The sequence below is a fragment of the Mycolicibacterium austroafricanum genome, assembly GCF_902705885.1.
Lineage (GTDB): Bacteria > Actinomycetota > Actinomycetes > Mycobacteriales > Mycobacteriaceae > Mycobacterium > Mycobacterium vanbaalenii_A.
Map to the genome: position 1 here is coordinate 1 of NZ_CACSIP010000018.1, position 98,067 is coordinate 98,067.

Genomic DNA, 98,067 nt, shown 5'->3' on the forward strand with positions numbered 1-98,067 from the left:
CCGCGCCCCGTGCTCTCCCGTCCGCCGCCCGAAAAACGCCCCCTCGCCCAGCTGCGTGCCGCTGGCATAACCCTTGCCGTCCTGCGCGATGTTGGATGCGCAGGCGCCCGCGGCGTACAGACCGCGGACCGCGCTGCCGTCCTCGCGCAGCACCTCCCCGTCGATGGACACCTTCAACCCGCCCATCGTGAAACCGGAGTACATCGCCCGGCCCAGTGTCAGATCAAAGGCCGCCCACGGGCCGTGATCTTGTGCCGCCACGTATTCCGGCTGTTTGTGGAAGTCGGGGTCCTCGCCGTCGGCGGCGTGGCGGTTGTAACGGTCCAGGGTCGCGGCGAGGTTTCCTTCCGGAATTCCCAGTGCGGTCTCCATCTCGGCGACCGTCTCCCAACCGTCGATGAACTTGATCAGCGGCATCTCGGGCATCTGCATGTGGGCCTCGTCGACGATCAGATAGGCCGACTGCTCCGGCTGTTCGAGCACGAAAGCCGACGTGCGCGAATGATAGGAATCCTCGGCGACGAATCGCTTGCCGTCGGAGTTGACGATGACGCCGGTGAGCAGGATCTCCGGCGGATAGGCCGCGGCGGTGATGAACAGCTCGTCCATGTGGGTGGCCACCCCGCCGGCCGAGACACCCAGCCGGATGCCCAAACCATCGTCGTTCGGATTGCCCAGAATGTAGGGCGCCACCATCCCGTGGTGCTTGGTCTTGCGTTCCTGGCCGAGCGCGGGCGTGTACTCAGCCACCATCTCGGCGTTCATCGCGAAGCCCCCCGCTGCGATGACGACGGACGTGGCTTTCACCTCGCCGGTCTCGCCGAAGTGCTTCCACCGCACCCCGACCACCGCGCCGTCGTCGTCGGTGATGAGGCCGGTCGCTCCGGTTTCATAGCGGATCTGCACCCCGAGATCGGCGGCGCGTTTGAGCAGCAGGTCGATCACCATCGCCGCGCCACCCAGCTCGCCGGGGACCGGAACCGAGTGCCCGCGCGGCGCCGGCTTGGCCTGCTCGCAGAACGGCCAGACCTTCTCGTTGCCGGTGTAGGACAGTCCCTCGGTCCCCGGCGGGACCACGACTTTGCCCGGGTAGTAGCTGCGCTCGAACTGAAAGCCCAGCGCCTCGAGCCAATCGAAGTGCTCGACGCTGCCCTCGCAGTAGGCACGGATCTTGTCGAGTTCCGGGTCCCGCGACTGCGACACCAAGTACTTGTACATCTCCTCGGCCGTGTCCTGGTGTCCGGTGGCCTGTTGCACTGCGGTGCCACCGCCGAGGTAGAAGTGGCCGCCGGCCATCGACGTCGTCCCGCCGGCCGCAGCGGCCTTCTCCAGGACCAGGACGCGGGCCCCTGCCGCTGCGGCGCTGACGGCCGCGCAACCACCGGCGATGCCGAATCCGAGGATCACCACATCCGCCTCGTCGGACCAGGACGTGACCTCGTCAACGCTCACGGTTTCCGGGATGTGCTGCATGGTCAATTCTGCTCCTGTTTGATGTGGTCGAAGAGGGCCTGAATCTGCGGCGGAATGTAGGCGATCTCGATGTAGGGCACCCCCGAGTTCTCGGCCGAGACATAGGCGAACCGCATCCCTCCCGGCATCGTGCCCGACATGACGACAGGTGCACCGTCCCGTTCGGCCTCGCTGACGGCGGCCTCGAACCGGTCGCCATCGGCGGCCGCGACGCAGATGTGGTGCAGTCCGGGGCCGCAGCGGTCCAGGAATTCGGTGTACACGCTGGGACCGGTCACCGGGGCGATCACTTCCAGTTGGGTGTCGCCGGCATAACTCAGGGAGATGTCGGCGACGAAATCCGCGGGTCGCCCCCGGTACGTGCACATCTCGGGGCTGAAGTGCACGCCCGGCATACGGGTCCACTTCCCGGCACCCACCAGCGCGGTGAGCACTTTCTCGGTGGCTGCCAGGTCGGTGGTCACCCAGGCGATCTGGACAGGTGTCTGGTCAAGCATCTCCACGAGAATATCGACCGAGGCCCCCGCTGGCTAGAACGTGTTCTAGTTGGCGCCGGAGCCGCGCCCTCGGCGGCGGCTCAGCCGGTCCGCCCGACCAGCATCTCGACCACCAAGCTCAGCTGGGTGTCGAACACCGCCGCCGGATCGGTGAAAGTGTCGGGTCCGTACTGACCGAAGATCTCGAGACTGATGGCACCGACGAGCGTCGCCCACAGGACAAGACACTCGGCGACCACCGTGTCATCCACCGCGAAGCCGAACTCGCTGCGCAGTCCGTTGAAGTCCGCCGCCAGAACCGGTGGCACAGCGCTTTTCGGCGAGGGGACCTCTCCGGCGGCGACGCCGGCCGCGACCACGCCGAACAGTGCGCCGACCACCCTGGTGCCCGGCGCCACCGTTTGATCGCGAGGGGCGTGATACCCGGGCACCGGGCTTCCATACAGCAGGGTCCAGCTCGCCGGCTCGCGGACAGCCCACGACCGAGCGGCCCGCGCCATCGCGAGGAGTTGCTCGCGCCACGAACCCGGGGCGCCGTCGCGGGCGCGCTCTACGGCGTCGGCGAGATCGGTGTAGGCATCAACGAGCAGCAACGTGAGGAGTTCGTCGCGGCTGGCGACATAGCGGTACACCGCCGAGGACACCATGCCCAGGTCGCGCGCGATCGCACGCAACGAAAGCCCGGTGGCGCCTTCGGTCACCAGGTGACGCCTGCCGAGTTCGACAATGCGGCGTTCGGTGCGGTCGCGGGAGTCCTGTCGTTTGCCCACGGGCCAAGTGTGACACGAAACGAGATCACTGCTCTTGATTTGCCGCCCGACGAGTGGCAGCCTGTGAAGTGAGAGCAGTGCTCTCTAATCTCCGATGGAAGGAAACTCTCATGACACAGCGGTACGACGTTCCAGGGCTCGGCACCCGCCTCTTCAATGAAGCGATCCGCCATCTCGCCGAACGCGGGGTGAGCATCGCAGGCAGCACTGCCCTGCGGGTGCGAGGCCGACACACCGGTCAGACACGCGCCGTGGTGGTGAACCTGATGTCCGTCGACGGCCGGCAGTACCTGGTCTCTCCCCGCGGCAACACGCAGTGGGCGCGCAACGTCCGCGCGGCGGGCACGGTCGAGCTGGGACCGCGGAGGCGCTCACATGATCGCCGCGCGATCGAGCTGGGCGACGATGCCAAGCCCGCGCTGCTCGAGCACTACCTCGACCGGTGGTACTGGCAGGTCAAAGGCCATGTCGGCGAGCTCACGCCGGCGTCGACGGCCGCTGAGAGACGGGCGGTCGCCCCGTCCATCCCGGTGTTCGAGCTCGCCCCTCAGACGACGGCGCAGGCCTGATCCGCGTCGTCGGTCAGGGCAGGGCCGGAGGTGCGGACAGGTTGGCCGAGGCCGCGGAGATGGTGTCCTCGCGAGCCTGCTGACTGGCTACCTGCCACGACACCGCGGCCGGCAGGCTGCCCCAGGTGCTGTTGAACATTCCGATGAGCACGGTGCGGCCGTCCGGTGTCGGGGTGTACACCGGGCCGCCGGAGTCGCCCTTGCGGCTCACCACACCGTTGGCCATCGTGAACCAGCCATTGTTGACCGCTTCGACCGTCCCGCAGCTCTCCCCCGTCACCACCCCGAAGTGGCAGACCGGCATACCGACCACCGGCAGCACCGCGGGATCGGTGACCAGCACCCGGCCGCTGGGCAACACATTGTTGACGGCCACCTCGGGCGCCAGGTGGATCACCTGCCAGTCGGCAATCTGGTGGTTGGTGTCGACCGTGGTTCCGTCGGGGGTGTTGTCCCGGAACGAACCCTGCCTGCCGATGAAATTGCCCTGCTTGTCCGAGACCGTTCCCGACGCACGGCAGTGCCCCGCGGTGAACGCCACCCGAGTCTGCGGATCCACGTAGCCGAGGGTGCACAGCACCGAATCCTGGTGGATCTCCATGCCCGGGTAGACGACCACACCCGGCTGGGCGTGCGCGGGCGCCGAACTCAGGAGCATCGCCAGCAGTGGGGCAACTACCGCGAGCAGTGACCGCAGCCGTCGGCGCGGCGATCGTGTTGACGGCTGAACAGACATGGCGGCCCCCTCGCTGTTGTCGCCCGGTGATACCCGCTGTCACGGCTTATGTAACAGGTGCATCGCAATCCGGAAAAGGGGCGTTACACATCGGCGCACGTCACCGCGGCGCCGCAGCAGCGCTCGCCGCCGTCACGAATCGAAGCCGAGCCCGGCGGCGTCCAGCGCCCGCAGCAGCAGGTTGCGCCGCCCCGCGGAATGGTCGGCCCTGTCCAGGGACCATCTGGTGGCCTGGATGCCGACGCTGGCGAGTGGTTCGGGCGGAAACGGCAGCGGCTTCTTGCGCACCATCTCCAACCGGGTGCGGGGCGTGCGCTCCCCGTCCAACAGGTCCAGGCACACATCGGCGGCGAACCTGGTGGCTCCGACACCGAGCCCGGTGAACCCGTTGACATAGGCGACGCGGCCCTCGCGGGCCAGGCCCCAGTGCGCACAGAATCGGGTGTTGGTGTCGATGGGTCCGGCCCACCGGTGGCTGAACCGGACATCATCGAGCTGCGGGAACGTGATGAAAAAATGCGCCGCCAACCGCCGGTAGGTGTCGCGGCGGTCTTCGTAGTCGGACTTGACGTGCCGGCCGAAGTGGTAGACGGCGTCGTAACCACCCCAGACGATGCGATTGTCCATCGTCAACCGGTAGTAGTGAAACTGGTTGGCGGAGTCGCCGATTCCCTGTCGACGTTGCCAGCCCACGCGCTCGAGCTGCGCCTCGGTCAACGGCTCGGTGGCCAGCACGTAGTCGTACACGGGCACGGTGAACAGGCGATTGCGCTTGAGCAGGCTGGGGAACACATTGGTCGCCAACATCACCTGACGGCAGGTGACCGCAGGTCCGTCGGTGTGCACGCGCAGTGCGGCGCCGCCCGAGTCGATCCGCGTCGCGGTGGTGTGCTCGAACACCTCGACGCCGACATCACGGCAGGCCCGCGCCAACTCGAGTGCCAGCTTGGCGGGGTTGACGATCGCGCACGTGTCAGCGCTGTAGAGACCCGCGAGATAGGTCGGCGAGTGGACTTCGGCCCGGACCTGTCGCTCGTCGAGCAGCTGTCCCTGCTCAGCGGCCGCGGCTTGCTCGAGCCATTCCACCTGATGCGGCTCGGTGGCCACGGTGAGCATCCCGGTGCGTTGCCATTCGGTGTCGAGGCCGAGTTCGGCGATCTCGGTCTGCATGCCGTCGAGGTTCTCCATGCCCATCGCCTCGAGCGTGTCGATCTCGTTGGGCCAGCGGGCTTTCCCGTTCTCGAACCCATGGGTCAGGCTGGCGTCGACGAAGCCGCCGTTGCGCCCGGACGCCGCCCACCCGATCCGGTCGGCCTCGATGAGTACGATCCGCCTGTCGGGGTGTCGGCGGGCGGCGTGCAGCGCGCTCCACAGGCCGGTGTAGCCGCCGCCGATCACCAGCAGGTCGCAGGTGATCGGACCAGTGGGCGCAGGGAACTCCGGGCGTGGGAGGTCCAGCCACACAGACCCGAGCGCACTTTCGGCCAGGGAACGATCTACCAGTGCCGGGTCGACGCGGGCATCAAAAACCGTCTCCACACTGCGCACCCTACGGCCTGCCCACAGGCCGCGTCGGCGATCGGTCACGCTATCGGGGGACGTAGGCGGGTGGCTGGTCACCGGCCCGGGCCGCCCCCGCGGGCAACCAGCCCGGAGGGCCGAAGATGTAGCCGAGCTTGTCGCGGATCCGCCGGGCGGCCCGTACATCGCGGCCGATGGCGGCGTATTCGCGAGTCTGCAGCTTCCAGATGTTGAACGTGTCCACCGGCTTGGTCAACCCGTAGTGCGGCCGGAAGAGTTCACTCTGGAATGTGCCGAACAGCCGGTCCCAGATGATCAGGATCCCGCCGTAGTTCTTGTCCAGGTACTGCTGGTCCATTCCGTGGTGCACCCGGTGATGCGAGGGGGTATTGAAGACGAACTCGATTGGGCGCCAGAGCTTGCCGATGCGCTCGGTATGGATCCAGAACTGGTAGACCAGGCTGATCGAAAAACTCACGAACACCATCCACGGTGGAACGCCCAACAGCGGCAAGGGAATCCACATCAGGATCTCCCCGCTGTTGTTCCACTTCTGCCGCAGCGCGGTCGCGAAGTTGAAGTACTGGCTGGAATGGTGGGCCTGGTGGGTGGCCCAGATCAACCGCACTCGGTGCGCGGTGCGGTGGTAGGCATAGAAGAGCAGATCCACACCGACGATCGCGATCACCCACGTGTACCACTGGGTGGCGGACAGCTGCCACGGGGCGAGATAGGCATAGATCGCCGCATAACCCAGCAGCGCCAGGAACTTCCACGCGCCCATCGTGAAGATCGACACCAGCCCCATCGAGATGCTGGCCCAGGAGTCGCGCGCGAGATGAGCGCCGGGGCCCGGCCGCCCGGGATCGCCGGAGCTGGACAGGTGCTCGAGTTTGCGGGCGGCCGTCCACTCGATGATCAGCAGCAGCAGGAAGAATGGGACGGCGAACAGCACGGGGTCGCGCATCTGCGGCGGCAGTAGGTCGAGGAATTCCATGGCGGCGCCTCCGGGAGTCGGATCTCTACAGGAAGCTCAGGACGTCATCGCCCCAGGCGCGCCGCACGTCGGCATCGAGGTCGTCGACCACCGAATCCTGTTTGTCGATGACCAGGGTGGCGCGGTCGTCGGCGCCGTAGGGGCGCCAGGCCGGTTCGCCGGTCAGTCCGCGGGGTTCGCCGTGCGTCGCGAAGCCCGTCCATCTGGCGCGCATCCGCTGCGAGACCGCCTCGCCGACCTTGCGGCCGCCGAGTGCGAACATCGGGTCCTTGCGCACGGCGCCGAGATTTCCCCAGACGAACGGAAGTTCGGTGGCGTGGGCGGCGTGCAGACGGAGCAGGCGCAGCATCGCGGTGGCGAAGTCGAAGCGGTAGAGGTACACCGGCGCGACGGCACGGTGACCGTCGGCGAACCAGATCGAGGGCATCCGGAAACCGAGGTCACTGGCCAACCCGAGGCCCTTGACCGTCCCCCGGCCGCGGTAGGTGCCGCCGAGTCGGGTTTCGTCGGGCAACTGCAGACCCGGTTGCTCGGCGGCGATCTCGGCGAACATCGCCTTGATGGACTCGGGTTTGATGGGCATCAGCGGCGACTTCATCCACCGGAAGAGCGCGGCCTCGTTCTTGTTGGTGCCGATGATCAGCGGCACCGGATGGGTCAATCCCTTCCTGGCCATGCTGACCGGATAGTCCGGAACCAGGTCGCCGTCGACGATCGGGGCGAAGGCCAACCTGCCCGGGGTGCGCACCGGGACCTCGTCGAACACCGTCCGCGACGCTGCCACGATCGCCTCGGTGCTCAGCCCCGCCAGGCGGCCCAGATCCTGGGGCCCGACCTCGAGTACCTCGAGAAATCGCTCGGCCACTCCGCGGGCGCGGCCGGAGTCGTAGGTGGAGGTGACCGGTGAACTCTGCGCGATCGCGGCGCTGAACAGCCCGGCTGCGGCGGGCGTGCCCAGCAGGGTTGTGACGATTCCCGCCCCGGCGGACTCGCCGAACAACGTGACCCTGCCCGGATCACCGCCGAACGCCGCGATGTTCTCGCGCACCCAGCCCAGCGCGGCCAGCACATCACGCAAGCCCACGTTGGTGGCGAACCGCTCGCTGTCGGCGCCCAGGGTGGACAGTTCCAGAAAGCCCAGCGCCCCGAGCCGGTAGTTGACGGTGACGACCACGACGTCACCGCCCGCCGCCAGGGTTCGGCCGTGATAGAGCGGCTGGCTGGCCGAGCCGAGGATGTAGGCGCCGCCGTGCACCCACACCATCACCGGTTTGGCATCTCCGGGTTGCGTACCGGCCGGAGCCCACACGTTGAGGCTCAGGAAGTCGTCACCCTGCGGAGCTCCGAGGTCGATCGGAATTCTCGGATCCGTGGGCTGGGGACACACCGGGCCGACCCGTCCGGCGTCGGCGGGCTCTGACCATGCCACCGGCGGCTGAGGCGCCCGCCACCGCAGGTCGCCGACCGGCGCCGCCGCGTATCGGACCGCCTTCCAGGCCTTGACCACTCCGTCGTCCACGCCGCGTACCGGACCGTAGGTGGTCTCCACGACGGGCCGTCCACCTGCGGTGTCACGGGGTGTGGCCTCCGCGGTCATGTCCAACTCCTTTGGTCAGTTCCTGGTACGTAACTGTACCAGCGAGTGCTGCAGTCGCCGTTCAGAGCCAGCCTAAGCCGCCGTATTCACCGGAAACTCCGAAAACTCGCGGTCCCGTCGAAGGAATGTTGGTATATATTTACCTAGGTTTGTAACATCTATACCAAAGCGTTCAGGTCGGTCGCAAAGGAGGCCGCGAGGTGCACCCACTACGCAGCCGCATCATCGGTGATTTCGAGCGTCAGGCCGGCCGGCATGACGACCCCGCGGTCTACGGCGGGCCGCCGGGTGACCCCGGTCTGATCGGGCCGGGAAGCGTGTCGTGGGAGGTGCACGCCGATCTCGCGGCCGTGTCCCAGGCGGGCCTGGCCGCGATCGTGCTCGAGGTGTTGCACCCCTCGGTCGTCGCGGGCGTGGAGGATCTCTCCGACTTCCGCAGCGACCCGTTCCGCCGGGCCCGCGCCACACTCGGCTACGTGCTGGCCACCACCTTCGGAAATACCTCTGCGGCAACCGCTCTCATCGAGCATGTCCGCCATGTACATTCATTCGTCAACGGCACCCGCCCTGACGGAATCGCCTACCGTGCGCTCGACCCCGAGCTGATCGCGTGGGTGCACACCTGCATTCCATGGATGATCATGCGGACCTTCGAGCGCACCAACAGGGTGCTCTCGCCCGAGGAGCGCGACCGGTATCTGCGCGAGCAGGCCACGATCGGCCGGATGGGAGGCGGTGCGGCGGTGCCGGCCAGCGTTGCCGAGCTCGAGGAATTCGTCGCGCAGGTCCGTCCCAAGCTCGCCGTGACTGCGCAGACCCGCGCCTTCCTCGACTTCCTGGTCGCCTCGCCGTTCCTGTCCGACCTACCCGGGTCGGTCCAGCGTCCGGCAGGCCGGTTCGCGGTACACGCCGGGATGATCCGAGCACCCCGGTGGGCACGCGAGCTCATCGGGTACGACCGTCCGGCGGCGCTGACCCGCAGCCTGTACGAGCCGGTGTTGCAGCTGGACGCGCGGCTGCACCGATGGGCGTTCGGAACACCCCGGTACGTATCGCTGGCCCGCGCCCGGGTGGCCGGCGCATCGGCGCTCGAGGTTCTGGCGCGGTGATTGATTCGCAGCTCGTCGTCGTCGTCGGTGCTGCCGCCGACCTCTTCGGCGGCCACGGGAACGACGAATCCGCGGACCCGACCTGCCGGCGACTGCTGGATGCGGCGCTCAACGAGGCTGCATCCGTCGGCCTGAACCGGATCACCGTCGAGGAAGTGGTGCGCAAAGCCGGGGTCTCCCGGATGACCGCCTACCGGCGCTATCCGCGCCGCGACGATCTGGTGGCTGCGCTGGTCCGCCGGGAAACCCAGCGGTTTCTGGCCGCGGTGGCCGATGCCATCGAGGCCACCGCCGACCCCGACGAGGGGGTGGCCAACGCGTTCATCGCCGCCGTCGCCTTCGCACGCGCCCACCCGATCCTGCGCCGGGCACCGCACGTCGACCCGGCTCCGCCGGCCGACTCAGCAGAGCTGATCGCGATGGGCTCGGCATTCATCGCCAACTACATCCACGGCGAGACCCCCGGCACGCCGGCGCAGTCGGTGCGCTGGGTGGCCGATGTCTTCGCCCGGCTGTTCTTCACCTACCTGTCGATGCCGCCGTCCGACCCGGACTTCGGTGACGACGACGAACTGCGCCGCTTCGCCCATACGGTGCTGACGCCGATGATCCGCAACGCGCTGGCGTAGCGCTCACCGCCGTCGGGTTCCGAGCACGCCGGCGAGCGCCACAAGTGCGACACCGGCGACCGGGACGATCAGAAGTCCGATCCGCAGGCTGGTCGCATCGGCGATGACGCCGACGATCAGGGGAGCACCGAGGAATCCGACACGCATCAGCCAGGTCAACACGGTCAGCCCGGTTCCGGCGCGAAGACCGGGCAACTCGTCGGCGGCGCGCATCGCGGCGGGCACCACCGTGGCGACCCCCAGCCCTGCGGCGGCGAAACCCGCGATGGTGCCCGGCACCGTTGGAAAGGCCAGGGCGGTCCCCATTCCCGCTGCCGTGATCAGCCCACCTGCCCGCGCCACCGCACGGTCGCCGAACCGGTCGACCAGACCGTCACCGATCAACCGGCCGACGAACATGAACCCGACCAGCGCGACGTACCCCATCGCCGCCACCGGACCCGGCGCAGCCAGGCTGTCGCGCAGATACAAGGTGGCCCAGGAGCTCCCGGAGTCCTCGACAGTGGCGCCGACGATCGCGATACCCACCAGCGCCGACAGCGACAGGTACACCGTTGCGCCCGGCGGGCGCCGACCCTGACGGTGCTGCGACGGGTGGTCGTCGTGATCGGGGCCGCGCAGCAGATGTCGATAGGCGACGGCCACCACCGCGCAGAAGATCACCCCGGCGACCCCCAGATGCGTCGCCCGCGGGATGTGCAGCGCGATCGCCCCGGCTCCCATCAGACCGCCGGTGATCGCACCGACAGCCCAGACCGCATGCAGCGAGTTGATGATGGACCGTCCGTAGTTGCGTTGCAGCCGAAGGCCGTTGACGTTCTGGGCGACGTCGGTGACCGCATCGCACGCGCCCGCGACGAACAGGGCTGCAGCGAAGAGCAGCGGTGAGGTCGACAGCGCGGCCGCCGTGAGGAACACCGCAAGGGCCACCGTGGTGACCACGGCCACACGCGCTGAGGTGAAACGCCGGATCAACGCCGCCGCGGTCAGCCCGGCAAGCAGCGCCCCGGCGGAGAAGCCGGCCACCGCCCCGCCGTAGACGGCATTGGACATCCCCAGATCCGCCTTGATCTCCGGGAATCTGGGCAGCAGATTGGCGAACAGCGCGCCGTTGGTCAGGAACAACGCTGCCACGGCGAGCCGAGCCCGCCTGTTGCGTGCCTCGCCGCCCCCGAGCGGTTCGGCCGCCATGATCCGGGACCCTACCCAAAGCGCCGGGCGGAGCGCGGCGCGCGGAGAGGACCGGCAGTGGGGCTTGGGTCTCCGTGAAGCCGGATGACGGGGCAAGATTGGCGGCATGCCTGCTGCCGCCGAGGACGTCGATCTGCCCGACTCGCTGATCGAGCTGTCCGGTCGTTACGGCGTCGCGACCGGTTACACCGACTGGACCGGCCGGCCCGTCACCGTCGCGCCGGCCACCTTGACCGCCGTCCTCGACGCACTCGGCGTGCCCGCAGCAACCGAGGAGGACCGGACCGCGGCGCTCACAGCGCACGACCGGGCCCACTGGGCGCGCTCACTGCCACCGGTGATCGTCGGACGCAGCCGCGTCGCCACGACGTTCTGGGTTCACGTCACGCACGGTGACCCGGCCAGGTTGTGGCTGCGACTGGAGGACGGCAGCGTGCGCACCGGTCTGCGCCAGCTCGAGAACAACACAGCCCCATTCGATCTCGACGGGCGACTGATCGGGGAGGCAAGCTTCGAACTGCCCGCGGACCTGCCGGTGGGTTACCACCGGCTGTACCTGCAGGTCGGCTCGTCCGACGTCAGCACCACCGTCATCGTGGCGCCGGCATCGCTGGAAGCGCCCCGACTCGGGTCGGGTCGCGCCTGGGGCCTGGCCACCCAGCTCTACAGCGTGCGTTCCCGGAACTCCTGGGGGGTCGGGGATCTGACCGATCTCACCGATCTGGCTGTGTGGTCGGCTGCCCGCCACGGTGCGGGTTTCGTGCTGGTCAACCCGCTGCATGCCGCCGCGCCCGCGGCACCGATGGAACCTTCGCCGTACCTGCCGACCTCCCGGCGATTCGTCAACCCGATGTACCTGCGTGTCGCCGCCGTAGCGGAGTTCGCCTTCGTCCGGCATCGCGGCCGGATCCGCAAGGCGCAGGCCGCGGTGCAGATGCGGGCCGATCGCTCCGAGCAGATCGACCGGGACCGCGCCTGGAAGACCAAGCGCGAGGCGCTGGAGATCATCTACCAGGTCGAGCTTTCGGCCGGCCGCGAGATCGCCTACCAGGCGTTCCTGGATCGCGAGGGCCGTAGCCTCGACGACTTCGCCACCTGGTGTGCGCTGGCCGAACGTGACGGCAACGACTGGCACCGATGGCCGGAGGCACTGCGGCACCCGCGCTCCGAAGAGGTCGCCGCATTCGTCGAGGAGAACCCGGCGGCAGTGGACTTCCACCGCTGGCTGCAATGGCTGGTCGACGATCAGCTCGGGGCGGCGCAGTCCGCCGCCGTGCAGGCGGGCATGGAGCTGGGCCTCATGGGTGACCTGGCGGTCGGCGTGGATCCCGACGGCGCCGACGCCTGGGCGTTGCAGGACGTATTGGCCCTCGGTGTCACCGCCGGCGCACCGCCGGACGAGTTCAACCAGCTCGGACAGGACTGGTCGCAGCCGCCGTGGCGTCCCGACCGGCTCGCCGAGGCGGCGTACGAACCGTTCCGGGCCCTGGTCGCGGCGATCCTGAGGCATACGGGCGGGGTGCGCATCGACCACATCATCGGGTTGTTCCGGTTGTGGTGGATACCCCGGGGTGTGCTGCCGACCGAGGGCACCTATGTGCGTTACGACCACGAGGCGATGATCGGCATCGTGGCGTTGGAGGCACAGCGGGCCGGCGCGGTTGTCGTCGGTGAGGATCTGGGCACCGTGGAGCCGTGGGTCCGCGACTACCTCCACGACCGCGGTCTGTTCGGTACGTCGATCCTGTGGTTCGAGATGGACCGTGACGGCAGCGGCGGCCCGCTGCCTGCGGAGCGGTGGCGGGAGAACTGCTTGTCGGCCGTGACGACGCACGATCTGCCGCCCACCCGGGGGTACCTCGCCGGCGAGCACGTCCGGTTGCGCGACGAACTCGGGCTGCTGACCAGACCCGCCGACGAGGAGCTCGCCGGGGACAGAGCGCAGCAGCAGGCCTGGATGTCCGAGTTGCGCAGGGTCGGGCTGCTCGACGAGGGCGACACTGACGTGGATGCCGTGGTGTTGGCCCTGCACCGCTATCTCGGCCGTACCCCGTCCCGGCTGCTGGCGCTGTCGTTGGCCGATGCCGTCGGCGAGGTGCGCACCCAGAACCAGCCGGGGACCACCGACGAGTATCCGAACTGGCGGATCCCGCTCGGCGGCTCGGACGGACAGCAGGTTCTTCTCGAATCGATCTTCACCGATCCACGTGCAGCTGCGCTGTGCGAGGCGATGCGGGCCGCGGTCAAGCCGCCGGCGTGAGCGCCGCGCATGTAACACCTGGGACCTCTGCAGCGGTTTCACATTCGGCACTGCTGCGATATGTTCGCACCGCACCAACCGAGGCGAGGAGATTGTTGTCGTGAGAAAGCTCGTCGTGAAAAACGTCGCTGTGCTCAGCGGTGGACTGGTCGCCGCCGGAACGGCCGCGCTGATCGGTGCCGGCGTGGCGATCTCCCAGCCTGCGCAGCCATCGCCGTACAACGTGACCGGCGAACAGTACGGCCGAGCACTGGCAATCCTCAAGAGCCAGGGCATCAAGGCCTATTTCGGCGGATCGAACGGCAGCGCTCTTCCACAGTTCTCCTGCCTGGTCGACTCGCAGAAGATGACGAGCGGCGGCCGGATGCTGCTGAACCTGGACTGCACGCAGGCCGCTGCCGACGAGATCAAGGCGATGGGCCCCACCGGTGGTCCCACAGTCGGCGCCAACGGCGTCACGACGATCACCCCGACGCCGATGGTGCCGATCGCCGGCGCTCCTGGAGCAGGGGGACCCGTGGCAGGCGCGCCCCCGCAGATCCAGGGCGGCCCGGCGATCCCGGGCCAACCTCCCGCCTGATCCCGCGTCACCGGACAGCTATCCGGGACCCGCGTTCCCACCAACCGGGCCCCCACGTCGTAAACTCACGGAAAGAGTGACGACGAACAGGAGTCCGCAGATGCTGCGACCGCGGCGATTCGACGACGAGATCGATCCTGGTCCGGTGCAGATCCAGGCGCGCAAGGTGGACTTCGACGTCGCGGACAGCCCGCTGCACTGGATCCCGGGTCATCCGGTCGCCTCCCATGTCGTCAGCGTGCTCAACCTGGTCCTGCCGGCCGGGGAGCGCTGGTTCGTCGAAACCTTCAACGAAGCGTTGCCCCTGGTCAAGGATCCCAAGCTGGCCGACGACATCCGCGGGTTCATCGGCCAGGAGGCCACCCACGCCGACGTGCACGAGAAGATCCTGAACACCTTCATGATCGAGCACGGGGTGGATCCGGCACCGATCCTCGACCAGGTCGAGCACGTCTTCACCGAGGTCCTCGCCCCGTTGGACACCACCGACCCGCGGCGGCGGCTGAATCACCTCTGTGAGCGGCTGTGGCTGATCGCAGCCATCGAGCACTACACCGCGGTGATGGGCGACTTCGCCCTCAACTGCGCCTGGGACGACCACCACGCCGACCCGGCGCTGGTCGACCTGTTCCGCTGGCACGGTAGCGAGGAGGTCGAACACCGAAGCGTGGCCCACGACGTCGCGATGTACTTCCACGACAGCTACCTCAGCCGGGTGCGGGCGATGACCACTGCCGCAGTGATGCTGTTCGTGTTCTTCCAGCGCGCCGCCTGGTATCTGGTGAAGACCGATCCCGCTACGACCACCAGCTGGTGGAGGTTCCAGCGGCTGCGGATGCGCGATTCGAAACTGGGGCTGCTGCCCCGCTACCGCGCGCTGTTCGGATCGAACACCCTGGCGTACTTCCGGCCCGGCTATTCGCCGGAGGAACTCGGCTCCACCGCGCAGGCCGTCGCCTACCTCGCGACCTCCCCTGCGGCCCGCGCGGCACACATGTGATGCCGGTGTTCGAACGTTACCGGCGGGCTTACCTGAAGACGCCGCCGAGCGCGTCGGGCCGCACCCGTCACGACCCGACGCTGGGTTTCGCGGGCGCCGCGCTGTCGGGGATCTTGGCCACCACTGCGGCGATGCGGCGGATCCGGCCTCCCGGCGGCGGCGTCGACACCATCGCACTGAACGTGGCGCGCAGGCGTGTCGTGGCCCGTGACCAGGATGTGGTCGAGCTGACGCTCACCGCCGCGCACGGCGGGACACTCCCCCGCTGGTATCCCGGCGCACACCTCGATGTCCACCTGCCCAGCGGTCTGGTCCGGCAGTACTCGCTGTGCGGCGACCCGTCGACGGACGACCACTATCGCATCGCGGTGCGACGCATTCCCGACGGTGGTGGTGGGTCCGCGGAGGTGCACGACGCGCTTCCCGAGGGTTCGACTGTGCACACTCACGGCCCGCGCAACGCCTTTCCACTCACCGTGCCCGGCCGCGGCTCCCCGGCGTCACGGTTCCGGTTCATTGCCGGCGGCATCGGCATCACGCCGATCCTCCCGATGCTGGACCTGGCACGCCGGCTGCAGGTCGACTGGTCGATGGTCTACACCGGCCGCAGCCGCGACAGTCTTCCGTTCATCGACGAGGTCGCCGCACACGGGGATGCCATCGCGATCCGCACTGACGACAACCACGGGCTGCCTACCGCGGCAGAGCTGCTCGGCGACTGCCCGGAGGGCACCGCGGTGTACGCGTGCGGACCCGCTCCGATGCTGACGGCGATCCGGACCGCGCTGGTGGGCCGGGACGACGTCGAGCTGCACTTCGAACGGTTCGCCTCCGCACCGGTGGTCGACGGCCGGCCATTCCGGGTCACGCTGGCCGGCACCGGTGAGACCGTCGGCGTAGCCGCGAGCGAGACATTGCTTGCGGCATTGCGGCGGGCCGGGGTGAACCCCCCGTACTCGTGCCAACAGGGGTTCTGCGGCACCTGTCGCACCCGGGTCCTCGCCGGCGAGCCCGATCACCGCGACACGCTGCTGACGGCGCCGGAACGCGCCGCGGGCCTGATGCTGACGTGCGTGTCCCGGGCAGCCGGCGACAGCTCGCTGACCCTGGACCTGTAGCAAGGATGCCGGTCGCATGAAATTCGCCGTGTTCGCACCGCTGGCAGCGGGGCTCACCGACGATCCCGAGTGGATGACGCTGTTCGCTCAGCATCTGGAAGCATGCGGCTTCGAGTCGATCGTCGTGGCCGAACACACCGTGATGATCTCCCGGTACACCAGCGTCTATCCGTACGATCCCTCCGGACGGGTCGACATCGATCCAGGGTGCCCGGTTCCCGATCCTCTCGATCTGCTCGCGTTTCTGGCCGGCCGCACCGAGCGGCTCGGGCTGGCCACGGGCGTGCTGGTGCTGCCGAACCACCACCCGGTGGTGCTGGCCAAGCGGGCCGCGACGGTGGATGCGCTCTCCGGTGGGCGGCTGCGGCTCTGTGTCGGCGTCGGGTGGCTCAAGGAGGAGGTCGAGGCGTGCGGCGCCGAGTTCGCCAGCCGGGGCCGCCGCAGCGACGAGCAACTGCAGGTGATGCGGATGTTGTGGGACGGGCCCACCGACGGGGTCAGCCATCGCGGCGAGTTCTTCGCATTCCGGGACGCGGTGTGCCGGCCGAGGCCCCGTGCGCACCTCCCGGTTCACATCGGCGGGCACAGCCGCGCCGCTGCGCTGCGCGCGGGCCGCTACGGCGACGGGTTCCAGCCGCTGGGTGTGGGTCCGCAGCGCTTGGCGGAACTGGTTGCCGTCATGCGTGACGAGGCCACCCGGGTCGGCCGCGACGGCGCAGCGCTGGAAGTGTCTGTGGGACACCAGGTGAGCAAGATCGATGCCGACCGGGCGGCCAGGCTCGGCGCCAGCGGTGCCGACCGGGTGGTACTGGCCATGCCGCCGGTGACGGATGTCGACGAGGCCCGCGACCTGCTCTCCGGGTGTGCCGGGCGACTGGGTCTGACGCCGTGAGCCTGGCGGTCGCCGACCGGATCGCGCTGAGCGACCTGGTCCATCTCTACGCGTCCGCGGTGGACGACCGCAGATTCGCAGACGTCGTCGAACTGTTCACCGAGACAGCGGAATTACGACTCCCCGATCCCCCGGGTTCCCTGGAACCGGTGCGTCTGCACCACGGGCGTGACGGAGTGCGCACAGCGATGTCGGCGCTGGCGCAGGTGAGCCGGACCGAGCACGCGATCGTCGGTGAGGTGTATGCCCGCGGCGATCACGCCGACCACGGACTGGGCCGGATCACCTGCATCGCCCACCACTGGACGGTCACGGGGCGGTCGGCGACCGATGTGGTGTGGCATCTGCGCTACGACGACGAGTACGTGCGGACAGCCCGGGGCTGGCGAATCCACGGTCGGGCCTTGACGATCAACGCGATCGAGACACCTGCGGTCCGTCGTGTCCGAGCGCGTCCTGGAGTTGATCGAGCAGCGGGCGCTGCCCCTTCAGCAGCTTCGCCCGGGCCACCGGCACAGCGAGCCACGCCACCCGGTCGATCTCCGGGTACTCCCTGAAGTTGCCCGATCCTCTGGGCCATTCCAGCGTGAAGGTGTTGCTGTACGAGCCCTCCAGGTCGAGGTCCCCGTACACGGCGAACGCGGTGATGATCTTTCCCCCGGGTTGACGCACCGGGGTCAGATCGATCCGATCCCCGACCGGCGGCGGTTTCCCGATCTCCTCGGTGAACTCTCTCACCGCGACGGTCCACGGATCCTCACCTTGGCCGTACTCGCCTTTCGGGATCGACCAGGCGCCTTCGTCTCTGCGTGCCCAGAACGGACCGCCCGGATGACCGATGAGCACTTCGAGTGGCCCGTCGGTGTCGCGGTAGAGCAGCAGTCCCGCGCTCAGCCTGGGCATTCGAGCACTTCGTCCACGGGTGCACGATAGCCGGGTGCCCCCGGTGTCGTCGGCGGATCAGAGGTCGGATCTGGATCGGCAGGTGGCGCGTAAGCGGTTGGAAGACATCATCACCCAACTCAGCGTCGCCGGGCTGGTACTGAACCTGACACGGTGGGGCCGACCGCGGTAGCACACGAGCTAGAGTGCCAGCTGTGCTCCGGTACTCGCGGTATGTCGCGTTGGGCGACAGCCAGACCGAGGGACTGTGGGACGGTGACGACGATGCCGGGTTGGTCGGCTTCGCCGACCGTCTGGCCGTACTGCTCGACACCCACCGTCCGGGCCTGCAGTACGCGAACCTGGCGGTGCGCGGAAAACAGATCCGTGACGTGCTCGACGATCAACTGCCCGAGGCACTGGCCATGGGCGCGGACCTGATCACCGTCTGTGTCGGGATGAACGACGTGACCCGTCCCGGCACCGGCTTCGATAGTGCCCTGGCCCATCTCGACGATCTGCATGTGCGCCTTGCCGAATCGGGGGCGACGGTGGTGACGACGACGTTCCCCGACCTGGCCAGGATCCTGCCGATCGGGCGGGTGCTCGCCCGGCGGGTGGTGCGGATCAACGCCGAGATCCGTGAGGCCGCCCACCGGTACGGGTTTCGGCTGGTCGACCTGTACGACGCACCCTCGATGACGCAGCCGGACACCTGGAGCCCGGACCGGGTGCACGGATCCACCAGGGGCCATGAGCTGTTCGCCGCAGCCGCGGCCGAGGCCCTGGGACTGCCCGGCAGCAACCACGAGTGGGCGGCGCAAGACCCGGGGTCGGCCCCGTCCTCCCTGCGGTCGCGCTCGTACTCGCAGGTGTTGTGGACACGCAACATGCTGCTGCCGTGGTTGTGGGCGCACCTTCGCGGCCAGTCCGGCGGTGTCGGGCGCGAACCGCGGCGACCGCTGCTGTCGCAGTTGAACCGGTGAACGCCCGACGGGTTGTCAGATACCCGTCCAGGCGGCGTCGAGACGCTCGGCGACATCGATGACCTTTGCCTGCACCGACTCGGGGCTGTCGATCTCACCGGCGACGTGGGCGGCGATGAACCGCCGGATCTCGGCGTCGACCCCGCCGACGATGCGAACCACCTCGGCCCGCAGCGATTTGGACGTCACGTGGATGGAGATGTCGGAGGCGCGCGGCTTCTCGACGTCGAGGATCAACAGCAGGGGTTCAGCGGCCCTGGCGGTGGCACGCAGCGAGATCTCACCGAAGACCATGAATTTGGGTTTGTCGATCCGCAGGTCGACGACCATGTCGATCTCCAACGGGATGCGGATGCCGAAGGTGATCGAATCGCCGACCTCGCGGGTGACCCGGGGTGCCAGGATCCGCACCTTGGCGGTCACCTTGGCGATCTTGCCCGGTCCCTGCGCGATCGGGCCCATCTCGAAGGCGTCACCGGCGATCGCGCCGATCGCGCCGCCCACGCGGTCCTCGGTCACGGCGACTTCGAAGAACCGGCGCCCGAACTCCTCGTAGGTGACGTAATCAGCAGATTCCATGGTGCTGCTACGTTCTCACGTCCGCGCCGCGGAGCGCGACAACGTGGCCGAATCCGGCGCGGGCGTCGGGGCCACCGTCGCGCGTCGGTATCTCACGGCCGACGGGTCTCGCCGAAGATCCGGATCCGCGAAACCGCCCCCCGGTCGGGCCGCAGATCCGCGATGACCACGGTGCGCTCCCCGTCGTGGTCGACCCGGGCAGCGACGGCGCGTCCCGATCGGATGAGTTTGCTCCAGGTCCCGCCGGCCAGGTGCTTGACCAGGTCGGAGGTGGTCATGACGGCGGTGTCCCCGCCGGTGATCGGGATGTCGGCGGCCAGCCGGCGCACCCCGATCTCGTCGCCGCCGCAGGCCTCGTCGAGGAAACGGGCGACGAGCCCCTTGCCGCCGGTGCCCAGGCCGCGGAATCCGGTGAGGAAGCCGAGGCTGCCGGACAACCCCTGGTTGGCCAACATCGTTCTGCCGAGCCCGATCCCGGCCGGCAGGGCGCCGATCCCGGCGCGGACGAACTGCCCGATCATGGCGGGCAGCTCCCAGTACGCCGACAGCGCGGCGATTCTCAATTCGTCGTGATCGTCGCGCAGGTCGTAGCGGATGTAGGTGGGCACCCGCATCGTCAGCGTGGGGGCCATCTGGATCTCGAGTTCGAGGTCGCGCACCACCGTCGTGCCGACCACCAGATCCACCTCGGGGTGGAAGCCGATCACGCGGGGACCGATGAAGGTGTCGTAGAAGTGGCCGATGGCAACGTGCCCCCGGTGTGGTGCGGAGCCCACCGGATCCTCGACCCGGCCGTCGGCGGTGAACATCCCGATCCAACCGTCGCGGTCGTGTGCTGCGGCCGTGGCCAGCGATCGCTGCGCAGTGGCCAACAGGTCCGCTCGTGTGATGGGCATATGGTTGCCTACCACTTCTTCCGTGCGGCAGTCGACTACTTCTGCTCACGCGGGCACACTGGTCACTATCCGCTGTGCTCTGGGCACAGCCGTTCAGGAGGACCACCATGAGCAGCAGTTCTTCCGGCGGGCCGTTCGGCTTCGACCCCGAGGATTTCGACCGCGTCGTCCGCGAAGCGGGGGAAGGGCTGCGTGAGGCACTCGACGGTCTCGGCAGATTCGTGAACACCTCCGGCGAACGTGCCGGCTGGTCTGTGCTGTTCGACGAGTTCACCCGGGGTGCGCGTCCCCGGACGCGGCCGGAAACCACCGGCGAGACCGGAGACGGCGTCTGGGCCGTCTACACCGTCGACGCCGACGGGGGCGCCCACATCGACCAGGTGTATCCGACCGAGTTGGACGCGCTGCGGGCGAACAAGAACAACACCGACCCCACCCGCCGCGTCAGGTTCCTGCCGTACGGCATCGCGGTCAGCGTGCTCGACGCCCCCGATGCTCCCGATACCCCGGATCCTGCCGAGGGCACCGCGTCCTCTGAGTCCTGACGAGTGCGCCTCAGCGGGCTCAGACCAGCACGCGGAGGTATTCCCAGGCGCGCACGATCGACGTCGGGGCCAGTCGGGCGGTTTGTGGTCGATGTCCCACTTCAGCCAGCGGTTGAGCAGTTCGTCGAGTGCGACCCGGCCTTCGAGGCGTGCGAGGTTGGCGCCGAGTCAGTAGTGCACACCCTTGCCGAAGGCGAGGTGGCTGATGTTGTGGCGATGGATGTCGAACGTGTCGGGATGGCGGTAGCGGCGCTCGTCGCGGTTGGCGGCTCCGAACAGCAGCAGCATCGCCGACCCGGCGGGTACGGTTCGTCCGCCGCGCGTGCTCCTCGTCGGGCTGCGGCCACGACAGTGCTGTTGGGCGACCGCTCAGCATTAGGCTGTGGCCATGTCTAGCAGCGGGCACGTCCAGCGGTCAAGGGTGGCCGCGCCGGAGTCGCGTGACCTGGCCCGCGCTGTGGTGAAACAGTTAGCAGCGCCACAATTGCTTGAGCTAACCTGTGGCTGGGTGAGAACTTAAACCGGCTAAGTTATAATCGGCAGAACATCCAGCCACGAAACCATGGGGTCGAAATTGCGCGTTGAAGGTCGGGGGCAGGAGTCGTGATCGGCGTCCTCAAACGCGTCTGGCTGCCACTGCTGATCGTGGTCGTGGTGGTCGTCGCCGGGCTGACCGTGTCGCGGATCCGGACCTTCTTCGGCTCGGAGGGCATCATCGAGACGCCACGCAACTTCGCGGACCTGCCTGAACCCTTCGACCCCAAAGAGGTCCGCTACGAGATCTCCGGAAACGGATCCTACGCCGACATCAACTACCTCGATCTCGACGCCAAGCCTCAGCGGGTCGACGGGGCGGCGCTGCCGTGGTCGCTCACGCTGAGCACCACCGAGCCGTCGGCCGCCCCCAACATCGTCGCCCAGGGAGACAGCAGCACCATCACCTGCCGGATCTACGTCGACGACGAACTCGAGGACGAGAGGACCACTGACGGCTTGAACGCCCAGACCTTCTGCTTCGTGAAGTCCGCATGAGCACCCCGGTCAGCGACGCGCCCACGGAGTCTTTCCCTCCGGCCCGGCAGCGGTCCCGCCCGTTCATCGCCAGGATGATCCGCGCGTTCGCCGTGCCCATCATGCTCGGATGGATCGCGCTGATCGTCGCGGTCAATGTCTTTGTCCCCCAACTCGAGACCGTCGGCCAGATGCAGGCCGTCTCGATGAGCCCGGACGACGCACCGTCGATGATCTCGATGAAGAAGGTCGGCGAGCTGTTCGAGGAAGGCGACTCGGACAGCTCGGTGATGATCGTCCTCGAAGGCGAGGAACCTCTCGCCGATGAGGCACACGCCTGGTACGACGAGATGGTCGACCGGCTCGAGGCCGACACCGCCCACGTCCAGTCGGTGCAGGACTTCTGGAGTGACCCGCTGACCGCATCGGGCTCTCAGAGCACCGATGGTAAAGCCGCCTACGTCCAGGTCAAGCTGGCCGGCAATCAGGGCGAGGCGCTGGCCAACGAATCGGTCGAGTCGGTCCAGAACATCGTCGACAGTCTCGAACCGCCGCCGGGGGTCACGCCCTACGTCACCGGCCCCGCGGCGCTGGCGGCCGACCAGCACATCGCCGGTGACCGCAGCATGCGCTTGATCGAGGCCACGACGTTCACGGTGATCATCGTGATGCTGCTGTTGGTGTATCGGTCGATAGTCACGGTGCTCATCACGCTGGTGATGGTCGTGCTGTCGCTGACCGCCGCTCGTGGGGTGGTGGCGTTCCTCGGCTATCACGAGATCATCGGCCTCTCCACCTTCGCCACCAACCTGTTGGTCACGCTCGCGATAGCCGCGGCGACGGATTACGCCATCTTTCTGACCGGTCGATATCAGGAAGCGCGTGAAGCGGGCGAGGACAAAGAGAGCGCGTTCTACACGATGTTCGAGAGCACCGCGCACGTGGTGCTCGGCTCGGGTCTGACGATCGCCGGCGCGACGTTCTGCCTGAGCTTCACCCGGTTGCCGTACTTCCAGACGATGGGCGTCCCGCTGGCGATCGGCATGACTGTCGTGGTGTTGGCCGGTGTGGTCCTGATGACGGCGACGATCAGCGTCGTCACCCGGTTCGGCAAGATCCTGGAGCCCAAGCGCACGATGCGTGTCCGCGGGTGGCGCAAGATCGGCGCCTCGGTGGTCCGCTGGCCCGGCCCCATCCTGGTCGGCACGATTGCGCTGTCCCTCGTCGGACTGCTCGCCCTGCCGGGCTACCGCACCAGCTACAACGACCGCAACTACCTGCCGGCCGACCTGCCCGCCAACGCGGGGTACGCCGCCGCGGACCGGCACTTCTCTCAGGCCCGGATGAACCCCGAGTTGCTGATGATCGAAAGTGACCACGACCTACGCAACTCGGCCGACTTCCTGGTGATCGACAAGATCGCCAAAGCGCTCTTCCGCGTCGAGGGCATCGCGCGGGTCCAGGCGATCACCCGCCCGGACGGCAAACCGATCAAGCACACGTCGATCCCGTTCCAGATGAGCATGCAGGGCACCACCCAGCGGCTCAACGAGAAGTACATGCAGGACCGGATGGCCGACATGCTGGTTCAGGCCGACGAGATGGCCGACACCATCACCACGATGGAGAAGATGTCGAACCTGACCGAACAGATGTCCGAGATCACCCACAGCATGGTGACGAAGATGGAGGGCATGGTCGTCGACATCGAAGAACTCCGCGACAACATCGCGAACTTCGACGACTTCTTCCGGCCGATCCGCAACTACTTCTACTGGGAACCGCACTGTTACAACATCCCGGTCTGCTGGGCGTTGCGGTCGGTGTTCGACACTCTCGACGGCATCAACGTGATGACCGACGACATCAAGGCGATCCTGCCGGACATGCAGCGCCTCGACACGCTGATGCCGCAGATGGTCGCGCTGATGCCCGAGATGATCGCCACGATGAAGACGATGCGCACGATGATGCTGACGATGTACCAGAGCCAGAAGGGTCAGCAGGATCAGATGGCGGCGATGTCCGAGGACGCCGACGCCATGGGCGAGGCGTTCGACGATTCGATGAACGACGACTCCTTCTACCTGCCGCCGGAGATCTTCGAGAACAAGGATTTCCAGCGCGGTCTGGAGCAGTTCCTGTCCCCCGACGGACACGCGGTGCGGTTCATCATCGCCCACGAGGGAGACCCGTTGACCCCCGAGGGCATCGAGAAGATCGAGGCGATCAAGACCGCCGCCAAAGAGGCCGTCAAGGGCACCCCGTTGGAGGGGTCCAAGGTGTATCTCGGCGGAACCGCGGCCACGTTCAAAGACATGCAGGACGGCAACAACTACGACCTGTTGATCGCCGGCATCTCCGCGCTGTGCCTGATCTTCATCATCATGCTGATGATCACGCGCGCCGTGGTCGCGGCCGCTGTCATCGTCGGCACCGTGGTGGTGTCACTGGGCGCGTCGTTCGGCCTGTCGATCCTGATCTGGCAGCACATCATCGGCGTCGAGCTGCACTGGATGGTGTTCGCGATGGCCGTGATCGTGCTGTTGGGCGTCGGCGCGGACTACAACCTGCTCTTGGTGTCGCGGCTCAAAGAGGAGATCCACGCCGGGGTGGGTACCGGCATCATCCGCGCGATGGGCGGCAGCGGCACCGTGGTGACCGCCGCAGGATTGGTTTTCGCGTTTACCATGATGTCGATGGCGGTCAGCGAGCTGACCGTGATCGCCCAGGTCGGCACCACGATCGGGTTGGGTCTGTTGTTCGACACACTCGTGATCCGGGCGTTCATGACCCCGTCCATCGCCGCGCTGATGGGGCCGTGGTTCTGGTGGCCGCAACGGGTGCGCACCAGACCGGTGCCCGCGCCGTGGCCGAAACCTGAACGGTTGCAAGCAGATCCAGCAGAGGGAGCGAGGCCATGAGGCGGCTACTGGTAGGAATCGCGACGCTGGCCGTGGGGCTCGGCTTCGCTGCGCCCGCAGCCGCCGACCCCGACACCGCGTTCGCCGACGAGCTGCACACATACGGCATCTACGGGCAGAAGGACTACAACGCCTGGATCGGCAAGATCACCTGCAAGCGCCTTGCCACCAACGTCGATGCGAACGCGTTCGAGGCGGCCGACTTCGTCCACAACCAGTTGGACAAGAACGCCACCACCGAGCAGGCGTGGCAGTTCCTGGCCGCGGGATTGCGCACCTACTGTCCCGACCGACTGCCCGTCCTCCAACAAGCGCAGCACAGCTGACGCAGGGAATGATCCGATGACCTTGATCAGGACCGCGGTGTCCGGTGCGGTGGCCGCGTGTGGGCTGGCCGCCGGCGTGCTGCTTTCCGGGGCAGCGAGCGCGCAACCGGCTCCGCCGCCGCCGGCTCCCGTCTACGGCGAGCAGCCCCCCGCCTGGGCGCCCCCGAAGCCCGCCGAGTCCTGGAGTGGGCAGCCCGTCGTGTGGAACTCAGCCTGGGGTGGACGGTGGGGCGTCTGGATCAACGGCGGCTTCATCATGCTGTCGTCGAACCCGGTGACGGGTGGTGGCTGATCCGATGAGTGCCGAACGATGCCAGACCAACAGATGAGGCAGGGAGTGATGATGACCGGACTGGTGAGTCGCGTCGCACGGGCGGGTCTCGGGTTCCTGGGAGCAGCGGCGGTCTGTCTGAGCCTCGCCGGCCCGGCGGCAGCCGACTCCACCGACGACTATCCGATCCCCCGGCGGATCATCCACACCACGTGTGACGTCGAGCAGTATCTGGCGGCGGTGCGGGACACCAACCCGGTGTACTACGAGCGGTACATGATGGACCGGAGCAACCGGCCCCTCGACGTCCAGCAGGCCGCGTTCGACCGCATCCACTGGTTCTTCTCGCTCGATCCGGTGGGACGTCGCCAGTACTCCGAGAACACCGCGACCAATGTCTTCTACGAGCAGGTGGCGACCCGCTGGGGCAACTGGGCGAAGATCTTCTTCAACAACAAGGGTGTCGTGGCCCGCGCCACCGACGTGTGCACGACGTATCCGCGCGGCGACATGTCGGTGTGGCACTGGCCGGTCGCGCGGTAGCCCGCCCGCTCACAGACCGAACTGGTCCTCGACGATGCCCAACCAGATCTGAGCCGCGTCGATCGCCACCTTCTCGCTGATGAAGGCGTGCTGGGTGCCGGTGTAGATGTCCCGGAACGCCCGCTCGAGGCGGCTGCCCTCGCGGATCGCCGAGGTGCCCGCGGCGAGGTGGGCCCACTCGGCACACCCCCGGGCGGTGTCGGTGGCGAACACCGCCGCCACCCGCATGTCGGCCCGCAATGTCGGGGTCAGCTCGCCGCCGTCGGCGACGACCGCCTCCGCCGTGGTGAACGCGTCGAGGACCAGCAGCCGCGCGGCCCGCCAGGCCGCGACGTGGTGCGCCAGGCCCTTCTGGAACGTGGGACGGCTGGCCAGCGCAGCCATATCGCTCATCCGGAACTTCGTCTCCGCCAGCTCGGCCACGTCGTCGAGCATGCTCTTGGCGACCCCGAGAGCCCATGCCGCATGACCCGCCGCGGTCACCGGCATCATCCCCATCCGGGTCGCCGGCGAACTGCCCCGCAGGGCCTGGCGGGTGAACAACGCGAACGTGCGGGAGTGCGGGACGAACACATCGCCGAGGGCGTAGTCGTAGGAGCCGGTGCCTTTCAGCCCCTGCACGTGCCAGCCGTCCTGGAAGGCGACCTGTGCCCGCGGGACAACCGCGACCTGCATGTCCGGGACGCCCTCACTCACCCAGCGGATCTCGCCGTCGACCATGGGGAGAAACCCCGCCGCGACGTACTCGGAATGACCGGTGCCCGACCCGAAGCTCCACGACCCGGACAGCCGGTAGCCACCGTCGACCGCGACGCCCTGCCCGTTCGGGAAGAACTGCCCGCCCATGGTGACGTGGTTGTTGTTGGCGGTGAACACCTCGGCGAAGCCGTCGTCGGGCAGGTAGGTGGCCGCGGCGAACGCGGACGGCAGGTTGGCGATCCCGACCCAACCGAACGATCCGTCCTGCCAGGCCATCTCGATCCACGTCTCGATCATCTCCGTGAACGACGGTTCGATCCCGCCCGCTGCGGTCGGGTTGAACGCCGACATCAGACCGGTGGACCACATCGCCTCGACGGTCGCGGCGGTCATCGTGCGATTTCGCTCCGATTCGGCGGCCTCGGCGCGCACCAGCTCACGCATGTCGCGTACCAGTCCGACGAGGTGGTCAGGGGCGAGGGCAACCTGAGATACCGGCGTCACGGGTCGAACGTACGCGTTCACGGCCAGGCAGTGAACACATTCACCAATTCTGTCATCTCGGCGTCAGGCGGAGGGGGCGAGACGGGCGCGGTCGGTCCGGGTGCGGGCCCGACCGCGAGCTGGGTTCCGGTCAGGTGCGGCTGTTCGGCGGGCGCCGGCTGAGCCGCCGCCACCGTCGGTTCGGGTGTTGGCACCGCCGCGGCGGGCACGGGGACATGGGTCTGTACCGGCGCATAGGTCTGCACCGGCACGGCGGCCGGCTGTTCGGAGTAGGACGGGGTGGCGGAGACGACCTTGCGCACCACCTCGGCCGCCGGGCCTGGCGGCGCCGGCACCGATTCCCACCCCGAATCGGAGGGCGCAGGGGGGTCGGCGGCGGTCCCGGCGGGCACGTCCGGGGGTGCCGCGCCGGCGGAGAGGCAGAGCGCCCCGACGACGGCTGCGGCGGCCATGCCGAGCATCGCGGAGATGGTCCTGCGCCGCGGCGCGTGCCCATGCTTTGGAACCGGTTGTGCCGCAGAGGTACTCGATGCCTCGTGGGATGTCACCAGGGCCAGGGCGGCACCGTAGGCCGGCATCAGCCGCGGCGCCAAGTCGCCAGACCGGCGACCGAGCGTCGTCGCCGTCGCCATCGGAACCGCTTCGGCGTCGCACACACCCAGGCAACCGAGCCCTGTCCGAAGCCGCAGACCCTCGCGGTGGACGTCCTCGCTCCAGGTCAGCCCGACGCGGTCGAGTTCGTAACCGCATGCCTGCGCGATGGTCTGCGCGCCGCGCGCCGCCGCGCACGCGACCTCGGCATCGGCGCCACACCGCAGGGCGTCGTGATCGAGCACGGTGCCGTCGGCGGCGTCCGCGAGCACCCAGGCGAGCTCGTCCACGGTCACAGACAGTCCCAACACTGCGCGCACGGCGACCCCTTCGAAGTCTGCAAACCGGTGTGTGCGATCTATCGAACGCCCGGAGACCGTCGTTACAGCAGGACAGGACTAGACAACCTCGCGGCAAGCCAATAGGCTCCCCGCTAAAGGTTGTCAGGACGACCTTTAGATCTCCAGCCCGGATGCTCGGCAGATTCGGCGAGAGCGTAACGCCGTAACGCGCACGCCGCGCGTCGTCGAGCGCGACGACGTCGTCGCTCCGGGCAGCCTTGCTCGTGCTCATTGCTAAAATTGTTGTGACACAACAAATTTCGGCGCAGAATGCACCCGCGGCCGGCGCCCTGTGGTGCATAGTGTGATCACTCACACCTTCGAACGGGAGTCTCATCTGATGAGTGGCGACAAGCACAGCACACGTCCCAGGCGCGGCGTCGAGGAGCACCGGGAGTCGGAAGCCTATCTACAGAAGCGGCAACTGAAGACCGGCACCGCGGGATGGTTGCTGCTGGCCAGCCTCGGCGTGGGCTACGTCATCTCCGGTGACTACTCGGGCTGGAACTTCGGGCTGGCCCAAGGCGGCTTCGGCGGCCTGGCGATCGCCGCAGTCATCATCGCCGGTATGTACCTGGCCCTGGTGCTGGGTATGGCCGAGATGTCCTCCGCGCTTCCGGCGGCCGGTGGCGGCTACACCTTCGCGCGCCGCGCCCTCGGCCCCTGGGGCGGCTTCGCCACCGGCACCGCGATCCTGATCGAGTACGCGATCGCGCCCGCGGCCATCGCCACCTTCATCGGCGCCTACGTCGAATCGCTGAACCTGTTCGGCATCACCGACGGGTGGTGGATCTACCTCGCCGCGTACGCGGTGTTCATCGGGATTCACCTCGCCGGGGTCGGCGAGGCACTGAAGGTGATGTTCGTGATCACCGGTATCGCACTGGTCGGCCTGGTCGTCTTCGCGATCTCCGCGATCGGCCAGTTCGACTCGGCCAACCTGACCAACATCGCCGTCACCGATGCCGCAGGCGCCTCAGAGTGGCTGCCGTTCGGTCTGCTGGGCATCTGGGCGGCGATCCCGTTCGCCATCTGGTTCTTTCTGGCGATCGAGGGTGTTCCGCTCGCCGCCGAGGAGGCCGCCAACCCGGAGCGCAACGTGCCCCGCGGCATCATCGCCGGAATCGCGGTCCTGTTGGTCACCTGTGTGACCGTGCTGGTGCTCGCCACCGGTGCCGGTGGAGCCGACGCGATCTCAGAGTCGGGCAATCCGCTCGTCGAGGCACTGGGCGACGGCACGATGGCCAAGGTCGTCAACTACATCGGGTTGGCAGGTCTGATCGCCAGCTTCTTCTCGATCATCTACGCCTACTCCCGCCAGCTGTTCGCGTTGTCGCGTGCCGGTTACCTGCCGACGGTGCTGTCGGTGACCAACTCCCGCAAGGCGCCGACATGGGCCCTGCTGGTGCCCGGCGTCATCGGGTTTGCGCTGTCACTGACCGGGCAGGGCGATCTGCTGCTGAACATGGCCGTGTTCGGCGCGGCGCTGAGCTACGTGCTGATGATGGTCAGCCACATCGTGCTGCGGGTGCGGGTACCCGAGATGCACCGCCCCTACCGCACCCCGGGCGGCGTCGTCACCACCGGGTTCGCCCTGGTGATCGCGGTGATCGCGGTGATCGCGACCTTCCTGGTCGACTACGTCGCCGCGGCGGGCTGCCTGGTCGTGTTCGCCGCGTTCATGGCCTATTTCGGTCTGTACAGCCGGCACCACCTGGTGGCCAACTCCCCCGACGAGGAGTTCGCCGCGCTGGCCGCCGCCGAGGACGAGTTGAGGTGAGGTGATCTACAGCCAACAGGTCTCGGGCCACACCTATCAGTTCGACGGCCTCGTCGAGGTGATGGCCAAGGCGACACCGCTGCGCTCCGGCGACGAACTCGCCGGCTGCGCAGCCGCCACCGATGCCGAACGGGCCGCTGCCGCTTGGGTTCTCGCTGATCTGCCGTTGTCGACGTTCCTCACCGAGGAGCTGGTCCCCTACGAGACCGATGACGTCACCCGGCTGATCATCGACACCCACGACCGGGAGGCGTTCTCCCCGATCTCGCATCTCACGGTCGGCGGGCTGCGGGACTGGCTGCTCGCCACGGCATCGGAACCGCAGAGTGCGCAGCACATCGCGGCGATCGCACCGGGCTTGACTCCGGAGATGGTGGCCGCGGTGTCGAAGATCATGCGCAACCAGGACCTGATCACCGTCGCGGCCGCCACCACCGTCGGCGCCGCGTTCCGGACCTCGATCGGAGTACCGGGAACCCTGGCCACCCGGCTGCAACCCAACCATCCGACCGACGATCCGCGCGGGATCGCGGCGGCCACCCTCGACGGCCTGCTGATGGGATGCGGGGACGCGGTGATCGGGATCAACCCGGCCACCGATTCCCCGGAGCACACCTCGGACCTGCTGCACCTGCTCGACGACATCAGGCAGCGCTTCGAGATCCCGATGCAGTCCTGCGTGCTGTCCCATGTCACCACCACGATGGAGCTGATCGACCGGGGCGCGCCGGTGGATCTGGTCTTCCAGTCGATCGCCGGCACCCAGGGCGCGAACACCAGCTTCGGGATCACGTTGGCGATGCTGGCGCAGGCCAACGAAGCCGGACGCTCGCTGGGCCGCGGCACCGTCGGCGACAACGTGATGTATCTCGAAACCGGGCAGGGGTCGGCGCTGTCGGCGGGCGCTCATCTCGGCGTCGGCGGCAAACCCGTGGACCAGCAGACGCTGGAGACCAGGGCGTACGCGGTCGCACGCGTGCTGGACCCGTTGCTGGTCAACACCGTGGTGGGCTTCATCGGACCGGAGTACCTCTTCGACGGCAAGCAGATCATCAGAGCGGGTCTCGAGGACCACTTCTGCGGCAAGTTGCTCGGCCTGCCCATGGGTGTCGACGTCTGCTACACCAACCACGCCGAAGCCGACCAGGACGACATGGACACCATGCTGACCCTGCTCGGTGTCGCCGGTGCGGCGTTCGTCATCACCGTCCCCGGCGCCGATGACGTGATGCTGGGCTATCAGAGCCTGTCGTTCCACGACGCGCTGTACGTACGCAAGGCGCTGGGTTTGCGGCCGGCCCCGGAGTTCGAAGCCTGGTTGGCACAGCTGGGGATGGCCGACGGCGACGGACGGGTACTGCCCGTGGACCCGGGTGGCTCGCCGCTGCTCGGGCTGGCGGCCGGACCGTGACCGGCGGGGATCGCTCGCCCGCCGAGGACGTGTGGGCGCCGCTGCGCCGCACCACACAGGCACGAATCGGGCTGGGGCGCGCAGGAAACGCGCTGCCGTCGCACCGGGTGCTCGAGTTCAAGGCCGCGCACTCAGCAGCCCGGGACGCGGTGCACATTCCGCTCGACATCGACGAATTCAGCGAAGCCGTCGCAGCGCTGGGCCTCGGGACCCCGCTGCAGGTCGGTAGCCAGGCCGACGACCGCAGTGAGTACCTGCGGCGGCCGGATCTGGGTCGCACCCCGGCCGATCTGACAGCCCTGCCCAGACCGGCCCCCGGGCAGGGAGCCGACGTCGGCATCGTGCTGGCCGACGGGCTGTCGCCACGCGCGCTGGCCGAGCACGGGGTCGGCCTGCTGGCCGCGTTGGCGGCCGAGTTCGACGGCCACTACCGGCTGGCACCGCCGGTGATCGCCACGCAGGCCCGGGTGGCGCTCGGCGACCATATCGGCGCCGCGATGGATGTCGGCACGCTCATCATGATCATCGGTGAACGGCCGGGGCTGTCGGTCGCCGACAGTCTCGGCATCTATCTGACGCATCTGCCGCGACCGGGCCGCACCGATGCCGATCGCAACTGCATCTCCAACATCCACCCGCCCGACGGTCTCGGGTACCAGCGCGCGGCGCGCACGGCGGCCGCCCTGGTGACCGGGGCGCGGCGGCTGGGTCGTTCCGGCGTCGACCTCAAAGACACCTCTCGCGCACAGTTAGGCGGTGGTGTTGGCGAGCGCGTCGATCCGCTCGAGCGCCTCGGCGGCCAGGCCGGCGACGTCGAACCCGCCGGCTGAGCCGCACGTGGTGATCTCGATCGCCGCGTTGTGTGCCGCGACGAAGGCGTTGTCACAGTTCCAGTCGAGGGCCCGCAGCGACCAGACCACACTGCCCTGCGGACTGTCGGCCGCGGCGGTGCGGACCCCGAACACGTACGTGCGCCCCTGCATCGTGGTCACGGTCACCGGGGTGTCGAGGCACGCCGCGACGGTCTGCCTCACCTTGTCGAGCGCAGCGGCAGGGTCGAAGTCGAAACGGTAGACGGCGACCATCTCCTCGACGAACACCGCGTCGTCGGTGCTCCAGTGGCCACCGTCGGTGGCGACGGGGCGATGCGCGTCGAGGAATGGCGGGTCCACCTCCTGGGCCAGGCCGCCGCACTGTTCGGGTTCGGCGGTGACGAACAGATTCCCGTCCTCGCCCAGAACCTGTGGGCTGAGCAGGTCGGCGACCTGCAACTCCGAGATGGGGGCGGCCACCGGGGCCGGTCGGGGTGTCGCATCCTCCACGCTGCGGGTGCATCCGCTCAGCGCGACGACTCCGACCATGGTCATCGCCGCCACCCGTGAGCGCCGCACCGCCTGGCTCACCGCCCGAAACCCGCGTCCCGCAACGCCTGGGCCATCGAACCTCCGGCAGAACCCGCGGGGCTGCGGTCAGTGGTGTTGTTGCGCTTGGGTTTTGCCTTCTTGGTATCACCTCGGGGGGCGGGCGTGTGCGCGGTCCGGGCACCCGCCCCGCGCGGTGGCGGGTCGTTGAGGCGCAGTGTCAGCCCGATCCGCTGGCGCTCGACGTCGACGTCGAGCACCTTGACCTTCACCACCTGACCGGACCGCACCACTTCGTGCGGATCGGAGACAAAGCGGTCGGCCATCGCCGAGACATGGACCAGGCCGTCCTGGTGGACGCCGACGTCGACGAACGCCCCGAATGCCGCCACGTTGGTGACCACACCCTCCAGCGTCATGCCCGCCTTCAGGTCGGCGATCTTCTCGACCCCGGCCGCGAACGTCGCCGTGGTGAACGCCGGGCGCGGATCGCGACCGGGCTTCTCGAGTTCGGCGAGAATGTCGGTCACCGTGGGGATACCGAAGCGGTCGTCGGCGAACTCGGCCGGCCGTAGCGCACGCAGTGCACGAGCGTCGCCGATGATCTCCGCGAGGCTGATCCCAGAGCGATCCAGGATGCGCCGGACCACCGGGTAGGCCTCGGGATGGACACCCGACGCGTCCAGCGGATCGTCCCCGTCGCGGATCCGCAGAAAACCGGCGCACTGCTCGAATGCCTTGGGGCCCAACCGGGGCACCTTCAGCAACGCGCGGCGGCTGCGGAACCGGCCAGTCTGATCGCGGTGGGCGACGATTGCCTCGGCCAGCGACTCGGTGATGCCCGACACCCGGGCCAGCAGCGGCGCCGACGCGGTGTTGAGGTCCACGCCCACCGCATTCACCGCGTCCTCGACCACGGCTCCCAGGCTGCGGGCCAGGATGCCGGACGTCACGTCGTGCTGGTACTGCCCGACCCCGATCGACTTGGGCTCGATCTTGACCAGCTCGGCCAACGGGTCCTGCAGCCGCCGCGCGATCGACACCGCCCCGCGCAGCGTGACGTCGAGGTCAGGCAGTTCGTGGGCCGCGTAGGCCGAGGCCGAGTACACCGACGCCCCGGCTTCGCTCACCATCGCCTTGGCGGGGGCCGGCGCCCCGGCGGCGCGGATATCAGCGATGAGCTCGCCTGCCAGCGCGTCGGTCTCACGCGATGCGGTGCCGTTCCCCACCGCGATCAGCTCCACCCCGTGCCGGGCGACCAGCGCGGCCAGCGTCGCCTTCGCCTGTGCCCACTGTTTCTGGGGCGGGTGGGGGTAGATCGCGCAGGTCTCGACGACCTTGCCGGTGCCGTCGACGACGGCGACCTTCACGCCGGTTCGGAAGCCGGGATCCAGGCCCAGCGTGGTGCGGTTACCCGCCGGCGCGGCGAGCAGTAGGTCCTTGAGGTTCTTGGCGAACACGGCCACGGCGTCCTCCTCGGCCCGCAACCGCAGCCGGACGCGGGCATCCACCGAGGCGGACACCGACAGCCGGGTGCGCCACGCGAAGCCGACGGTGTTGGCGAGCCATCGCACGGCGGCGCCGGACGAACCCAGATCGACCCCGAGCGCCCTCGCGATCATCGCGAGATACAGCTCGTCGCCGTCGTCGCCGCTGCCGCCGTCCAGGGTGAGGGTGAGGACCTGCTCCTTCTCACCGCGCAGCACTGCCAGCACGCGGTGTGACGGGATCGTGGCAAGCGGCTCGGCGAAATCGAAGTAGTCGCGGAACTTCTGCGACTTCTGGTGCTGCGGGCCGTTCTCGACGGCCCCCGAGGACGGTCGGGTGCGCACCGAGCCGTTCTCCCAGAACCGCTCTCGCAGCGCGCCGACGAGTTCGGCATCCTCGGCGGCACGTTCGACGATGATGTGCCGCGCACCGTCGAGCGCCGCGGCGGCGTCGGTGACGGTGCCGCCGACGAACCCGCCGGCCACGTCCTCGGGCACCTGGCTCGGGTCGGCCAGCAGCTGGTCGGCCAGCGGCTCCAGCCCGGCTTCCCTGGCGATCTGGGCCTTGGTGCGCCGCTTGGGCTTGTAGGGCAGGTAGATGTCCTCGACGCGGGCCTTGGTGTCGGCGGCCCACAGGGCGGCCTCGAGCGCCTCGCTGAGCTTTCCCTGCTCCTTGATCGAGGCCAGCACCGCGGCCCGCCGGTCGTCGAGTTCGCGCAGGTATCCGAGGCGCTCCTCGAGCGCGCGTAACTGCCCATCGTCGAGGGTGCCGGTCGCCTCCTTGCGGTAGCGGGCGATGAACGGGACCGTCGACCCCTCGTCGAGCAGCCGCACCGCCGCATCCACCTGCCGCTCCCCCACTGCCAGTTCCGCAGCGAGACGGGCGGTTACAGATTTCAGGGTGGGACCGGACTTCTCGGTGGCACTCGGGTTCACGGGCTGGACCCTACCGAAGGGCGGCGACACATGTGGCACGCGGCAGGGCGCCGCCCCCTACCGCACATCGCGCACGGTAGAGGGCGGGCTACAGCCGGGGGCTGTTCCGGCTCAACGCAAATCGAAGCGATCGGCGTTCATCACCTTGACCCAGGCCGCCACGAAGTCGGCCACGAACTTGTCCGTGTTGTCGGCCTGCGCGTAGACCTCGGCCATCGCCCGCAACACCGAGTTGGAACCGAAGACCAGGTCGTTGGCGGTGGCCGTCCACTTGGGCTGGCCGGTGGCACGGTCGACGCCGTCGTAAACGTTCTCCGTGGCCTTCGACGGCTTCCACTCCGTGTTCATGTCGAGCAGGTTGACGAAGAAGTCGTTGCTCAACGTGCCCGGCTTCTCGGTGAACACACCGTGCTTGGACCCGCCGTGGTTGGCTCCCAGCGCACGCAGACCGCCGATGAGCACCGTCAACTCCGGGGCGGTGAGATCGAGCATGTACGCCTTCTCCACCAGGAGCTGTTCCAGCGGCGCCTTCTCGCCGGGCCGGACGAAGTTGCGGAAGCCGTCGGCACGCGGTTCGAGCACCGCGAACGACTCCGCATCGGTGTTCTCCTGCGTGGTGTCGGTGCGCCCGGGCGCGAACGGCACCTCGATCTGGTGCCCGGCGTCCTTGGCAGCCTTCTCCACCGCCGCTGATCCGGCCAGCACGATGAGATCGGCCAGCGACACCTTCTTGTCACCGGAACCGTTGAAGTCCTGCTGGATCTTCTCCAGAACGGGCAGCACCTTGTCGAGTTCGGACGGCTCGTTGGCCTCCCAGTTGCGCTGCGGCTCCAGCCGCAGCCGGGCCCCGTTGGCACCGCCGCGCTTGTCGGTCCCGCGGAAACTCGACGCCGCCGCCCAGGCCGTCTTGACCAGTTGAGGCACCGACAGACCGGCCTCGAGCACCTTGGCCTTCAACGTGGCGATGTCCTGCTCGTCGACGACGTCGTGGTCGACAGCGGGCACCGGGTCCTGCCACAGCTGCGGCTCCGGGACCCACGGGCCGAGGTAGCGGCTGACCGGACCCATGTCGCGGTGCAGCAGCTTGTACCAGGCCCTGGCGAACGCCTCGTTCATCTCCTCGGGGTGGTCGAGCCAGCGCCGGGTGATCTCACCGTAGATTGGATCGACACGCATCGAGACGTCGGTGACGAGCATCGTGGGCTTGCGCGGTGGGCCGCCGAACGGGTCGGGAATGGTGGCCTCGGCGTCCTTCGCCTCGAATTGCCAGGCACCGGTCGGGCTCTTGGTCAGCTCCCACTCGTTGCCGTAGAGGATCTCCAGGTAACCGTTGCTCCACTGCGTCGGTGTGCCGGTCCAGACGACTTCGAGACCGCTGGTGATGGTGTCGCCGGCCTTGCCGGAACCGAACGGACACTTCCAGCCCAGGCCCTGCTCCTCGATCGGAGCGCCCTCGGGCTCGGGCCCCATGCCGTCGTCCGGTCCGGCGCCGTGGGTCTTGCCGAGGGTGTGGCCGCCGACGATCAGCGCGGCGGTCTCCTCGTCGTTCATCGCCATCCGCCCGAACGTCTCACGGATGTCGTGGGCGGCGGCCAGCGGATCCGGCTTGCCTTCAGGCCCTTCGGGATTGACGTAGATCAGGCCCATGGTCGTCGCCCCGAACGGCTCGGCCAGTTCCCGTTCACCGCTGTAGCGCTTGTCGGTGCCCAGCCAGGTGTCCTCCTGGCCCCACAGGACCTCCTCCGGCTCCCAGATGTCCTCCCGGCCGAACGCGAAGCCGAAGGTCTTGAAGCCCGCGGACTCCAGCGCGGCGTTTCCGGCGTAGGCGATCAGGTCTGCCCAGGAGATCTTGTTGCCGTACTTCTGCTTGATCGGCCACAGCAGCCGGCGCGCCTTGTCCAGGTTCGCGTTGTCCGGCCAGCTGTTGAGCGGGGCGAAGCGCTGGCTGCCCTGACCGGCGCCGCCGCGGCCGTCGAAGATCCGGTAGGTGCCGGCGGCGTGCCAGCTCATCCGGATGAACAGGCCGGCGTAGCTGCCGTAGTCGGCGGGCCACCAGTCCTGCGACTCGGTCATCAGCGCGATCATGTCGGCTTTGAACGCCTCGAGGTCGAGCTTCTTGAACTCCTCGGCGTAGTCGAAGTCCTCGCCGAGCGGGTTGCTCTTGGCCGACTGACGGTGCAGCACCGACACATCGACCTGTTCGGGCCACCAGTCCTGATTTCGTAACGGGGCATGGGCCTTCGGCTTGGGCGAATCGATCGCCGGGTTCTCGCTCTCGCTGTTGCTGGCGGTGCCGCTATCGGGCTGGGGTGGGCGGCTGTCGGACGTATCGGAGGACGACGTATCGGAGGACACTGTGTTTCCCTTCATTTCCAATTCGTGCGGGTGATGGGGCTGTGATCACGGGTGTGATCGGGACACATGGGAGGGCGAGCAGTCGGCGCAGAGCCCCCAGTAGATGACCTCGGCTTCGTCGACGTCGAAACCTTCCAGCAGACCTAGGTCATCTGACGGCGTCAGGCACGGCGCCTCGCCGACCGCGCAGTCGACGTCGGCGATGAGTCCGCAGGATCTGCAGACGATGTGGTGGTGGTTGTCACCGACCCGGGACTCGTAGCGGGCCAATGATCCCGCGGGCTGGATCCGGCGCACCAGACCAGCAGCGGTGAGGGCGTTCAGGGCGTCGTACACGGTCTGCCGCGAGATATCCGGAACTTGTTGCCGCGCAGCATCGATGATGGCGTCGGTGTCCGCGTGCGGATGCCGCTCCACCGCGTGCATCACCGCCATCCGGGGGCGGGTGACGCGCAGCGCGGCTGACTTCAGAGCGTCTGCGTAGTCGGGATGCTCGGCCATCGCCCACAATCTTGGCGGGTTTTCTGGACGGGATCAAGTATTGCGCCGAAAAAAGTTGTGGCGATGAGCGGTAGTGGGTTCGAACTCGCCCGCCAATTGGCAAGCAACGCCTACGACTTGGTGATTCGCCGCGGAGAACGGCAATCCGCGATGTGCCCGAGACGCCGGTCGCTGGCCGAGCCGGCGCCCGCACAGACCCTGGCACCGGCCGCGGCGGCGGCGAAGCAGCCGAGAGCCGTCCACCCCGGCACCCCGCTCAGACCGAACTTCGCCATCATCACCAGCGCGACACCGGCAGTGCAGATCAGCACACCGGCGGCGGCGGCACGGGCGCCGATGGCTGCTGCCGGGGCGTCCCACCACGGCAGCCGGCGGTGCTCCAGCGGTGCGAGCAGCTGGAACAGCACACCCATGACCACCGCGAACACCAGCGCCCGTACCGCGAGCAGGCTCCAGAAGTCCGGAGCCGCCACGTCATAGGCGTCCAGTCCGACGGCGTGCAGGCTGAAGGCCGCGATCGCGATCGCGGGGATGTGCCACAGGTACAGCGTCATCGCTCCCCCGTTGCCGACCGCGACAACCCGCCATACCCGCGGCCGTTCGGCCCACCGCTGCAGCGCGCCGGCCACCAGGACGAACGCGAACGACATCCAGGTGCAGTGCAGCGCGAGCAGCAGCGTGGGCGGCGCGGTGTTGGAAATCCGTTCCACCCCGGTGACGACCAGCGAGACCTCGTAGGGTCCGGCCGTGACGAGTGCCACCTGCACCGCGAACGCCGAGACCGCGACCGCGAAGGCGGCCGGCACAGCGATCAGCCGACGCGCGTAAGCGACCCCGACCAGCACCGGTATCAGCCAGACGATGACGAAGTTCGTGACCCCGGCCTGGGGCGCGTCGACGGCGAAACGAATGCGGTCGGTCGCTGCCGCGGCCGCGAGAAGGACCACCAGCACGATCGCGACGGAGCCGCCGGTCCGCAGCCGGGTCAGCACCGGAACGAAGGCCAGCGCGACGAGGTACACGCCGAGGAACCACAACAGCGCCACGCTCTCCCGGCCGAGGGCCCGGGCGGAGTCGGCGCCCAGCGTGAGACGCACGGCGAGCAGACCGACCGACCACGCCGCCAGGTACCAGAACAGGGGGCGGCACAGCCGCTGCGCACGGGTGAACAACCAGGTGCCCCACGGTGTGCCGGCGTGATAGCCGTAGGCTCCGGCCGCACCACCGGCCAGAAAGAACAACGGCATGACCTGGACGACCCAGGTGGCTGGGGCCACGGCGGGAACCGCGCCGATCAGGTTGCCGATCCGAACACCGCTGCCGTCGATGGTGGCCAACAGCAGTGCGCAGTGCCCGAACATCACGACCACCAGCGCGGCCAGCCTGGCGACGTCGACGGCGCGATCGCGACTGGGTGGGTTCAGTACCATGCGGCAAGCATGCCTGGCCGCATGGCGCGGCGGATGAGTAGAACTACCACATTCCGCGCGGGTGCTCCTCAGCTCAGGGCAGAGCGCCGAAGAGGCTCGACAGCACGGGCGGCAGCGGCGGTGGTGGCGCCAGATTGTTGAGCGGCTGGGGCACGGCCGCGACAGGCGCCGCCTGCGCCGGACCGACGACCGGGCGCACGTCGGGCAGGTGCGGGACGCCACCGGCGGCCGGGACCGTCGCCTGCACGGCTGCGGTGGCCGTCGCCGGCGACGTCGGATCGGCCAACACTTCGGTCGCGACCTGGGGTGCCGCGACAACCTCGGGCTGGACCTCGGCGGTGGCCGGCTGCCACGCCGCTACCGGGTCAGGAGTTGCGGACGGCACCGGGACCGTCGCCGGCGCAGCGGGCTGCGGGGCGGCGGCCTGCGGGGTGGCGGCCACAGGTGCTGGTGCGGCCGGCGCCGGACGGATCGGAGGGGCCGGCAGTTCGGGCTGTGGCGGGGTGGCTTCGGCGGCGGTGTTGACGGGCGGGTCGGACGGCGACATGGCGACAAACGCCGACACCCCCACCCCGACCAGTGCCACCGCGCAGGCTGCGGCCGCCGCCCGGATCGGGACACGTGCGGCCAGTCGCCGCAGCACGTTTCGGCCTTCGTCGGTGTGGCCATCCGCGCGGGCGGCGCCGTAGGCCAGCGCCAGGTGCGGGGCGAGGTGGCGGGCGGTCTTGTTCCGGCCTTCGCGGGCGGCGTCCTCGGACACACTCTCGACGACCTCGAAGCCGAACAACCGCAGCTTGGTCCTGAGCCGGATGCCGTGCTGACGGGCATCGTCGCTCCAGGTCATCCGGACACCCTCGACGTCGTACTCGGTTTGCACGTCAAACGCCTGCACGCTGCGGGCCGTCGCCCTGGCAATCTCTTCCACGGAGTCGAGATTGACCACCTCTTCGGCCAGGATCTGGCCGTTGACGGTATCGACGAGCACCCATACCGCACTCGACGCGGTCAGTGACACACCAAGTACCAGACGCATAGCTACTCCCCAGACGTCGACTGCCGTTATTTGCTCTCTATCGGCAAGTCTTCGACGGATGTTACGCGCGTCACAAAGAAATTTCGGCGGCGTGTCCCAAACATGGGATTGCCGGCCGGCTGCGATCAGCCCCGCGAGGTCGTCAGAGTCTCGTTGAGGGTCTTGCTGGGGCGCATCACCGACGTGGTCTTCTCCCGGTCCGGGTAGTAGTAGCCGCCGATGTCGGCGGGCTTGCCCTGGGCCTCGTTGAGTTCGGCCACGATGGTGTCCTCGTTGTCGGACAGGGCTTTGGCGAGCGGGGCGAAGTGCTCGGCCATCTCCTTGTCCTCCGTCTGCTCGGCGAGCTCCTGCGCCCAGTACATGGCCAGGTAGAACTGGCTGCCGCGGTTGTCCAGCTCGCCGGTCTTGCGCGACGGGCCCTTGTCGTTGTCCAACAACGTGCCGGTCGCGGCCTCCAGCGTCGTGGCCAGCAATTTGGCCTTTTCGTTGCCGAACTTGTCGCCGAGATCCTCCAGGCTGGCGCCCAGGGCGAGGAACTCACCGAGCGAGTCCCACCGCAGGTGGTTCTCCTCCTGGAGCTGGTGGACGTGCTTGGGCGCCGAGCCCCCGGCGCCGGTCTCGTAGAGGCCGCCGCCGGCCATCAACGGCACGATCGACAGCATCTTCGCACTGGTGCCCAGCTCCAGGATCGGAAACAGGTCGGTCAGGTAGTCGCGCAGGATGTTGCCGGTCGCGGCGATGGTGTCCTGCCCGCGGATCACCCGCTCGATCGTGTACCGCATGGCCCACACCTGCGGCATGATCTGGATGGTCAGGCCCTCGGTGTCGTGGTCCTTGAGGTAGGCCTTGACCTTCTTGCGCAACTCGGCCTCGTGCGGACGCTCGGTGTCCAGCCAGAACACCACCGGCATGCCGGAAAGACGGGCCCGATTGACGGCCAGCTTCACCCAGTCGCGGATCGGCGCGTCCTTGACGATCGGCATCCGCCAGATGTCTCCGGCCTCGACGTTCTGAGTCAGCAGCACCTCGCCGGTGTCGATGTCGACGATGTTGGCGACGCCGTCCTCGGGAATCTCGAACGTCTTGTCGTGAGAGCCGTACTCTTCGGCCTTCTGCGCCATCAGGCCGACGTTGGGCACGGTGCCCATGGTCGTCGGGTCGAACTGGCCGTGGGTCTTACAGAAGTTGATGATCTCCTGGTAGATGCGGGAGAAAGTGGACTCCGGGTTGACGGCCTTGGTGTCCTTGGTCCTCCCGTCGGCGCCGTACATCTTGCCGCCGAGTCTGATCATCGCGGGCATCGACGCGTCGACGATGACATCGCTGGGTGAGTGGAAGTTGCTGATGCCACGGGCGGAATCCACCATGGCCAGTTCGGGCCGGTGCTCGTGACAGGCGTGCAGATCCCGGATGATCTCCTCGTGCAACGACGCCGGTAGCGACTCGATCTTGCTGTAGAGATCGGACAGCCCGTTGTTGACGTTGACACCCAATTCGTCGAACAGCTTCTGGTGCTTGGCGAACGCGTCTTTGTAGAAGACCTTCACCGCATGCCCGAAGACGATGGGGTGGCTGACCTTCATCATCGTCGCCTTGACGTGCAGCGAGAACATCACGCCGGTCTTGTAGGCGTCTTCCATTTCGGCTTCGTAGAATTCGCAGAGCGCTTTTTTGCTCATGAACATGCTGTCGATGACATCGCCCTCGTCCAGCGACACCTCGGGCTTGAGCACGACCGTCTCACCGGCGCCCCCTGATTTTGGACTGGTCTCCAGCACCATCTTGACCTTGCGCGCCTTGTCCAGGGTCAGCGACTTCTCGCCGTGGTAGAAGTCGCCGTGCTTCATGGTCGCCACATGGGTGCGGGAGGCCTGGGACCATTCGCCCATGCTGTGCGGGTGCTTCCGGGCGTACTCCTTGACCGCCTTGGGTGCCCGGCGGTCCGAGTTGCCTTCCCGCAACACCGGATTCACCGCGCTACCGAGTGTCTTGGCGTAGCGCTCCTTGATGACCTTTTCCTCGTCGGACTTCGGCTCTCCTGGATAGTCGGGCAGGTCGTAGCCCTTGGCCTTCAACTCTTTGATGGCGGCCAGGAGCTGAGGTACCGAGGCGCTGATGTTCGGCAGCTTGATGATGTTGGTGTCCGGCAGCTGGGTCATCTCGCCCAGCTCGGCCAGGTTGTTCGGCACCCGCTGTTCTTCGGTCAGGTAGTCGGAGAACTCGGCGAGGATGCGCGCCGCAACGGAGATGTCGGTCGTCTTGACGTCGATGCCGACGGCGTCGGCGAAGGTCCGGATGATCGGCAGAAAGGCGTAGGTCGCAAGCAGCGGCGCCTCGTCGGTCAGCGTGTAGATGATGGTCGGCTGCTCGGCGCTCATGTGGTGTTTTCTCCCGGCGTCAGTACGGTCTGGTTCGAAGGCTTTTCCGCGTCAGTCACTGTGATCTGTGAGTGGGTACCAACGTAGCGCAGCGGCCTTGCCGACGGCGTCGTCGGGAGCGGCTTCGGAACAGCGCTCAGCGAGCGTCGGCACCGACGGATGGCTGGGCAGGTCGACGCCGGGTCGCGCCCCACAGGCCGACTCCGATTCCGACGACCGCGCCACCGAGACCGATGAGCTGTTGGCCGCGGGTCAGCCCGTCGTGCACCCGGGCGCCGCCGAGCAGATCGGCGGCATCGGCGCCGCCGGAGGCCAGGAACCAGCCCCGCGTGTCCTTGCCCCGCAGTGCCGCCGTGGCCAGCAGCCCCCCGATCAGAGCGTCGCGGTAGCCCATCGAGTGCAGCAGCAATTGGCCCGACGGCGTCGGCTGCTCCGAGTCACCCCAGAGGCGGTTCGCCCGCAACGGGTCGACGAGAAACGAGATCCCTGAGGCCAGGCGGATGCTGCCCGCGACGAGCGCGGCACGGTCGATCGACATGATGGGCAGCCTAGATTTCCGCAGTCCTCCTCACGTCGATTTCGGGTTCTGCGCACCGGCAGCACCTGAACAAGTGTGCGTCGTCGGCAAAAGATGGCGGTGATTGCCACACGCGTCGCACGCGACACTCTATGGTGCTGTCTGTGGGCAGAAATCTGTTAGCCAACGGCCGAGGCCGATGGTTGGCGATCGCCGCCTCACTGGTCATCTCGGTCGCCATGATCTCCGCCCAGGGCTCCGACCCCGCGTGCTGTGCGGAGAACCCGGCCGCACCCGCGGCCAGTCCGCAACCCGAGCCCGCCCCGGGCCCGTCCCCCACTGCTCCCGCCGCCGCCGAACTCATGGCGGCCAGCGCCCCGGTCGACGCCCGGGTTTTCGACCTCGCGTTACCTGCCGGTGTGACGCCCGAGGGGGGTTTGCAGGTCAAGACCATCTGGGCGGCCCGCGCGATCAGCATGATGTTTCCCGAGATCACCACCATCGGCGGGTTCCGGCAGGACCCACTCAAGTGGCACCCCAACGGTTTGGCGATCGACGTGATGATCCCGAACCACGGCACCGAAGAGGGCATCGAGTTGGGCAACCAGATCGCCGGGCTGGCGCTGGCCAACGCGCGGCGCTGGGGAGTGCTCCACGTGATCTGGCGCCAGGGTTACTACCCCGGCATCGGCGCCCCCAGTTGGACCGCGGACTACGGCTCGGAAACCTTGAACCATTTCGACCACGTCCACATCGCGACCAACGGCGGCGGCTACCCGACCGGCCAGGAGAAGTACTACATCGGTTCGATGGAGCCCAAGCCGCCGTACTGATTCGGGTCGATGTCAGGCCGACACCGCGTCACCGCACCACAGCGGTTGAGTCGACCCCGGCGAGCCGCCGCAGACCATGAGCGCCTGCAACACGGTGGCCTCCTCCGGCGTGGAGGGGAACGACGGCGGCGCCGGCGGCCACAGCGGGAAGATGCTCGCGCCGGTTACCCCCGTCAGCCGGGCCACGATCTGCGCCACCACGTTCGTCGCCACATAAACGAGATCGCCGATGAACTGCACCGGCACGATCGCCAGCGCGGCGAGCGGGCTGATCAGGAAGATGTCCTGGTCGGCGATGCCCTGCAGCGCGGAGGTGAGGCCGATGGTGATCTCGTCGACGAAATACGGCACCGATGCGAAGACGGTGCGCACGCCGAGCGCGATCTGGGTGCCGATGTCGGGATAGCCGTACGTGCCGATGGCGTCCTGAAGCACCTCCCGCAAAGCGTCGCCGTCGACCGGAACGAAGTCGCCGTCACCGAGATCGGGCAGCGGGACACCGTCGGAATAGGGGGCCGGGGCCCCACCGAACAGCGTCACCACGGTGGGGGTGACATCGACGATCTCGTACTTCAGGTTGACGGCGCCGGCGGTGAAGAGGTCCGGGTTCTCCGCGATGACGAAAGTCGCTGTCTCATCCGGGGATTGGAATCCGTGCCCCACCCCCTGCTGCGGTTGGTGACCGTGGTCGGTCACCATGATCACGGTCCACTGCTCGCCGGTGAGGGCCTCCCAGTCGTTCACCGCCTGCAGAATCTCGCCGAGGTTGCGGTCGAAGTTGTTGAGCGCCTCCGCGTACTGGGGCGAGGCCCCGCCGTAGAGGTGTCCGTTCTCGTCGACGCCGACGAAGTAGCTGAACACGAAATTCGGGGTGTTCTCGTCGGCGGCGGCGATCGCGGCCTCGGTGGCATCGCCGACCGCATCATCGGTGAGCAACCAGTTGGTGTCCCCCGGTATCTGGGAGACGTTGACGATGGTGTCCGCAGGGGCGGAACCGGCGCCCGCGATGGCGGAGATGACGTTCCAGTTGGCGATGGCCGTGGTCTGGATACCCGGGTTGAGCGTCTCGAGTTGGTTGAACACGGTCGGCCAGTTGTCGTAGGTCCACGGGGTGAAGATGTTGTTGATCACCCCGGTCTTCTCTCCCCAGGCACCGGTCAGGATGGACGACCAGGAGGGGTTGGAGATGGTGGTGTGCCCGGCGATGCTCGCCGGCGCCGTGGTGCCGTCCTGGATCAGGCCGAAGAAGTTCGAGTTGGTGGGGTCGTCGAGGACCCTGCTCAGGTTGGCTCCGTCCACACCGATCAGAAGGACATTGGGCGACGGGTCAGCGAACAACGTAACCGCCTGCGGCATAGCCACATTCGAGGTGCGGCGCAGCTTGTTGCGTTCCAGTTCGTCACGTACCGCGGCCAGTACGGTCATCGCTGCCGTGGTGTGGAGCGGCGCGTCGGGGACCGGCTCCGGTTGCGGGTGCTGCGTCGGTGAGACCACGACGGAGGCCACTTGCACCACCGTGGGGCTCGGCTCCGGCGCCGGTGCAGGCTCTGCCGCCACGGCAGGTGCGACAGCGACGGGGTGCGACTCCGACGCCGTCTGGGTCGACGCGGCAGGTTCTCCGGCGTCCACGACAACCGGTTCCTGCTCCGGTTCGCCGGAAACTTCCACAACGCTGACGTCCTCGGCGACCACTGACCGGCGGGAGGTCTGGCGATCGCTCAGCGCGTCCTCAGCGCCCGCGTCCTCAGCGGCCGCGTCGTCGCGGTCCGCCTCGTCTTCGTCGGTAGCTGTGGTGGCCTCGTCGTCGGTCCGGTCCTCGTCGGAGGCGGCGCTGCTGCCATCAGCGTCCGAGTCGGATGTGGACTCCTGCGCCGAGGACTCCGAGTCGCTGCGATCGGTCCTGGCGGCCGACCGCTTCTCGCGACCGGCCGAGTCATCCGTCGACGAGGAGGCGCTCGTCGAGGAGGGCTCGCTCGTGGCCGAGGAGCTCGACGGTTCGGCGTAGGCGACGCCCGGGGAGGCAAGGGCCACCCCGACCCCCAGCGTGATCGCCAAAGCTCCGACACGACCGATGTGCCTGGCGTAGCCCATGGGGATTCCTTTCGGTGATCATCCGCAGCCCTCGCACGTCGGCGTTTCGCCACCCCGAGAATGTGCTGCGCCGTAAATTACGCCTCGGCGTGGCAGGAGGACCCGCGAATCGCCGACTTCGTCATGGAACCGCGCTTGCCGACTCGTCGCTGTGAGCATGCGGCCGCGAGTTCGCCAGCACCTGCCGGCTGCCAGGCCGGCCGCGGATAACACCAGCTCGTGCCAGGGAAAAATTTCTCAGGCGCCGAAATTACCTTCCGATGGCCGGTTGCGCCTATATTTGCCAGAACGCTCGGAGCTTGAGCAGCAAGACATGGGAGCACTGTGGGCATTGGCCGACATCCGCCTCGGGTGAGGCCGTCGATTGCGGCCCCGCTGGGGCTGGCCGTCGTACTGGCGGTATTGCTCGCCGTCGGCGACGGCGCACCATGGACCCCGGTCGTTTCCGACTTCGCGGCGCTTGGTCTGTCCAGCTACGCCACCGTCTGCGCCTACTTGGCGGCGCGGTCGGCAGGAGGCCATAGCCGTGCCGCGTGGATCACGATGGCGGCGGCGCTGGGAGCCTGGGCGATCGGCGACCTGATCTGGGCGCTGAGCGAGTACGTGCTGCACACCAACTCGTTCCCGTCCCCGGCGGACTTCTTCTATCTGTTGTTTCCGGTGCTGGCCGCTCTGGCGATGGCTCAATTCGCCGGGCGGCACCAGTCGCGACCGCGCATCGTGCTCGACGGTGCGACGGTGGCGCTGTGCCTGTTCCTGCTGGCATGGATTCTCGCGCTGAAGGACGTCTACGAAACCTACCGCGACGACGGCGTCGCCCTGGGACTCGCGTTGGTCTACCCCGCGGCCGACGTGGTGGCCGTATCGGTCGCCATCGCGGTCACCGTCCGCGCCGATGCGCGCCAACGGGTGATGCTCTATCTCCTCGCCGGCGCGCTCGGACTCGGGCTCGTCACCGACAGCGCATTCGCCTACCTGGTAGCCAACAACCACTACGTGTCGGGCACGCTCATCGACATCGGCTGGGCCGCAGTGCTGGTCATGATCGCCGCCGCGGCCCGCCTCAGCGGCAAGGCCCGACCGCCCACCTCGGTGACGACGGTGTCCGTCCCGTCCAATTCGTCACTGTGGCTGCCGTACGTTCCGCTGCTGCTGGCGGGCACGGTGGGACCGGCCATCGTCATGACAGGGCTGGAGCGGGTCATCGTTCCGTTCATCGTCGTGACCGTGTGCGCGCGCCAGATGGTGACGGCGTGGGAGAACCGGCGATTGCTGGTGGCGGTGGCCGAGCAGGCCTTGAAGGATCCGCTGACCGGGCTGGCCAATCAGACGTTGTTCAACGATCGGCTCGCGCACGCGATGATGCTGCGATTGCGCGACAATCGTTCGGTCGCGGTGGTGTCACTGGACCTGGACGACTTCAAGTTGGTCAACGACAGCCTGGGCCATCCGACCGCGGACAGTCTGCTGGTACATGCCGGCCAGCGCATCACCGAGTGCGTGCGCCCAGGTGACACGGTGGCCCGAGTCGGCGGCGATGAGTTCTCCGTGCTTCTGGAAAGCGAGGTCGACGATTCACATCTGCTCGCTCAGCAGATGATCGAAGCGTTCAACAAGCCGTTTGTCGTCGACGGCCAGAACCTGTTGATGCGGCCGAGCGTCGGGGTCGCGGTGGCCCCCGCCGACGAGCCGGACCTGGCACCGGACGCGCTGATCAAACGCGCTGATATCGCGATGTACACCGCAAAGCGGTCCCGTTCGTCGCGGGTGCACACCTTCACCGCGGACATGGCCATGATCGATCCGGCCGCGTTGTCCTGGGCCGGCGACGATGCAGTTCACACCCCCGGTGAGGGCGCGGCCCAGGTGCGGTTGCTCGGCGAGTTGCGCCGGGCGGTCGACACCGGCCGGCTCAACGTGTTGTACCAGCCGAAGTACAGCTTGAGCACAGGCCGCGTCGTCGGAGTCGAGGCGCTGCTGCGGTGGCCGCATCCGGAGCTGGGGACGCTGCGCCCTGATGCGTTCATGTCGCTGGTGCGCCAACACGGCTTGATGCGACCGGTGACCGATCTGGTGCTCGACCGGGTCCTCGATGACGCGGCGCGATGGATTGCGGATGGCGCACAGATGCCTGTCGCGGTGAATCTGTTCGCGCCGTTTCTTCATGACACCCGGCTGCCCGGGGTCCTCCGGAACGGAATGCTAAGGCGCGGATTGGCCGCTGAGTTGCTCACCGTGGAGATCACCGAGGATCTGGTGCTGACCGAGCTCAACGTGGTGACCACGGTGTTGCGCCAGCTCCGGCAGGAGGGAATACGGGTGGCGATCGACGATTTCGGCAGCGGTTACTCAGCGCTGTCCTATCTGCGTGACCTGACCGTCGATGAGATTAAGATGGACCGTCGCTTCATTGCGTCGGTGACGACCGACAGTCGCGCCGCGGCGGTGGTTCGGGCAGTGATCGAGCTCGCCCATGCCCTGGACAGCACGGTGGTGGCCGAAGGCATCGAGGACGCGGTGACGGCGGCCTGGCTGCGGGAACAAGGCTGCGATATCGGGCAGGGGTTTTACTTCGGCAAACCCATCGACGCCGCCGGCGTGCCCGACCTGATCACTGTTGCCGCACAGTCGAATTGACAGAACGCACCGAACATCCGCGGCAGCCGACGCTCGCGCTTCCAGGGGGTGGAGTGCAGTGCATGGCATTCGACCCCGCCGGGATGCCTCGCTGAGGCAGGATTGGGTGGATTGGGTGGGAGGAGTTTCCGGTGGGTGCACACACGATTCTGCAGGCCGCCTTGGTCATCACCATGAACCCCACCCAGCCGCGCGCCGAGGCGGTGGTCGTCGACGCAGAAACCGGGACCCTCGCTGCGGTCGGCTCGCTTTCGCAGTGCCGGGCCTACGCACCCGACGCCCCGGTGACCGACCTCGGCTCAGCCGTCCTGATGCCCGGTTTCATCCAGGCGCACGACCATCCGGTGCCTGCGGCGGTGCTCTGCGAGCAGCCGGCACAGTGGATCGCGCCGTTCGTCGGATTTCCCACCTGGGCCGATGTCGAGGTGCTCTTCGACCGGCTCCGCCGTCAGACACCGACTGGTCACCCCCTGCTGTTCAACGGCCTCGACCGGCTGCTGCTCTCCATCCCGATGCCCGACCGCGCGAGCCTGGACAAGTACTTCCCCGACCACCCGGTGCTCATCTTCGACATCACCGGCCACGCGCTGTACTTCAACTCCCGCGCCACCGCACTGTTCGGCTGGACCAACGCCACCCCACCGCCGGACACCCCCGACGCGCGGTGGAGCCGCCGGCCGGACGGCAGTTCCGGCGGGGTCGGCTACGAGACGCAGGCGACCCTGATGGCGCTCGGCGCCTTCCTGCCCGGCGTCGTCCCGTCGCCGCTGACGAATCTCGGTGCCTGGTATTCAACGTTGGCGCGCAACGGCTTCACCGCTGTCGGCGACCTGGGATTCATCAGCAAGCTGCGGGCGCCGATGGAACAGTTGGCGGCACTGCCCGGCTGCCCGGTGCGCTATTCGCTCTACCAGACCACCTACGACCCCGGGGCCGACGCGGGGCTGGACTTCGGTGAACTCTCCGGCATGATCCGCCGGGTCGGCTACAAGATCTGGATGGACGGCAGCCCGTCGATCGGCACGGCAGCCATCAGCGTGCCGTACCTGGACTCGGCGCGCGCCCGCATCGCCGATGTCCCGGTCGGCACTGCACCCGGCTTGTCGGTGCTGAACTACACTCCCGACCAATTCCTCAGTCTGATCGGTCAATTCGTCGACAAAGACCTCCAGATCGCCACCCACATCAACGGCGACGCCGGCATCGACGTGGTGTTGGACGGCTACCAGCAGGCGCTGGCGGCCCATGGGCTCACCGGAACCGACCATCGCTGGCGGCTCGAACATTTCTCCACACCCAGTCGCCAACAGTGCGCGCGCGCCGGCGAACTGGGCATCACCGCCTCGATGTCGCCGTTTCAGTCTCTGTATTGGGGTGATCTGTACGACGGGGTCATCTTCGAACCATCGTATGGGGCCCGCTGGCAGCCCTACCGGGACGCCTACGACGGCGGGGTGCGGCCCACCTTCCACAACGACGGGTACCTCTCGCCGCCGTTGCCGTGGCTCAACATTCAGAACGCGGTCACCCGGCGCAGCGCCTCAGGTGCTGTGCACGGCCCCGAGCAGGCGCTGTCGCTGCACGAGGCTCTGGAAGCGCACACCACCAATGCGGCCTGGCAGCAGAAGCGCGACCACGAGATCGGGTCGATCGAGGTGGGCAAGCTGGCCGACCTCGTCGCGCTCAACACCGATCCGTACACGGTTGACCCGGCTCGACTGCAGGAAACGATGCAGGTTCTCGGCACCTGGCTGTCCGGTCGCAGGGTCGACCTTGATGGCTTCATGGAGTCGGTGAAGGAGGTGGCACACCGCTTCGATCAGGCCCTGGTCGGTGGCGTGCGGCCACATCAGTGTTGAGGTCGGACCTTCTCGTGGGGGAAGTAGATGAGCATTGATCAGATCGACCCAACGGCAAGCGGCATGGACGAGGCGGTTCCGAAGGGCAAGATCTACCTGCTTGGGCTGTTGGGCGGGCTCCAGATGCTCGATCCGACGGTCGCGAACACCTCCATGGTCGAAGCAGGCAGAGAGTTGGGCTTCACCGCCGCCGAGCGGGCGCTGGGCGCCAGCGTCTCGACACTCGCGTTGGCAGCCACGGTTCTTGCTGCCGGCCTCGCGGCCGATCGGCTCGGCCGCCGCCGCGTCCTGATCGGAGCCGCCCTGCTCGCGGCCGTCGGCAACATGATCGTCGCAGCCGCGCCGGCTGCCGAGGTCTACCTAGCAGGCCGCGCTATCGCGGGTATTGGGCTGGGAGCGACCCTTGCGGCGACGTTCGCCTACGTCCGCTTTGTCACTCCGGGCCCGAAAATCAGTGCTGCACTGGGCCTGTGGTCGGCCGTGATGATCAGCATGATCATCGTGGGGTTACCGATCGGCGGCGCACTCGCTGCCGGGTCTTGGCGCTTGGCGATGCTGTTGGTGCCAGCGGTCCTCATCGCGCTGGTCGTTCTGGTCCCGCGTGTCCTGCCGATCATGCCTCGGTCGGGCGACGGGCCGGTCGACTATGCCGGCCTGGTGCTAATCGGAGCTTCGACGGTGCTGTTGCTCTACGGACTGAGCCAGGCCGCGACCTCGCCCACATCGCTTCGGTTCTACGGCCCGGTGAGTGCGGGTATCGTCGGTTACGCCGTGTTCGGCATTGTCGAGATCCGGAGCAGATTCCCGGCGTTTCCCGTCAAGTTGTTCACCAACGGGATCTTCGTAGCCGCGGTCGTCGCCGGCGTGGCGTGGAACTTCACCGAAGCGGTCGTCATGCTCTCGACGAGCAACCTGTGGCAGTACACAAAGTCGGCGTCACCACTGGAGGTGACAGTTCTGCAAGCTCCGTTGCTGGTGATTCTGCTCGTGGCATCGATTCTGGTCGGCAACTACCTGTCAAAACACAGTGACAGACTGCGCCAGATCCTCGGGTTGGGTTTCACCGCCTGTGTGCTCGGATTCCTATTGATGGCTGCCGCCAAACAAAGCTCACCGGCGTGGGTCGTGGTACCCGGCGTCGCCGTTGTCGGCGCCGGACTGGCGTTGATCTCCGTCCCACAGTCGGTGATGTTCGTCTCGCAGGCGCCGGCGAGGTACTTCGGCCCGGTGACGTCCTTCCGCACGACGGTCGGGCAGATCGGCTACGCGATGGGCTTGACCCTGAGTGTGGTGCTGGTCGAGGGATTTGGCCATGCGCGCTTCGCCGGGAACCTCCAAAGGGCCGGGCTTGCCACCCCGTCGCAGGTCGCCGCCGGAATCGACGACGTTCGGTCATTCGCCCGCGATCAGGTGGAACCCACCACAGCCGCCGGGAAGGCAGCCGTCGAAGCCGCCGAGAAGGCCTACACCCAGGGCTTCGATGCCACGATGGTGCTCTGTGCCGCCTTCATCGCGCTGATGGGTGTCGTCACGGTATTCATGATCGACGCGGGCGGCACCATCAAGCGCTTGAGGCGTCGGATTCGTCCGGCATCGGGCGATACGCACGGCGCGCCGTAGGAAGTTACCGGGCGGGCGCGTTCTCGCAGGTCGCAAGGGAACCGAGCCTGCCATCGCAGGCACGTCGACAATCACGATAGCGGCGCGACCGATGCAGAAGCGTGAGGAACTCTTGACCAAAACGAAGGCGCGCAAAAACTTTCGCGCACTATCGTTGGACCCATACTGACGATGCTGCAAATTCGAAGGATGCGGAGTGCCATGCGCGTGGCTGTTCGGAGTGCGCTTGTCGCGTGCATAGCGGCGGCGAGTGCGGTTGTCGGCCCGTCGGATATCAGTGAAGCGGCGAGTTGGACGCCGCAACTCGATATCGCATCCGTGCTCCCGGCAGAGGGCGCGGTCGTGGGTGTCGCACATCCCGTGGTGATCACGTTCGACAGCGCGGTGGTCAATCGGCGCGCCGCCGAAAAGGCGGTGAAGGTCACCTCTGAGCCGCCGATGACCGGCAAGCTCGAGTGGGTTGAAAACAATGTTGCACAATGGGTCCCAGACTCTTTCTGGCCGGCGCACAGCACGGTGAAACTCACGCTGGGCAGCAATCTGCCCACCAGAAACTTCGATACCGGCCCGGCTGTCATCGGCGTCGCCGACCTCTCGAATCACACGTTCACCGTGACGATCGACGGTCAACCGCCGTCAGGGCTGCCGGCGCCACACCATCGGCCCAACTGGGGGCAGAATGGGGTGTTCCCAGCTTCCATGGGCCGTCCGGAATATCCGACACCCGTAGGCATCTACTCCGTTCTGGCCAAGGAACGCGACGTAGTGATGGATTCGAGCAGCGTGGGCATTCCGATCGACTCGCCCGACGGTTATCTCCTGGACGTGGAGTACGCCGTCAGGTTCACGCAGCGCGGCCTGTTCGTGCATTCAGCTCCGTGGGCTGTCAATCAGATGGGTTATGAGAACGGCAGCCACGGCTGTATCGGACTCAGTACCGAGGATGCGAAGTGGTACCTCGACACCGTCAACGTGGGAGACCCAATCATCGTGCGGGAGAACGGCCTCGAGGTGCCGCGGACGGTGTCGAGCTAGAGCCCGGGCGCCCTTGGCGCCCTCCGTGGCCTTCCCGGACAATCACGGGCAGAGGATACGGCAATGCACAATCTGAGCACGATCTGACGGTCTCCGCCGTCCGCGGGCGGCGCTGCTACATGTTGAACCGGCTTGTGATGGCCCCGCATGCAATGTCCTTGCGGCCGTCCGTCTTCGCAGGATGGTTCAGCTCGTCGCGCCGTGGCGCGTCATTCCGGTCCCGGTTCTTCGCTGATCCCGCACAAGCGTGACCACTGACCCGATCCGGTCGGGTAGCGGTCCCGACCATCTATCCCGTGGATCGCCGTGTTGTGGTTGCCCGAACAGCAATTCGAGCGCACGCGACTTCTGGACAGGAGGTTGGCCCACCTCCTGTCCGAGATGCACTGACAGCCCGCCCCCGCAAAGGGGACGGGCTGTCAGCGATGATCTCAGCTACCGCTTGCTGGGCCTGGCGGGAGGGGCTGACCGGGAACTGGTGCTCCACTCGGCGCCGGACCTGTCAGGTCCCCCTTTCCAGCGAGACCGCCCATGCTGGTCATCGGGAGGCCGCCGGCCGCCCCGGCCGCAGGCACCAGTGGCGCCGCTGCCGGCGGGATGACCGGCGGCGGAACCAGAGGCGGCACCACCGGGGGTGGCGCCAACGGCGGAACCACCGGCGGAACGGGCGGCGGCGCCAATGGTGGAACCACCGGCGGAATCGGTGGCGGCGCCAACGGCGGAACCACCGGCGGAATTACCGGTGGTGGCGCCACGGGCGGTGGCAACGGACCGGGCAGGGCCATTGGGACACCGGACATCTCAGAGAGCGGCGCGCACGCAACAGCACCCGCAGCGGCGGGAACCTCGCCCGCAGAGGTCTCCAGGCACTCATACCCGCCGGCTTGGGCAACACCGGGGCTCAACGCCAGGGCGATACTGCACAGCCCGGCACCGACAGCAGCCACTCTGATGCTCAGTCGATCAAAGACCGCCATCAACCACCAACTCCTTCATTCACAGTCAGACATCTCCGCTCCAACCGGTGCAGCAGAACGTCTGCCATACCAAGCCTGAGGCCGCCCTCAGAACGACAGCGTCAATTTAGCGACCCACGCGATAGTGGCGGAACACGCCGCACCCGGCCGTTTCCGAACAGTGACGTTCGGTATGAGTCGGTACCGGTTCGTGTCGGAAATCCTTTGAAAAAGAGACGATTTCGAGATTGACGTGTTGTCGATTCTCAGTCCGCCCGCGCTACAGTCCCCGACATGTCCGGTGTCGGATCTGCCCGCGGCCGACGCGTGGGTCCGGAAGGCGGCGCGCTCGGACGCTAGGGACCCGCGAAGTCACCGACTGCGGTCATTGTGGCGCCGTCCCACGCCGTGGCGATACCGCCCGCGGTGAATCCGCAGTTCAAGATGATGGCTCGGTGTCCCGGACTGCCCATCCAGAAGTCGAGCGCCGCGTCCGCAGTCGCAGCAGACCCGGTGGCCCAGAAGACGATCTCCCCCGTCTTGCCGGCACCGCCGTAGCCCGCATCCGCCATCCGAGCCCGCGCTGACGAGCCGTCCGTACCGACGTGGCTGTAGTTCTTGTTGGTCAGCATGTCGTTGGCGTGCCGCTGCGCCGCCGCGGTCAGGCGCGCGTCCTGACCGATCGTCCCGCACGGCTGGCGAAGCTGGTTCACGCCGGCGTACAGGCCGGTGGCCACGTCGTCGGCATGCGCGGTGAAACCAGCAGTGGCGCAGACAGCCGCTGTGAAGACAGTGCATGTCGCAAGAATGCCCACGACCTTGGCCTTCATCATGTTGTCGCCTTTTGCCGCGCCACCAGTTACCACTACTGTTTTCGCAACGTTACGGCAGTTCGTTACACGAACGAGATCGAAATGTGTCAGTGATGTCGTTGTGGGTCTCGTGATTGTGCTCCGCTGAAGCCCCAAGCCCTCCGTCACAGGCCCGCCGCACACTTGTAACGAGGGCTTTCGCGCTCTCCGCGCGAGCAGGACTCAACGGTGAGCGTGTTCAGTCACGGCAACGCGCTGCGTATTATCTGCCCGGGTACCCCGCCCTTGAGGGCTGTATTGAGAAACGGAATCATCCTATGAACGCGCATGTCGAACAGTTGGAGTTTCAGGCCGAGGCACGCCAACTGCTAGATCTGATGGTCCACTCGATCTACTCCAACAAGGATTCGTTCCTGCGGGAGCTGATCTCGAACGCCTCCGATGCCCTGGACAAGTTGCGCATCGAAGCGTTCCGGGACAAGGATCTTGACGTCGACACCACCGACCTGCACATCAAGATCGAGGTGGACACGGACGCACGCACGCTGACTGTTCGCGACAACGGCATCGGCATGACGCGCGCCGAGGTCGTGGATCTCATCGGCACCCTCGCCAAGTCAGGCACCGCCGAGCTGCGCGAGCAGTTGCGCGCGGCCCGCAACGCGGCCGCCTCCCAGGAACTGATCGGCCAGTTCGGCATCGGGTTCTATTCGACCTTCATGGCGGCCGACAAGGTTGAACTGCTCACCCGAAAGGCCGGCGAGAGCGCCGCCACCCGCTGGGAGTCCAGCGGCGAGGGCACCTACACCATCGCGTCCGTCGACGACGCCCCGCAGGGCACGGCGGTGACGCTGCACCTCAAGCCCGCCGACGCCGAAGACGAACTCCACGACTACACCTCGCAGGCGAAGATCAAGGACCTGGTCAAGAAGTACTCCGACTTCATCGCCTGGCCCATCCGGATGGACGTCGAGCGACGTAGACCGCCTGAAAATGAAGGTGGCGACGAGGTCGTCACCACCGAAACCGAGACACTCAACTCGATGAAGGCGCTGTGGGCCAGGCCCACAGACGAAGTCTCCGACGAGGAGTACCAGGAGTTCTACAAGCACATCGCCCACGCCTGGGACGAACCGCTCGAGATCATCCCGATGAAGGCCGAGGGCACCTTCGAGTACCAGGCCCTGCTCTTCATCCCCTCACACGCCCCGTTCGACCTGTTCAACCGCGACACCACCGGGATACAGCTGTATGTCAAACGCGTCTTCATCATGGACGACTGCGACCAGCTCATGCCTGATTACCTGCGCTTCATCAAGGGCGTCGTCGATGCACAGGACATGTCGCTCAACGTTTCCCGCGAAATCCTGCAGCAAGACCGGCAGGTCAAGGCGATCCGCCGGCGGCTGACGAAAAAGGTTCTTTCAACGGTCAAGGATCTACAGTCCGAACGGCCGGAGGACTACCGCGCGCTGTGGGCCCAGTTCGGTCGGGTGCTCAAAGAGGGCCTGTTGTCGGACTTCGACAACCAGGACACGCTGCTGCGCATCTGCTCGTTCGCCTCGACTCGCAGCGAGGAGCAAACCGCCACCCTCGCCGAGTACGTCGAGCGGATGAAGGACGGCCAGAAGCAGATCTTCTACGCCACCGGTGAATCGCGTCAGCAACTCCTGAAGTCGCCACACCTGGAGGCGTTCAAGGCCAAGGGCTACGAGGTGCTGCTGCTGACCGACCCGGTTGACGAGGTCTGGGTGGGAACGATATCCGAGTTCGACGGCAAGCCACTTCAATCGGTGGCCAGGGGTGAGGTCGACCTCGATTCGGAGGAGGAAACCAACACGGCCGAGCGCGAGGAGCAGGAGAAAGAGTTCGCCGGCCTGTTGACCTGGTTGCAGCAGACCTTGGCTGATCACGTCAAGGAGGTGCGGCTGTCGACCCGCCTGACCGAGTCACCGGCATGCCTGGTCACCGACACCTTCGGCATCACGCCAGCCCTCGCGCGTATCTACCAAGCCTCCGGACAGGAGGTTCCGGTCGGGAAGCGCACTCTCGAGCTCAATCCGAATCATCCACTTGTCACCGGCTTGCGCCGCGCCCATGACGACCGGGGTGAGGAGCCCGCGCTCATCGAAACCGCCGAATTGCTCTATGGTACCGCCCTTCTCGCCGAAGGAGGCACTCCCGACGATCCGGCGAAGTTCGCTGCCCTGCTCGCAGAACGGCTGGCCCGAACAGTGTGACGCTGGCTGCTCGCCCACGTGCTGACCTGGTCGACCAGTGTTGGCGGGCAGTGTGCGCGCAGAACGCGGCCACCTCGTCGACCAGGCCTGAGGCGTCAGCAGTCGGACGGAACTAGGCTGACCTCATGACCGATCAGGACCAGGCGGCCGCCCGCCGTGAAATCGCCGGCGCGTTGCTCTCCGCGCTCAATCGTCGCCATGAGGTGCTCGATGTGATCGTGGAGGCCGAGGACAGAGCCACCGCGGTGGCGGCCATCGCCACGTTGTTGGACACGTCGGCGCGGGGTGCCGAGGCAGTCATGACCATGGCGTTCGATCAACTGACGAAGGATTCTCGCCGCAAGATCGCCGCAGAACTCGACGACCTCAACAGTCAGCTGACGTTCATGCTGAACGAGCGACCGGCGAGTTCGGATGAGAGCTTGACCCTGCGCCCCTTCGCCGGTGATCCCGACCGGGACATCTTCGGTGCCAGATTGGACGAGGTCGGTGCTGCGGGAGACGGATCCGGTCAGCCCGCCCAACCGCTCGACGACGAAATCCGCCTCGCGGAGCGCCGCATCGGCCAGGAAGACGCCGCCTGGTTCGTTGCCGTGGTGGCGACGGAGAAAGTCGGGATGGTGTTCGGTGAGCTCGAGCAGGGCGAGGTGAACGTCAGGGTCTGGATACACCCGGACCATCGGAAGAAGGGCTACGGCACCGCCGCGCTCCGGCGGTCACGCTCGGAGATGGCGAGGAACTTTCCCGCCGTGCCGATGGTCGTGCGAGCACAGGGCTCCAACCCGACGTAGCCCGACGAGTCAGAGCTGGTTGAGGCGATGCACAACCCGGTTCCCACATCATCTGCCCGCGCCGGAAACCAGCAAGGATTGGGTGGGGTCGGTCGGGTTCAGAACGCCCGCAGGTTGTCCCGCAACAGGGTGTGAGAATAGCTCGTCCGGGTCAGGCCCCTCGCCTGCAGCGCCGGCACCAGCCCGTCGCAGATCTCGATGATCCTGTGACGCGTCAGCGAGCCGCCATCCCCTGGGAACAGGAAGCCGTCGCCGCCGACCTCCTCCATCGCCGCCGCCATGATGTCGGCGACCTGGTCCGGCGTACCGACGGCCTCGAAGGAGCTGGCGCCGCCTGCCGATCGGGCCTGGATGCACTGGCGCAGCGTCTTGCCGGTTCCCCACTGGGCGAACCCAGCGAGTGATCCCTGTTCGCCCCGCGTGACGAAGTACGGGACCGGCTCATCAAGATCCATCTTGGTGAAGTCCGCGTAGAAGTTGGAGCTCAACGCCTTCAGACGTGCCGGGATCTCGTCCTCGCTCATCGGCTTGACCTTGGCTCGTGCCTCCGCCTCGGTCTCGCCGAGGATCGGGGAGAACAGGAACATCACCTTCACGTCATCAGGATCGCGCCCAGCGGCGGCGGCCTGCGTGCGGATGTCCGCGCGGTACTCCTTCATCCCTTCGATTCCAGTCGCCCAGGCGATGATCGCGTCAGCGTGCTTGGCGGCGAAGGCCCGCCCCGCGGGGGACCCCCCGGCTTGCAGGTAGACGGGGCGCCCCTGCGGGGAGCGGACGCACGTCAGGGGCCCCCGCGACTTGAAGTGCTTGCCGACGAAGTCGACGTCATGGACCTTACCGGGATCGATGTAGATCCCCTTCTCGCGATCGCGCACGATCGCCCCCGGTTCCCAGCTGTCGCACAGGGCGTTCACGAGTTCCACGAACTCGTCGGCGATCTCATAGCGCAAATCGTGTTCCGGCATCTCATCGAGGCCGTAGTTCTGGGCCGCTTCGTCCTTGGCGCTGGTGACCACGTTCCAGCCGAAGCGCCCACTCGTGAGCGAGTCCATTGTGGACGCCAGGCGCGCCAACGCATACGGGTGGTAGAACGTCGTGGACATCGTCGCGACGATGCCCAGTTGCCGGGTCAGCGCGCCGACCTTCGCGGCCAGCGGCACCGGATCCTGTTTCGGACAGGAGTCTCCGTTCTCCAGGGCGCGAGCCGTGGTGCCTTCCAGACCGCGCGGGATCCCGACGGTGTCTTCCAGCATCAGGAAGTCGAAGCAGGCCCGCTCGAGCGCCTGGGCCAACTCGACGTAGAAGTCACCTGTGAACGGAACCCCCTCCGACAGCGTGTACGGAGTCTTCCACTCGTTGGCCTGGAAGGTCTGGAACCATCCGAGGTGGAACGGTTTTGCTGGCATCTGTCCTCATCAACGATGTTGAACTGTCAGCGAAATCCAATCGCGGCACCGTGTCCATCATGTTTCTCCCGCGTCTCGCTCGAATTAGGCTGGTAGGTCGCGAATCGAGTCACAGGTCCCAGGCCACAGATCGCCGGATGGTCTTGGTTCGCACACGGCCAGTGGCCAAACAAAAACCCGCTCTGACACCGGCCAGAACGGGGTTTCGTGCGTTGGGTTGGCAGGATTTGAACCTGCGACCACCTGCTAGATCTGTTTTTCCTTGGCACCGTCGGCGTCCGCTACGGGGCACTCAGAGTCGGCACTCAAGCAAGGAGTATTTGCGCGCCGCTCCCCCGGAATCGCGACCGCAGCTGGCGCCGGTGTACACGTGGGCTGCTCGCTGTTCGGGATGGCATCAGTGTCCGGAAGCCACTACTCGTCGGGCCGACTCGACCAGGTGCTCCGCCGCGCGGTTCATCTTCTTCAACTCAGCTGAGGTCAGGTCCTGATGCGTATAGGCGGCCTTGTTCTTCAAATTCAACAGCGTGTTCAAGTGTCGTTCGGACCCGCTGTCCGCCCGCTTAAGCAGAGCGAGCGCCTCGTGATGCTTGCCGGTGTTCGAGTGCGTTCCGAGGCGGACGCAGCAGATCACGTCCGAGGCGGCGATGCCGGCATCGACATATAGATCACCAGCGGCGTTGGGCAGTTCCTCTCCCAGATGATCAGCGGCAGCGAAGAACTCGTTCGCCTTGGGCATACGCCCCGCGGTGACCACGGCGTCGCAGTCGCGCCGTCCCGCCATCAGGATCTCCTCGCTGCCGGAGAGCTACCAATCGGGCGTCACTGCATGGTGAACCAGGCCCGTGTCCCCGCGACGGTCAGGCCTTGCTCGGCCACGTCACGAAGCAAGGGTTCATCGGCGGCGGCAGCGGCGGCAAGATCACGTTGGGTGTACTCGACGACGCGGGCGTCGTTGCCGGTCCACGCGGTGACCAGTCGGGCGAGTTCGGTCAGCCGCTGCTCCCACGGGTCTGGACTGTCGTCCTGAGCGTCGAGATCGGGTGGGCAGGCACGGACCAGAAACAGGTCGATGTCGCTGTCGAGGGTCATCCGGCCGGTCGCAGCGGACCCGAACACCGCGGCGTACTTCAGATCCTCGCCCCAACCCTCCAGGTGGGCCTCGAGTCGCTCCAAGAGGATGGCGGTGAGCCGTGAGAGCGCCATAATCGGCTCGGCTGCAAGATGTTCGGTGTTGAGTCGATAAGTGTTTGTCCTGCCTACCTGATCGTTGAGCACGACGCCCTGGGCGGTAAGCCGGGTGAGGACCTTGCGGATGCCTTCGCCCGACACCGTACTGAGGATGCGCTGGATCTGGGAGATCGTGAACGTGACATCAGCGCTTGCCAAGACGCCCAGGACGTCGCCGTCCAACGTTGGCGTCACCGTGGCGAACGGCTTATTCAACTGCATCTTGAGCACCTCGCGACTCGAACTAAAGTTAGAGTAACACAACTATAGTTGCACACAGTGTTTTGGGCGCCCAGAGCCCTGAACGTAGAGCGCGATGCTCGCGAGCGATTTGCCGGTGCACGTCATTACGGCCTGGCACGGACACGGTCCGGTCGTCTCCCTGGCGAATGCCGTGAGGGACCGACGGTGAGAATCGCTAGCACAATGCGTTTCACCATTCACATCCCTGAACTAGATGGGTCGGTACCGACTCTGCCTCGCCCACCTCTTCCGCAGGTCAGTTGAAGGCATTCACGCGGGCAATGTCGTTCATTTCAGGCCGCGAATCGCGTTCGCTTGCCAAGCGTCTGTGGCACGATCCTCGCCGGGGTTAGTTGGAGGGGGATTCGGTGGGTTTCTACATCCGCAAGAGCCTGAGTGCTGGGCCGTTCCGGTTCAATCTCAGCAAGTCCGGCGTCGGTGTCAGCGTGGGCGTTCCAGGGTTCCGGGTGGGCACAGGTCCGCGCGGGAACTACGTGCACATGGGCCGTGGCGGCGTGTACTACCGTGCCACGCTCAACGGCAACACCACGCCGGCGACACAGCAATCTATGGAGTCGTACCCGGCGGCGGACCCGTTCCGGCCGAGTGGCGTGCTGATGGAAGATGTCAGCGGTGCCACAGCAATGGAACTCGCACCCACCGGCGGCGGGGACATTGTCGACCAACTCAATACCGCCGCCTCACGTACCGCGTGGGGCTGGTGGGTCTCCGGTGCCGCAGTGCTGCTCGGTCTACTCACGCTGCCGTGGGGACTCATCGTGTGGGCAGTGATGGCGCCGCTGTGCGTGTGGCTGGTGCTCAACGACCGCGCACGCAAGACGGTGGTGCTGTTCTACGACGTCGAAGACGAAACCTTCACCTGGTTCGACACGCTCGTGAAGACCTGGCCGTGGCTGAGCGGCTCACAGCGGTTGTGGCGGGTGCTGCAGTCGGGCGACGTGACGACGACCCATCAGTTCAAAACCAACTCCGGGGCCAGCCGGGTCCTCAGACGCGTAGCCGCCTCTTCCAATACCAACGGGCCCAAGGTGCTCTCGACGAACATCGCCGTCCCAGGGATCACCGCCGGCAAGGCCGCACTGCACTTTCTGCCCGACCGCGTTCTGGTCCAGGACGGCAATCGGTTCAGCGACATCGGCTACACCCACCTCCGGGTGTCCGCGGGCGACACCCAATTCATCGAGGACGGAGCCACGCCCGGTGACTCCGTACGGGTTGGCCAGACCTGGCAGTACGTCAACGTCAAGGGTGGCCCCGACCGCCGCTACAAGAACAACCGCGTGCTTCCCATCATGCGCTACGGCTCCATCGACTTCGCCAGTCCCCACGGCTTGCAGTGGCAGCTACAGACCTCCCGAGCCGACGCGCCCGCGCCGGTCAGACACGCCATCGTCACCGCCCCCGCACTCAAGCAAACAACGCCGCCTCAAGCACCGCAATCGCGCCGCCCAGCCACACGGAACCGGCCGATCGACTCCCGCTCACCGCAGCCGCATTCTTCGCATCCCCCCGAAGTCCAGCAGACCCAGGCTGCCGGCAAATCGGTATCGACAAGTGGGTTTATCTCCGCGAACCTGATCCGACAGCCAACCGCCCATCCAGCTAGTGCTGCGACGTTCACCGCGATCGATCTGGAAACGACCGGCCTGGATCCATCCAGCGACCAGATCGTGGAGATCGGGCTGGTCAAATTCAGTGCCGACGGCACGATCATCGATGAGTTCGCGACACTGGTGAACAGTCCCGGCTCCGACGCTGAAGCACGCGCCATTCACGGCATTGACGACGACGATCTGGTCGGAGCGCCCTCGATCACACAAGTGCTCGACGAAGCGTTGGCGTTCATTGCAGGGACCGTCCTCGTCGCGCATAACTGCGATTTCGAGCAACGGTTCCTCACGGCCGCCGCCCGCCGGGCAAACTTGGCGCTGCCAAACATCGTTACACTGTGCACCCTTGAAACCTCTCGGCGCCAATTGGAGGGCCGCGCTTTCAGCCTCACCGCGATGTACAAGACCGCCACCGGTGGCTGGTCGGACCAGAAGCACACCGCACTCGGTGATGCCCGCGCCGTGCGTGAGGTGCTGCTATGGCTGCTGCACAGCGCACCGCAGCCGCTCCATCTCACGCACGCGCCGCCACTCGGTGATGAACGCCCGTTCAGCGAGTGTCCCGTGAGCTGCCGGCCCGTACCGCTGACGCGGTGCTCAGTTGCCGAACTCCTCGACTCCTTCCCGCAGTCACCGAAACAGCGAGCCGGTGACCCCGTCCAGTCCGAACAGTACGTTGCGCTGCTAGCTGACGCCGTCGACGACGGACGACTCACCCACGCAGAAGCCGATGCCCTTACCCAACAGGCACGCCGCACCCGACTCACGGGCCCCCAGCTACGCGGCCTGCATCAGAAGGCCTGGGATGCAACCTATCCCGACGCCCACAACACTGATTGGCGAGCCCTGGCACTGGTGGAACGCCGCGAAATGTACCTGCTAGCCGACGCACTGGGGCTACCCGAACTGGCCGCACGCATCAACGACGTCATTCAGGAATGCGCCGAACCAGCGCCACCCGCCGAAGCCCGCTATCTGCGCGGACTGCGCATCGCCATCGTTGGAGACCACAGCGACAGCATTGAACTGCGCAAACATGCGGAGTCGTACGGCGCCAAGCTCGCCGTCAACATCACCAAGACCGTCAAGTGGATGGTCAGCACCACACCCGATGCCACAGATTCTCGACACACCACCGCCCGCAAGCTCGCCATACCGATCATCAGCCCGGCAGACGGATCAGCCCGGTTGGAAGAAGCCGTACGTGAAGCTGAACTCAAAGCCTACGAACGACAACGCGAAATCGACCGCCACGCCGCTCTACGCCAACAACGCGCCGACGAAGCCGACGCCTACTGGAGACCGTCCTGGCGCACCCAAGAGCTCGACCACGACCCAGGGCGAGAGCCCTGGGACGAGTAAGCTCGAGATTCGGCACACGTCGGCGAGCCCGAGAACTTGACTGCAAAGCTGCCGCGACCCCGCGAGCATAGGTCTCTGGAGCTTGCCAATCAAGCGCCTGACGCAGTGTCGCTGACTCCCGACGACCTTCTTTGCTGCTGCCTCAACAGCATCGCAGCGAAACTTGATCGCTCGTTGTCCGCACTTGTCGCCGATCCATCGAGACAAGCAGCGAATTCTGTTGATGCACAAAGATCTCCGATACCAATGTGCTGATCCCTGTGGACTAGTAGCTGCCCCTTCTCACGCGCTTCGATCAGTCGATAGGAGTTGCGCAACTCCAACGACTGCCAGAGCTGCAGCAGGCGCTCTGTAGTGCATCACACCGTGCAGCGAGGAGGTGAACAAGATTGCTCAATAACACATTTGACGAGCTTCCCCTTCTGCTGCTCGTCCCAACAGCAGCCAAGCCGCTTGGAATCAGTCGCTCTTCGGCCTACCGGCTCGCAGCTTCAGGCGAGCTCCCATCACGCCGCCTAGGTGGTCGCGTCTACATTGTGACCGCTGAACTGCGCCACCTCGTCGCGGCAGGAATGCACCGAGGTCGAACAGTTCCGTACCGCAGCACGGGGCGACAGACTCTTCGCCTGCCGGCTGCTGAGCTGATATGGCTTGCGCCCGTCCTAAGTCCTCGCGATCCGGTGGTCGGCCCTCGACGGCGACACGCTGTCGATCCGCCGCAGCCGCGTCGCGGTCGGCAAGGAATCCATCGAAGGCATGCCGAAGTCTCGGCGCAGCCTTCGGGATCTGCCACTGCCCTCCGAGTTGGCCACCGCACTGACCGAGCTCAAGGTGGTCCAGGAAGAGGAAGCGCAAGCGTTCGGCACCAAGTGGTCAGGGGACCGCCTGATCGCAGTCCGCGAGGACGGCTCTCCCATCCGCCACGAGTGGTACTCCGACCAATTCCAGCGTCTCCGTCAGGGCGCGGGTCTGCGCCGAATCCACCTCAAGGGTCTGCGCAACACCAGCGTCAGCCTGATGCTTGCGAGCGGTTTGCCGGTGCACGTCGTCGCGGCCTGGCACGGCCATGATCCGGCCGTCTCCCTGTCGATCTACTCCGACGCTCAGCGTGACGATCTGCGCGCGGCCGGCGCCGCGCTCTTCGGCTGACGCTTGGCCCACTGGAAGCCCCTTGGGACACTGCTAGCCCACTGGCCAAGATTTGCGCCAGACCGCTGAAACAAGAAACCCGCTCCGACACTGGTCAGAGCGGGTTTCCTTGCGTCGGGCTGACAGGAGCCGCCGGCGCGACCACCTCGTACCTCGGCGGGCGCTTCGGCTCCCGGCATCTTGTCCCCCGACCATGAAAAAACTCGCTCGGCTTCGCCGGCGAGTTTCTCTTCATGGTCGGGCTGACAGGATTTGAACCTGCGACCACTTGACCCCCAGGCATCGCACGTATGTTCGCCTGTGTTCGTCGGTGTCCCCTATCCCGTTGCACGCCAACAGAATACGCTGTCCACGGATACCGGCGAACATGAGCGAAAATGGGCGGAATTGAGGGCTGGTTTGGGTACGCGTTTGGGTACGGAACCGCCTACGCGATGGCCTTGGTGACCAGCTCCAGGTGGTGCAGCCGACCGCGCATCACATGCCGTTCGACGCCGCCGTCGATCCGCATCCCGGAGGAAACACCGAACGGGTCGCTGTGGTCGATGGGGTACGCGCCCCATCCGAGCCGCACGGTGTCGTCGTGCGGGCTGTCTGGGATGCTCGCCCCAGGTGCGAGGATGACGCGGTAGCGGATGCCCACGATGGCGCCGCTCGCCAACAGGTCGACCGAGTCCACGGCGAACACCTCACCCCGCACGGTGGTGTAGGTGGTGTCCAAGATCGGCGTGCCGTAGTCGTCGTACCCGGTCACCTCGACCACGGTCACCTCGATGCTGTCGTGGTAGATCACAGCGCCCGCTTGCGGTAGCGGTTGAGGACGAACGTCTCCGCGAGGCTGAAACCGTTGAACCCTGCCCGGATCTCCACTGAGCCGACTCGGGTGTGCAGCTGCTCGGGGTTGCCGACCATGCGCGCCGAGCCGGTGGTGATGACCGCGGCCAGTTCCCCGTTGGGTTCGTCGTCGGTGAATCCGCGGCCGCGGGTGTAGGCGCGCACCATTGCGGTGATGACGGGCACGACCTCCCCGGCCAGGGCGACGAGCGTGGTATCGCTGCCCTGCCCGAGGAAGTCGGCCACATCTTGGCCGGTGACTGCCATTGCTAGGCGCTCAGGACGATGACAGCCTCGGGATGCAGCAGACCCAAGTCATATCTAGTAGTAATGCGTACGCCTATCTGATCGAACTCGGCGTACCGCTCGGACAGGATCGTCACGCTCGGAGCCTCGTCGCGTGCAATGGCCACCTGAGAGACGTCGGCGAGGATCGCCTTGCCCACCGGCAACTTATTCGTCGGCCGGACGTTGATACCGAACAACCTGTAGGTCGGGCCGGCGGTGACGTCGGACTCGAGCAGGTACTTGCTGCTGTCGCCGGATTCCTTCAATTTTCTCAAAGCAATAAAATCGGTTCCGTTGATGAACCACTGGTTCGGGGTGACCTCGGCGGCCGATGCCAGCGCGATCGCGTCGAGCAGGCTGTCGGCGTCGGTGACGTCGAGTTCCCCGGTCTGCACGCCGGGCTGATTCACCAGGCCCGTGATGCCGTTGGCCGATTCACCCTCGGCGGTCGTGGCGATCGTGACCGGGGGTGTGGTGCCTCCGATCAGTTCGGATCCGTCAGCGGTGAGTTCGTCAACCGCTGTCGCCGCCAGCGACGAGGCGAACGTGACGGTGTACGGTCCGCCGGCAGATCCCGCCACGGTGACGTTGGTGCCGCCGATCGTTGACAGTGCCCGAAGGGCTGTCTGTACTCCAGCGGCGGCGTTGTCGTGATCCAGCGCCGTGGTCGTGGCGCCGCGGAACGTCAGGGTGAAGGTGCCGTCCGATGGTGCGCCGTTGAGCGTGACGGTCTGGACCTCGTTCGTGGCCTGTCCCTTGCCGACGAGGAGCGCGTCGTCGAGTTTGTCGGACACGACCTTGACGAGTCGGTTTTTCAGCGTGGCGTCGATGCCGATGACAGCCTGGCGGGCCAACTCTCGGCTGTACCGCTCGATGACCTTGATGCTCTTGCGGTCGGTCGGCATCAACACGCACTCGTCGAAATCCGTGCTGTGGTCGCTTGGGATCTCCTCGTTCTCACCGACGAACCCCACGGTGGACGACTTGGTGAGCTTCGGGATGCGGAGAACGCCTGCGGTGTCGAAGATCCGGGGGCCGGAGGACAGCACGACCGAGGCGGCTTCGAGGGGTTGTACGAGCAGCTGGGATACCTGATCGGCGAGCAGCTGCGGATTGGCGGCGGTGGATTCAACCATGGGAAGTCCTGACGATGGAAGGGGATTCGGATTCCTGCGTCGTCAGGACGCTGAAGGGGCCGGCCACCGGGACCGACCCCTTCAGTGTAAGCCACGCCCCCGCTATGGCTGAGACGACACTTTCAGCCCCTCCGGCATGTATCCCTCCGGCACGACGACCGCGAATGTTGGCTGACCATCGAACTGAAAGTGGACGTTGCGACCATCAGCGAGTTTGAGCCACACCTGCCCGTCCTGTTCCTCCGGGTAGTTGTTCAGGAAGTTGAAGACATCGGCAACCGAGTGGTCCTCGGCAAGGTCAAAGACTGAACCGTTGATATGCAATTGCAGCACTTGGCGTTCCCCTCCTACTGTGCTCGTTGCCGCAGGATCGCGGCGAGGTCGACGTTAGTCCGGGAAGGGGTGGCTCCCTGCCCGATTTCGCCGGTTGGCCGACGTGAGGCGAGGTGGGGCTTGCGGGCCAGTAGGTCGTCCACGGCAGCGGATAGCGCGTCAGGGTCGTCGAGGTGGGACTCGTCGAACGCCAGGTCGGTCGGGTCGGCGAGCTTGCCGGTGGCCCGAACCATCTCGGCGTGCAGCCTTTGGGCGTAGGTGTCGCCCTTGGTGGCCCGTTCCCGGTAGCCGGCGGACTCGCGGCGCAACCGTTCGACGTAGGACCGCGGGAAGGTCTCCGAGTCCTCGTCTTGGTCGGATTCGGAATCTGAGCTATCGGGGGTTGCATCTGGGATGTCCCCCTCGGGGATCTCGGTATCTTTCCCGGCGTCGGGAATGTTGTCGGTGGCTTCGGTCATGATGGTGTCCCTTCGTGGTTGTTCATATCGGCGACGGCGTCGGCGAGTTGGTTGGCGAGGTCCAGGGCCTCGGCGGCGTCCATCGTGAATACGAGTCCGCCGGTGCGCAGTCGGATGGGCCACTTCGCCTCCGGGGACACCATGATTTCCGGCTGGAGGTAGCGGGCGCTGAGTCTCATCACGCCACCTCGGGCATCGGTGCGGCGGGACGGGCGGCAGCGATTTCGTCGCGGTCGGCATCGGAGTACCCGAGTCGCTTCAGTGCGAAGTCGGCTGGCAACAAGCCCGCCGCGTAGAGCTTGGTGATCGCGTCTGCCTCCTCGGCCACAGAGCGCGTCGAGGCGTCGGCCCATTCCACCCTGACGTTGACGCTGAGCGGGTCGACCCCGTCGCGGACGGCCACGATCAGCCGTGCCACCTCTGCCCAGCTCTGGCCTAGTTGAGCCATCCGGGCCTCTGCCCTGGCGGTCAGCGCGGCCTCGCTGGCGCGGATGCTGTCGGCCGAGGTGGGGTTGTCGCCGCCGATGCCCAGCATGTGCTCGGGCAGCCCCGACACCGCCGAGATACTGCGCATGATGACGCCGATCGCGTTTTCGTAGCCTGCCAGATCAGCGCCGGGCAGCTGGCCGAACTTCGCATCCGGTGATTCAGCGATCAGTGCGCGGGAACCCTCGGGGATCGGCGAGGCTTCCGTCGTGACTGGTAGGCCCTCGCCGTCGAGGACTGGGTCGCCGTTGTCGTCGAGCACGGGCACCTCGACTAGCTCGACGCCCGTGGCGAATCGCCTTGGGCGAGCGCCCATTTCACTGGCCACCAGCATATCAGTTGTCAACTTCATGACCGCGTCACTGAGGTCGAGGACGTCAGCCATCTCCGAGACACCCTCGTCGAGTAGCCGCGCGGTGTTGGAGAACAGCACCAGCGGCGGGACACCCAACGGATTGGCCAGCCGCTCAACCACACTGAACCCCGCCGTCGTCGCGCCGGTCTGCTCGGCACGGTAGCGCACGATCTCATCAGGGCCGTAGACGATGGCGTGGGTTTGCTTGTCGTCCTCCCACTTTTTGAGCCCGTAGCGAATGCGGCGGGTGCCCGGGGCGACCAGCGCGGTCACCTGGTGGGCCGACTCGATCGACACCGTAGGCCGGCCAAGGCGGTCAGCCCAGACAATCGCGGCGGCGCAGCCGAGGGTCAACGCCTCTCGATGTGCTACCCGTGACGTCTGATCCAAGCAGAGTCTCGTCCACTCGTCCCAGATGTCGACGCCGCTGAAGCCGGTCACTCGGAGTCTTTCGCAGACCGAATCGACCAGCAGCCTAGGGATATTCACCGACACCTTGTGCAGCCGGTTGCCCAGCGCTTCGAGCGCGGCCGGCGCCAGGTAAGCCAACGGACTCTCACCGGCGTAGTGCTTGTCCAGAAGGTGATACCTCGCTGCGGGCGCATCGAGCTTCTGAAGCAGTTCTTGTAGTACATCATTCATGAGGCAAAACTCCAGCTTCTCTTTCGGTTTCGTTGTTGATGCCATGCCACCCGGTCGAACGCGACAATCGCGGCTACCGCGGCGTCGATCTTGCGCGGACTGCCGCGCTTGTCCTTACTGACGAGATCGCCCTGCGGCGTCGCCTTAGCGACGCAGTGAGCCAGATGGGCTGCCAGGCTCGGGTCCCCGTCGTGGGTCACCTGGCGGGTAACCACCGCTTGGTAGAGCCGGTCAGTAGCCGGTGCCATCCGCGCGGCGTGGGCGGTATTCCACTCCAGCACCCGCTTCTCGCCGTGACGCTGCGACCACGCCTCGATCTCCGAGCGCCACCCCCACGGGTCGCACGCCAACTCGGCCACGTCGTAGCGGGAAAACGCCAGATCGACCGCCGTATCGACCTCGTCACGGGGAACGCGCCACCGAGAGTCACCAGGGTTCTCCCAGATGCCCTCCAGCCAGAGGTAGCCATCCATCGTGCACCCCACCAGCGCTGTAGAGTCCCCAGACGCGCTTCCGTCGAAGGCCAGGACACACCGCTCACCCGCCCGCACCCGGCGGTCGGTCTTGCACATCTCCCACGACCCCCACGGCAGCCAGGCATCCACACCCGTCACCCATTGGCCCAACCGCAACTGCCGGAACACCGGCTCGCGGATCGTCTTACGCGCAGCCTCCAGCCCGTCTTCGGATAGGAACGGGTCACGGCATGCCAGGGCGGGATTGCCGACCCGCCACGCCTTGCGGTCATCGGCTGCGCAACCCTCCGGGGCGGCGTACTCCTTGAAGTAGAAACTCCGGTCATCGTCGCGGCGGCCATGTTCAACCAACCTCCACATCACCGAATCTGGCGAGCTGGCCGGCGTCGAGATCGCCAACGTCAGCGACTCCGGGCGCTTACCCGCCACCGACGTCACCGCCTCCCAGACGGCCTCGGTCACCACATGCAGCTCGTCGACCACCAAAAGCGCCGGATCGTGTCCATGCAGCGCACCGGGCTCAGCCGGGAGCGGCAACAGCGTGGCGTCATTCTCGGGCAGGTGCAGCCGGTCAGCGTAGATCTGCACCCGCTCAGCCAGGATCGGGTTGAGCTCAACCATGCGTTTCGCGTAGCGCATGGTGATGTTGGCCTGCCGCTGATCCGACGCCACCACCAACACCTCTGCCGATGGCGGGCCAACGAACATCTCAGCCAGCGCCAACGCCGCAGCCAGCATCGTCTTACCGTTGGCCCTCGGAATCGACACCAAAGCCGTGCGCCGACCCGGCGCGAAGGCACCCCTGATGATGTCCTGCTGAAACGAACGCAGCCGAAACGGCTCCCCGGCACCCTGACCACGCGGAGTGATCAGAAACTCGCTGATGAACCGCTCCCGACGCTTCGCACGACCCGCCGGCCAACCCGAGAAGTCCAGCGGGTCGGCCGTGACCGCACCCTTAGGCCCCGCCTTCATGGCAGGCTCCAGGGGTGGACAAGAACGACAACACGCGCAGAGCCATCGACGTGATGACAGAGTGGGCCACCGGGAACCCCGACGACACCGCGGCGTCCAATCAGCGAGTTCTGGCATACGTCACCGAGGCAGCTGACGAAGGCGGGGCTGACGGAGAGATGAAGCTGCTGTTCGGGCTGTTGAACCTCGCCGGGACACTGCTGGTGAGGCTTGAGGCGGAGACCGGCAAGTCCATGCAGTGGCACCTCCAAGACATCGCATTGAAGCTCGGCAGTAAGTGACGTCATCGCCCATTTCCCGGTGTGTAACTCAAACTTTGACTGGGCGGTCTGAGCAGGGACTTTGACCGGGGTACCCCGCCACCTCTGCCGTGTGAATGTTGTTGTAGCGCTTGGGGTTCCGGTCGGGCTTGACCGCGTGCGACGTTGCAGAGTCGACAGACGACCTGGGCGTCGATGCCGAGGCGGATGCGCTGTCCCTTGGCTTTGCGCTCCCATGCGCTGGGCAGGTGGTCGAGCTGGAGGTCCTCGACGCTGCCGCAGTCTGTGCACCAGCTCTGCATCCGGCGGGCCTTCTTACTCAGCGCATCCCACTTCGAGTCATATCCTCGGCATGATGTGCAGCGGCTGCGGGGGCTCGGCTGACCGCAGTCGAGGCAGGGCTTCGCGGTCACGCGACGTCTCCTCTGCTCATCGCGCGCTCCAGTTCGTCTTCGGTGATCTCGACGACGTAGGGGCTGGCGTGGAAGGCAAGCCACGTGCGGCGGACGGTAAGGATCACTTGATCGGGGTTGCCGGTGTGGATGTGCACGTGGTGTTCGCCGTACTGGCGGTGCAGGGGTGTGCGCTTGTTGAGGTCATCGAGGGCGGCGGTCACGGAGTCGGGGTCTACGTGCACGCCTTGTTGGGCGATGTTGTGCCCGATCTTCCATTCGAGGATCTCGTTGAGAAGGTGGCGTTCGGCGTCGGTGAGTGGGCGGCCGACTGGTGCGCTGTCGTCGTTGGTCACTGCTCGTCCTCTGTGATGTCGGTGCGACCCCACGCCACCCATTTGCCTTCGAGCGGGATGTACCGGTACTCGACGCGGTCGTGGATGAACGAGTCGCGGCGGTTGGCCTCGTTGAGGATCTGGAGGACTGCGCCAGGGTCGGGGGCTTTCTTGACCCCCGCCGCCCGTAGTTCCTTGCGTGCGGCCTTGAGGTGGTCGAGGTCGTCGCGGTCGAAGGCAACGATCATCGGCTTGTCTTCGTCGGGGCCTGCGATGGTGACGTAGGCGAGGCCCTCGTGCGGGGTGACTTGGTAGGCGTAGACGCTGCCGTCCACGGGCTCGATGGTGTTTTCGGTGGTCATTGGTTGTTCGCCTTTCGGTGGGTGTTGAACCACGGACAGGTGTCGTCGTGGCGGATTTGCAGGTAGTAGAAGCCGGTCACGGGTTCTGTCACCTCGGCCTCGCTGTCGCAGTCGGGGCAGTGCGCGTTGTCGGCGACCTCCCGAACGTCCTTCGGCAGTCGGCGGCGTTGGCCTCGGTTCATTGGCCGCCCTGCCCATCGGTGTCCGTTGTGTCCGTTGTGTCCGTTTGGGTGAGTTCGCCCTGGTCTGACTGACCTGTGGGTTCGTCCGAAACGGACACAACGGACACTGCGGACACGGGTGCGTAGATACCTCGTGTGCGTTTGTCGATGCGCCCGGCGTCGTGGAGTCGCCGCAGGTACCGGCCCGCCGTGTCGTTGTCGATGCCGAGGTGTCCCGCTAGGTCGGCCTGTCGTGTGCCGAGCGGTCGGCCGCTGACGAATGTCAAGGCGTCGAGACTGCGGTCCCCGAGGCTGTCGGTGTCTTTCCGCTTGCCCACTGTCGCGGCGGCGTCCATGAGATCCATGCCGTCGATCGACCACCGGCCGCCTTCGGTGGTGAAGGCGTACTCGTTCTCGTGGACGTCGCGGCCGGTGACTGCCAGGACGGCGTTCTGGGCGTGGCGTTTACGGGACAGCACCAGCACGAAGTCGGCAGACCCGGCGATGCCTTGGGTGCCTGATACCGCGTCGATGAAGTCGGCGGATTCGGCCTTGCGGGTGTGGTGCACCAGCAGTAGGCAGCCGCCGGGTACGTCGTCGATGCGTTGCTTTAGTGCCCCACCGATGCGATAGTCGGCGGCGTAGGAGTCCTCGTGGGATGCCTTGGGCGGCTTGACTTTTCCTAGGGTGTCGACGATGACCAGCGGGGCGTGGTCGCGGTGGCGGCGTAGGAACTCGTCGATGATGACCAGTGCCTCGTTCGAGGATGCGCGCGTGACTACCTCCAGCCCGTCCGGTAGCGGCTGGTCCTCCATGAGGGTGCGGAAGCGGTGCTGCAGACGGCGGTGCCCGTCCTCTAACGCCAAGTACAGCACGGGTCGCTTCTTCACGGGGATCTTGGCGAGTGCGCAGCCGCCGGCTGCGCATCCCAGTGCGACCCCGGCCACCATCCACGACTTGCCTGCCTTCGGAGGTGCCACCAATAGCCCCATGCCCTCGGGTAGGACGCCTTCGACGATCCATTCCAGCGGCGGGAACACCTGGGAGTCGAGCCAGGCGGCGGTGACCGAACGCTCGTCATACAGGGCTGCGACCTCGCGGGCCGCCTCCATCTGCCGCCAGGTGTCATCGTCGTCGGTCACGCCGCGATCTCCCAACGCTCGGCGAGCATCCGCACGAGCCGCTGATCGTCGCCTCCCCGGCGCCACATCGCGCGCATCTCGGGGATGCGCGGGGCTGCGGTCAGGCCGAGGAATCCCAGGTGGGCGATTGCGTCGCGGTATCCGTCGACCAGGCGTTCGGAGGGCTCGGGGTCGTTGTAGCGCTGCCAGGGGTCGCGATGACCGGAAGTGAGCGGTTCCATGCGCCAGCTCGCCGCGCGACGTCGGCGGAGCTGTCGGGAGGTCGGGTTATGCTCGTCGTAGTCCGCACCCATGGACTTGAGAGCCGCTTCGGTGTAGCCGCCGGGGCGGCCTTCTCGTCTGTAGGTCATGCTGTCGCCGCCTCGCTCAGCCGATCTACGTATGCCGCAAGGGATTCCGAGGTGATGAACCCGCGGCGGCCGATGTTGACCTTGACGATCTCGCCGCGCTTGATCAGGTCGTAGATGGTGGTGTGGCCGATGCCGCCGAGCACTTCGCGCGCTTCGGGTATTGGCACCAGCCGCCTGACTGTGCTGTCCATGTTGACCTCCGCACTAGTTCTGACGTTTCCGCTGGTGTTTCAGCGGCTATTGACAGAATGCAGAGTTAAGCGCAGAGTAACAACATTGCACTACCGAACCGCGATGGGAGGTTTCGCAGAATGCCGCAGCTCCACCGAATCGGCGATGGCCCTTCCAGAAGCTATGAGTTGGCCGATGGCCGTATGCGGTTTGTGATCTCGAATGACTTCCTGGCCTGCGGAATTCACGGCGAGCCGATGTTCGCCACCGACGGCGAGAAGCCAGGACGTATCGCTGGGCAGCTGCCCGACTCAGATGGGTCTCCGATAGCCGAGGGCGAGTGGAGTCCGTCAATCAGATTTCTGCCGGCCTGGGTCGAGTTCGACCTGTTCGGCCACAACGAACCGGATACGCATTTCAGGGTTGAGCTACGCGATGCAGTTCCGAGGCTGGTCGAGCTCAGCTTTCGTGCTGGTCCAGACCAGGGCGAAATTCGACAGAAACATCTGCGCGCAACCGAGCTGGCAAGCCTCGTCAACAGCATCTACAGGCACTGGATCTTTGAGGTCCGCGACGTATGGCGCGATGGACCAGACGGCATCGCCATACCTGCGATCGGCGAAGAACAGCACCGCGTGCTTCGCAACCTCATAGACGACATGCGTACGGGCCGGCGCTATGTGGATGCTCAATTACTGCGGGAAGTCGCGGACGTCTATCGCGCGAACTTCAATCACGCCCCAGCCGAGGCGGTTGCGCGTGCGTTCGGGGTGAAGCCGCGAATGGCCCACGAGTACATCAAGCGCGCCCGCGACCGTGGATTCCTACCGCCGACGACCCAAGGAAAGAAGAAGGCATGAGCAAGCGCGCCAATGGTGAGGGCAACGTGCGTCAGCGGCCGAGTGGACGCTGGGAAGGGCGGGTGTCGTACATCGACCCGGTGACCGAGAAGCGTACGTCGGCGTCGGTGTACGGGGCGACGGCTGCAGAGTGCCGCAAGGAATTGAAGAAAGTTCGTCGCCGCATCGAGGACGGCAAGCCCGCCAAGGACGCGCCCGACACGGTGGCGTCATGGCTGGAGCGGTGGCGTGAATCGTCGCTCGCAGCGTCAGACCGCAAAGCCACGACCAAGAGCCTGTACGGCTCGCTGTCGCGCAAGCACCTTGAGGCAACGGCTATCGGGGCGAAGCGGCTGGACCGGTTGAAGCCATCCGACGTCGAGGCGTTGATTGTCGAACTGCGCGGAAAGAAGCTGGCTGACTCGACCGTGCGCGGGGTCTATACGGTGCTGCGCCAGGCGCTCGACGTCGCGGTGCGGGACGGCCTGCTGGCGTCGAATCCGGTGGCCAAGGTGAAGCGCCCCGGCGTCGCGCGCACCGAGGCGAAGTACCTCGCCGCTGCCGACGTGGCACGGTTGCTCGACGCGGCGAAAGGTCTGCGCTACTACGTGGCCGTGATGCTTATGGCGGCAACCGGTCTGCGCCGAGGGGAGATCGCCGGTCTGTTGTGGTCGGACGTGGATCTCGACAAGGGCGAATTGACGGTGCGTCACACGCTGTCACGGGTGGATGGTGAGTTGGTACTGACCGAACCCAAGACTGACCGCTCGCGGCGGCGGGTGCCGCTGCACGCCGGGGTGGTGACCGCGCTCAAGGGCTGGCGGACACAGCAGCTCGAGGAACGGCTCGCGGCTGGCGACCAGTGGACCGATACCGGGGTGGTGTTCGCCACCGAACTTGGGACGATGCTGGAGCCGAGGAACGTGCTGCGCACCGTAGAACTGGCGGCGAAGAAGGCCAAGATCGAAGCCGTCGGCGCGCACACCATGCGACACAGCGCCGCGGTGGCCTGGCTGGAGTCGGGCGTACATATCAAGGCGGCTGCGGACCTACTCGGACATTCATCCATCAGCATCACCGGCGACCTGTACGGGCACACAAGCGACGACACGGCGCGGGCTGCGGTCGACGGCCTGGGCGCGGCTCTCGGACTCTAGGAGTAGGACTGATGAACTCATCCGACGATGCGCAACTCTGGCAGCTTCGCCGCGAGTTGGCCGACAAACTCGGCCAGTACCCGGTAGAGACGTGGCCGTCACCGCTGCTGGCGGCGGTCGTCGGCGTCCTCGACGTCTATAGCCTCTCTCAAGAGCCCAGCGTCCCGCCACCCGCCGACCCCGCCAAGCGGGTCAAGCTTCAGATCGTTTGAGCTGGTTTGGGTACACAGTTTGGGTACGGGCATGAAAAAGGCCCTTCCCGAAGTTCGGAAAGGGCCTCTGACCTGTGTCGGGCTGACAGGATTTGAACCTGCGACCACTTGACCCCCAGTCAAGTGCGCTACCAAGCTGCGCCACAGCCCGTGGTGCCGCCGGGATCGCCGGCGGGCGGTCGAAAGCCTACCTCAGGCCCTGACCCAGATCCCAACCGCCAGGCTGGTGTCGTGGCCCGCGCCTACCCTCGGGTTGATGAGCGACGACACTCCCCTGTGGCTGTTCGCCGACCAGCTCGGTCCGGCGGTCCACGGCGGCGAGCACGCCCACCGCGAGGTGCTGCTCGTCGAGGCCGCCTCCGCACTCACCAAGCGCCGCTACCACCGCCAGAAACTGCACCTTCGTCCTGTCGGCCCTGCGGCACGCTGACCAGGACCTGGGTGACCGTGCAACCCTCATCCAGGCCGATACCTACACCGACGCACTCAAACGGTTCAACCGACCGGTCCTCGTCCACGAACCCACCTCCCACGCCGCCGAGAAGTTCGTCCACCGGCTCCGCACGAACGGCCTCGTCGCCGACGTTCTGCCCACCCCGACATTCGCTCTCCCCCGCAAGGACTTTCGGGACTGGGCCGGTGACCGCTCGCGGTTCCGGATGGAGGACTTCTACCGAGACCAGCGGCGCCGATTCGATGTCTTGATGGAGGGCAAGGACCCCGTGGGCAACCGGTGGAACTACGACGAGGACAACCGCGAACCCCCACCGAAGAAACAGAAGACGCTCGACGTCCCCGCCCCGTACAAACCCCGCGAGGACGACATCGACGAGCAGGTCCGCAGTGATCTCGACCGGATGGACCTCGATACCGTGGGCGTCGACGGGCCCCGCCTGTTCGCCGTCACCCCCGCGGAGGCCAAGCGCGCGCTGACCCGCTTCATCGAGCACCGCCTGTCGGCATTCGGCCGCTACGAGGACGCCATCATGGGCGACGACTGGGCGATGTCGCACTCCCTGCTGTCGGTCCCGCTCAACCTCGGGGGTGCTGCATCCCCTCGACGCGGTCGAGGCGGCCGAACGCGCCTACCGGGAGAATCGGGCACCGCTGGCCGCTGTCGAAGGCTTCATCCGGCAGATCCTCGGCTGGCGCGAATACATGTGGCACCTGTACTGGCATTTCGGCCCGGAATACCCTGCCAACAACCAACTCTCGGCCCGCACGACGCTGCCGTCCTGGTGGGCCGACCTGGATGCCGACGCAGTGACCGCGCGGTGCCTGCGTGACGCCCTCGAAGGTGTCCGGGACCGCGGCTGGACCCACCACATCCAGCGGCTGATGGTGCTCGGCAGTCACGCGCTGCAGCGGGGTTACCGTCCCGACCAGCTCACCGAATGGTTCGCCACCGCCTATGTCGACGGGTTCCGGTGGGTGATGCCCACCAACGTCATCGGGATGAGTCAGCATGCCGACGGCGGCCTGCTGGCCACCAAGCCGTACACCTCCGCTGGCGCGTACATCAACAAGATGAGCGACCACTGCGGCGACTGTGACTTCGACCCCAAGAAACGCCTCGGCGAGGATGCGTGCCCCTTCACCGCTGGTTACTGGGCGTTCACCCACCGCCACCGCAACCTGCTGGCCCGCAACCACCGCACCCGCCGGGCCGTCTCGTCCATGGACCGACTCGGTGATCTCGAGGCCGTCATCGAGCAGGAATCAGCGCGTGATCGATTCTGAGTCGCTCTCCCCCGCGGCGACCTCGCCGGTCTCGGGAACGAACCGCGGTGCCCGAGACACCCGCCAGGCGTAGACGACCAGCGACACCCACACGACCACGATCACCGAGTAGATCACCGTCGACCACGGCCAGTGGATGTCGAAGAAGTGCACCAGCTTCTGGCTGTTGGTCAACACGATGACTCCACCCACGGCGCTGCCCAACAGCGCTGGGCTCACGCGGCTGACCAACCAGGCCGCGAACGGGGCGGCGATCACCCCGCCGACCATCAGGCCCACCACCACCGGCCAGTTCTGCAGGAACTCCTGCCGCAGCCCGATCAGGAACCCCAGCGAGGCCGCCACCGACACCAGGAACTCCGACGCGCTCACCGAGCCGATCACGGTCCTCGGGGCGGTCTTGCCCTGCGACAGCAACGTGCTCGTCGTCACCGGGCCCCAGCCGCCGCCACCGGAGGCGTCGATGAATCCGCCGAACAGGCCCAGCGGCGCCAGGAACTTCGTGCTGTGGCTGGTGCCCCGAGTCCCGAACGTCAGCGGGGTGCGCAGGGAGAAGCGCAACAGCACGTAGGTGCCGATCGCCACCAGGATCGCGGCCATCAGAGGGGCGGCATGCTCGGTCGCCAGCGACGACAGCACCGTCGCACCGACGAACGCGCCCACCGCTCCCGGTGCACCGAGTTTGGCGACCAGAACCCAGTCGATGTTCTTGAACTTCCAGTGCGACAACCCGGATGCGAACGTCGTGCCGACCTCGGCGAGGTGCACGGCGGCGCTGGCCTGCGCGGCGCCCACGCCCGAGAGCACCAACAACGTCGTGGCGGTGACACCGAACGCCATACCGAGTGCGCCGTCGACGAGCTGAGCTCCAGCGCCGACCAGCGTGAAGATGAGAAGCGAACGCATGGCTGCCTTCGAAGAAGGTGATCACCGCATGGTGACCGCAACGGACGGATGGGTGCGCGTCAGGGACGCGGACAACACCATTCGTCGAACGCCATCAACCTGCGGGACGGCCAGAACGGCTCGAGCGCGGACACGTCGGATGGTGACGGCGCGATCAGCACCCGTTCAGCCATCGACATTCCTCACTTGTGAGCTCACCAGACTTCGGACACATTACACGGTCAACAACCGGAACAGCCCAATCAATCCCACCACCACGATCACGACCCGCAGCACGGTCGGCGAGAGTCGCCGGCCGTAGTGGGCGCCGAGGAAACCGCCGACCAGGGACCCCACGGCGATCAGACCGGCCGCGGCCCAGCTGATCCGGTCGAACGCCACGACGGTGTAGGCCACCGCAGCCACGATGTTGACCAACAGTGACAGCAGGTTCTTGGCGGCGTTCATCCGCTGCATGTCCTCGGGCAGCAACGCTCCCATCGCGGCGATCAGCATGATGCCCTGGGCTGCGGTGAAGTAACCGCCGTACACACCGACGGCGAACGTCGCCGCCACCAGCGCGGTCATCCGCCCCACCGACACATGATCGACCGACCGTCCGGCGGCCTCGGCGCGCCTGCGCGCCCAGGCCTGGATCCGCGGGCCGACCACCACCAGCGCCAGCGCGGCGATCAACAGCACCGGGACGACCTGGATGAAGACCTTCTCCGGCAGGTGCAGCAGCAGCCACGCGCCAAACCCAGCCCCGACGATCGATGCCGGGATCTGCCAGACCAGCCGGCCGCGCTGTCCGCGCAACTCGCGGCGGTACCCCCACGTCCCGGACACCCCGCCGGCGACCAGGCCGACAGCGTTGGACATAGTGGCCGTCACCGGCGGATAGCCCAGCGCCACCAGCGTGGGGAAGGTGATCAGCGTGCCGGATCCGACGACGGCGTTGATCGCGCCGGCTCCCACGCCCGCCAGTGCGATCAGGATCATGTCGATGACGGGCACCCGGACAACCTACCGAGCGATCACGGCGTGCTCGGCGTCGCGGTACGCGACTGCGCACGCCGAAGTCAGCGGGTCCGGGTGCGGGCGCCTCTCTTCTCCCGGACCCTGACGTTGATCCGGATCGGGCTGCCCTCGAAACCGAACGTCTCCCGCAGCTTGCGTTCCAGGAAGCGCCGGTAACCCGCCTCGAGGAACCCGGTGGTGAACAACACGAACGTCGGCGGCCGCGCGGTGGCCTGGGTGGCGAACAGGATCCGTGGCTGCTTGCCGCCGCGCACCGGCGGCGGGGTGGCGGCGACGATCTCCTTGAAGAACGTGTTGAGAGGTCCGGTGGAGATGCGCGAATCCCACGAGGCCAGCGCGGTCTCCAGCGCCGGCACCAGTTTCTGCACCGCCCGGCCGGTCTTGGCCGAGATGTTCACCCGGGGCGCCCACTGCAGCTGCGCCAACTGCAGGTCGATCTCGCGGTCCAACAGGAACCGGCGGTCCTCGTCGACCAGGTCCCATTTGTTGAACGCCAGCACCAACGCCCGGCCGGCCTCGGTGACCATGGTCAGCACCCGCTGGTCCTGCTCGGTCAGCGGCTGTGAGGCGTCGATCAGCACGATCACCACCTCGGCGGAGTCGATCGCGCCGTGGGTCCGCACCGAGGCGTAGAACTCATGGCCGCTGGCCTGGCCGACCTTGCGGCGCAATCCCGCGGTGTCGACGAAACGCCACAGCTTGCCGTCCATCTCGATCAACGAGTCGACCGGGTCCACCGTGGTGCCCGCGACGTCGTGCACCACCGACCGCTCGTCGCCGGACAGCCGGTTGAGCAGCGAGGACTTGCCGACGTTCGGTTTGCCGACCAAAGCCACCCGCCGGGGGCCGCCGCCACCGCCGCCGACCTCGGAGACGGTGGGCAACGCCGCGACGACGACGTCCAACAGGTCGGCGACCCCCCGGCCGTGCATCGCGCTGACCGAGTGCGGCTCCCCCAGCCCCAACGACCACAGCGCGGCCGCATCGGCTTCGCCGCGGTCGGTGTCGACCTTGTTGGCGGCCAAGAAGACCGGCTTGCCGGAACGCTGCAGCAACTTGGCGGCGGCTTCGTCGGCCGCGGTGGCCCCGACGATGGAATCGACGACCAGGATGATCGCGTCGGCGGTGCGCATCGCCACCGAGGCTTGATCGGCGACCAGCTGCTGCAGACCCTTCGCGTCGGGCTCCCAGCCGCCGGTGTCCTGAACCACGAATCGCTGCCCGGACCACAGGGCGTCGTAAGACACCCGGTCGCGGGTCACGCCGGGAACGTCCTGCACCACTGCTTCGCGACGCCCCAGGATCCGGTTGACCAGCGTGGACTTGCCCACGTTGGGCCGGCCGACGACGGCCACCACCGGCGGCGGTGCGGCCGCCTCCTCGATAGCCTCGGCGACCTCCTCGGCGCCCAGCTCCCAGTCGCTTTCGTCTGCCCAGGTGTCGTCGGATCCGTCGCTCACTTGTGCCATCTTCTCTTCGCGCAGGCGCTCATCGCGCAACCCCGGCTTTCTCGTGGATGAGCTCTGTCAGATGAGCGATCACCTCGGCTTGATTCATGTCGCTGGTGTCGACGACGAGCGCATCCTCAGCCGCCCGCAGCGGCGACACCGCGCGCGAGCTGTCCAGGTGGTCGCGCCGCTTGACGTCGGCGAGCACCCGCTCGTAGTCGTCGGGCAACCCGGCGGCGGCGTTCTGGTCGTTGCGGCGCCGGGCCCGTTCCTCCGGTGAGGCGGTCAGGAAGATCTTCACGTCGGCATCGGGGAGTACGACGGTGCCAATGTCGCGTCCCTCGACCACCACGTTGTCAGGCCCCTGCGCCAGCGTGCGCTGCAGTGCGACCAACCGGGTGCGCACCGCGGGCACCGCCGAGATCGCCGACACCGCCTTGGTCACGGCGTCACCGCGGATCTCTGCCGAGACGTCCTCGCCCGCCAGATACGAGCGGTCCTGGCCCGGGTCGTGGCCGACCGCCAACTCGATGCCGTCGGCGGCCTCCGCGATCGCCGCTGCGTCTCCGAGGTCGATGCCGCTACGCAGCACGGCGAGCGTGACGATCCGGTACATGGCGCCGGTGTCCAGATACCTGGCGTGCAGTGACTGCGCCAAACCTCTTGCCACCGAGGACTTTCCGGTTCCGGCCGGTCCGTCGATCGCTATCACCAGTGCACGGCTCACAGGCCCACCGCCTTGTACAGTTCGCCGATCTCCTTCTGCGTCAACACCCGGATGCTGCCCGGACGCTGGTCCCCGAGTGTCACCGGGCCGATGTCGGTGCGGACCAGTTCCAGCACCGGGTAACCCACTTTGGCCAGCAGTCGGCGCACGATGCGCTTGCGGCCCTCGTGCAACGTCACCCGCACCAGCGACTTGCCCGGTACCGCGTCGACCACCGCAAAGTCGTCGACCCGCACCGGCCCGTCGTCCAGCTCGATCCCGTCGCGCAGCTTGCGGCCCAGCCCGCGCGTCACCATGCCGGTGACGGTCGCGAGGTACGTCTTGGGCACCTCGTACGACGGGTGCATCAGCCGGTGCGCGAGCTCCCCTTCGTTGGTCAGCAACAGCAGCCCTTCGGTGTCGGCGTCCAAGCGGCCGACGTGGAACAGCTTCTTGTTGCCCCGGACCCGGTGTTCCACCAAATCGCCGACGCAGGGGCGCCCACGGTCATCGGACATCGTGGAGTGCATGCCCACCGGCTTGTTGATGGCCAGGTGCACCAGCGTGTCGTCGAGGGTGATCCGGACGCCGTCGACCCGGATCACCGACACACTCGGATCAACCCGGGTGCCCATCTCGGTGACCACCACGTCGTCCACCTCGACCCGACCGTCCCGGATCATCCGTTCGGCGACCCGGCGGGAGGCAATTCCGGCCTGGGACAACACTTTCTGGAGACGCACACCGTCGTCGTCGGTCATCATCACTCCCGGTCCACGTCGAAGGAAACCGCCGCCCCGGGGGTGGGAGCGCCGTTGAGCTTCATGAAACGTGGTTCGTCACTGAGGTTTTCGCTGAGGTCGTCGATCACGTCGACGTCTGGCAGCAGCGGTGCGATATCGGGAAGGTCGGCCAGCGAAGTGAGCCCGAGCCGTTCCAGGAACAGTTCTGTCGTTGCGAAGGTGACGGCACCGGAATCGGTGTCGGTGCCGGCCTCGGTGATCAGCCCACGGGCCAGCAGCGTGCGCATCACCGCATCGACGTTGACCCCCCGTACCGCGCTCACCCGGGCCCGGGTCACCGGTTGCCGGTAGGCGACCACGGCCAACGTCTCCAGCGCCGCGCGGGTCAGCTTCGAGCGGGTGCCGTCGAGCAGCAGCCGCTCGACGTACGGCGCGAACTTCGCGCGGGTGTACATCCGCCATCCCCCGCCGGCTTCGCGCAGTTCGATGCCGCTGTCACGGGCGGTGAGCTCGGCGGCCATCGAGTGCAGCGTGTCGGCGACCCGGGAGGCGGGCTGATCGGTGGCGGTGGCCAGCGCGTCGACGGCGACCGGGGTGTCGACGACGAGCAGCAGCGCCTCGAGCACCGAACCGAGTTCGGTGTCGTCCAGTTCGGAGTCGTTGAGTTCGGAGTCGTTGAGTTCGGAGTCGTTGAGTTCGGTGTCGTTCGGTTCGGCGTCGTCGTGTTCGGTGTCAAGCGTGTGCTCGGCCGTAGGATCTGAGGTTTCGTTAGCCATCTGTCTTGTCTATTCCGCGTCCGCGGTCGCCAGTTGTGGGCTGCTCGGTTGCTCGCCTGTCCACGAAATCTGGAGCACACCAAGCGGTTCTGACTGGTCGAATGCTACCGCCCTGGCTCGGTACAGTTCGAGCAGCGCCAGGAACCGGCCGACGATCTCCATCGGCATCTCGCAGTCAGCTACCAGGTCGGAGAACGACGCCCACTCGCCGACGCCCCGCCTCTGCAGCAGCGACATCAGGTTGGCTGCCTGCTCGGGCACCGAAACCGATACCTGATGCAGGTGGTCGGTGCCCACGGTCGGCACCGGCCGCGGAGTGAACGCCGCGGCTGCGATCTGCGCGAACCGGTCGGCGTCGACCCCGAGCATCACCTCGGGCAGCAGGTCTTCGTACCGCTCCTCCAATGCCACTGCCCGCGGATAACTGCGCAGTGCGGCGGCCTCCAACTCGGCGAACATCACCGCGACGTGCTTGAACGCCCGGTACTGCAGCAACCTGGCGAACAACAGGTCACGCACCTCGAGCAGCGCCAGGTCCTCTTCGTCGTGGACTTCGCCGGCCGGCAGCAACCGCGCCGCCTTGAGATCCAACAGGGTGGCCGCGACCACCAGGAACGACGTCGTCTCGTCGAGCCCGAGCGTCGGGCCGATCGCCTTGGTGTAGGCGATGAACTCATCGGTGACCTGGTGCAGCGCCACTTCGGTGACATCGAGCCGGTGGCCGAAGATCAGCTGCAGCAGCAAGTCGAACGGACCCTCGAAGTTGCTCAGCCGGACCTGGAAGCCGGTCGGGGCGGACCCTGGATCCTCGGTCTGTTCGGTGGACAGCGTCTCGCTCACCCGCCGAACCGGTCGATGACCTCACGCGCCAGCGCTCGATACGCTTCGGCACCAGCCGATTTCGGCGCCCAGGTGGTGATGGGTTCGCCGGCGACGCTGGTCTCCGGGAAGCGCACGGTGCGGGTGATGACCGTGTCGAAGACCAGATCACCGAACCGCTCCACCACCCGGGCCATCACCTCGCGGGAGTTCACGGTGCGGGGGTCGTAGCGGGTGATCAGGATCCCGCTGATCGACAGCTTCGGGTTGAGCCGGTCGTGCACCTTTTCCACGGTGTCGGTCAGCAGGGCCAGACCGCGCAGCGAGAAATACTCACACTCGGTGGGGATGATCACCCCGTCGCTGCAGGCCAGGCCGTTGACGGTGAGCAGCCCCAGCGACGGCTGACAGTCGATCAGCACGTAGTCGTAGCGGTCCAGCACCGGATACAACGCGCGAGCCAGCGACTGCTCGCGGCCCACCTCGTTGACCAGCTGGATCTCGGCCGCTGACAGGTCGATGTTGCTGGGTACCAGGTCCAGCCCGGGAACCCGGGTGCTCAGCAGCACCTGGTCGATCGACACCCGCGGCTCCACCAGCAGGTTGTGCACGGTGTTGTCGAGCTCGTAGTGCGGCACCCCGAGCCCTGCCGACAGAGCGCCCTGCGGGTCGAGATCGACCAGCAGCACCCGCCGGCCGTACTCGGCGAGGGCGGCGCCCAGGTTGATCGTGGAGGTGGTCTTGCCGACACCACCCTTCTGGTTGCACATCGCCACGACCTTGGCCGGTCCGTGGGTGCTGCGCGGTGTGGGCTCCGGCGTCGGCCGCGGCAACCGGCCGGTCAGGCCCGGTGTCGGCTCGGCGGCCGCGCCGTCCGCGTCGTCGGTCATACCGGACCTTGGCTGGTCAGGCAACGCAGCGGCTTGGCGGACATCCGGGCAAGTTTAACGGTGAGCTTCCTGCAGATGAGGCAGACCCGCAGGCAATCTGCAGGCTTACCGTGCCCAGTGTGCAGCCAGATCGGAAAATCGGCGGAAAAGTCGTCCTGAATACCCACTCGGCGACGGCGCGACGGCTGCCTAGGCTGATGTCATGAGCCTCACCCGACGGTTGCCTTTCCTGCGGTGGTCGACGTGGCGCCTCGCGCTGGGGATGCCGTCGTTCCTGCGCACAGGCCAGATCGGCGATGGCCGAGAGGCCGCCTGCGCCGACTACGTGCAGACCCACGCCGGTCGCGGCGACGTCGACGACGTCCTGGCCACGATCGACCGGTTCGCCTACGAGAAGGCGATGCTGGTCAACATCGGCGACGAGAAGGGTCGGCTGCTCGACGCCGCCGTGCGCCGCGCTTCGGCGAGCCTGGTGCTCGAACTCGGCACCTACTGCGGCTACAGCGCACTGCGCATCGCCCGGGCCGCACCGTCGGCGCGGATCTGTTCGGTCGAGTTCTCTGCCGCCAACGCCGAAGTGGCACGGCGCATCTGGTCGCACGCGGGTGTCGCCGATCGGGTCAGCTGCGTGGTCGGCACGCTCGGGGACGGTGGCCGCACTCTCGACAGTCTGGCCTCCGATCACGGGTTCACACCGGGCGGTCTGGATCTGCTGTTCATCGATCACGACAAACGTGCCTACCTGTCGGACCTGCGCAGCGTGCTCGATCGCGGATGGCTGCACCGGGGATCGATCGTGGTCGCCGACAACGTCGGGCTACCCGGTGCGCCCAAGTACCGTTCCTACATGCGCGAACACCAGGGCACGCTGTGGAACACCGTCGAGCACAAGACCCACCTCGAATACCAGTCCCTGATGCCCGACCTGGTGCTCGAGNCGGAGTATCTGGGCTGAGCGCAGCGGTCAGCGCGCTCGCGGATGCGCTCCGGCCCACACTTCGCGCAGCGCGTTCACGGTGACCATGGTGTAGATCTGCGTGGTGGTCACCGATGCGTGCCCGAGCAGTTCCTGCACGACGCGGACGTCGGCACCGCCGTCGAGCAGATGGGTGGCGAAGGAGTGCCGCAGCACGTGCGGGGACACCGTCGCGGTGATGCCCGCGCGTTCGGCGGAGTCCTGAAGCACCTGCCAGGCGCTCTGGCGTGACAGCCGCCCGCCCCTCGCGTTGAGGAAGATGCCTGCGGTGCCTCTGCCGCGGCTGGCGAGGTCGGGACGCCCGCGCACCAGGTAGGCGTCCAGCGCGGCGACGGCCGGGCGGCCGATCGGGATCAGGCGCTGTTTGCCCCCTTTGCCGCGAAGCAGCACCGAGCGGGCGTGGGTGTCGACGTCGTCGAGGTCGAGGCCCACTGCCTCCGAGATCCTCGCGCCGGTCGAGTACAGCAGTTCCAGCAGCGCACGGTTGCGCAGCGTCAGTGGGCCGTCGGTTTCGCTGTCGCCGCCGGCGCCGTCGAGCAACGCCAGCACCTCGTCGATGCTCAGGCTCTTGGGCAGCCGGCGGCTGGGCGTCGGTGGTTTCACCTCACGCGCCACATCGAGCGCGGCGATCCCCTCGGCGGCGGCGAACCGGTGCAGGCCGCGCACCGCGATCAGCGCTCTGGCGGCCGAGACCGCCGACAACGGCACCACGCCGTTGTCCGGGTCGCCGCGGCGCAGCGCCACCAGGAACTCGCTGACGTCGGCCTCCGCCACGCTCGCCAGATCGTCGATCCCCCGGGAGTTGAGGTGCTCGGCGTACCGCCGCAGATCTCGGCGATAGGAACTCAGCGTGTTCGCCGCCACCCCACGCTCGATCGCCAGGTGGTCGAGGTATCCCCGGAACTGTTCGTCGAGGGCGGCGCCGAAGGACAGCGAGTGGGTCACCCGTGCCCCTTCCGGCGGGCGAAGGCGGTGGGACGGTCGATCCAGGGGGCGTCGACAGCGCGAAGGCTGTCGACGCCCGGCATCGCGTGGGCGGCCAGGATCCCGGCGACCGATATCGAGTTCACGATCTCACCGGAGTAGACCTTGGCCACGGCGTCGTCGAGTACGAAGCGCTGCACCGTCAGGTCGGCTTCTTCGTCGTGCACCTGCGAGCGGTCCACGTCGCTGAGCCCGGTGGCCAGGAACACCCGGACGCTCTCGTCGCTGAAGCCCGGTGCGGAATCCAGGTCGACCAGCGTGTGCCACGTCCGGGCGGCCAGGCCCGCTTCCTCCGCCAGTTCGCGTGCCGCCGACACATGCGGGGGTTCGCCGCCCAGGTCGAGCAGTCCGGCGGGCAGTTCCCACAACCTCCTGCCGAACGCGTGCCGGTACTGGTAGACCAGCACGATCCGGCCCTCGTCGTCGATCGCGACGACGGCCACCGCCCCGAAGTGCTCGACGATCTCCCGGCGAGCGGTGTTGCCGCCCGGCATCCGGACCTGGTCGGCACGCAGCGCGAAGATGTTTCCGACGTAGAGGGTTTCCGACGCCGCGACGGAGAACTCGTGACTGCCGCTGTTGACGCCGCAGTCGTCGTCAGCCACGGGCCGGGACGTCTTCGAGGGCGTGCTCGGCGCCGTTGGCCGGGACGTCCGCGCTGTCTGGAATCGCCGGCATTTCCACGGGCAACCGCTCCTCGTTCTTGTACGCCAGCGAGGCGCCGATGAACGCGGCGAACAGCGGGTGCGGCCGGGTGGGACGGCTCTTGAGCTCCGGGTGCGCCTGGGTGCCCACGATGAACGGATGCACTTCGGGCGGGTATTCGACGAACTCGACGAGGTGGCCGTCGGGTGAGGTTCCCGAGAACCGCAATCCGCTCTGGGCGATGCGCTCGCGGTAGGTGTTGTTGACCTCGTAGCGGTGGCGGTGCCGCTCGGACACCTCGGTCGCCTCGTATGCGCGCGCCACGATGGAATCCGGCTCGAGGTGAGCCGGATAGGCGCCGAGCCGCATGGTGCCTCCGAGATCGGCTTCGCCGGCGACGACCTCGCGCTGGTCGGCCATCGTGGAGATCACCGGGTCGGGCGTCGCGGGCTCGAACTCGGCGGAATTGGCCTCGGTGATCCCGATCGACCGTGCCGCCTCGATCACGATGCACTGCAGGCCCAGGCACAGACCGAGGACCGGCAGGCCACGCTTGCGCGCATAGCGGATGGCGCCGATCTTGCCTTCGATGCCTCGGATCCCGAAGCCGCCCGGGATCAGCACACCGTCGACGTCGGCCAGCGCGGCTGCCGCCTCGCCGTCGATCTCACAGTCGTCGGAGGCCACCCACCGCATCTCCACCTTGGCGTGGTGGGCGAAACCGCCGGCCCGCAGCGCCTCGGCGACCGACAGATAGGCGTCGGACAGATCGATGTACTTGCCCACCAGCGCGATCCGGACAGATTCCCGCGGTTCGTGCACCCGGCGCAGCAGGTCGTTCCATTGTGTCCAGTCGACGTCGCGGAACGGCAGGTTCAACCGCCTGACCACATAGGCGTCGAGTTCCTCGCGGTGCAGCACCTTGGGGATGTCGTAGATGGACGGGGCGTCGGGAGTGGAGATGACACCGTCGATGTCGACGTCGCACATCAGCGCGATCTTGATTTTCAGGGGTTCGGGCACATCCCGGTCACAGCGCAGGATCAGCGCATCGGGCGTGATGCCGATGCTGCGAAGCGCGGCCACCGAGTGCTGGGTCGGCTTGGTCTTGAGCTCTCCGGAGGGCGCCATGTAGGGCACCAGCGAGCAGTGCAGGAAAAAGCAGTTCTCCCGGCCCACCTCGTGACGCACCTGGCGGGCAGCTTCCAGGAACGGCAGTGATTCGATGTCGCCGACGGTGCCGCCGATCTCGGTGATCACCACGTCGGGCCGGTTTCCCTGGCTGTCGCGCTCGGCCATCGCCAGGATGCGCCGCTTGATCTCATCGGTGATGTGCGGGATGACCTGAACAGTGTCGCCGAGGTACTCCCCACGCCGTTCTTTGGCGATCACCGTCGAATACACCTGGCCCGTAGTGACATTGGCGAAGCCGGACAGGTTGCGGTCGAGGAAGCGTTCGTAGTGCCCGACGTCGAGGTCGGTCTCGGCGCCGTCTTCGGTGACGAAGACCTCCCCGTGCTGGAACGGGTTCATGGTGCCGGGGTCGACGTTGAGGTAGGGGTCGAGCTTCTGCATCGTCACCTGCAGGCCGCGCGCGGTGAGCAGTTGCCCGAGGCTGGACGCAGTCAGGCCCTTTCCGAGCGACGACACCACACCACCGGTCACGAAAATGTGTTTGGTGGCGGTCTGCGGGTGCTTGCGTAGCTGATTCCGGCCGGGCAACAGCAACCTCCGTGACGATGGGCAGGGCTTAGTTTCGGTGGGACCCAGATGGAGATCGAGTCCGATTAGGGGCCTGCCGACCCACGGAATCTCACCCTAACACCGACACCGACAAGCCGTCGCTGACACGCGGGTGCCTCGTCGGACTACGGCCCTACGGCGCGACGGTTACGGCGCTCGCGCCCGGCCCGGTGCCGAACTGGCCCGCGCTGCCGCCGTTGATCAGTTCGCTCAGTGCGAGCACCGCGGTGATCCGCCCGGGTTCGCGGTCGACGTCGTCGACGGTGCTGACAGCGCTGTTGAGGGCAGCGTCCGACCTGGTCACCGCGACCGCGGCGGTTCCGGACGCCGAACCGTCGCGCCCGGCCAGGACGGTGCCCGCGCCGTGCGGGGCAAGGCCCGCCGCCAACCGGGCGACGGTGGCGCCCTGGTTGCCCGCATCGTCGCCGAGCGCTCCGCCGGTGACCACGAGTGCGGCGTCGGCGGCGCCGATGCGCTGAGTGCCGTAGGTCACGAAGCCGGTGTCGCGCAGTGCGGCCAGCACCGTGTCGCGGGACGCGTCGTCGACCGGCGGCACCGCCGGGTCCGGGTTGTCCAGCAGGGCGATCCCCAGCAGGTCGCCCGCCTGGGAGCCCTGGTCGACGGATCCGGTGCTCAACTGCGCCCCGGCGGGGACGATGGGTGAGTTGACCACCGAGAGCAACTTCTCCGCGGAGTTTGCGTCGACGAACTCCTGGGTCAACCCGATGCTGCCGGTCACCCGACCGCCGGCCTGCTCGACCAGTCGGGTCAGCGCCTCGACGTCACCGTCGGTGGCGTCGGGGGTACGGAACAGGATCACCGTCTTCTCCGCGAGGCTGTCGCGCAGGATGCGCGGTGCCATCTGGGCATCGAAGTCGCCAGCCGCACTGAGCTTTTCGTTCAGAGCGTTCTTGTCCTCGGTCAGCGAGTCGATCTGGGTCTGCATCTCGCTCTTGTCGGCGCGCAGCCCGGACAGCACCGTGTTGGACAGCAACCCCGAGCCCAGGGCCACGCCGATGGCCAGCGCCAGGAACACCGCAGCCAGCGAGATCGCATGCGAACGCAGCGAGATCACGTCATCACCTCTAGGAGACCAGGCCCTGCACCCAGAGCATGGCCCGGTTCCAGTACTCGGCCAGCCACTCGAGCACCGCGGCGTCGGCACGCGACACCCACAGCGCGGCGATGACGGCGATCAGCATGGCCAACACCAGCAGCGCGATCGCTCCGCCGGACACCCGGCTGCGGTACAGCGTGGCAACCGCTTTGGCATCGACCAGCTTCTCGCCGACCTTCAACCGGGTCAGGAACGTCGAGGGATTGCTGCGCTGCCGGGTGCGATCGAAGAACTCCTCGATGCTGGCGGTGTGGCCCACGGTGACGATCAGCGAGGCGCCGTGATGGTCACACAGCAGCAGCGACAGGTCGGCGGCCGAGCCGGCGGCGGGGAAGGTCATCGCACCCACGCCGAGGTCCTGGATCCGCTCCAGCCCTGCGGCGTGCCCGTCGGCATCGGCGGGCAACACCACCTGCGCGCCGCACCGCAGCACCTCGGTGCTGATCTTGTCCGGGTCGCCCACGATCAGCTGTGGCCGGTAGCCGGCCTTGCGCAGGATGTCGGCGCCGGTGCCGACCCCCACGAGCACGGGCTGATACTCCTTGATGAACGGCTTGAGCGCCTTCAGGTCGGCGGCCGCGTGGTCCTCCTCGGCGACGATCACGACATGCCTGCCGTTCATGTCGACGTCGATGTCGGGGATACCGATGCCGTCGATGAGCAGCGGGCTCTCGCTGCGGATGAACTCGATGGTGTTGCCGGCGAAGGCTTCCAGATGGGCGACCAGCCCGCCTTTGGCTTCCTGCATCAGCTCGTGGATCTCGGCGTCGGTGCGCTCGGTGCCGAGGATCAGCCGCCGGTCACCGGAGTACACGCCTCCCTCGTTGATCCGGATGCGTGCGCCGTCCTTGACCTTCTTGAAGACCTCCGGGCCGGTGTTGTCGACCAACATGATGCCGTTGACGACGAGGACCTCGGGTCCGAGGTTGGGGTAGCGTCCCGAGATCGACGCCGAGGCGTTCACCACCGCCGCGACGTTCGCCTCGACGAGCGCGTCCGCGGTGATCCGGTCCAGATCCTGGGCGTCGATGACGACGATGTCGCCGGGTGAGACGCGCCGCAGCAGCCGGTCGATGTCACGGTCAACTCGGGCGGTGCCGGTGATCCCCGGCCGTGAGCTGGCATTACGGGACAGCAACGCAGACATCTTCATGGGGGGATTCTGTCCAGGAACGTCAGTTATGCGTTGGAGGCGCGCCGTAACACCAGCCCCATTAGTTACTTCTTTTCACATCTGTCACAGGGCTAGGAGACCTGCTCACGATCGCTGCGGGCGGCGTCGAGAAGCTCGCGGGCATGCGCCCGGCCGCTGTCGGACTCCCCCAGCCCGGCGAGCATCCTGGCCAGCTCCGCAACGCGACTGTCATCGTCGAGCCGTCGCACCCCGCTGGATTTCGCGCGGTCACTCTTGCTGCCGACGTCACCCTCGACGACCAGGTGCACGTCGGCGTAGGCCGCGACCTGCGGCAGGTGGGTGACGACGATGACCTGGTGGGTGCGGGCCAGCCGCGCCAGCCGCCGGCCGATCTGAACGGCGGCACGCCCACCCACCCCGGCGTCGACCTCGTCGAAGACCATCGTGGTGCCCTCGGTGGAGGTGGCCAGCACCACCTCGAGCGCCAGCATCACCCTGGAGAGCTCGCCACCGGAGGCGCTCTTGTTCAGCGGCAGCAGGTCGGTGCCGCGGTGCGCGGCGAAGCCGAACTCGACGGCGTCGACACCGTCGCGGCCGGCGTGCACGACGGTGCCCGACGGCAGCGGCAGCGGGGCGGTGTCGTCGACGCGGGCTTCGAGCGGACCGACGGTGATGCTGAAGTCCGCACCCGCCATCGCCAGCCCGGACAGTTCGGCGGTGACGGCCTTGGACAACCCCTTGGCCGCCTTGGCCCGGACCTTCGTCAGGTCCTGAGCAGCATCGGCGACCTCGGCCTGCAGTCCGTCGACGCGGCGCTCCAGCTCTGCCAGCGTCTCTTCGGACACGTCGAGCTGGGCGAGCCGCTCACGCGACTCCCGCGCCCAGGCCAGCACACCGTCGATGTCGGCGGCGTACTTGCGCGTCAAGGTCCGCAACTCGGCCTGGCGCGCCAGCTTGGTCTCCAACGAGCTTGCGTCGGTGGGTAATTCGGACAGGAAGTGACTCAGCTCTGCGGAGACGTCGACGAGCACCGTCAGGGCCGCGCCGAGCTGTTCGGACAGCGCCGCCAGCGCGGCGTCGTCGGTGCCTTCGAGTGCCGTGCGCGCCTGCCCGACCGCGGACGCGGCCGAGAAGCCGTCGGCCGGCCCCTCGTCGACGGCGCCGGACAGCGCCGCGTGCGCCGTCTGCACCGCCTCGCGCAGCGAGTCCAGCTCCGACAGCCGGCGGATGTCAGCGACGAGGGCGTCGTCCTCGCCGGGCTGGGGCGCCACCACATCGATCTCGTTCAGCGCGAACTGCAGCCGGTCGGCCTCCTGGGTCAGCTCGCGAGCGCGGCGACGACGATCGTCGAGGTCTCCTCGGGCGGCCAGCCACTGGTCGCGCAGGGCGCGATACCGCTGCAACTGCCTGGTGACGTCGGCGTACCGGTCCAGGGCGGCGCGCTGCTGGTCGGGCCGCATCAATCGGAGCTGATCATTCTGGCCGTGCAGCGTCAGCAACTCGTTGGTGAACCCGCTGAGCGACTTGGCGGGCACGCTGCGGCCGCCGAGATACGCCCGCGACGGCCCGTCGCGGCTGACCGAGCGGGCGGCGATGACGCTGCGGTCGTCGTCACGCTCGGCGCCTGAGGAGTCCAGGATCTCGTCGACCCTGGTGATCACCGTGTCGCCCAGTTCGTCGGTGACGAAGCGCCCTTCGACGACGGCCCGGGCCGCCCCCGACCGCACCTTGGTGGGGTCCGCGCGGGCGCCACCCAGCAGGTGCAGCCCGGTGACCACCATGGTCTTGCCAGCACCGGTCTCGCCGGTGAGCACGGTCAGCCCGCCGTCGAACTCGGCGGTCGCAGCGCTGATGGCGCCCAGCGCCTCGATATGGATCTCGGATAGCACTACGGTCCGCGCCACCCCGTGACCGGCAACCTGAACTTGCGCACCAGCCGATCCGTGAAGGGCGCACTGTCCAGCCGCGCCCACCGCAGCGGCGTGCCGCACCGGGTCACCTCGAGCCGGCCCCCGGCGGGCAGCACCATCTCCCGGCGACCGTCGCAGAACACCAGCGCGTCGTGGCCGTCCGCCTCGATCTCGATGGCGATCGAAGCCTCCGGGCTGGTCACCATCGGTCGGGCGAACAACGCGTGGGCGTTGTTGGGCACCACTAGGATCGCCTCCAGGTCAGGCCACAGCACCGGGCCACCGGCCGAGAACGCGTACGCCGTCGAGCCGGTCGGTGTGGACACCAGCACGCCGTCGCACCCGAATGCCGAGACCGGCCGTCTGTCCACCTCCAGGACGACGCCGAGCACCCCCAGCCGTGGCCCCTTCTCCAGGCTGGCTTCGTTGAGCGCCCAGCCACGGTCGAGGAGCTCTCCCCCGGCGCGGATCGCGACGTCCAGTGTCATGCGTTCCTCGACCACGTAGTCGCGGGCGATGACCCGCTCGAGAACCGAGTCGATGGAGTCCGCCTCGGCCTCGGCGAGGAAACCGATCCGGCCCAGATTCACCCCGAGCACCGGAATCTCGACGTTGCGGGCGAGGTCGGCGGCTCGCAGGAACGTCCCATCGCCGCCGAGCACGAGCACCAGTTCACACCCCTCGGCGGCCAACGGGTCGGCGTCGACGACCTCGATCTCCACCCCGAGGGCCCGCAGGTCATCGGGCGCGAGGTGGACGGGGCCGCGATCGACCGCTTCGGCGGAGAGAACCCGCAGCGCGATTCCGTTGTCGCCGAGCACTTTCTCGACGCGGCGCGCCACCTCGGTGGCCTCCTCGCGGCCGGTGTGCACAACGAGCAGAATGGTACGTTCGTGCGTCATTGCGGCCCCTCTTCGACTGCCTGCCGGATCGCGCCGTCAATCGAATCCGCTGATAGCGCGCGGTCGCTGTCGGCACGCAGATGCAGGAAGTACTCGACGTTGCCCGCAGGCCCGGGCAACGGGCTGGCGGCGACGGCGACGGTGTGCCAGTGCAGTTCGGCGGCCCGGCGGGCCACCGAGCGCACCGCGTCGGCACGCAGCGCTGGGTCCGACACCACCCCGCCGGCGCCCACCCGGGATTTGCCGACCTCGAACTGTGGCTTCACCATGGGAACGATATCGGCGCTCGGAGACGCGCATGCGGTCAGCGCCGGCAGCACGGTCGCCAGCGAGATGAACGACAGGTCGGCGACGACGAGGTCCACCGGCCCACCGATGCCGTCGGCGGTGAGGTCGCGCACGTTGGTGCGCTCCATCACGGTCACCCGTGGATCGGTACGCAGCGCCCAGGCGAGCTGGCCGTAACCGACGTCGACGGCGACGACCTCGCCGGCCCCGCGGTCGAGCAGCACCTCGGTGAACCCGCCCGTCGACGCGCCCGCGTCCAGACACCGGCGGCCCTCGACCCGGACGCCGAAGGACTCGAGGGCGCCGAGCAGTTTGTGCGCTCCGCGGGACACCCACGAGTGCTCACCGACGTCGATCACCGTCAGGTTGGCGCTCAGCGGGATCGCGGTCGCGGGCTTGGCTGCAGGCATCCCGTCGATGCTGACGCGCCCCGCGCCGATCAGCTCCGCGGCCTGCTGGCGCGAGCGGGCCAGCCCGCGTCGTACCAGCTCGGCGTCCACACGAGCGCGCCGCGTCACGCGGATCAGCCCTTCTCGACCGATTCCAACGCCTGCAACAGGAGCTCGTGCGCCTCCTCCAGGCGCGCAGCCACAGCGTCGAGGTCGGCTTCGCCCACCTCGGCATGCTCGCCCAGAAGTTCGGCCACCTGGGCGCGAATCGCGTCGGGATCGTCAGTCATGTCGGTGTTCACGCTAGCGCACCCTGCCGGTGGCATCCGGGAGCAGCGACCAGCGCTGCAGGGCCTGTCGCGCGGTGTCGTCAGCCGCCGAGATCGCCATGGGGCGGCGGTCGGCGTCGGCGTTCCAGACCGCGTCGGCGAGCGCCCGGATCACCGACAGCGCATCGCCGGGATCCTGGTCGGTGGCCCGCACCGTGACCGTGTCGGCGTCGACCTCGATCTGCCAGCCCGGGTGCGGCCCGACCCGCAGCGTGTCGGAGTCCGCGGTGAGGGCGCGCAGATCCTCGGCGATGTAGTCCGGCCGCTGCTCTGGGATCGCCCAGACCGCGTCCTCGGCGGTGTTCACCCCGCACACCACCATCAGGCTGGGCAGTTTCGCGGCGATGGCTCCGGCGATGTCGGTGTCGAGACGATCGCCGACCACCAGCGGCGTGTGAAAGTCACCGCGGGACAGGGCATCTGCCATCAGGACCGGTGACGGCTTGCCGGCGACCTGGGGTTCCCGGTCGGTGGCGGTCCGCAGCGCGGCAACCATGGAGCCGTTGCCCGGCAGCAGACCACGCTCCGAGGGCAGCGTCTTGTCCACATTGGCGGCGATCCACAGCGTCCCGGACCTGATCGCCAGTCCCGCCTCGGCGAGGTCAGCCCAGCCGGTCTCCGGTGAATGCCCCTGCACCACGGCGACCGGATCGTCCGACCACTGCCGAACCGGCGCCAGGCCCACGTGGGTGACCTCAGCGGCCAGCGCATCGGTGCCGACGATGAGAACCTTCGCCCCGGCCGGCAACTGGTCGGCCAGCAGGCGTGCGGCACTCTGGGCACTGGTCACCACGTCATCCGGGTCGGCGCTGAAGCCAAGCTCACGCAGGTGCTCGGCCACCTGATCGGCGCCGCGGGAGGCATTGTTGGTGACGTACAGGATCCGCGACTCGACGGCCGCCAGCGTTTCCACCGCACCCGGCGTCGGCTGATGACCGCGAAAGACCGTGCCGTCGAGGTCAAGCAGCAGACAATCATGTTGCTGCGCAAGGGTTTTCACGTCAGGACAGCTCCGTGATCCGCTCTTCGGCGTCGGTGACCCCTTCGACGTCGGCGCGGGCAGCGTTGAGGAACCACTCCAGCGCCTCCGCGGGGCGGCCGAGGGTCAACAACGTCTCGGCGTAGGTGTAGAACAGCCGGGCGGCGGTCTGGCCGGTCTGCGACGGATCGAGCGCCGGTGAGGTCAGAATCGCCAGCGCCTGCTCGTGCTGGCCCATGTCGGAGCGGGCGCCGGCGACCACCATCCGCAGTTCGTCGGCGTCGTCACCGCTGAGCTGGGCGGCCTCGGCGCTGCGGGCGAGTTCGATGGCACGTTCAGGGCGACCGATACCGCGCTCACAGTCGGCGATCAGGGCCAGCAGTGGCGACCGGCTGCCCATTCTGCGCGCTGCCCGCAGTTCAGCCAGCGCCTGCGCCCAGTCGCCACAGTGGTAGGCCGCGATGCCGACGGCCTCGCGGATCGCGGCGATCCGGCCGGCACGCGCCCTGGCCGCACGCGCGTGTTCGAGTGCGGCTTCGGGGTCGTCGTCGAGGAGTTCACCGGCCGCCACCAGGTGACGGGCGATGACATCGGCGGTCCCGCGGTCGAGAGTCGTGAGCTCCCCGCGGATCTCCGGCGAGAGTTGTTTGGCGTCGATCTCGGCGGGAATCGGCGGACCGGTGTCGCGCGGCGCATCGGTCGCCGGTCGCGGTTGGGCGCGACGGGCGCGCTGCGGTCCGGAGACGCGCGGTGCCGATCGATGATCTCTGCCCGGTCGCTGGCCGCCGGCGTTCGAGCCGCGCTGCGGGCGCCGTTCGCCGCCGCCCTGGGTCTCCTTGGGCACGTAGGCCCTTCCTACTTGTGGTCGTCGTTCTTGTCGTCGTCGTTCTTGTGGACGTCGTTCTTGTGGACGTCGTTGTGCAAAGGATACGGCCAAGAACGACCGGGTCACAATTGGCCGGAATTGACGGCAACAATTGATGACGACAATAAAGAAAAGGAAATCGCCCCCCACGCAATGGTGGGGGGCGATTCCAATTTGTGTTCGGCGGTGTCCTACTTTTCCACCCGTGTGGGTAGTATCATCGGCGCTGGCAGGCTTAGCTTCCGGGTTCGGGATGGGTCCGGGCGTTTCCC

At 67.2% G+C, this 98,067-nt stretch carries 93 protein-coding genes, 1 tRNA gene, 1 rRNA gene and 4 pseudogenes; 37 read left to right on the forward strand and 62 right to left on the reverse strand.

Annotated elements, in window-relative coordinates; all coding sequences use genetic code 11:
- The 3 genes from BEMPMBAN_RS13350 to BEMPMBAN_RS13360 form a co-directional block, all read right to left on the reverse strand.
- Window positions 1-1,473 (reverse strand): FAD-binding protein (locus BEMPMBAN_RS13350; RefSeq protein ID WP_159230951.1); only part of this gene is annotated, 1,473 nt, incomplete at its 3' end.
- Between the two features lie 2 nt (window positions 1,474-1,475).
- Window positions 1,476-1,970: a VOC family protein gene (locus tag BEMPMBAN_RS13355; RefSeq protein WP_159230868.1), complete on the reverse strand. Its 495-nt coding sequence runs from the start codon at window positions 1,968-1,970 to the stop codon at window positions 1,476-1,478.
- Window positions 1,971-2,050: 80 nt separating this feature from the next.
- Entirely contained in the window at window positions 2,051-2,740 is a 690-nt protein-coding gene (locus BEMPMBAN_RS13360; protein WP_159230869.1) for a TetR/AcrR family transcriptional regulator, read from the reverse strand.
- 110 nt (window positions 2,741-2,850) lie between these two features.
- On the opposite strand from BEMPMBAN_RS13360, the gene BEMPMBAN_RS13365 reads away from it, so the two are divergent.
- Complete coding sequence (locus BEMPMBAN_RS13365) at window positions 2,851-3,309, forward strand: nitroreductase/quinone reductase family protein (protein ID WP_159230870.1); 459 nt, start codon at window positions 2,851-2,853, stop codon at window positions 3,307-3,309.
- A gap of 13 nt (window positions 3,310-3,322) precedes the next feature.
- On the opposite strand, the gene BEMPMBAN_RS13370 is transcribed toward BEMPMBAN_RS13365, so the two are convergent.
- From BEMPMBAN_RS13370 to BEMPMBAN_RS13385, 4 genes are all read right to left on the reverse strand, one after another.
- The gene (locus BEMPMBAN_RS13370; RefSeq protein ID WP_159230871.1) at window positions 3,323-4,045 is read right to left on the reverse strand and encodes an Rv1815 family serine proteinase; all 723 of its coding nucleotides are present in this window, start codon (window positions 4,043-4,045) and stop codon (window positions 3,323-3,325) included.
- A gap of 132 nt (window positions 4,046-4,177) precedes the next feature.
- The gene (locus tag BEMPMBAN_RS13375; RefSeq protein ID WP_159230872.1) at window positions 4,178-5,584 is read right to left on the reverse strand and encodes an NAD(P)/FAD-dependent oxidoreductase; all 1,407 of its coding nucleotides are present in this window, start codon (window positions 5,582-5,584) and stop codon (window positions 4,178-4,180) included.
- Window positions 5,585-5,633: 49 nt separating this feature from the next.
- Entirely contained in the window at window positions 5,634-6,563 is a 930-nt protein-coding gene (locus BEMPMBAN_RS13380; RefSeq protein WP_159230873.1) for a sterol desaturase family protein, read from the reverse strand.
- Between the two features lie 25 nt (window positions 6,564-6,588).
- The gene (locus BEMPMBAN_RS13385; RefSeq protein ID WP_159230874.1) at window positions 6,589-8,160 is read right to left on the reverse strand and encodes a carboxylesterase/lipase family protein; all 1,572 of its coding nucleotides are present in this window, start codon (window positions 8,158-8,160) and stop codon (window positions 6,589-6,591) included.
- 200 nt (window positions 8,161-8,360) lie between these two features.
- Here BEMPMBAN_RS13385 and BEMPMBAN_RS13390 point away from each other — a divergent pair, with 200 nt between their 5' ends.
- On the forward strand, window positions 8,361-9,269 hold the full coding sequence (locus BEMPMBAN_RS13390; protein ID WP_159230875.1) for an oxygenase MpaB family protein: 909 nt from the start codon (window positions 8,361-8,363) through the stop codon (window positions 9,267-9,269).
- Window positions 9,266-9,898 carry a TetR/AcrR family transcriptional regulator gene (locus BEMPMBAN_RS13395; RefSeq protein ID WP_159230876.1) on the forward strand — a complete coding sequence of 211 codons (633 nt, stop codon included), beginning with the start codon at window positions 9,266-9,268 and terminating at the stop codon, window positions 9,896-9,898. The genes BEMPMBAN_RS13390 and BEMPMBAN_RS13395 overlap by 4 nt, the downstream gene beginning before the upstream one ends.
- Before the next feature lie 3 nt (window positions 9,899-9,901).
- On the opposite strand, the gene BEMPMBAN_RS13400 is transcribed toward BEMPMBAN_RS13395, so the two are convergent.
- A complete protein-coding gene (locus tag BEMPMBAN_RS13400; RefSeq protein WP_159230877.1) occupies window positions 9,902-11,089 on the reverse strand; it encodes an MFS transporter in 1,188 nt (395 codons plus the stop codon).
- 106 nt (window positions 11,090-11,195) lie between these two features.
- Between BEMPMBAN_RS13400 and malQ the strand changes: the two genes are divergently transcribed.
- The 6 genes and pseudogenes from malQ to BEMPMBAN_RS32600 form a co-directional block, all read left to right on the forward strand.
- Window positions 11,196-13,349: a 4-alpha-glucanotransferase gene (gene malQ, locus BEMPMBAN_RS13405; protein ID WP_159230878.1), complete on the forward strand. Its 2,154-nt coding sequence runs from the start codon at window positions 11,196-11,198 to the stop codon at window positions 13,347-13,349.
- Window positions 13,350-13,464: 115 nt separating this feature from the next.
- Window positions 13,465-13,929 (forward strand): hypothetical protein, encoded by a 465-nt coding sequence (locus BEMPMBAN_RS13410; protein WP_159230952.1) that lies wholly within the window; start codon window positions 13,465-13,467, stop codon window positions 13,927-13,929.
- Between the two features lie 100 nt (window positions 13,930-14,029).
- Window positions 14,030-14,929 carry a metal-dependent hydrolase gene (locus BEMPMBAN_RS13415; RefSeq protein WP_159230879.1) on the forward strand — a complete coding sequence of 300 codons (900 nt, stop codon included), beginning with the start codon at window positions 14,030-14,032 and terminating at the stop codon, window positions 14,927-14,929.
- The gene (locus tag BEMPMBAN_RS13420) at window positions 14,929-16,047 is read left to right on the forward strand and encodes a PDR/VanB family oxidoreductase (RefSeq protein WP_159230880.1); all 1,119 of its coding nucleotides are present in this window, start codon (window positions 14,929-14,931) and stop codon (window positions 16,045-16,047) included. The genes BEMPMBAN_RS13415 and BEMPMBAN_RS13420 overlap by 1 nt, the downstream gene beginning before the upstream one ends.
- Before the next feature lie 16 nt (window positions 16,048-16,063).
- The gene (locus BEMPMBAN_RS13425; RefSeq protein ID WP_159230881.1) at window positions 16,064-16,939 is read left to right on the forward strand and encodes an LLM class F420-dependent oxidoreductase; all 876 of its coding nucleotides are present in this window, start codon (window positions 16,064-16,066) and stop codon (window positions 16,937-16,939) included.
- A gap of 59 nt (window positions 16,940-16,998) precedes the next feature.
- Window positions 16,999-17,280 (forward strand): annotated as a pseudogene (locus BEMPMBAN_RS32600) (nuclear transport factor 2-like protein); the annotation flags it as partial.
- A 70-nt stretch (window positions 17,281-17,350) separates the two neighbouring features.
- On the opposite strand, the gene BEMPMBAN_RS13435 reads toward BEMPMBAN_RS32600, so the two are convergent.
- Window positions 17,351-17,842: an NUDIX hydrolase gene (locus BEMPMBAN_RS13435; RefSeq protein ID WP_159230882.1), complete on the reverse strand. Its 492-nt coding sequence runs from the start codon at window positions 17,840-17,842 to the stop codon at window positions 17,351-17,353.
- A 34-nt stretch (window positions 17,843-17,876) separates the two neighbouring features.
- On the opposite strand from BEMPMBAN_RS13435, the gene BEMPMBAN_RS13440 reads away from it, so the two are divergent.
- A complete protein-coding gene (locus tag BEMPMBAN_RS13440) occupies window positions 17,877-18,014 on the forward strand; it encodes a hypothetical protein (RefSeq protein ID WP_159230883.1) in 138 nt (45 codons plus the stop codon).
- Between the two features lie 22 nt (window positions 18,015-18,036).
- Window positions 18,037-18,807 carry an SGNH/GDSL hydrolase family protein gene (locus BEMPMBAN_RS13445; protein WP_159230884.1) on the forward strand — a complete coding sequence of 257 codons (771 nt, stop codon included), beginning with the start codon at window positions 18,037-18,039 and terminating at the stop codon, window positions 18,805-18,807.
- A gap of 15 nt (window positions 18,808-18,822) precedes the next feature.
- Here the strand turns inward: BEMPMBAN_RS13445 and BEMPMBAN_RS13450 are convergent, their stop codons facing one another.
- Both BEMPMBAN_RS13450 and BEMPMBAN_RS13455 read right to left on the reverse strand, forming a co-directional pair.
- Window positions 18,823-19,386 carry a hypothetical protein gene (locus BEMPMBAN_RS13450; RefSeq protein ID WP_159230885.1) on the reverse strand — a complete coding sequence of 188 codons (564 nt, stop codon included), beginning with the start codon at window positions 19,384-19,386 and terminating at the stop codon, window positions 18,823-18,825.
- A gap of 92 nt (window positions 19,387-19,478) precedes the next feature.
- Window positions 19,479-20,282 (reverse strand): nuclear transport factor 2 family protein, encoded by an 804-nt coding sequence (locus BEMPMBAN_RS13455; protein WP_159230886.1) that lies wholly within the window; start codon window positions 20,280-20,282, stop codon window positions 19,479-19,481.
- A 107-nt stretch (window positions 20,283-20,389) separates the two neighbouring features.
- Between BEMPMBAN_RS13455 and BEMPMBAN_RS13460 the strand changes: the two genes are divergently transcribed.
- Window positions 20,390-20,827, forward strand: coding sequence for an Rv0313 family protein (locus BEMPMBAN_RS13460; protein WP_159230887.1), 438 nt, complete (start codon window positions 20,390-20,392; stop codon window positions 20,825-20,827).
- A gap of 19 nt (window positions 20,828-20,846) precedes the next feature.
- On the opposite strand, the pseudogene BEMPMBAN_RS13465 reads toward BEMPMBAN_RS13460, so the two are convergent.
- Window positions 20,847-21,142, reverse strand: a pseudogene (locus BEMPMBAN_RS13465) (cytochrome P450); the annotation flags it as partial.
- Between the two features lie 288 nt (window positions 21,143-21,430).
- Between BEMPMBAN_RS13465 and BEMPMBAN_RS13470 the strand changes: the two are divergent.
- From BEMPMBAN_RS13470 to BEMPMBAN_RS13490, 5 genes are read left to right on the forward strand one after another with little or no spacing between them, the layout of a single operon-like run.
- Entirely contained in the window at window positions 21,431-21,859 is a 429-nt protein-coding gene (locus tag BEMPMBAN_RS13470) for an MmpS family transport accessory protein (RefSeq protein WP_159230888.1), read from the forward strand.
- A complete protein-coding gene (locus BEMPMBAN_RS13475; protein ID WP_159230889.1) occupies window positions 21,856-24,762 on the forward strand; it encodes an MMPL/RND family transporter in 2,907 nt (968 codons plus the stop codon). The genes BEMPMBAN_RS13470 and BEMPMBAN_RS13475 overlap by 4 nt, the downstream gene beginning before the upstream one ends.
- The gene (locus BEMPMBAN_RS13480; RefSeq protein WP_159230890.1) at window positions 24,759-25,088 is read left to right on the forward strand and encodes a DUF732 domain-containing protein; all 330 of its coding nucleotides are present in this window, start codon (window positions 24,759-24,761) and stop codon (window positions 25,086-25,088) included. Before BEMPMBAN_RS13475 ends, BEMPMBAN_RS13480 begins: the two co-directional genes overlap by 4 nt.
- A gap of 16 nt (window positions 25,089-25,104) precedes the next feature.
- Window positions 25,105-25,380: a hypothetical protein gene (locus tag BEMPMBAN_RS13485; protein ID WP_159230891.1), complete on the forward strand. Its 276-nt coding sequence runs from the start codon at window positions 25,105-25,107 to the stop codon at window positions 25,378-25,380.
- 51 nt (window positions 25,381-25,431) lie between these two features.
- Entirely contained in the window at window positions 25,432-25,902 is a 471-nt protein-coding gene (locus BEMPMBAN_RS13490; RefSeq protein ID WP_159230892.1) for a DUF5078 domain-containing protein, read from the forward strand.
- A gap of 9 nt (window positions 25,903-25,911) precedes the next feature.
- Here BEMPMBAN_RS13490 and BEMPMBAN_RS13495 read toward each other — a convergent pair whose 3' ends face one another.
- The gene (locus BEMPMBAN_RS13495; protein ID WP_159230953.1) at window positions 25,912-27,045 is read right to left on the reverse strand and encodes an acyl-CoA dehydrogenase family protein; all 1,134 of its coding nucleotides are present in this window, start codon (window positions 27,043-27,045) and stop codon (window positions 25,912-25,914) included.
- A gap of 77 nt (window positions 27,046-27,122) precedes the next feature.
- Window positions 27,123-28,016: a DUF7159 family protein gene (locus tag BEMPMBAN_RS13500; RefSeq protein ID WP_159230893.1), complete on the reverse strand. Its 894-nt coding sequence runs from the start codon at window positions 28,014-28,016 to the stop codon at window positions 27,123-27,125.
- Window positions 28,017-28,377: 361 nt separating this feature from the next.
- On the opposite strand from BEMPMBAN_RS13500, the gene eat reads away from it, so the two are divergent.
- The 3 genes from eat to eutC are packed head-to-tail and all read left to right on the forward strand — an operon-like array spanning window position 28,378 to window position 32,058.
- The gene (eat, locus tag BEMPMBAN_RS13505) at window positions 28,378-29,817 is read left to right on the forward strand and encodes an ethanolamine permease (protein ID WP_159230894.1); all 1,440 of its coding nucleotides are present in this window, start codon (window positions 28,378-28,380) and stop codon (window positions 29,815-29,817) included.
- A 1-nt stretch (window position 29,818) separates the two neighbouring features.
- Window positions 29,819-31,228, forward strand: coding sequence for an ethanolamine ammonia-lyase subunit EutB (locus BEMPMBAN_RS13510; protein WP_159230895.1), 1,410 nt, complete (start codon window positions 29,819-29,821; stop codon window positions 31,226-31,228).
- A complete protein-coding gene (eutC, locus tag BEMPMBAN_RS13515) occupies window positions 31,225-32,058 on the forward strand; it encodes an ethanolamine ammonia-lyase subunit EutC (protein ID WP_159230896.1) in 834 nt (277 codons plus the stop codon). Before BEMPMBAN_RS13510 ends, eutC begins: the two co-directional genes overlap by 4 nt.
- Here the strand turns inward: eutC and BEMPMBAN_RS13520 are convergent.
- From BEMPMBAN_RS13520 to BEMPMBAN_RS13555, 8 genes are all read right to left on the reverse strand, one after another.
- Window positions 31,978-32,631 (reverse strand): sensor domain-containing protein, encoded by a 654-nt coding sequence (locus tag BEMPMBAN_RS13520; protein ID WP_234897444.1) that lies wholly within the window; start codon window positions 32,629-32,631, stop codon window positions 31,978-31,980. The genes eutC and BEMPMBAN_RS13520 overlap by 81 nt on opposite strands.
- The gene (locus tag BEMPMBAN_RS13525) at window positions 32,628-35,012 is read right to left on the reverse strand and encodes a Tex family protein (RefSeq protein WP_159230897.1); all 2,385 of its coding nucleotides are present in this window, start codon (window positions 35,010-35,012) and stop codon (window positions 32,628-32,630) included. Before BEMPMBAN_RS13525 ends, BEMPMBAN_RS13520 begins: the two co-directional genes overlap by 4 nt.
- Window positions 35,013-35,123: 111 nt before the next feature.
- Window positions 35,124-37,382, reverse strand: a complete 2,259-nt coding sequence (gene katG / locus BEMPMBAN_RS13530; protein ID WP_159230898.1) for a catalase/peroxidase HPI — start codon at window positions 37,380-37,382, stop codon at window positions 35,124-35,126.
- A gap of 30 nt (window positions 37,383-37,412) precedes the next feature.
- The gene (locus BEMPMBAN_RS13535) at window positions 37,413-37,868 is read right to left on the reverse strand and encodes a Fur family transcriptional regulator (RefSeq protein ID WP_159230899.1); all 456 of its coding nucleotides are present in this window, start codon (window positions 37,866-37,868) and stop codon (window positions 37,413-37,415) included.
- 110 nt (window positions 37,869-37,978) lie between these two features.
- Window positions 37,979-39,298: an acyltransferase family protein gene (locus BEMPMBAN_RS13540; protein ID WP_159230900.1), complete on the reverse strand. Its 1,320-nt coding sequence runs from the start codon at window positions 39,296-39,298 to the stop codon at window positions 37,979-37,981.
- A gap of 73 nt (window positions 39,299-39,371) precedes the next feature.
- Complete coding sequence (locus BEMPMBAN_RS13545; RefSeq protein ID WP_159230901.1) at window positions 39,372-40,331, reverse strand: DUF7159 family protein; 960 nt, start codon at window positions 40,329-40,331, stop codon at window positions 39,372-39,374.
- Between the two features lie 125 nt (window positions 40,332-40,456).
- Window positions 40,457-42,709 carry an NADP-dependent isocitrate dehydrogenase gene (locus BEMPMBAN_RS13550; protein ID WP_159230902.1) on the reverse strand — a complete coding sequence of 751 codons (2,253 nt, stop codon included), beginning with the start codon at window positions 42,707-42,709 and terminating at the stop codon, window positions 40,457-40,459.
- A 136-nt stretch (window positions 42,710-42,845) separates the two neighbouring features.
- Window positions 42,846-43,247, reverse strand: coding sequence for a DUF4267 domain-containing protein (locus tag BEMPMBAN_RS13555; protein ID WP_159230903.1), 402 nt, complete (start codon window positions 43,245-43,247; stop codon window positions 42,846-42,848).
- 131 nt (window positions 43,248-43,378) lie between these two features.
- Between BEMPMBAN_RS13555 and BEMPMBAN_RS13560 the strand changes: the two genes are divergently transcribed.
- Complete coding sequence (locus BEMPMBAN_RS13560) at window positions 43,379-44,059, forward strand: VldE C-terminal domain-containing protein (protein ID WP_425294974.1); 681 nt, start codon at window positions 43,379-43,381, stop codon at window positions 44,057-44,059.
- Window positions 44,060-44,071: 12 nt separating this feature from the next.
- Here the strand turns inward: BEMPMBAN_RS13560 and BEMPMBAN_RS13565 are convergent, their stop codons facing one another.
- Window positions 44,072-46,150 (reverse strand): alkaline phosphatase family protein, encoded by a 2,079-nt coding sequence (locus BEMPMBAN_RS13565; RefSeq protein ID WP_159230905.1) that lies wholly within the window; start codon window positions 46,148-46,150, stop codon window positions 44,072-44,074.
- Window positions 46,151-46,501: 351 nt separating this feature from the next.
- On the opposite strand from BEMPMBAN_RS13565, the gene BEMPMBAN_RS13570 reads away from it, so the two are divergent.
- From BEMPMBAN_RS13570 to BEMPMBAN_RS33160, 5 genes are all read left to right on the forward strand, one after another.
- Window positions 46,502-48,787, forward strand: coding sequence for an EAL domain-containing protein (locus tag BEMPMBAN_RS13570; protein ID WP_159230906.1), 2,286 nt, complete (start codon window positions 46,502-46,504; stop codon window positions 48,785-48,787).
- Window positions 48,788-48,918: 131 nt separating this feature from the next.
- The gene (locus tag BEMPMBAN_RS13575; RefSeq protein ID WP_159230907.1) at window positions 48,919-50,646 is read left to right on the forward strand and encodes an amidohydrolase; all 1,728 of its coding nucleotides are present in this window, start codon (window positions 48,919-48,921) and stop codon (window positions 50,644-50,646) included.
- Window positions 50,647-50,673: 27 nt separating this feature from the next.
- On the forward strand, window positions 50,674-52,266 hold the full coding sequence (locus tag BEMPMBAN_RS13580; protein ID WP_159230908.1) for an MFS transporter: 1,593 nt from the start codon (window positions 50,674-50,676) through the stop codon (window positions 52,264-52,266).
- A gap of 201 nt (window positions 52,267-52,467) precedes the next feature.
- Window positions 52,468-53,301, forward strand: a complete 834-nt coding sequence (locus tag BEMPMBAN_RS13585; protein WP_159230955.1) for a L,D-transpeptidase — start codon at window positions 52,468-52,470, stop codon at window positions 53,299-53,301.
- Between the two features lie 531 nt (window positions 53,302-53,832).
- On the forward strand, window positions 53,833-54,357 hold the full coding sequence (locus BEMPMBAN_RS33160) for a hypothetical protein (RefSeq protein ID WP_159230909.1): 525 nt from the start codon (window positions 53,833-53,835) through the stop codon (window positions 54,355-54,357).
- A gap of 256 nt (window positions 54,358-54,613) precedes the next feature.
- Here BEMPMBAN_RS33160 and BEMPMBAN_RS13595 read toward each other — a convergent pair whose 3' ends face one another.
- Window positions 54,614-55,087: a CAP domain-containing protein gene (locus BEMPMBAN_RS13595; protein WP_159230956.1), complete on the reverse strand. Its 474-nt coding sequence runs from the start codon at window positions 55,085-55,087 to the stop codon at window positions 54,614-54,616.
- A 299-nt stretch (window positions 55,088-55,386) separates the two neighbouring features.
- Between BEMPMBAN_RS13595 and htpG the strand changes: the two genes are divergently transcribed.
- The gene (gene htpG / locus BEMPMBAN_RS13600) at window positions 55,387-57,309 is read left to right on the forward strand and encodes a molecular chaperone HtpG (protein WP_159230910.1); all 1,923 of its coding nucleotides are present in this window, start codon (window positions 55,387-55,389) and stop codon (window positions 57,307-57,309) included.
- A gap of 125 nt (window positions 57,310-57,434) precedes the next feature.
- A complete protein-coding gene (locus BEMPMBAN_RS13605) occupies window positions 57,435-58,100 on the forward strand; it encodes a GNAT family N-acetyltransferase (RefSeq protein ID WP_159230911.1) in 666 nt (221 codons plus the stop codon).
- Between the two features lie 98 nt (window positions 58,101-58,198).
- Here the strand turns inward: BEMPMBAN_RS13605 and BEMPMBAN_RS13610 are convergent, their stop codons facing one another.
- The 3 genes from BEMPMBAN_RS13610 to BEMPMBAN_RS13620 form a co-directional block, all read right to left on the reverse strand.
- A complete protein-coding gene (locus tag BEMPMBAN_RS13610; RefSeq protein WP_159230912.1) occupies window positions 58,199-59,506 on the reverse strand; it encodes an NtaA/DmoA family FMN-dependent monooxygenase in 1,308 nt (435 codons plus the stop codon).
- A 397-nt stretch (window positions 59,507-59,903) separates the two neighbouring features.
- Window positions 59,904-60,290 carry a hypothetical protein gene (locus BEMPMBAN_RS13615; protein ID WP_159230913.1) on the reverse strand — a complete coding sequence of 129 codons (387 nt, stop codon included), beginning with the start codon at window positions 60,288-60,290 and terminating at the stop codon, window positions 59,904-59,906.
- 38 nt (window positions 60,291-60,328) lie between these two features.
- Entirely contained in the window at window positions 60,329-60,958 is a 630-nt protein-coding gene (locus BEMPMBAN_RS13620; RefSeq protein ID WP_159230914.1) for a nucleotidyltransferase domain-containing protein, read from the reverse strand.
- Window positions 60,959-61,347: 389 nt separating this feature from the next.
- Here BEMPMBAN_RS13620 and BEMPMBAN_RS13625 point away from each other — a divergent pair, with 389 nt between their 5' ends.
- From BEMPMBAN_RS13625 to BEMPMBAN_RS32615, 3 genes and pseudogenes are all read left to right on the forward strand, one after another.
- Window positions 61,348-63,972, forward strand: a complete 2,625-nt coding sequence (locus BEMPMBAN_RS13625; protein WP_159230915.1) for a DUF4236 domain-containing protein — start codon at window positions 61,348-61,350, stop codon at window positions 63,970-63,972.
- Between the two features lie 389 nt (window positions 63,973-64,361).
- Window positions 64,362-64,478 (forward strand): annotated as a pseudogene (locus tag BEMPMBAN_RS32610) (helix-turn-helix domain-containing protein); the annotation flags it as partial.
- Window positions 64,479-64,683: 205 nt separating this feature from the next.
- A complete protein-coding gene (locus BEMPMBAN_RS32615) occupies window positions 64,684-65,121 on the forward strand; it encodes a tyrosine-type recombinase/integrase (protein WP_272952238.1) in 438 nt (145 codons plus the stop codon).
- A gap of 427 nt (window positions 65,122-65,548) precedes the next feature.
- On the opposite strand, the gene BEMPMBAN_RS13640 is transcribed toward BEMPMBAN_RS32615, so the two are convergent.
- From BEMPMBAN_RS13640 to BEMPMBAN_RS13675, 8 genes are all read right to left on the reverse strand, one after another.
- On the reverse strand, window positions 65,549-65,914 hold the full coding sequence (locus tag BEMPMBAN_RS13640) for a hypothetical protein (protein WP_159230916.1): 366 nt from the start codon (window positions 65,912-65,914) through the stop codon (window positions 65,549-65,551).
- Window positions 65,911-66,222, reverse strand: coding sequence for a hypothetical protein (locus tag BEMPMBAN_RS13645; RefSeq protein ID WP_159230917.1), 312 nt, complete (start codon window positions 66,220-66,222; stop codon window positions 65,911-65,913). Before BEMPMBAN_RS13645 ends, BEMPMBAN_RS13640 begins: the two co-directional genes overlap by 4 nt.
- Window positions 66,223-66,224: 2 nt before the next feature.
- The gene (locus tag BEMPMBAN_RS13650; protein ID WP_159230918.1) at window positions 66,225-67,379 is read right to left on the reverse strand and encodes a phage major capsid protein; all 1,155 of its coding nucleotides are present in this window, start codon (window positions 67,377-67,379) and stop codon (window positions 66,225-66,227) included.
- Window positions 67,380-67,481: 102 nt separating this feature from the next.
- A complete protein-coding gene (locus tag BEMPMBAN_RS13655; protein WP_159230919.1) occupies window positions 67,482-67,712 on the reverse strand; it encodes a hypothetical protein in 231 nt (76 codons plus the stop codon).
- A 14-nt stretch (window positions 67,713-67,726) separates the two neighbouring features.
- Window positions 67,727-68,170, reverse strand: a complete 444-nt coding sequence (locus BEMPMBAN_RS13660) for a hypothetical protein (RefSeq protein ID WP_159230920.1) — start codon at window positions 68,168-68,170, stop codon at window positions 67,727-67,729.
- Window positions 68,167-68,349 (reverse strand): hypothetical protein, encoded by a 183-nt coding sequence (locus tag BEMPMBAN_RS13665; RefSeq protein ID WP_159230921.1) that lies wholly within the window; start codon window positions 68,347-68,349, stop codon window positions 68,167-68,169. The genes BEMPMBAN_RS13660 and BEMPMBAN_RS13665 overlap by 4 nt, the downstream gene beginning before the upstream one ends.
- Window positions 68,349-69,653, reverse strand: coding sequence for a phage portal protein (locus tag BEMPMBAN_RS13670; RefSeq protein ID WP_159230922.1), 1,305 nt, complete (start codon window positions 69,651-69,653; stop codon window positions 68,349-68,351). Before BEMPMBAN_RS13670 ends, BEMPMBAN_RS13665 begins: the two co-directional genes overlap by 1 nt.
- Window positions 69,650-71,104 carry a terminase TerL endonuclease subunit gene (locus BEMPMBAN_RS13675; RefSeq protein ID WP_159230923.1) on the reverse strand — a complete coding sequence of 485 codons (1,455 nt, stop codon included), beginning with the start codon at window positions 71,102-71,104 and terminating at the stop codon, window positions 69,650-69,652. Before BEMPMBAN_RS13675 ends, BEMPMBAN_RS13670 begins: the two co-directional genes overlap by 4 nt.
- 14 nt (window positions 71,105-71,118) lie before the next feature.
- Here BEMPMBAN_RS13675 and BEMPMBAN_RS13680 point away from each other — a divergent pair, with 14 nt between their 5' ends.
- Window positions 71,119-71,385, forward strand: coding sequence for a hypothetical protein (locus tag BEMPMBAN_RS13680; RefSeq protein ID WP_159230924.1), 267 nt, complete (start codon window positions 71,119-71,121; stop codon window positions 71,383-71,385).
- Window positions 71,386-71,773: 388 nt separating this feature from the next.
- Here BEMPMBAN_RS13680 and BEMPMBAN_RS13685 read toward each other — a convergent pair whose 3' ends face one another.
- From BEMPMBAN_RS13685 to BEMPMBAN_RS13710, 6 genes are read right to left on the reverse strand one after another with little or no spacing between them, the layout of a single operon-like run.
- Window positions 71,774-72,112, reverse strand: a complete 339-nt coding sequence (locus BEMPMBAN_RS13685; protein ID WP_159230925.1) for a hypothetical protein — start codon at window positions 72,110-72,112, stop codon at window positions 71,774-71,776.
- Entirely contained in the window at window positions 72,109-72,453 is a 345-nt protein-coding gene (locus BEMPMBAN_RS13690) for a hypothetical protein (protein ID WP_159230926.1), read from the reverse strand. The genes BEMPMBAN_RS13685 and BEMPMBAN_RS13690 overlap by 4 nt, the downstream gene beginning before the upstream one ends.
- Window positions 72,450-72,635: a hypothetical protein gene (locus BEMPMBAN_RS13695; RefSeq protein WP_159230927.1), complete on the reverse strand. Its 186-nt coding sequence runs from the start codon at window positions 72,633-72,635 to the stop codon at window positions 72,450-72,452. Before BEMPMBAN_RS13695 ends, BEMPMBAN_RS13690 begins: the two co-directional genes overlap by 4 nt.
- Window positions 72,632-73,756 carry an AAA family ATPase gene (locus tag BEMPMBAN_RS13700; protein WP_234897447.1) on the reverse strand — a complete coding sequence of 375 codons (1,125 nt, stop codon included), beginning with the start codon at window positions 73,754-73,756 and terminating at the stop codon, window positions 72,632-72,634. The genes BEMPMBAN_RS13695 and BEMPMBAN_RS13700 overlap by 4 nt, the downstream gene beginning before the upstream one ends.
- Window positions 73,753-74,106 (reverse strand): DUF1997 domain-containing protein, encoded by a 354-nt coding sequence (locus tag BEMPMBAN_RS13705; RefSeq protein WP_159230928.1) that lies wholly within the window; start codon window positions 74,104-74,106, stop codon window positions 73,753-73,755. Before BEMPMBAN_RS13705 ends, BEMPMBAN_RS13700 begins: the two co-directional genes overlap by 4 nt.
- Entirely contained in the window at window positions 74,103-74,297 is a 195-nt protein-coding gene (locus BEMPMBAN_RS13710) for a helix-turn-helix transcriptional regulator (protein ID WP_159230929.1), read from the reverse strand. The genes BEMPMBAN_RS13705 and BEMPMBAN_RS13710 overlap by 4 nt, the downstream gene beginning before the upstream one ends.
- Before the next feature lie 120 nt (window positions 74,298-74,417).
- Here BEMPMBAN_RS13710 and BEMPMBAN_RS13715 point away from each other — a divergent pair, with 120 nt between their 5' ends.
- From BEMPMBAN_RS13715 to BEMPMBAN_RS13725, 3 genes are read left to right on the forward strand one after another with little or no spacing between them, the layout of a single operon-like run.
- A complete protein-coding gene (locus tag BEMPMBAN_RS13715; RefSeq protein WP_159230930.1) occupies window positions 74,418-75,137 on the forward strand; it encodes a hypothetical protein in 720 nt (239 codons plus the stop codon).
- Window positions 75,134-76,273, forward strand: coding sequence for a tyrosine-type recombinase/integrase (locus tag BEMPMBAN_RS13720; protein WP_159230931.1), 1,140 nt, complete (start codon window positions 75,134-75,136; stop codon window positions 76,271-76,273). Before BEMPMBAN_RS13715 ends, BEMPMBAN_RS13720 begins: the two co-directional genes overlap by 4 nt.
- Window positions 76,274-76,284: 11 nt before the next feature.
- Window positions 76,285-76,485: a hypothetical protein gene (locus BEMPMBAN_RS13725; RefSeq protein WP_159230932.1), complete on the forward strand. Its 201-nt coding sequence runs from the start codon at window positions 76,285-76,287 to the stop codon at window positions 76,483-76,485.
- A 77-nt stretch (window positions 76,486-76,562) separates the two neighbouring features.
- Here BEMPMBAN_RS13725 and BEMPMBAN_RS13730 read toward each other — a convergent pair.
- Window positions 76,563-76,636 (reverse strand) — tRNA-Pro (locus BEMPMBAN_RS13730).
- 105 nt (window positions 76,637-76,741) lie between these two features.
- Between BEMPMBAN_RS13730 and BEMPMBAN_RS13735 the strand changes: the two are divergent.
- Window positions 76,742-78,225: pseudogene (locus BEMPMBAN_RS13735) on the forward strand (cryptochrome/photolyase family protein).
- Here BEMPMBAN_RS13735 and BEMPMBAN_RS13740 read toward each other — a convergent pair.
- The 8 genes from BEMPMBAN_RS13740 to BEMPMBAN_RS13775 all read right to left on the reverse strand — a co-directional run bounded on the left by BEMPMBAN_RS13740 (window position 78,205) and on the right by BEMPMBAN_RS13775 (window position 85,533).
- Window positions 78,205-79,131, reverse strand: a complete 927-nt coding sequence (locus BEMPMBAN_RS13740) for a sulfite exporter TauE/SafE family protein (protein WP_159230933.1) — start codon at window positions 79,129-79,131, stop codon at window positions 78,205-78,207. The pseudogene BEMPMBAN_RS13735 and the gene BEMPMBAN_RS13740 sit on opposite strands and share 21 nt — an antisense overlap.
- Window positions 79,132-79,344: 213 nt before the next feature.
- Window positions 79,345-80,112, reverse strand: a complete 768-nt coding sequence (locus tag BEMPMBAN_RS13745; protein WP_159230958.1) for a sulfite exporter TauE/SafE family protein — start codon at window positions 80,110-80,112, stop codon at window positions 79,345-79,347.
- Window positions 80,113-80,192: 80 nt separating this feature from the next.
- On the reverse strand, window positions 80,193-81,620 hold the full coding sequence (gene der, locus BEMPMBAN_RS13750) for a ribosome biogenesis GTPase Der (RefSeq protein ID WP_159230935.1): 1,428 nt from the start codon (window positions 81,618-81,620) through the stop codon (window positions 80,193-80,195).
- A 19-nt stretch (window positions 81,621-81,639) separates the two neighbouring features.
- Window positions 81,640-82,326, reverse strand: a complete 687-nt coding sequence (cmk, locus tag BEMPMBAN_RS13755) for a (d)CMP kinase (protein WP_159230936.1) — start codon at window positions 82,324-82,326, stop codon at window positions 81,640-81,642.
- Window positions 82,323-83,066: a pseudouridine synthase gene (locus BEMPMBAN_RS13760; RefSeq protein ID WP_159230937.1), complete on the reverse strand. Its 744-nt coding sequence runs from the start codon at window positions 83,064-83,066 to the stop codon at window positions 82,323-82,325. The genes cmk and BEMPMBAN_RS13760 overlap by 4 nt, the downstream gene beginning before the upstream one ends.
- A gap of 2 nt (window positions 83,067-83,068) precedes the next feature.
- Entirely contained in the window at window positions 83,069-83,824 is a 756-nt protein-coding gene (gene scpB, locus BEMPMBAN_RS13765; RefSeq protein ID WP_159230938.1) for an SMC-Scp complex subunit ScpB, read from the reverse strand.
- Window positions 83,825-83,833: 9 nt separating this feature from the next.
- Window positions 83,834-84,664: a segregation/condensation protein A gene (locus tag BEMPMBAN_RS13770; RefSeq protein WP_200845971.1), complete on the reverse strand. Its 831-nt coding sequence runs from the start codon at window positions 84,662-84,664 to the stop codon at window positions 83,834-83,836.
- Window positions 84,661-85,533: a ParA family protein gene (locus BEMPMBAN_RS13775; protein WP_159230939.1), complete on the reverse strand. Its 873-nt coding sequence runs from the start codon at window positions 85,531-85,533 to the stop codon at window positions 84,661-84,663. The genes BEMPMBAN_RS13770 and BEMPMBAN_RS13775 overlap by 4 nt, the downstream gene beginning before the upstream one ends.
- Before the next feature lie 202 nt (window positions 85,534-85,735).
- Between BEMPMBAN_RS13775 and BEMPMBAN_RS13780 the strand changes: the two genes are divergently transcribed.
- The gene (locus tag BEMPMBAN_RS13780; protein WP_159230940.1) at window positions 85,736-86,488 is read left to right on the forward strand and encodes an O-methyltransferase; all 753 of its coding nucleotides are present in this window, start codon (window positions 85,736-85,738) and stop codon (window positions 86,486-86,488) included.
- 9 nt (window positions 86,489-86,497) lie between these two features.
- Here BEMPMBAN_RS13780 and xerD read toward each other — a convergent pair whose 3' ends face one another.
- The 12 genes from xerD to rrf all read right to left on the reverse strand — a co-directional run.
- Complete coding sequence (gene xerD / locus BEMPMBAN_RS13785) at window positions 86,498-87,454, reverse strand: site-specific tyrosine recombinase XerD (RefSeq protein ID WP_159230941.1); 957 nt, start codon at window positions 87,452-87,454, stop codon at window positions 86,498-86,500.
- Window positions 87,451-88,098 carry an NUDIX domain-containing protein gene (locus BEMPMBAN_RS13790; protein ID WP_159230942.1) on the reverse strand — a complete coding sequence of 216 codons (648 nt, stop codon included), beginning with the start codon at window positions 88,096-88,098 and terminating at the stop codon, window positions 87,451-87,453. Before BEMPMBAN_RS13790 ends, xerD begins: the two co-directional genes overlap by 4 nt.
- Window positions 88,091-89,860: a CTP synthase gene (locus BEMPMBAN_RS13795; protein ID WP_159230943.1), complete on the reverse strand. Its 1,770-nt coding sequence runs from the start codon at window positions 89,858-89,860 to the stop codon at window positions 88,091-88,093. The genes BEMPMBAN_RS13790 and BEMPMBAN_RS13795 overlap by 8 nt, the downstream gene beginning before the upstream one ends.
- A 154-nt stretch (window positions 89,861-90,014) precedes the next feature.
- Window positions 90,015-90,956, reverse strand: a complete 942-nt coding sequence (locus BEMPMBAN_RS13800; RefSeq protein WP_159230944.1) for a copper transporter — start codon at window positions 90,954-90,956, stop codon at window positions 90,015-90,017.
- Window positions 90,957-90,966: 10 nt separating this feature from the next.
- The gene (gene steA / locus BEMPMBAN_RS13805; protein WP_159230945.1) at window positions 90,967-92,151 is read right to left on the reverse strand and encodes a putative cytokinetic ring protein SteA; all 1,185 of its coding nucleotides are present in this window, start codon (window positions 92,149-92,151) and stop codon (window positions 90,967-90,969) included.
- A gap of 92 nt (window positions 92,152-92,243) precedes the next feature.
- A complete protein-coding gene (recN, locus tag BEMPMBAN_RS13810) occupies window positions 92,244-94,022 on the reverse strand; it encodes a DNA repair protein RecN (protein ID WP_159230960.1) in 1,779 nt (592 codons plus the stop codon).
- Window positions 94,022-94,945, reverse strand: coding sequence for an NAD kinase (locus BEMPMBAN_RS13815; RefSeq protein ID WP_159230946.1), 924 nt, complete (start codon window positions 94,943-94,945; stop codon window positions 94,022-94,024). The genes recN and BEMPMBAN_RS13815 overlap by 1 nt, the downstream gene beginning before the upstream one ends.
- Complete coding sequence (locus tag BEMPMBAN_RS13820; protein ID WP_159230947.1) at window positions 94,942-95,751, reverse strand: TlyA family RNA methyltransferase; 810 nt, start codon at window positions 95,749-95,751, stop codon at window positions 94,942-94,944. Before BEMPMBAN_RS13820 ends, BEMPMBAN_RS13815 begins: the two co-directional genes overlap by 4 nt.
- Window positions 95,752-95,756: 5 nt before the next feature.
- Complete coding sequence (locus tag BEMPMBAN_RS13825) at window positions 95,757-95,924, reverse strand: hypothetical protein (RefSeq protein ID WP_159230948.1); 168 nt, start codon at window positions 95,922-95,924, stop codon at window positions 95,757-95,759.
- A gap of 1 nt (window position 95,925) precedes the next feature.
- The gene (locus BEMPMBAN_RS13830; protein WP_159230949.1) at window positions 95,926-96,951 is read right to left on the reverse strand and encodes an HAD-IIA family hydrolase; all 1,026 of its coding nucleotides are present in this window, start codon (window positions 96,949-96,951) and stop codon (window positions 95,926-95,928) included.
- Window position 96,952: 1 nt separating this feature from the next.
- Entirely contained in the window at window positions 96,953-97,774 is an 822-nt protein-coding gene (locus BEMPMBAN_RS13835; RefSeq protein WP_159230950.1) for a tetratricopeptide repeat protein, read from the reverse strand.
- 199 nt (window positions 97,775-97,973) lie between these two features.
- Window positions 97,974-98,067: ribosomal RNA gene (gene rrf / locus BEMPMBAN_RS13840) — 5S ribosomal RNA — on the reverse strand; the annotation flags it as partial.

What these genes read in the sequence shown, in the direction of transcription:
- BEMPMBAN_RS13355 (WP_159230868.1), bottom strand. Translation starts at nt 1,970, where the DNA reads ATGCTTGACCAGACACCTGTCCAGATCGCCTGGGTGACCACCGACCTG.
- BEMPMBAN_RS13365 (WP_159230870.1), top strand. Translation starts at nt 2,851, where the DNA reads ATGACACAGCGGTACGACGTTCCAGGGCTCGGCACCCGCCTCTTCAAT.
- BEMPMBAN_RS13370 (WP_159230871.1), bottom strand. Translation starts at nt 4,045, where the DNA reads ATGTCTGTTCAGCCGTCAACACGATCGCCGCGCCGACGGCTGCGGTCA.
- BEMPMBAN_RS13380 (WP_159230873.1), bottom strand. Translation starts at nt 6,563, where the DNA reads ATGGAATTCCTCGACCTACTGCCGCCGCAGATGCGCGACCCCGTGCTG.
- BEMPMBAN_RS13385 (WP_159230874.1), bottom strand. Translation starts at nt 8,160, where the DNA reads ATGACCGCGGAGGCCACACCCCGTGACACCGCAGGTGGACGGCCCGTC.
- BEMPMBAN_RS13400 (WP_159230877.1), bottom strand. Translation starts at nt 11,089, where the DNA reads ATGGCGGCCGAACCGCTCGGGGGCGGCGAGGCACGCAACAGGCGGGCT.
- malQ (WP_159230878.1), top strand. Translation starts at nt 11,196, where the DNA reads ATGCCTGCTGCCGCCGAGGACGTCGATCTGCCCGACTCGCTGATCGAG.
- BEMPMBAN_RS13415 (WP_159230879.1), top strand. Translation starts at nt 14,030, where the DNA reads ATGCTGCGACCGCGGCGATTCGACGACGAGATCGATCCTGGTCCGGTG.
- BEMPMBAN_RS13420 (WP_159230880.1), top strand. Translation starts at nt 14,929, where the DNA reads ATGCCGGTGTTCGAACGTTACCGGCGGGCTTACCTGAAGACGCCGCCG.
- BEMPMBAN_RS13425 (WP_159230881.1), top strand. Translation starts at nt 16,064, where the DNA reads ATGAAATTCGCCGTGTTCGCACCGCTGGCAGCGGGGCTCACCGACGAT.
- BEMPMBAN_RS13435 (WP_159230882.1), bottom strand. Translation starts at nt 17,842, where the DNA reads ATGCCCAGGCTGAGCGCGGGACTGCTGCTCTACCGCGACACCGACGGG.
- BEMPMBAN_RS13450 (WP_159230885.1), bottom strand. Translation starts at nt 19,386, where the DNA reads ATGGAATCTGCTGATTACGTCACCTACGAGGAGTTCGGGCGCCGGTTC.
- BEMPMBAN_RS13455 (WP_159230886.1), bottom strand. Translation starts at nt 20,282, where the DNA reads ATGCCCATCACACGAGCGGACCTGTTGGCCACTGCGCAGCGATCGCTG.
- BEMPMBAN_RS13460 (WP_159230887.1), top strand. Translation starts at nt 20,390, where the DNA reads ATGAGCAGCAGTTCTTCCGGCGGGCCGTTCGGCTTCGACCCCGAGGAT.
- BEMPMBAN_RS13475 (WP_159230889.1), top strand. Translation starts at nt 21,856, where the DNA reads ATGAGCACCCCGGTCAGCGACGCGCCCACGGAGTCTTTCCCTCCGGCC.
- BEMPMBAN_RS13480 (WP_159230890.1), top strand. Translation starts at nt 24,759, where the DNA reads ATGAGGCGGCTACTGGTAGGAATCGCGACGCTGGCCGTGGGGCTCGGC.
- BEMPMBAN_RS13485 (WP_159230891.1), top strand. Translation starts at nt 25,105, where the DNA reads ATGACCTTGATCAGGACCGCGGTGTCCGGTGCGGTGGCCGCGTGTGGG.
- BEMPMBAN_RS13490 (WP_159230892.1), top strand. Translation starts at nt 25,432, where the DNA reads ATGACCGGACTGGTGAGTCGCGTCGCACGGGCGGGTCTCGGGTTCCTG.
- BEMPMBAN_RS13495 (WP_159230953.1), bottom strand. Translation starts at nt 27,045, where the DNA reads ATGCGTGAGCTGGTGCGCGCCGAGGCCGCCGAATCGGAGCGAAATCGC.
- eat (WP_159230894.1), top strand. Translation starts at nt 28,378, where the DNA reads ATGAGTGGCGACAAGCACAGCACACGTCCCAGGCGCGGCGTCGAGGAG.
- katG (WP_159230898.1), bottom strand. Translation starts at nt 37,382, where the DNA reads ATGAAGGGAAACACAGTGTCCTCCGATACGTCGTCCTCCGATACGTCC.
- BEMPMBAN_RS13535 (WP_159230899.1), bottom strand. Translation starts at nt 37,868, where the DNA reads ATGGCCGAGCATCCCGACTACGCAGACGCTCTGAAGTCAGCCGCGCTG.
- BEMPMBAN_RS13540 (WP_159230900.1), bottom strand. Translation starts at nt 39,298, where the DNA reads ATGGTACTGAACCCACCCAGTCGCGATCGCGCCGTCGACGTCGCCAGG.
- BEMPMBAN_RS13545 (WP_159230901.1), bottom strand. Translation starts at nt 40,331, where the DNA reads ATGCGTCTGGTACTTGGTGTGTCACTGACCGCGTCGAGTGCGGTATGG.
- BEMPMBAN_RS13550 (WP_159230902.1), bottom strand. Translation starts at nt 42,709, where the DNA reads ATGAGCGCCGAGCAGCCGACCATCATCTACACGCTGACCGACGAGGCG.
- BEMPMBAN_RS13555 (WP_159230903.1), bottom strand. Translation starts at nt 43,247, where the DNA reads ATGTCGATCGACCGTGCCGCGCTCGTCGCGGGCAGCATCCGCCTGGCC.
- BEMPMBAN_RS13560 (WP_425294974.1), top strand. Translation starts at nt 43,379, where the DNA reads ATGGTGCTGTCTGTGGGCAGAAATCTGTTAGCCAACGGCCGAGGCCGA.
- BEMPMBAN_RS13565 (WP_159230905.1), bottom strand. Translation starts at nt 46,150, where the DNA reads ATGGGCTACGCCAGGCACATCGGTCGTGTCGGAGCTTTGGCGATCACG.
- BEMPMBAN_RS13580 (WP_159230908.1), top strand. Translation starts at nt 50,674, where the DNA reads ATGAGCATTGATCAGATCGACCCAACGGCAAGCGGCATGGACGAGGCG.
- BEMPMBAN_RS13585 (WP_159230955.1), top strand. Translation starts at nt 52,468, where the DNA reads ATGCGCGTGGCTGTTCGGAGTGCGCTTGTCGCGTGCATAGCGGCGGCG.
- BEMPMBAN_RS33160 (WP_159230909.1), top strand. Translation starts at nt 53,833, where the DNA reads ATGCTGGTCATCGGGAGGCCGCCGGCCGCCCCGGCCGCAGGCACCAGT.
- BEMPMBAN_RS13595 (WP_159230956.1), bottom strand. Translation starts at nt 55,087, where the DNA reads ATGAAGGCCAAGGTCGTGGGCATTCTTGCGACATGCACTGTCTTCACA.
- htpG (WP_159230910.1), top strand. Translation starts at nt 55,387, where the DNA reads ATGAACGCGCATGTCGAACAGTTGGAGTTTCAGGCCGAGGCACGCCAA.
- BEMPMBAN_RS13605 (WP_159230911.1), top strand. Translation starts at nt 57,435, where the DNA reads ATGACCGATCAGGACCAGGCGGCCGCCCGCCGTGAAATCGCCGGCGCG.
- BEMPMBAN_RS13610 (WP_159230912.1), bottom strand. Translation starts at nt 59,506, where the DNA reads ATGCCAGCAAAACCGTTCCACCTCGGATGGTTCCAGACCTTCCAGGCC.
- BEMPMBAN_RS13615 (WP_159230913.1), bottom strand. Translation starts at nt 60,290, where the DNA reads ATGGCGGGACGGCGCGACTGCGACGCCGTGGTCACCGCGGGGCGTATG.
- BEMPMBAN_RS13620 (WP_159230914.1), bottom strand. Translation starts at nt 60,958, where the DNA reads ATGCAGTTGAATAAGCCGTTCGCCACGGTGACGCCAACGTTGGACGGC.
- BEMPMBAN_RS13645 (WP_159230917.1), bottom strand. Translation starts at nt 66,222, where the DNA reads ATGGCAGTCACCGGCCAAGATGTGGCCGACTTCCTCGGGCAGGGCAGC.
- BEMPMBAN_RS13650 (WP_159230918.1), bottom strand. Translation starts at nt 67,379, where the DNA reads ATGGTTGAATCCACCGCCGCCAATCCGCAGCTGCTCGCCGATCAGGTA.
- BEMPMBAN_RS13660 (WP_159230920.1), bottom strand. Translation starts at nt 68,170, where the DNA reads ATGACCGAAGCCACCGACAACATTCCCGACGCCGGGAAAGATACCGAG.
- BEMPMBAN_RS13665 (WP_159230921.1), bottom strand. Translation starts at nt 68,349, where the DNA reads ATGAGACTCAGCGCCCGCTACCTCCAGCCGGAAATCATGGTGTCCCCG.
- BEMPMBAN_RS13670 (WP_159230922.1), bottom strand. Translation starts at nt 69,653, where the DNA reads ATGAATGATGTACTACAAGAACTGCTTCAGAAGCTCGATGCGCCCGCA.
- BEMPMBAN_RS13675 (WP_159230923.1), bottom strand. Translation starts at nt 71,104, where the DNA reads ATGAAGGCGGGGCCTAAGGGTGCGGTCACGGCCGACCCGCTGGACTTC.
- BEMPMBAN_RS13690 (WP_159230926.1), bottom strand. Translation starts at nt 72,453, where the DNA reads ATGACCACCGAAAACACCATCGAGCCCGTGGACGGCAGCGTCTACGCC.
- BEMPMBAN_RS13695 (WP_159230927.1), bottom strand. Translation starts at nt 72,635, where the DNA reads ATGAACCGAGGCCAACGCCGCCGACTGCCGAAGGACGTTCGGGAGGTC.
- BEMPMBAN_RS13705 (WP_159230928.1), bottom strand. Translation starts at nt 74,106, where the DNA reads ATGACCTACAGACGAGAAGGCCGCCCCGGCGGCTACACCGAAGCGGCT.
- BEMPMBAN_RS13710 (WP_159230929.1), bottom strand. Translation starts at nt 74,297, where the DNA reads ATGGACAGCACAGTCAGGCGGCTGGTGCCAATACCCGAAGCGCGCGAA.
- BEMPMBAN_RS13715 (WP_159230930.1), top strand. Translation starts at nt 74,418, where the DNA reads ATGCCGCAGCTCCACCGAATCGGCGATGGCCCTTCCAGAAGCTATGAG.
- BEMPMBAN_RS13720 (WP_159230931.1), top strand. Translation starts at nt 75,134, where the DNA reads ATGAGCAAGCGCGCCAATGGTGAGGGCAACGTGCGTCAGCGGCCGAGT.
- BEMPMBAN_RS13725 (WP_159230932.1), top strand. Translation starts at nt 76,285, where the DNA reads ATGAACTCATCCGACGATGCGCAACTCTGGCAGCTTCGCCGCGAGTTG.
- BEMPMBAN_RS13740 (WP_159230933.1), bottom strand. Translation starts at nt 79,131, where the DNA reads ATGCGTTCGCTTCTCATCTTCACGCTGGTCGGCGCTGGAGCTCAGCTC.
- BEMPMBAN_RS13745 (WP_159230958.1), bottom strand. Translation starts at nt 80,112, where the DNA reads ATGATCCTGATCGCACTGGCGGGCGTGGGAGCCGGCGCGATCAACGCC.
- der (WP_159230935.1), bottom strand. Translation starts at nt 81,620, where the DNA reads ATGGCACAAGTGAGCGACGGATCCGACGACACCTGGGCAGACGAAAGC.
- BEMPMBAN_RS13760 (WP_159230937.1), bottom strand. Translation starts at nt 83,066, where the DNA reads ATGACCGACGACGACGGTGTGCGTCTCCAGAAAGTGTTGTCCCAGGCC.
- scpB (WP_159230938.1), bottom strand. Translation starts at nt 83,824, where the DNA reads ATGGCTAACGAAACCTCAGATCCTACGGCCGAGCACACGCTTGACACC.
- BEMPMBAN_RS13775 (WP_159230939.1), bottom strand. Translation starts at nt 85,533, where the DNA reads ATGACCGACGACGCGGACGGCGCGGCCGCCGAGCCGACACCGGGCCTG.
- steA (WP_159230945.1), bottom strand. Translation starts at nt 92,151, where the DNA reads ATGAAGATGTCTGCGTTGCTGTCCCGTAATGCCAGCTCACGGCCGGGG.
- BEMPMBAN_RS13815 (WP_159230946.1), bottom strand. Translation starts at nt 94,945, where the DNA reads ATGACGCACGAACGTACCATTCTGCTCGTTGTGCACACCGGCCGCGAG.